Source organism: Actinomycetes bacterium (genome assembly GCA_024222295.1).
Lineage (GTDB): Bacteria > Actinomycetota > Acidimicrobiia > Acidimicrobiales > Microtrichaceae > JAAEPF01.
The window spans coordinates 115344-230686 of sequence record JAAEPF010000024.1; the positions used below are offsets into that span (position 1 = coordinate 115344).

Annotated in this window: 94 protein-coding genes, 1 tRNA gene and 4 pseudogenes (2 of these 99 cut by a window edge); 49 read left to right on the top strand and 50 right to left on the bottom strand. The window is 68.3% G+C overall.

Annotated elements, in window-relative coordinates; genetic code table 11:
* From dxs to GY812_08450, 4 genes are all read right to left on the bottom strand, one after another.
* A protein-coding gene (gene dxs / locus GY812_08435; protein ID MCP4435507.1) for a 1-deoxy-D-xylulose-5-phosphate synthase crosses the window boundary here: on the bottom strand, positions 1 to 1451 show its 5' portion. The gene continues 403 nt to the left of window position 1, outside the view; 1451 of the gene's 1854 nt are visible here — the first part of the coding sequence; the start codon lies at positions 1449 to 1451; its stop codon lies beyond the left edge, outside the window.
* Positions 1452 to 1546: 95 nt separating this feature from the next.
* A complete protein-coding gene (locus GY812_08440) occupies positions 1547 to 2614 on the bottom strand; it encodes a flippase-like domain-containing protein (GenBank protein ID MCP4435508.1) in 1068 nt (355 codons plus the stop codon).
* Positions 2615 to 2740: 126 nt separating this feature from the next.
* A complete protein-coding gene (locus GY812_08445; protein MCP4435509.1) occupies positions 2741 to 2884 on the bottom strand; it encodes a hypothetical protein in 144 nt (47 codons plus the stop codon).
* Positions 2885 to 3046: 162 nt separating this feature from the next.
* Complete coding sequence (locus GY812_08450; protein ID MCP4435510.1) at positions 3047 to 3424, bottom strand: thioesterase; 378 nt, start codon at positions 3422 to 3424, stop codon at positions 3047 to 3049.
* An 82-nt stretch (positions 3425 to 3506) separates the two neighbouring features.
* Here GY812_08450 and GY812_08455 point away from each other — a divergent pair, with 82 nt between their 5' ends.
* The 3 genes from GY812_08455 to GY812_08465 are packed head-to-tail and all read left to right on the top strand — an operon-like array spanning position 3507 to position 7671.
* Positions 3507 to 4898, top strand: a complete 1392-nt coding sequence (locus GY812_08455; protein ID MCP4435511.1) for a TldD/PmbA family protein — start codon at positions 3507 to 3509, stop codon at positions 4896 to 4898.
* Positions 4898 to 6262, top strand: a complete 1365-nt coding sequence (locus GY812_08460; protein MCP4435512.1) for a TldD/PmbA family protein — start codon at positions 4898 to 4900, stop codon at positions 6260 to 6262. The genes GY812_08455 and GY812_08460 overlap by 1 nt, the downstream gene beginning before the upstream one ends.
* An 11-nt stretch (positions 6263 to 6273) precedes the next feature.
* Complete coding sequence (locus tag GY812_08465; GenBank protein MCP4435513.1) at positions 6274 to 7671, top strand: TldD/PmbA family protein; 1398 nt, start codon at positions 6274 to 6276, stop codon at positions 7669 to 7671.
* 4 nt (positions 7672 to 7675) lie between these two features.
* Here GY812_08465 and GY812_08470 read toward each other — a convergent pair whose 3' ends face one another.
* The 3 genes from GY812_08470 to GY812_08480 all read right to left on the bottom strand — a co-directional run bounded on the left by GY812_08470 (position 7676) and on the right by GY812_08480 (position 9857).
* The gene (locus GY812_08470; protein MCP4435514.1) at positions 7676 to 8476 is read right to left on the bottom strand and encodes a hypothetical protein; all 801 of its coding nucleotides are present in this window, start codon (positions 8474 to 8476) and stop codon (positions 7676 to 7678) included.
* Between the two features lie 62 nt (positions 8477 to 8538).
* Positions 8539 to 9477 carry a type I methionyl aminopeptidase gene (map, locus tag GY812_08475; GenBank protein ID MCP4435515.1) on the bottom strand — a complete coding sequence of 313 codons (939 nt, stop codon included), beginning with the start codon at positions 9475 to 9477 and terminating at the stop codon, positions 8539 to 8541.
* Positions 9478 to 9545: 68 nt separating this feature from the next.
* Complete coding sequence (locus GY812_08480; protein ID MCP4435516.1) at positions 9546 to 9857, bottom strand: FmdB family transcriptional regulator; 312 nt, start codon at positions 9855 to 9857, stop codon at positions 9546 to 9548.
* 203 nt (positions 9858 to 10060) lie between these two features.
* Here GY812_08480 and galU point away from each other — a divergent pair, with 203 nt between their 5' ends.
* Genes galU through moaA form a run of 3 tightly spaced genes read left to right on the top strand, consistent with a single transcriptional unit; the run spans position 10061 to position 13268 of the window.
* Positions 10061 to 10957 carry a UTP--glucose-1-phosphate uridylyltransferase GalU gene (gene galU, locus GY812_08485; GenBank protein ID MCP4435517.1) on the top strand — a complete coding sequence of 299 codons (897 nt, stop codon included), beginning with the start codon at positions 10061 to 10063 and terminating at the stop codon, positions 10955 to 10957.
* Positions 10958 to 11017: 60 nt separating this feature from the next.
* Positions 11018 to 12244 carry a molybdopterin molybdotransferase MoeA gene (locus tag GY812_08490; GenBank protein ID MCP4435518.1) on the top strand — a complete coding sequence of 409 codons (1227 nt, stop codon included), beginning with the start codon at positions 11018 to 11020 and terminating at the stop codon, positions 12242 to 12244.
* A gap of 28 nt (positions 12245 to 12272) precedes the next feature.
* Positions 12273 to 13268 carry a GTP 3',8-cyclase MoaA gene (moaA, locus tag GY812_08495; protein ID MCP4435519.1) on the top strand — a complete coding sequence of 332 codons (996 nt, stop codon included), beginning with the start codon at positions 12273 to 12275 and terminating at the stop codon, positions 13266 to 13268.
* 3 nt (positions 13269 to 13271) lie between these two features.
* Here moaA and GY812_08500 read toward each other — a convergent pair whose 3' ends face one another.
* Entirely contained in the window at positions 13272 to 13922 is a 651-nt protein-coding gene (locus GY812_08500; GenBank protein MCP4435520.1) for a trimeric intracellular cation channel family protein, read from the bottom strand.
* A 140-nt stretch (positions 13923 to 14062) separates the two neighbouring features.
* Between GY812_08500 and GY812_08505 the strand changes: the two genes are divergently transcribed.
* The 6 genes from GY812_08505 (at position 14063) to GY812_08530 (ending at position 21233) form a co-directional block, all read left to right on the top strand.
* Entirely contained in the window at positions 14063 to 15268 is a 1206-nt protein-coding gene (locus GY812_08505) for an amidohydrolase family protein (GenBank protein MCP4435521.1), read from the top strand.
* 13 nt (positions 15269 to 15281) lie between these two features.
* The gene (locus GY812_08510; GenBank protein ID MCP4435522.1) at positions 15282 to 16286 is read left to right on the top strand and encodes a TIGR03617 family F420-dependent LLM class oxidoreductase; all 1005 of its coding nucleotides are present in this window, start codon (positions 15282 to 15284) and stop codon (positions 16284 to 16286) included.
* A gap of 28 nt (positions 16287 to 16314) precedes the next feature.
* A complete protein-coding gene (gene moaC / locus GY812_08515) occupies positions 16315 to 16851 on the top strand; it encodes a cyclic pyranopterin monophosphate synthase MoaC (GenBank protein ID MCP4435523.1) in 537 nt (178 codons plus the stop codon).
* 239 nt (positions 16852 to 17090) lie between these two features.
* A complete protein-coding gene (locus GY812_08520) occupies positions 17091 to 17663 on the top strand; it encodes a hypothetical protein (protein ID MCP4435524.1) in 573 nt (190 codons plus the stop codon).
* 94 nt (positions 17664 to 17757) lie between these two features.
* The gene (locus GY812_08525) at positions 17758 to 19278 is read left to right on the top strand and encodes an NAD(P)/FAD-dependent oxidoreductase (GenBank protein MCP4435525.1); all 1521 of its coding nucleotides are present in this window, start codon (positions 17758 to 17760) and stop codon (positions 19276 to 19278) included.
* Between the two features lie 56 nt (positions 19279 to 19334).
* Complete coding sequence (locus GY812_08530) at positions 19335 to 21233, top strand: sodium:proton antiporter (protein ID MCP4435526.1); 1899 nt, start codon at positions 19335 to 19337, stop codon at positions 21231 to 21233.
* Positions 21234 to 21258: 25 nt separating this feature from the next.
* On the opposite strand, the gene GY812_08535 is transcribed toward GY812_08530, so the two are convergent.
* The 4 genes from GY812_08535 to GY812_08550 form a co-directional block, all read right to left on the bottom strand.
* Entirely contained in the window at positions 21259 to 23637 is a 2379-nt protein-coding gene (locus GY812_08535; GenBank protein MCP4435527.1) for an acylase, read from the bottom strand.
* A gap of 62 nt (positions 23638 to 23699) precedes the next feature.
* Entirely contained in the window at positions 23700 to 25145 is a 1446-nt protein-coding gene (locus GY812_08540) for a gamma-glutamyltransferase (protein ID MCP4435528.1), read from the bottom strand.
* Between the two features lie 2 nt (positions 25146 to 25147).
* The gene (locus GY812_08545) at positions 25148 to 25957 is read right to left on the bottom strand and encodes an SDR family oxidoreductase (protein MCP4435529.1); all 810 of its coding nucleotides are present in this window, start codon (positions 25955 to 25957) and stop codon (positions 25148 to 25150) included.
* Positions 25958 to 26056: 99 nt separating this feature from the next.
* The gene (locus tag GY812_08550) at positions 26057 to 27487 is read right to left on the bottom strand and encodes a multicopper oxidase domain-containing protein (protein MCP4435530.1); all 1431 of its coding nucleotides are present in this window, start codon (positions 27485 to 27487) and stop codon (positions 26057 to 26059) included.
* Positions 27488 to 27709: 222 nt separating this feature from the next.
* Between GY812_08550 and GY812_08555 the strand changes: the two genes are divergently transcribed.
* The 5 genes from GY812_08555 to GY812_08575 all read left to right on the top strand — a co-directional run bounded on the left by GY812_08555 (position 27710) and on the right by GY812_08575 (position 37530).
* Complete coding sequence (locus GY812_08555) at positions 27710 to 29245, top strand: acyl--CoA ligase (protein ID MCP4435531.1); 1536 nt, start codon at positions 27710 to 27712, stop codon at positions 29243 to 29245.
* Positions 29242 to 30036 (top strand): prepilin peptidase, encoded by a 795-nt coding sequence (locus GY812_08560; GenBank protein ID MCP4435532.1) that lies wholly within the window; start codon positions 29242 to 29244, stop codon positions 30034 to 30036. Before GY812_08555 ends, GY812_08560 begins: the two co-directional genes overlap by 4 nt.
* Before the next feature lie 144 nt (positions 30037 to 30180).
* On the top strand, positions 30181 to 31752 hold the full coding sequence (locus GY812_08565; protein ID MCP4435533.1) for a hypothetical protein: 1572 nt from the start codon (positions 30181 to 30183) through the stop codon (positions 31750 to 31752).
* Between the two features lie 34 nt (positions 31753 to 31786).
* Entirely contained in the window at positions 31787 to 33538 is a 1752-nt protein-coding gene (locus GY812_08570) for an ABC transporter substrate-binding protein (GenBank protein ID MCP4435534.1), read from the top strand.
* Positions 33535 to 37530: an ATP-binding cassette domain-containing protein gene (locus GY812_08575; GenBank protein MCP4435535.1), complete on the top strand. Its 3996-nt coding sequence runs from the start codon at positions 33535 to 33537 to the stop codon at positions 37528 to 37530. Before GY812_08570 ends, GY812_08575 begins: the two co-directional genes overlap by 4 nt.
* A gap of 77 nt (positions 37531 to 37607) precedes the next feature.
* On the opposite strand, the gene GY812_08580 is transcribed toward GY812_08575, so the two are convergent.
* From GY812_08580 to GY812_08595, 4 genes are all read right to left on the bottom strand, one after another.
* Positions 37608 to 37684, bottom strand: a tRNA-Ala gene (locus tag GY812_08580).
* A gap of 75 nt (positions 37685 to 37759) precedes the next feature.
* Positions 37760 to 38215, bottom strand: coding sequence for a hypothetical protein (locus tag GY812_08585; protein ID MCP4435536.1), 456 nt, complete (start codon positions 38213 to 38215; stop codon positions 37760 to 37762).
* Between the two features lie 15 nt (positions 38216 to 38230).
* Positions 38231 to 39391 carry a sterol desaturase family protein gene (locus GY812_08590; protein MCP4435537.1) on the bottom strand — a complete coding sequence of 387 codons (1161 nt, stop codon included), beginning with the start codon at positions 39389 to 39391 and terminating at the stop codon, positions 38231 to 38233.
* Positions 39392 to 39428: 37 nt separating this feature from the next.
* A complete protein-coding gene (locus tag GY812_08595) occupies positions 39429 to 40157 on the bottom strand; it encodes an enoyl-CoA hydratase/isomerase family protein (protein MCP4435538.1) in 729 nt (242 codons plus the stop codon).
* A 98-nt stretch (positions 40158 to 40255) separates the two neighbouring features.
* Between GY812_08595 and GY812_08600 the strand changes: the two genes are divergently transcribed.
* From GY812_08600 to GY812_08615, 4 genes are all read left to right on the top strand, one after another.
* Positions 40256 to 41596, top strand: a complete 1341-nt coding sequence (locus GY812_08600; GenBank protein MCP4435539.1) for an aspartate aminotransferase family protein — start codon at positions 40256 to 40258, stop codon at positions 41594 to 41596.
* Between the two features lie 35 nt (positions 41597 to 41631).
* Positions 41632 to 42072, top strand: a complete 441-nt coding sequence (locus tag GY812_08605; GenBank protein ID MCP4435540.1) for a nitroreductase family deazaflavin-dependent oxidoreductase — start codon at positions 41632 to 41634, stop codon at positions 42070 to 42072.
* A 63-nt stretch (positions 42073 to 42135) separates the two neighbouring features.
* Complete coding sequence (locus tag GY812_08610) at positions 42136 to 43416, top strand: chloride channel protein (protein ID MCP4435541.1); 1281 nt, start codon at positions 42136 to 42138, stop codon at positions 43414 to 43416.
* Between the two features lie 47 nt (positions 43417 to 43463).
* Positions 43464 to 44387 (top strand): 1,4-dihydroxy-2-naphthoyl-CoA synthase, encoded by a 924-nt coding sequence (locus GY812_08615; protein ID MCP4435542.1) that lies wholly within the window; start codon positions 43464 to 43466, stop codon positions 44385 to 44387.
* Between the two features lie 68 nt (positions 44388 to 44455).
* Here GY812_08615 and GY812_08620 read toward each other — a convergent pair whose 3' ends face one another.
* Positions 44456 to 44779, bottom strand: coding sequence for a DUF4499 domain-containing protein (locus GY812_08620; GenBank protein MCP4435543.1), 324 nt, complete (start codon positions 44777 to 44779; stop codon positions 44456 to 44458).
* 208 nt (positions 44780 to 44987) lie between these two features.
* On the opposite strand from GY812_08620, the gene GY812_08625 reads away from it, so the two are divergent.
* Entirely contained in the window at positions 44988 to 45737 is a 750-nt protein-coding gene (locus tag GY812_08625) for an SDR family oxidoreductase (GenBank protein ID MCP4435544.1), read from the top strand.
* A gap of 20 nt (positions 45738 to 45757) precedes the next feature.
* On the opposite strand, the gene GY812_08630 is transcribed toward GY812_08625, so the two are convergent.
* Positions 45758 to 47071 (bottom strand): hypothetical protein, encoded by a 1314-nt coding sequence (locus GY812_08630; protein ID MCP4435545.1) that lies wholly within the window; start codon positions 47069 to 47071, stop codon positions 45758 to 45760.
* A gap of 20 nt (positions 47072 to 47091) precedes the next feature.
* The gene (locus GY812_08635; protein ID MCP4435546.1) at positions 47092 to 48150 is read right to left on the bottom strand and encodes an NAD-dependent epimerase/dehydratase family protein; all 1059 of its coding nucleotides are present in this window, start codon (positions 48148 to 48150) and stop codon (positions 47092 to 47094) included.
* 35 nt (positions 48151 to 48185) lie between these two features.
* On the opposite strand from GY812_08635, the gene GY812_08640 reads away from it, so the two are divergent.
* On the top strand, positions 48186 to 48839 hold the full coding sequence (locus GY812_08640) for a glycosyltransferase family 2 protein (protein ID MCP4435547.1): 654 nt from the start codon (positions 48186 to 48188) through the stop codon (positions 48837 to 48839).
* A 5-nt stretch (positions 48840 to 48844) separates the two neighbouring features.
* Here GY812_08640 and GY812_08645 read toward each other — a convergent pair whose 3' ends face one another.
* Positions 48845 to 50098 carry a HAMP domain-containing histidine kinase gene (locus tag GY812_08645; protein ID MCP4435548.1) on the bottom strand — a complete coding sequence of 418 codons (1254 nt, stop codon included), beginning with the start codon at positions 50096 to 50098 and terminating at the stop codon, positions 48845 to 48847.
* Positions 50095 to 50799, bottom strand: coding sequence for a response regulator transcription factor (locus GY812_08650; GenBank protein ID MCP4435549.1), 705 nt, complete (start codon positions 50797 to 50799; stop codon positions 50095 to 50097). The genes GY812_08645 and GY812_08650 overlap by 4 nt, the downstream gene beginning before the upstream one ends.
* Before the next feature lie 170 nt (positions 50800 to 50969).
* On the opposite strand from GY812_08650, the gene GY812_08655 reads away from it, so the two are divergent.
* From GY812_08655 to GY812_08675, 5 genes and pseudogenes are all read left to right on the top strand, one after another.
* The gene (locus GY812_08655; GenBank protein MCP4435550.1) at positions 50970 to 52139 is read left to right on the top strand and encodes a molybdopterin-dependent oxidoreductase; all 1170 of its coding nucleotides are present in this window, start codon (positions 50970 to 50972) and stop codon (positions 52137 to 52139) included.
* Positions 52136 to 52579, top strand: coding sequence for a hypothetical protein (locus GY812_08660; protein MCP4435551.1), 444 nt, complete (start codon positions 52136 to 52138; stop codon positions 52577 to 52579). Before GY812_08655 ends, GY812_08660 begins: the two co-directional genes overlap by 4 nt.
* A gap of 113 nt (positions 52580 to 52692) precedes the next feature.
* Positions 52693 to 52932 (top strand): annotated as a pseudogene (locus tag GY812_08665) (methyltransferase domain-containing protein).
* A gap of 119 nt (positions 52933 to 53051) precedes the next feature.
* Positions 53052 to 53837, top strand: a complete 786-nt coding sequence (locus GY812_08670) for a DUF2064 domain-containing protein (protein MCP4435552.1) — start codon at positions 53052 to 53054, stop codon at positions 53835 to 53837.
* On the top strand, positions 53827 to 55161 hold the full coding sequence (locus GY812_08675) for an amidohydrolase family protein (GenBank protein ID MCP4435553.1): 1335 nt from the start codon (positions 53827 to 53829) through the stop codon (positions 55159 to 55161). The genes GY812_08670 and GY812_08675 overlap by 11 nt, the downstream gene beginning before the upstream one ends.
* Here GY812_08675 and GY812_08680 read toward each other — a convergent pair whose 3' ends face one another.
* Positions 55162 to 56178, bottom strand: a complete 1017-nt coding sequence (locus tag GY812_08680; protein ID MCP4435554.1) for an isopenicillin N synthase family oxygenase — start codon at positions 56176 to 56178, stop codon at positions 55162 to 55164. It lies immediately after the preceding gene.
* Between the two features lie 947 nt (positions 56179 to 57125).
* Positions 57126 to 57353, bottom strand: a pseudogene (locus GY812_08685) (hypothetical protein).
* A gap of 157 nt (positions 57354 to 57510) precedes the next feature.
* Between GY812_08685 and GY812_08690 the strand changes: the two are divergent.
* The 4 genes and pseudogenes from GY812_08690 (at position 57511) to GY812_08705 (ending at position 62932) form a co-directional block, all read left to right on the top strand.
* Positions 57511 to 57870 (top strand): hypothetical protein, encoded by a 360-nt coding sequence (locus tag GY812_08690; protein ID MCP4435555.1) that lies wholly within the window; start codon positions 57511 to 57513, stop codon positions 57868 to 57870.
* A gap of 3 nt (positions 57871 to 57873) precedes the next feature.
* Complete coding sequence (locus tag GY812_08695) at positions 57874 to 59046, top strand: CoA transferase (GenBank protein ID MCP4435556.1); 1173 nt, start codon at positions 57874 to 57876, stop codon at positions 59044 to 59046.
* A 695-nt stretch (positions 59047 to 59741) separates the two neighbouring features.
* A pseudogene (locus GY812_08700) lies at positions 59742 to 59969 on the top strand (hypothetical protein).
* A gap of 1403 nt (positions 59970 to 61372) precedes the next feature.
* Positions 61373 to 62932 carry an alkaline phosphatase gene (locus GY812_08705; GenBank protein ID MCP4435557.1) on the top strand — a complete coding sequence of 520 codons (1560 nt, stop codon included), beginning with the start codon at positions 61373 to 61375 and terminating at the stop codon, positions 62930 to 62932.
* A 21-nt stretch (positions 62933 to 62953) separates the two neighbouring features.
* On the opposite strand, the gene argJ is transcribed toward GY812_08705, so the two are convergent.
* Positions 62954 to 64132, bottom strand: a complete 1179-nt coding sequence (gene argJ, locus GY812_08710) for a bifunctional glutamate N-acetyltransferase/amino-acid acetyltransferase ArgJ (GenBank protein MCP4435558.1) — start codon at positions 64130 to 64132, stop codon at positions 62954 to 62956.
* Between the two features lie 89 nt (positions 64133 to 64221).
* On the opposite strand from argJ, the gene GY812_08715 reads away from it, so the two are divergent.
* Genes GY812_08715 through GY812_08735 form a run of 5 tightly spaced genes read left to right on the top strand, consistent with a single transcriptional unit; the run spans position 64222 to position 70833 of the window.
* Entirely contained in the window at positions 64222 to 65025 is an 804-nt protein-coding gene (locus GY812_08715) for an SDR family NAD(P)-dependent oxidoreductase (protein MCP4435559.1), read from the top strand.
* Positions 65026 to 65028: 3 nt separating this feature from the next.
* Positions 65029 to 66552, top strand: a complete 1524-nt coding sequence (locus GY812_08720; protein MCP4435560.1) for an aldehyde dehydrogenase family protein — start codon at positions 65029 to 65031, stop codon at positions 66550 to 66552.
* A 38-nt stretch (positions 66553 to 66590) separates the two neighbouring features.
* Positions 66591 to 69095: an acylase gene (locus GY812_08725; GenBank protein MCP4435561.1), complete on the top strand. Its 2505-nt coding sequence runs from the start codon at positions 66591 to 66593 to the stop codon at positions 69093 to 69095.
* A gap of 45 nt (positions 69096 to 69140) precedes the next feature.
* Positions 69141 to 70277, top strand: coding sequence for a tRNA dihydrouridine synthase DusB (gene dusB, locus GY812_08730; GenBank protein MCP4435562.1), 1137 nt, complete (start codon positions 69141 to 69143; stop codon positions 70275 to 70277).
* Positions 70216 to 70833, top strand: a complete 618-nt coding sequence (locus GY812_08735; protein MCP4435563.1) for a septum formation inhibitor Maf — start codon at positions 70216 to 70218, stop codon at positions 70831 to 70833. The genes dusB and GY812_08735 overlap by 62 nt, the downstream gene beginning before the upstream one ends.
* A gap of 1 nt (position 70834) precedes the next feature.
* Here the strand turns inward: GY812_08735 and GY812_08740 are convergent, their stop codons facing one another.
* Genes GY812_08740 through GY812_08750 form a run of 3 tightly spaced genes read right to left on the bottom strand, consistent with a single transcriptional unit; the run spans position 70835 to position 74426 of the window.
* Positions 70835 to 71443: a hypothetical protein gene (locus tag GY812_08740; protein ID MCP4435564.1), complete on the bottom strand. Its 609-nt coding sequence runs from the start codon at positions 71441 to 71443 to the stop codon at positions 70835 to 70837.
* A 24-nt stretch (positions 71444 to 71467) separates the two neighbouring features.
* Positions 71468 to 72877 carry an amidase gene (locus GY812_08745; protein ID MCP4435565.1) on the bottom strand — a complete coding sequence of 470 codons (1410 nt, stop codon included), beginning with the start codon at positions 72875 to 72877 and terminating at the stop codon, positions 71468 to 71470.
* Complete coding sequence (locus GY812_08750; GenBank protein ID MCP4435566.1) at positions 72828 to 74426, bottom strand: GGDEF domain-containing protein; 1599 nt, start codon at positions 74424 to 74426, stop codon at positions 72828 to 72830. The genes GY812_08745 and GY812_08750 overlap by 50 nt, the downstream gene beginning before the upstream one ends.
* A 341-nt stretch (positions 74427 to 74767) precedes the next feature.
* Here GY812_08750 and leuA point away from each other — a divergent pair, with 341 nt between their 5' ends.
* The gene (gene leuA, locus GY812_08755; GenBank protein MCP4435567.1) at positions 74768 to 76522 is read left to right on the top strand and encodes a 2-isopropylmalate synthase; all 1755 of its coding nucleotides are present in this window, start codon (positions 74768 to 74770) and stop codon (positions 76520 to 76522) included.
* 8 nt (positions 76523 to 76530) lie between these two features.
* Here the strand turns inward: leuA and GY812_08760 are convergent, their stop codons facing one another.
* The 4 genes from GY812_08760 to GY812_08775 form a co-directional block, all read right to left on the bottom strand.
* Complete coding sequence (locus GY812_08760; GenBank protein MCP4435568.1) at positions 76531 to 76965, bottom strand: CBS domain-containing protein; 435 nt, start codon at positions 76963 to 76965, stop codon at positions 76531 to 76533.
* Positions 76966 to 77120: 155 nt separating this feature from the next.
* Positions 77121 to 80291 carry an EAL domain-containing protein gene (locus GY812_08765; protein MCP4435569.1) on the bottom strand — a complete coding sequence of 1057 codons (3171 nt, stop codon included), beginning with the start codon at positions 80289 to 80291 and terminating at the stop codon, positions 77121 to 77123.
* Between the two features lie 63 nt (positions 80292 to 80354).
* Positions 80355 to 81608: a glycoside hydrolase family 3 protein gene (locus GY812_08770; GenBank protein MCP4435570.1), complete on the bottom strand. Its 1254-nt coding sequence runs from the start codon at positions 81606 to 81608 to the stop codon at positions 80355 to 80357.
* Between the two features lie 89 nt (positions 81609 to 81697).
* A complete protein-coding gene (locus GY812_08775; protein ID MCP4435571.1) occupies positions 81698 to 83071 on the bottom strand; it encodes an FAD-binding oxidoreductase in 1374 nt (457 codons plus the stop codon).
* Positions 83072 to 83123: 52 nt separating this feature from the next.
* On the opposite strand from GY812_08775, the gene GY812_08780 reads away from it, so the two are divergent.
* The gene (locus tag GY812_08780) at positions 83124 to 85466 is read left to right on the top strand and encodes an arylsulfatase (protein MCP4435572.1); all 2343 of its coding nucleotides are present in this window, start codon (positions 83124 to 83126) and stop codon (positions 85464 to 85466) included.
* 21 nt (positions 85467 to 85487) lie between these two features.
* On the opposite strand, the gene GY812_08785 is transcribed toward GY812_08780, so the two are convergent.
* From GY812_08785 to GY812_08805, 5 genes are all read right to left on the bottom strand, one after another.
* The gene (locus tag GY812_08785; protein MCP4435573.1) at positions 85488 to 86633 is read right to left on the bottom strand and encodes a hypothetical protein; all 1146 of its coding nucleotides are present in this window, start codon (positions 86631 to 86633) and stop codon (positions 85488 to 85490) included.
* Entirely contained in the window at positions 86630 to 87352 is a 723-nt protein-coding gene (locus GY812_08790) for a hypothetical protein (GenBank protein ID MCP4435574.1), read from the bottom strand. Before GY812_08790 ends, GY812_08785 begins: the two co-directional genes overlap by 4 nt.
* Positions 87353 to 87427: 75 nt before the next feature.
* Positions 87428 to 88258: an enoyl-CoA hydratase/isomerase family protein gene (locus GY812_08795; protein MCP4435575.1), complete on the bottom strand. Its 831-nt coding sequence runs from the start codon at positions 88256 to 88258 to the stop codon at positions 87428 to 87430.
* A gap of 35 nt (positions 88259 to 88293) precedes the next feature.
* Positions 88294 to 89139, bottom strand: coding sequence for a hypothetical protein (locus GY812_08800; GenBank protein MCP4435576.1), 846 nt, complete (start codon positions 89137 to 89139; stop codon positions 88294 to 88296).
* Between the two features lie 59 nt (positions 89140 to 89198).
* On the bottom strand, positions 89199 to 90485 hold the full coding sequence (locus tag GY812_08805; protein MCP4435577.1) for an NAD(P)/FAD-dependent oxidoreductase: 1287 nt from the start codon (positions 90483 to 90485) through the stop codon (positions 89199 to 89201).
* Positions 90486 to 90525: 40 nt separating this feature from the next.
* On the opposite strand from GY812_08805, the gene GY812_08810 reads away from it, so the two are divergent.
* The gene (locus tag GY812_08810) at positions 90526 to 90861 is read left to right on the top strand and encodes a hypothetical protein (GenBank protein MCP4435578.1); all 336 of its coding nucleotides are present in this window, start codon (positions 90526 to 90528) and stop codon (positions 90859 to 90861) included.
* On the opposite strand, the gene GY812_08815 is transcribed toward GY812_08810, so the two are convergent.
* Entirely contained in the window at positions 90832 to 91770 is a 939-nt protein-coding gene (locus GY812_08815; GenBank protein MCP4435579.1) for a hypothetical protein, read from the bottom strand. The two genes, GY812_08810 and GY812_08815, sit on opposite strands and share 30 nt — an antisense overlap.
* Before the next feature lie 20 nt (positions 91771 to 91790).
* Between GY812_08815 and GY812_08820 the strand changes: the two are divergent.
* The 4 genes and pseudogenes from GY812_08820 to GY812_08835 all read left to right on the top strand — a co-directional run bounded on the left by GY812_08820 (position 91791) and on the right by GY812_08835 (position 98119).
* Positions 91791 to 92705 (top strand): annotated as a pseudogene (locus tag GY812_08820) (alpha/beta hydrolase).
* Positions 92706 to 93039: 334 nt separating this feature from the next.
* Positions 93040 to 94392 (top strand): ABC transporter substrate-binding protein, encoded by a 1353-nt coding sequence (locus tag GY812_08825; protein ID MCP4435580.1) that lies wholly within the window; start codon positions 93040 to 93042, stop codon positions 94390 to 94392.
* Positions 94389 to 95192, top strand: coding sequence for an ABC transporter ATP-binding protein (locus GY812_08830; GenBank protein ID MCP4435581.1), 804 nt, complete (start codon positions 94389 to 94391; stop codon positions 95190 to 95192). Before GY812_08825 ends, GY812_08830 begins: the two co-directional genes overlap by 4 nt.
* On the top strand, positions 95189 to 98119 hold the full coding sequence (locus tag GY812_08835; protein MCP4435582.1) for an ATP-binding cassette domain-containing protein: 2931 nt from the start codon (positions 95189 to 95191) through the stop codon (positions 98117 to 98119). Before GY812_08830 ends, GY812_08835 begins: the two co-directional genes overlap by 4 nt.
* A 3-nt stretch (positions 98120 to 98122) precedes the next feature.
* On the opposite strand, the gene GY812_08840 is transcribed toward GY812_08835, so the two are convergent.
* From GY812_08840 to GY812_08875, 8 genes are all read right to left on the bottom strand, one after another.
* Complete coding sequence (locus GY812_08840) at positions 98123 to 99214, bottom strand: hypothetical protein (protein ID MCP4435583.1); 1092 nt, start codon at positions 99212 to 99214, stop codon at positions 98123 to 98125.
* 62 nt (positions 99215 to 99276) lie between these two features.
* Positions 99277 to 100209 (bottom strand): DMT family transporter, encoded by a 933-nt coding sequence (locus GY812_08845; protein MCP4435584.1) that lies wholly within the window; start codon positions 100207 to 100209, stop codon positions 99277 to 99279.
* Positions 100188 to 100877: a hypothetical protein gene (locus tag GY812_08850; protein ID MCP4435585.1), complete on the bottom strand. Its 690-nt coding sequence runs from the start codon at positions 100875 to 100877 to the stop codon at positions 100188 to 100190. Before GY812_08850 ends, GY812_08845 begins: the two co-directional genes overlap by 22 nt.
* 41 nt (positions 100878 to 100918) lie before the next feature.
* Positions 100919 to 101680, bottom strand: coding sequence for an arylmalonate decarboxylase (locus GY812_08855; protein ID MCP4435586.1), 762 nt, complete (start codon positions 101678 to 101680; stop codon positions 100919 to 100921).
* 26 nt (positions 101681 to 101706) lie between these two features.
* Positions 101707 to 103155, bottom strand: a complete 1449-nt coding sequence (locus GY812_08860) for an aldehyde dehydrogenase (GenBank protein MCP4435587.1) — start codon at positions 103153 to 103155, stop codon at positions 101707 to 101709.
* The gene (locus tag GY812_08865) at positions 103155 to 103742 is read right to left on the bottom strand and encodes a hypothetical protein (GenBank protein MCP4435588.1); all 588 of its coding nucleotides are present in this window, start codon (positions 103740 to 103742) and stop codon (positions 103155 to 103157) included. The genes GY812_08860 and GY812_08865 overlap by 1 nt, the downstream gene beginning before the upstream one ends.
* Positions 103743 to 103746: 4 nt before the next feature.
* Complete coding sequence (locus GY812_08870; GenBank protein ID MCP4435589.1) at positions 103747 to 105042, bottom strand: acyl-CoA/acyl-ACP dehydrogenase; 1296 nt, start codon at positions 105040 to 105042, stop codon at positions 103747 to 103749.
* Positions 105043 to 105155: 113 nt separating this feature from the next.
* On the bottom strand, positions 105156 to 105815 hold the full coding sequence (locus GY812_08875; protein ID MCP4435590.1) for a carboxymuconolactone decarboxylase family protein: 660 nt from the start codon (positions 105813 to 105815) through the stop codon (positions 105156 to 105158).
* A 63-nt stretch (positions 105816 to 105878) separates the two neighbouring features.
* Between GY812_08875 and bioB the strand changes: the two genes are divergently transcribed.
* From bioB to GY812_08900, 5 genes are all read left to right on the top strand, one after another.
* Positions 105879 to 107000 carry a biotin synthase BioB gene (gene bioB, locus GY812_08880; GenBank protein ID MCP4435591.1) on the top strand — a complete coding sequence of 374 codons (1122 nt, stop codon included), beginning with the start codon at positions 105879 to 105881 and terminating at the stop codon, positions 106998 to 107000.
* Between the two features lie 55 nt (positions 107001 to 107055).
* A complete protein-coding gene (locus tag GY812_08885; protein MCP4435592.1) occupies positions 107056 to 108072 on the top strand; it encodes a DUF2207 domain-containing protein in 1017 nt (338 codons plus the stop codon).
* Complete coding sequence (locus GY812_08890) at positions 108073 to 108789, top strand: DUF2207 domain-containing protein (GenBank protein ID MCP4435593.1); 717 nt, start codon at positions 108073 to 108075, stop codon at positions 108787 to 108789.
* Positions 108790 to 108840: 51 nt separating this feature from the next.
* A complete protein-coding gene (locus GY812_08895; GenBank protein MCP4435594.1) occupies positions 108841 to 109401 on the top strand; it encodes a LemA family protein in 561 nt (186 codons plus the stop codon).
* 387 nt (positions 109402 to 109788) lie between these two features.
* Positions 109789 to 110433, top strand: a complete 645-nt coding sequence (locus GY812_08900; protein MCP4435595.1) for an isochorismatase family protein — start codon at positions 109789 to 109791, stop codon at positions 110431 to 110433.
* A 1-nt stretch (position 110434) separates the two neighbouring features.
* On the opposite strand, the gene GY812_08905 is transcribed toward GY812_08900, so the two are convergent.
* The 5 genes in view from GY812_08905 to GY812_08925 are tightly spaced (at most 38 nt apart) and all read right to left on the bottom strand, a layout consistent with a single transcriptional unit that may run on beyond the window.
* Entirely contained in the window at positions 110435 to 111664 is a 1230-nt protein-coding gene (locus GY812_08905; protein ID MCP4435596.1) for a winged helix DNA-binding domain-containing protein, read from the bottom strand.
* Between the two features lie 36 nt (positions 111665 to 111700).
* A complete protein-coding gene (locus tag GY812_08910) occupies positions 111701 to 112066 on the bottom strand; it encodes an MMPL family transporter (protein ID MCP4435597.1) in 366 nt (121 codons plus the stop codon).
* A gap of 38 nt (positions 112067 to 112104) precedes the next feature.
* Positions 112105 to 113379: an NAD(P)-binding protein gene (locus tag GY812_08915; GenBank protein MCP4435598.1), complete on the bottom strand. Its 1275-nt coding sequence runs from the start codon at positions 113377 to 113379 to the stop codon at positions 112105 to 112107.
* Positions 113379 to 114170: an arylmalonate decarboxylase gene (locus GY812_08920; GenBank protein MCP4435599.1), complete on the bottom strand. Its 792-nt coding sequence runs from the start codon at positions 114168 to 114170 to the stop codon at positions 113379 to 113381. Before GY812_08920 ends, GY812_08915 begins: the two co-directional genes overlap by 1 nt.
* Positions 114171 to 114202: 32 nt before the next feature.
* Positions 114203 to 115343, bottom strand: partial view of a CoA transferase gene (locus GY812_08925; protein ID MCP4435600.1) — the 3' portion only. 83 nt of this gene lie beyond the right edge of the window; the window shows 1141 of its 1224 coding nt (coding positions 84-1224); its start codon lies beyond the right edge, outside the window — the gene reads right to left on this strand; its stop codon occupies positions 114203 to 114205.

Here is a 115343-nt window from a genome sequence, read left to right on the forward strand (position 1 = left end):
ACCTTGCGTGCGGACAGCCCCGAGCCAGTCTCGTTGTCGTCGCTCGGCGGCATGGTCTTGGGGAAGCGGATGGCCGATGGGCCTTCGGTGCACAGCTCCAGGGCGTCCGACAGCATCCGGGCGACCTCAGCGTGGTTCGAGGGCGCGAACAGCGTCATGTCGGGCACCTTCGACAACAGCACCATGTCGAGGACCCCGTGGTGCGATGCGCCGTCGTCGCCGGTGATCCCGGCGCGGTCGAGCACGAACACGACCGGCTGCGCATGCAACCCTGCGTCGAGGTTCACCTGGTCGAACGCGCGGCTGAGAAACGTCGAGTAGACGGCGATGACGGGCCTCAGTCCGCCCATTGCCATGCCGGTCGCCGAGGTGACCGCGTGCTGCTCGGCGATACCCACATCGAAGCACCGGTCCGGGAACTCGTCGGCGAAGGGAAGCAGTCCGGTGGAGTCGGGCATGGCGGCGGTGATCGCCACCAGTTCGGACCGCTTGCGGCCCTCTGCGACGATCGCCCGGCTGAAGGCATCGGTGTACGAACCCTCCTTCAGCTCCGAGGTGTCGTGCATGTTCTTCACGAGGTCATCCTCGGCCGGCCCGTATCCCCGGCCCTTCTGCGTGAGGCAGTGAACCACGACCGGGCCGTCCATCTCCGAGGCGGCGGCAAACGCGGCCTCGAGCGATGCGATGTCGTGTCCGTCATACGGGCCGAGGTACCCGACGCCGAGCTGCTCGAAGAACGCCGGCGGTTCGAACACCTCGCGGATGGCCGCCTTGGCACCATCGACGCCGCGCTCGAGGTAGTGGCCGAACAGCGGGACCTCGTTGAGCAGGCGCTCGAGGCGTTCGCGGTTGCGTTGGTACGTCGGTGAGGCGCGGAACCTGGAGAGCGACTCGCCCAGTCTCGACGCGGTCGGTGCGTATGACCGGCCGTTGTCGTTGAGGATGATGATCGCCTTCTGGCCACTGTGGCCGAGGTTGTTGAGACCCTCATAGGCCATGCCCCCGGTGAGGGCTCCGTCGCCCAGCACGGCGACGACGTGGCGACCCGCCTGGCCTTGCAGGGCGTTGGCCGTGGCGAGGCCGTGCGCGTACGACACGATCGTGGACGCGTGGCTGTTCTCCACCCAGTCGTGCTCCGACTCGGCGCGTGACGGATAGCCCGACAGCCCACCCTCCTGGCGCAACTGCGTGAACTGATCGCGCCGTCCGGTGAGCAGCTTGTGGACGTAGGCCTGGTGGCCGGTGTCCCACAGGATGGAGTCCGACGGGGAGTCGAACACGCGGTGCAGGGCGATGGTGATCTCGATCGCGCCGAGGTTGGAGCCGAGGTGGCCACCGTGGCTGGTGACCTTGTCGACGATGAAGGAGCGGATCTCGGCGACGAGCTGGTCGAGCTGCTCCTCGTCGAGACCACGCAGGTCCTCAGGCGCGTTGATCGTCTCCAGAATCAATTCGGGTCCTCTTGGGGCGGGGCGGGGGACACCCCCAAGCTACCGGAGCAGCCGGTCCCAGGCGGATCCCGTCGGCGGGTTTCCGGGCCTTTCGCTCAGTCCCGCACGGCGGAGCCCGTGAACCCGCCGGATACAAAGCTCGGAGCACCGGCGAGGCTGGAGAGCACGAACACGAAGTAGACCAGCAGCCCGAGTCCGATGGCGGACGAGTTGGATACCCCGATCGCGCCGAAGAAGTAGACGAAAGCCGCTTCACGCACGCCGAGGCCCCCCAAGGCGAGCGGGAAGTTCTGCACGACCGCGGTCGGGGGGAAGAACGTTAGCGCCGCAAGGAGCCCGATCTCGCCGATCCCCAGGGCGACCGCACAGGCCCAGACCGCCAGGCATTGCAGGAACTGGAAGCCGAGTCCGGCACCGAGGACCTTCGCTGCCTGGGCGGGACGGTGCCGGAAGGCGATTATGCCGAGGTGCACGGCGCCGAGGTAGCGACGCCATCCCTGGCGTTCGGCGAGGCGGGCGAAGCGCCGGTTGCTTGCCGCGAGCAGGATCGTCGCGAGTGCGGCCATGGTCACAACGTTGACGAGGAGGATCACCATCGTCACCGATCCGAGCGACCGGTACTCGGGGCTGAACGCGAGTCCTGCGAACGACAGCATCGGCAGCACCAGCCAGCCGGTGAGGCGTTCGAGGCTGGTGGCTGCGAAGGAGTCCGCGTAGTCGCCGGCGTCGTTGCCCTGGCGCAAGACCCGCACGACGTCCCCGCCGAACGAGGTGGGAAGGGCGTTGGACACGAACTGGCCTGCGAGCAGGTGTGACAGGAGCCGACGGAAGGGCAGGTGGATCCCGAGCGTGTCGGAGACCTCGGCCCAGCGGAGGTTCTGCAGCACGTAGGCGCCCAGGTTGACCACGATCGCCACTGCTATCCAACCGAAGGTGGCGGCGGTGGGTTCGGGCAACAGGTCCTCGACCGTGACGTCCGGCAACTGCCAGATCAGCAGGGCGAGGAACCCGATGCTGAACCCGATCCGCACCAGCAGCTTCAGAGCGTTGTTGCGCGGCAACTCGTGGGGAAGGGTCGCCTCATCGATCTCGGCGAGGGCTTCGGCGCGCTCGTCGGTCGGCTCGTCGGGGGGCCGACCCGCCTCGGCGTCGTCTTCCATCACCGGGCGACCCTACAAGGCGGTCCGGTGCGGTCCACCGGACGCCATCGTGATACCCGGGCCCCCCGGACGCGCGAAAGCCACCCGGCAAGGGGTGGCTCCCGCTGCGATTGGTTCAGATCTGCTGGATCAGTTGCAGACGACGCCGATGTTGGCGCCGGGCTCCGCGATCAGGAGCTGACAACCGTTGCCGAGGTCGACCTTGCAGGCACCGGCCGCGAACGGCACGGCGGCGACGAGACCGATCATCATCAGACGAGCACGCTTGGACATCTGTAATCCCCCTCTATCGAGTGTGGGCGCATCAAACCCACGGTGTGCCATCCGGCACCTGCATCTGCCTATCGAACACGCCGGGGGATGTCAACGCCAAACCCGAACGGGGTTCGACTGGCCACCGAGAGCGGTTGTGCGGAGCCAGTCGGCCGGGCGCCCTCAGCGGAGCTTCTCAAGGAATCCCTCACGGTCCACCACAACCCGGGTCACCTTGCCCGCGGCCACCAGTCCACGATCGTCGCGGGCGCTCACCGTGAACACGAGCCGGCGGCCCTGGACCTTCTCGAGGGAGCACTCGGCACGTACCGGGCATCCCACGGCGGTGGGGGAGATGTGCTCGATCTGCACACGCACACCAACGCTGGTCTGGTCATCGTCCAACTCCCCTTGGAGGGCCGCGACCGTTGCCTCTTCGACCAGTGCGATGATGCGAGGGGTGGCTAGCACCGCCACGTCGCCGGAGCCGAACGCGATCGCCGTGTCGGCCTCGCCGACCACGAGTTCCACGGTTGCGCTGAGTCCGGTGCGTACAGCCATCCTCAGTACGATAAGCAGACCGACCCACCGCACACACAACCGGCCCGCGGTGCCCGGTCGGCTGCCAGCCCCGGGAGGCGCGTTGATCGATCAGCAGGTAGTGGAGGCGGTCCTGTCCGCCGGACTGGCCGACGGGGCCGACTTTGCCGAGGTGTTCGCCGAGGACCGCCGGTCCACGTCGGCCCTGCTCGACGACGGCCGGGTCGAGGAGCTGACCTCTGGCCGCGATCGGGGAGCGGGCATCCGCGTCGTCGTCGGGGAGACGACTGGCTTCGCGCACACCGCCGACCTGTCCGAGGCGTCGCTCGTCTCGGCCGCACAGACGGCGGCGGCCGCGGCGCGGAGCGCCGGCGGCGAACCTCGCGTCGTCAACCTGGGTCGCGTGGATGCGACCAACCCGAGTGCGGTGTCGGTCTACCCCGAGGACGTCGACAAGGCCACGAAGGTGGGACTGCTGGCGCGTGCCGAGGAGTCGGCTCGTGGCGCCGGCTCGGCCATCACGCAGGTATCGGCCCGCTACGCCGACTCTCGCCGCCGCATCCTGGTGGCGAACAGCGACGGGTCCCTCGCCGACGACGACCAGGTGCGCACGATGTTCTCGGTCTCCACCGTTGCGGCTGGCGACACAGGGATGCAGACCGGCCGCGAATCGACCGGCCACACGATCGGCTTCGAGCTGTTCGACGCCAACGACGTGGCCGAGATCGCGAACCGTGCGGCCCAGCGGGCACTCACCAAGCTTGCTGCGCGCCCTGCGCCCTCGGGTGAGATGACCGTGGTGATCGGCCCCGGCGGCGGCGGGGTCATGTTCCACGAGGCATGCGGGCACGGACTCGAGGCCGACCTGGTGGCCAAGGGGGCTTCGGTCTTCGCAGGCCGCGTCGGCGAACAGGTGGCCTCGCCGCTGGTCACCCTCGTCGACGACGGCACCATGGGCGGCGAATGGGGTGCCGGCGCGATCGACGACGAGGGTCGTCCGCGCCAGCACAACGTGCTGATCCGTGACGGGGTGTTGGTCGACTACATGTGGGACGAGTTGCGTGCGCGCAAGGAAGGGCGCAAGTCCTCCGGCAACGGCCGCAGGCAGTCCTACGCCCACCTGCCGATGGTGCGCATGACCAACACCTACCTCCTCGAGGGTGAGTCCGACCCCGATGAGATCGTGGCCGACACGACCAATGGTGTGTATGTGGCCCACCTCGGCGGCGGCCAGGTCAACACAGCCACGGGCGACTTCGTGTTCGGCATGACCGAGGCATACCTGATCGAGGACGGCCGCATCACCGAGCCGATCCGCGAGGGCAACCTGATCGGCAACGGGCCGGCGGTGCTCGCCAACATCGATGCGGTGGGCAACGACTTCGCGATGGGGTCACCCGGCACATGTGGCAAGGACGGCCAGGGAGTGCCGGTCGGCGACGGCGTGCCGACACTGCGGGCCCATGGCCTCACCATCGGCGGCACCGCTGCCTGATGGCAGACGCCGCCATGACACCTGCGGACGCGCTCGGCATCGTCGACCGCGTGCTCGAGCGGGCGCTCCCCGGTGAGCAGCTCGAGGCCGTGCTGGGGTGGGCCGCGACCACCGACGTCCGTGCGCACGAAGGTGAACTCGAGCACTTCGTGGCCGCCACCGAGGTGGGGCTCGGAGTGCGTGTCATCGACGATCACCGCACGGGGATCTCGTGGGCCGGTGTGTTGGATGACGACGCGATCGACACGGCGGTGGCCGAAGCCCGGGACAACGCCCGGTTCTCCAGTTCCGATCCCCACGCAGGCCTGGCCGAGCCCGATGGAGTGGAGCCGCAGCGCCTCGACACGGTCGATGGAGCGCTCGCGGATGTGCCCACCGAGGCGAAGGTCGACTTCGCCATGCAGCTCGACTCCCGTCTGCGCTCCGCCGATTCCCGCATGGTGGGCCATGAGGGCGCCGACTACGGCGACGCACGCGTGATCGGCGCGGTTGCGAGCACCACCGGGATCCGCGCGGTCGAACAGGAGACGATCGCCCAAGCGGCGATCTGGGCGCTCGCCTCCGACGGCAACGATGTCACCACGGGCTTCGGGCTCGACTCGGGGAGGGGATTCGCCGACCTCGACGCAGACAACGTCGTGGCCGAGGCCGTTGGCCGTGCCACGGCCCTGCTCGGAGCGTCCAAGGCGGACACGTCACGCCTCACGGTCGTGTTCGACCCGTACGTGACGTCCCAGTTCCTCGGCGTCGTGGCCGAGATGCTCTCAGGCGAGGAGGCGGTGCGCGGCCGAACCCCGTTCGCCGACCGCGTGGGCGACGACATCGCCGCTGCGATGCTGTCGCTCTACGACGACCCGCACGCGGGTGACGCCCCCACCTCCGGTGCAGTGGACGGCGAAGGGCTGGCCACGCGCCGGGTGCCGCTGATCGAAGGTGGCGTACTGACCGGGCTGTTGCACAACGCTTACACGGCGCGCAGCATGTCGAGCACCGGCACGGCGTCGGCAACACGTGGTAGCCACCGAAGCGCCCCCGGGGTCGGCCCGCGAGTGCTCACACCGGAGCCCGGCAGCCTGTCACCAGCGGCGTTGCGCGCGTCGGTCGGCGAGGGGGTGCTCGTGCAGGAACTCGCCGGGCTCCACTCGGGCGTCAACCCCACCTCGGGTGACCTCTCCGTGGGCATCGAAGGCGTGCGGCTCCGCGGCGGCGAGCCGGCCGAGCCGGTCCGCGAGGTGACCATCGCGTCCACCATCCAGCGGATGCTCACCGATGTCGTGGCGGTGGGCTCGGACCTGCGAAGGTTCCCGTGGGAGTCATCCGGGGTGTCCCTCGCAATCGCGGATGTGACCCTTTCGGGCAACTGAGAAGAGCACACATGAGTGACGACGCCAGCAGCGATCCCGAGGTCCGCGCCAGGGCCAACATCGGCGATCTCGCCGATCTGCTGGCCATGGCGGACCGTCTTGTCGGCTCCGCGATGGGTACGGAGCAGGTCGAGGTGATGCTCGGCCGGGGAGCTTCCACCTCGGTCAAGGTGCATGGCGGTGAGGTGGAGTCGCTCACATCGGCGGGCTCGACCGGGGCCGGGGTGCGTGTCATCCGCGACGGCAGGGTCGGCTTCGCCCATTGCGGAAGTCTGGATGCCGACGTGCTCGACGACACCCTCGCCGAGGCTCGTGACAACTGCCGGTTCGCCGAACCCGACGAGGCAAACGGGCTCGCCGTCGACGACGGTGTCGCTGTCACACCGCAAACCGGTTGGTACGACGAAGTGATCGCACTTCCAGTCGAGTCGAAGGTGGGCGCAGCGTTGGACCTGGAGCGACGCGTGACCGGCGCCGACGACAGGGTCACCTCGGCACGTACCACTTCATGGGGTGACGGCTGGGGTCAGGCCGCCCTCGTGTCGACAGCCGGCATCCGGGTGTCGAGTGAGTCGACCAGCTGCTCGCTGGGCACCCAGCCACTCGCCCGCTCGGGTGAGGAGACACAGATCGGTTGGGGCTCCGATGTGGCACGGGTGCCGGCGGAGCTCGACATCGACAAGGTCGTCGACGACGCCGTGACCCGGGCCACGAAGCTCCTCGGCGCCACCAAGCCCGAGTCGGCACGCATGGCGGTCCTGCTCGAGGGCCGCCTGGCCATCACCCTGCTCGGCATCGTCGCCGGCATGCTGTCCGCCGAATCGGTGCAGAAGGGTCGATCCCCGTTCGCTGACCGGCTCGGTGAACAGATCGCAGCTGACTGCGTGCAGCTGACCGACGACCCGACTCGCTCGGAGTCACTGGGGGCCGACGAGTTCGACGGTGAGGGTCTGGCTACCCGGCCCAACCCGTTGATCGTCGGCGGGAGGCTCGACCGATTCCTCTTCGACTCGACCACCGCCCGGCGTGCCGGCGTGGACTCGACGGCATCGGCGGTGCGCGGCCTTCGCGGCCTGCCCGGCCCAGGCCCCCAGTTGCTGGTCATGGAGCCCGGCACCACATCCGCCGAGGACCTGCTGGCCGGGGTCGAGCTCGGCCTGGCCGTCGAGTCGTTCTCCGGGCTCCACTCCGGGGTCAACCCCACGTCCGGGGACTTCTCGGTGGGTGGCAACGGTGTGATGATCCGCGACGGCGAGTTGGCCGAGCCGGTCCAGGAGCTGACCATCGCCTCGACCCTGCAGCGCCTGCTCTCCGACGTGACAGCGGTGGGTTCCGACTTCGAGTGGCTCCCTTCGGGCTCCGGCGCAGCCTCGATGCTGATAGGTGACGTGTCGGTTTCCGGGGCCTGAGCCCTCAATCGCCCGGACCTCGCACCACGATCGCGACCGGACCGGCCAACGCTGCAGCCACTGCTGTCTGTACATCCGTGCTGCGCACGGCGAGGGTGACCGTTGGGGCGCCGACATCTTCGTTGCGGGCAACCGCCAGCACCGTCGCACCGCCGGCCACCACCACGGCGTCGCCCGCCTCCGCGTCTGCGGGCGGCTCCAGGTCATCGATCACACCGTGGATGCCGGCTCCGGGTGCGCCGGTGAGCGGAGCCACCGCGAGCACGTCGACCTGGTCGCCCACGGCTGCGAGGTTCGTTGCCGAGGCCGGTGTCACTTCGACGGCCACCAGGCCCGGCGGAACCTCCACTCCCGTGGATCCTCCCGTGCCGATGCGTTCACGGACCATCGGCTCACCCCCTGCGGTGAAGGCCGTCGCCACCGATCCCGGCTCGGGTGCATCTGTGATGGCCCCCTGCGGCACCAGTTCGGCGGGCCGCAGCTGCACCTCGGTGTCGGTGTCCGTGATCGGGGTTCCCACCGCCAGGTCGCGGGTCGCCACGATCACCTCCTCGGTCGCCGCCCAGCTGCTGCGCAGGCGTTCCGAGCGGTCAGCTGTCACCCACGTGGCAACCATTACCGAGACGGCGATGGCGCATGCGCCCAGGCGTCGGGTCAGCGCCCGTCGCGCGGGCCTGCTCGCGGCCACGGTGGCCATGGCGGTCCGCAGTCGCTGGGCGAGGCGGACGACGTACGTCGGCATGTCCAGAGCAGCCCCCGTCAGGGCACCGAACGGGTTGCGGTGTTGGTGGTCGTTCTCGTGCACTTGGCTTCCCGGTGCGGGCACGCGGTGGCGCCGGCCGAAGGGGAAGCTCAGAGGCGGCCGCCTCAGGGCGTGCCGGCAGCTTCCAGCACGCCGACCTCAGCGGCCGGACCCTCCGAGGGAAGCGACAGGATCTCATGACCGTCCTGGGTCACGAGGATGGTGTGCTCGAACTGGGCAGAGCGCTGCTTGTCGCGTGAGGTGACGGTCCAGCCGTCGTCCCACATCTCGAGGCGGTGGCTGCCGATGTTGATCATCGGCTCGATGGTGAAGGTCATGCCCGGCAACAGCACCGTGTCGTTGCGGGGGTCGTAGTAGTGGGGGATCTGCAGGCTGGTGTGGAACTGGTCGCCGATTCCGTGCCCGATGAACTCGCGCACCACGGAGAATCCCCGGGGCTTCGCGATCCCCTCGATGGCCCGGCCGATTTCCCATATCCGGGCCTCGGGCCGCACCACGTCGATCCCGGCGTGCAGGGCATCGCGGGATGCGGCCACCACGTCGCGGGAGCGCTGGTCGACCTCGCCGACCAGGAACGTGGCGGATGTGTCTCCGTGCACGCCGCCGATGAACGCGGTGACGTCGACGTTGACGATGTCGCCCTCGGCCAGCGGGCGGGCGTCGGGTATCCCGTGGCAGATCACCTCGTTGACCGACGTGCACAGCGACTTCGGGTATCCCCGGTAGTTGAGCGTGGAGGGGTACGCCCCGGCTTCGACCATTGCGTCGTGGCCGATCCGGTCCAGTTCGTCGGTGGTGACGCCAGGTGCGACGTGCCGGCCGACCTCCACGAGGGCGTCGGCGGCCACCCGGCCGGCGACCCTCATGGCCTCGATCTCGTCGTCGGTGCGTATCGCCCGACTTGCGCGCTCGGATGGTTGCCCGGTGGCTGCATAGTCGGGCCGCTCGACCTCGGAGGGCACGGTGCGGGTGGGACTGACCAGCCCGGCGCGCACGGGTGGCGAAGGCGGAGGTGCCATCTTCTTTCGCTTCCGCTTTGCCATGGCCTCGATGATACGTGGCCGGGGGACGCGGTCGCACCGCCACCACCGGGTCGCGCGACCCGGTGGGCTCAGTCAGCGCCGGTGGCTGAGCTTGCGGACGTCTTGGAGTCCGTCGAGCTGGAGCTCGAGCTGGAGCTGGAGCTGCTCGAGTCGCCCGAATCCGACGAGCTCGATCCGCTCGAGGAGGATCCCGATGTGCGCGATCCGGCCGAGTCGTTCTTGTAGAAGCCGGAGCCCTTGAAGGAGATGCCCACGGGCGCGAAGACCTTGCGCAGTGACCCTGAGCACTCCGGGCACTCCGTGAGGGTGTCCGCGGAGATCGACTGCTGGATCTCGAACTCGTGTCCGCAGTCGCGGCAGCGGTAGTCGTAGAGAGGCATTCGTGGTCTCCGGTCATGCCCGTGCATCTGGCACTCGGGCTTCGCGACTGCCAACGGTACCGGGTTGGTGGGCCGTCTCCCAGTTGAGGCCGAGACGTCCCGCATTGCGCTGTCGCAACCGCGAGCCCGCCCGTTACAGTCGATACGGCGCCTGTGGCGGGTAGCGAGGGCGCAGCCAACTGATATTCGCCCAGGGGATGAAGATGACATCAGAGTACCGAAGGGTCACCAAGGCGGTGATTCCGGCAGCAGGACTGGGGACCCGGTTCCTTCCCGCCACGAAAGCGCAACCCAAGGAGATGTTGCCGGTGGTGGACCGCCCCGCCATCCAGTATGTGGTCGAAGAAGCGGTGAGGGCCGGACTCGATGACCTGCTGATCATCACCGGTCGTTCCAAGCGCAGCCTCGAGGACCACTTCGACCGCAACTTCGAGCTCGAACAGCAGCTGCGCGACAAGGGCAAGGACGTCGACCTGGCCGATGTCGTTCAGCTCGCGGACCTGGCCGACTTCCACTACGTGCGCCAGGGCGAGCCTCTCGGGCTCGGCCACGCTGTGTCCGTGGCCCGCAAGCACGTGGGCAATGAGCCCTTCGTGGTGATGCTCGGCGACGACATCATGGTCGACGACTCCGAGGTGCTGTCGGGGATGATCCAGGCCCACCAGGAGACCGGGGCCTCGGTCGTGGCGCTCATGGAGGTGCCGCGTGAGGAGATCGGTGCGTACGGTTGCGCAGCGGTCGACACCGACGACGGCGTGTTGCGGCGCATCACCGAGATCGTGGAAAAGCCCGACCCTTCAGTGGCGCCGTCCAATCTGGCGGTGATGGGCCGGTACCTGTTCACGTCCTCGATCTTTGACAAGATCGACAAGCTCGAGCCCGGCGTCGGTGGTGAGATCCAGCTCACTGATGCCATCTCGGACCTGCTGGCCGACGAGCCCGTCTACGGCTACACCTTCTCGAAGGGTCGCTTCGACATCGGCAAGAAGATCGACTACCTGCGGGCCACAGTGGAGTTGGCACTCGAGCGCGACGACCTCCGCAAGGATTTCCTCGAGGTGCTCGACACCGTGGCGCGCCGCGAGAACCTCAACCGCTGAGCGCCTTCCCCGCTTCGCAGCCGCATTCCCCGCTTCGCAGCGGAGGCCTAGGGTGCCGCGATGGCACTTGTCAGCTACGAAGACGCGTTCGCCCGGGTCGAGGCACGCCTCGCGAGGACAGAAGAGGTCGAAGTCGCCATCGCGGACTCTGTCGGGCTGGTGACCACCCGCGACCTTCATGCCGTCGAGCACGTGCCACCGTTCGACAACACCGCGGTCGACGGGTTCGCAGTGCGCTCCGTTGACGTGCAGTCGGTGCCCGTCCAGCTGGCGGTGACCGCGACCGTCGCGGCGGGCAGCAGCCCGAGCATCGAGCTGGCCGAGGCGACCTGTGCGCGGATCATGACCGGCGCCGTCATCCCCGCCGGAGCCGACGCGGTCGTCATGGTGGAGGACTCGTCGCCTGTTGGCGACAGTGGCGGCGGAGGCGCGGGTTCCGAGGCGGTGCGGATCCACAAGGCGGCCACCGCGGGCCAGCACATCCGCCCCGCCGGCGATGACCTGCAGGCCGGCGACACGGCGATCGAGGCCGGCACGCGCCTGGCCCCGGGTCACGTCGGGTTGCTCGCCACGCTCGGGCTCACCAAGGCCCCCGTGCGTCGCCGGCCGCGGGTCGGGGTCATCTCCACCGGCGACGAACTCGTCGGCCCGGGTGGCCCGCTGGCGCCGGGTCAGATCCGCGATTCCAACAGGGTGATGCTGCTCGCCCTGTGCGAGCAGGCAGGGGTCACCGGAATCGACCTCGGGCTGGTCGCCGACGACGAGCAGTTGATCGAGCGGGCCCTGCTGGCAGGGGCATCGGACTGCGATGCGATCGTCACCAGCGGCGGCGTGTCGATGGGCGACTACGACTACGTGAAGGCGGTGCTCGGGCGCATCGGCGACATGGAGTGGATGCAGGTCGCCATCAAGCCGGCCAAGCCGTTCGCATTCGGCACGATCGGCGCCACCCCCGTGTTCGGCCTGCCCGGCAACCCTGTTTCGTCACTGGTCAGCTTCGAGCTGTTCGCCCGGCCCGGCCTGCGTGTGATGGTGGGAGACAGCAAGCCGCACCGCACTCGGCTCACTGCGGTAGCCGGCAGCGACATCCGTCGCCGCTCGGACTCAAAGGTTCACTTCGTGCGTGTGAACCTGTCGCGCGGGGCCGGGGGGCTGGTTGCCACCCCGACCGGAAGCCAGGGTTCCCATCAGTTGGCGGCGTCGGCCGGAGCCGACGGTCTCGCGGTGGTTCCCGACGGCGACGGGGTGCCGGTCGGCGGGGCGCTGGACGTGATCCCGCTGGGGTGACCAGCCCACTCGGTCCTACGATGTGGCTGTGGAGGAGCTGGTCGACAGTTTCGGGCGCGTCCACCGCGACCTGCGGATATCGGTCACCGACCGCTGCAACTTCCGCTGCACCTACTGCATGCCCGAGGACGGTCTCGAGTGGCTACCACGCTCCGAGGTGCTCACCTTCGAGGAGATCCACCGTGTCGCTTCGGTGCTCGTCAGGCGATTCGGCATCGATTCGATCCGCCTGACCGGCGGTGAGCCGACTGTGAGGGCCGACCTTGCGCGCCTCGTGGCGTCGCTCGCCTCTCTGTCCAGCTCCCGGCACCCGGTGGAGCTGGCGATGACAACCAACGGGGCGACCCTCGCCGGGTCGGCGGCAAGGCTCCGCGAGGCAGGACTCGGCCGCATCAACATCTCGCTAGATTCGTTGCACCGGGACCGCTTCGAGCAACTCACGCGCCGCGACGAGCTCGACCGCGTTCTGGCCGGAATCGATGCCGCCATCGACGCCGGATTCGACCCGGTGAAGCTCAACGTGGTCGCAATGGCCGGGGTCAACGCCGATGAGATCGTCGACTTCGCGCGGTTCGGTCGTGACCGTGGCGTGGTGGTGCGGTTCATCGAGTTCATGCCGCTGGATGCCGACGAGCGCTGGAGTGGCGAGGCGGTCATGTCCCAGGCGGAGATCGTGGAACTGATCGACTCGGTGTTCCCACTCGAGGAAGTGGCGCGCACAGCGGAGCCCGCCGAGCGGTTCCGTTACGTCGACGGTGGCGGCGAAGTCGGCGTGATCCCGAGTGTCACCCGGCCATTCTGTGGCGACTGTGACCGGGTACGCCTCACCTCCGAGGGCGGGTTGCGCAACTGTCTGTTCGCCGCCGACGAGGTGGATCTGCGTTCGATCATGCGTACCGGTGGCACCGACAACGACCTGGCGGCGGCGATCGCGACCGAGGTGCGAAGCAAGGCCGAGGGCCATGCGATCGGCAAGGTCAACTTCATCCGGCCCGCCAAGTCGATGAGCCAGATCGGAGGCTGACGCTCACTCGCCCGCTCGGCCGCCCGCCGGCGTCGGCAGCGACCAGTCCCCCTTCATGGCGAGGAGCCTCACCGCCATGGTGACGCACACCGACATCCAGGTGGCCACGGCAGCGTTGACGCCGTTGGTCAACAGCAGCACCTGGAGCGAGGCGCCGCAGACAGCGGCCAGCGCGTAGATCTGACCGGTCAGCACCAGCGGAGGACGGTTGACGAGCACGTCGCGGATGATGCCGCCGCCGGTGCCCGTGAGCACGCCCAGCGCCACCGCGGCCCAGCCGGGCGCCCCGGCGGTGATGGCGGTGTCTGCCCCCAGGGCCGCGAACACGGCGAGGCCGGCGGCGTCGGCCACCAGCACCACCCGCCATGTGTCGGCCGCCTGGCCGCGCGGGTGGGAGATGAGCAACACGGTCAGCGCTGCGACGAGTGACAACAGCAGCTGCCACGGCTGTTCCAGCCACCATGCCGGCTGGGCGAGAATCAGGTCGCGAAGCGTGCCGCCACCAACCGACACCACCCAGGCCAGCACGATCACCCCGAACCAGTCGAGCTTGTGGCGGATCCCTGCCATCGCGCCCGAGATCGAAAAGGCAACCACCCCGACGAGCTCGAGCACGTACTGAAAGGTCTGCGCGCCTGCCTCCAGGGTTTCCACCACAAGAGTCTTGCCAACCAGCGGTCCGCCGCGGGTGACCCTGTGCAGGGCCGGCCTGACTGCCGCAACCGGCATCCGCTGGGCCGCTGCGCGGTACACGGGCCACAATGGGTGCAACATCGGGGCACCAAGGGGAACAGATGACAGAGCCACTCGGCGGCGATCCCGGTCACCCGGTCATCGACGCCGACAACCACTACTACGAGGCCCTCGACGCCTTCACGCGCCATCTCGATCCGGCGTGGGGGCAGAGGTGCGTGCAGTGGTGCGACATCGACGGCCGCAAGTACCACGTGGTGGGTGGACGGGTCAGCCGCGCCGTCACCAACGCCACATTCGACCCGATCGCGAAGGCTGGTGCACTGCACGACTACTTCCGCGGCAACCCCGACGGCCGGGATCCGTTGTCGATGCTCTCCGAGCGCGAGTCGATCCGGCCCGAGTACCGCGACCGCGATGCACGCGTGGCGGTGCTCGACGAGCAGGGCCTGGAGTCCTGCTGGATGTTCCCCACACTGGGGATGATCTACGAGGAGCTGCTCGCGGACGACCCCGAGGCGACGTGTGTGACGTTTCGTGCGTTCAACCGCTGGCTCGCAGAGGACTGGGGTCTGTCGTACCGCGACCGGATCTTCTCCGGCCCGTACATCACGCTGGCCGATCCGGACTGGGCGGTCGAGGAACTGAACTGGGCAGTCGAGTCCGGGGCGCGGCTGGTGGTGATGCGCCCGGCCGCACCCAACACGATCACCGGCAAACGTTCCCCGTTCGATGAGTCCTATGACAGGTTCTGGTCGCTACTCGAGGAGTCCGGCGTGACCCTCGTGCTGCACGCCGGCGACGGGGGAGTGGGCTTCAACGGCTACGCGAAGGAAGGCTTCGCAGCGTCGTTCTCCGGGGCGTTCAAGCCATCGATCAAGTTCTTCGCGATCGAGCAGGCCATTCGCGACTGGTTGATCTCGATGATGTTCGAGAACCACCTGGTGAGGTACCCGGGGCTGCGCATCGCGTCGGTGGAGAACGGCGCCGAGTTCCTCGGCGACCTGTTCAGGAAGCTCGGCTCGACTGCCGCGAAGATGCCCGGTTACTACCCCGAGGATCCGGTGGAGATGTTCCGTCGTAACGTCTGGATCAACCCGTTCTGGGAAGACGACGTGAACACGGTCGTTGAGCTGATGGGCGCGCAGCGGGTGCTGTTCGGCAGCGACTGGCCACACATCGAGGGCATGCCCCAGCCGCTCGACTACCTGCCGGAGCTCAGCAAGCTCACGGACGACCAGCGGCGATCGGTGCTGTACGACAACGCGGCTGAACTGATCCGCCCGGCCGCGGCCCCCGGCAGCTGAAGGCGCCGGCGCGGTGGAGGTCGACACATCCATCTACAGCCTCGCAGGAGCGGGGGAGCGCGCCCGCGAACTCGAAGCGGTCGGCTTCGACGGCGTGTGCACGTTCGAGGGGCCACACGACGTGTTCGTGCCGCTCGCTCTCGCAGCGGCCGCAACCGAGATGCGCGTGTGGTCCAACGTGGCGATCGCCTTTCCGCGCAACCCGATTCACCTCGCCCACACCGCCCGTGACATCCAGGAACTGGCAGGGGGCCGCTTCGCGCTGGGCCTCGGCACACAGATACGAACCCACGTCGAGCGCCGTTTCGGAGCCGAGTTCGACCGGCCGGTCGAACGCATGGCCGACCTGGTGGGGGCGCTGCGTGCGATCTTCGCCGCGTTCGAGACGGGGGAGCCACTGGCCCACGAAGGGCCGTACTATTCGCACACGCTCATGTCGCCGATGTTCAATCCGGGGCCGAGCCAGTGGGGTGCGCCGCCGATCCATGTGGGCGCCCTCGGGCCACGGCTGACCGAGATGGTGGCTGCCGAGGCAGACGGGCTCCTGGTCATGCCGTTCACGTCCCGCCGGTTCTTCGAGGGCCACACCCTCGAGGCGGTCGCCCGCGGCACGGCTCGCCGTCGCCCGGGTCTCGCACCGCTCGAAGTCGTGCCCGAGCTGATCGTGTGCACCGGCCGCAACGAGGCGGAGCTGGCTACGGCCGATGCCGGCTGTCGCGCACTGCTCGGCTTCTACGGCTCGACCCCCGCCTACCGTCCGGTTCTCGACGCCGAGGACCGCGGGGGTCTCCAGCCCCGGCTGCGTGACATGTCACGCGAGGGGCGGTGGGACGAGATGTCGCAGCTGATAGACGACGAGCTCCTGCGCACGATCGCCGTGCGGGGCACCCCGGCCGAGGTCGCGCAGCAGGTGGCGGACCGCTATGGGGCCCATGCCACCCGCGTGGCGGTGTACATGCCCTATGACACGGCCGATGACCTCCTGGGTGAGCTGCTCGACGCGCTGCACTCCATCTGAGAGCGGCGCTCGCCTACGATTGTCGGCCATGACAGATCGCGGCCTCACCCATCTGGACCCACTCGGACGAGCCCGGATGGTGGACGTCACCCCCAAGGAGCAGACCCATCGCAGGGCCATTGCCCGTGGACGCGTCCACATGGGGACCGAGACCACCTCGCTGGTGGCCCGCGGGGCGATCAACAAGGGCGACGTACTGTCGGTTGCCCGCGTCGCCGGCATCCAAGCAGCCAAGCGCGCATCCGAGCTGATTCCGTTGTGCCACCCGGTCATGGTGGGCGCCGTACTGGTCAACTTCCGGATCGAGGACAACTTCATCGAGGTGGAGTCCCAGGTCGAAACCGTCGACCGCACCGGTGTCGAGATGGAGGCCCTCACTGCGGTGAGCGTGGCCTGCCTGACGATCTACGACATGTGCAAGTCGGTCGACCGGTCCATGGAGATCGGCGACGTGACCCTGTGGGAGAAGACCGGCGGCCGCTCCGGGGTGTACCGCAGGTCATCGGAGGATTCCCTCGACGCGCGCCTCGATGCCCTCGAAAAGGGCACATTCGGCGATGTGTGACCCTTCATTGTGACAAGGGTCCCAACCCGCCCCGATCTCGAGGTATCCGCTCTGTAGCAGGGCAAACGCCCGTCGGGTGACGGCGTATGGCAGAATCACAACAGTGTCATTCCGTCAACTACTTGTAACACTCGCCGCAACATTGTTAGCTTCTTCGGGACCGCCCGGACTGTTCTGCCGGGACCTGTTCGCAACATGAACCTCCACCGAGTCCCCCGATCCGTCTTCTCGGAGGCCAAGTGATACCAATTCTCGTAATTCTCGGGCTGGCAGTCGTCTGGGCAATAGTGCTCTTTCCCGACGTCTTCCGCTGGGTGTCCAACAACCGGCGCGGCGACACGATCCGCTCGTTCAACAACCAGCTCTCGTCCCTGCGCCACTCGAGCCCGGTGGGCCGAGGTGACAACGTGATCGACCTGCGCGACCGCATGGTCGCTACGGCCCGCCCCGCCGGTTCAGTGACCGGCTCTGCGGGCCGCGGCCCGGCGGGCGCAGACTCCCGGCCACGTCCGGCGTCGCCCGCCATGCGCAAGCGTCGCCAGGACGTACTGGTGGCCCTGGGCTCCGCGGCGCTGCTCACACTGCTGGCCACCCTCGCCTTCGGTTCGGCCTTCCTGTACCTGCACCTGCTCGTCGACGCACTCCTCGTCGGCTACCTGGTGCTGCTGCAGCGTGTCGTTGCCCTCGGCCAGCCGGTTCGTCGCCCGAGGGAGCGCACGAAGCCATCGGCGGGATCGATGGGTCAACTTGCGCCGCTCAGCGGGCCCATGGGGCGCACCCACACGGTCGAGCCGCGCCGCATCGCCAACTGAGCCGGCCAACGCCTTGAGACAAGAATCGAGGTCTCGGCTTGCCGCGCCCTCCCCACTTTTCCTACGATCCGTAGCGTAAAGAAGGGGGCGCCTGATGGGCACCGGTTCGAAGAGCAACACCACGACCACGCCGACACCCACCCACGGGGACCGCCTCGCTTCGGGGTCACACCACCGGGTGGTGATCATCGGCGCCGGATTCGCGGGACTGGGCATGGCCATCCAGTGCCAGCAGCAGGGAATCTCCGACTGGGTGCTACTCGAGAAGGCCGACGACGTCGGCGGCACATGGCGCGACAACCATTACCCCAACTGCCAGTGCGACGTGCCGTCCAACCTCTATTCCTTCTCGTTCGCGCTCAAGCCTGACTGGTCGCGTTCGTTCGGCTGGGCCGAGGAGATCCACCAGTACCTGCAGCAGTGCACGCAGGACTTCGGGCTGAACCCGGGAATCCGGTTCGACTCGGAGGTCACCGCAGCGCAGTGGGACGACGCCGGCTCGTGCTGGAGGATCACCACCGCAGATGGCTGGCACTGCACCGCAGATGTGATGGTGTCGGGCCATGGCCCGTTGTCGGCACCGGCGGTGCCCGACATCGCTGGTCTCGACGAGTTCTCAGGACCGGTGTTCCACTCCGCGCACTGGGACCACTCGGTCGATCTCGAGGGCAAGAAGGTTGCGGTCATCGGAACGGGTGCATCCTCGGTCCAGATCGTGCCCGGAATCCAGCCCGAGGTCGACGAGCTGCTCGTGTTCCAGCGAAGTGCCCCCTGGGTGGTGCCGCGGCCCGACCGTCCGGTGAGCGAGCGACGCAAGGCCATCTACAGGCGGTTCCCGGCCCTGCAGCGACTGGTTCGACAAGCCATCTACTGGAGCCGGGAACTGCTGGTGGTGCCGATGGCATACCGGCCGTCACTGCTGGGGGCGGGAGAGGCGCAGGCCAGGGCCCACCTCGCCCGCCAGGTTCGTGACCCGGAGCTGCGGGCGAAGCTCGAGCCCGATTACTCGATGGGCTGCAAGCGGGTCCTGTTGAGCAACGACTACTACCCGGCGCTGGCGGCCGACAACACCTCCCTGGTGGACGAACGGATCGACAAGGTCGGGACAGGGTCGATCCTCACTGCCGACGGGGTGGAGCACGAGGTCGACGTGATCGTGCTGGCCACCGGCTTCCACGTGACGGACCATCCGATGGCAGATCGCGTTCGTGGTCGCGACGGGCGGACGCTCAACGAGCACTGGTCCGAGTCACAGTCGGCCTACCTGGGCACTTCGGTGACGGGCTTTCCCAACATGTTCATGATCATCGGCCCCAACACCGGGCTCGGCCACACCTCCATGATCGTGATGATGGAAGCGCAGTTCGCCTACATCCTCGGGGCCTTCGACCACATGCGTCGAACCGGCACGGAGGTGATCGAGGTGCGCCCACAGGTGCAGCGCTCCTTCAACGAGGAACTCCAGCAGAAGCTCGACGGCACCGTGTGGGCATCGGGCTGCGCGTCCTGGTACCTCGACGACGACGGCCGCAACACCACGCTCTGGCCCGACTTCACGTTCAGGTTCCGCCGGCGCCTGGCCCGCTTCGATCCCGGCTCCTACACGCAGCGCTGAGCACCATCTGGCGCAGACGCGCCCGATGGCACTCACCAGCGGCCACACTTGTCGCAATGAACGAGGAGGTCGTGCTCGCCACGGCGGTGATCCTGGCGCTCGGCGTCGTGGCGCACTGGGTCGGTTGGCGCCTTCGCGTGCCGTCGATCGTGTTCCTGCTGGCCGCGGGCTTGTTGATCGGGCCTGTCACCGGCCTGCTGCAGCCCGACGACATCCTCGGCGACGCCCTGTTCCCGGTGGTGTCCATGGCGGTCGCCGTGATCCTCTTCGAAGGGGCGCTCGGCCTGGGCGTCAAGGGAATCCGCGAGGCCGGCACAACGGTCGTGATGCTCCTGACCCTGGGCGCCGGCATCACACTCGCCGCCACCGCAGTCACCGCACGGGTGGTCTTCGACGTGGACTGGTCACTCGCGTGGTTGCTGGCCTCGGTGCTGGTGGTCACAGGCCCAACGGTGGTCGGGCCGCTTGTTCGCGCCATCGGCCTGCACGGACGCGTCGCCTCGATCCTCGAGGCGGAAGGGACGCTCATCGACCCGATCGGCGCCATCCTCGCAGCGGTCCTGTTCGGCGTGTTCTTCGAGCCCGAGGCCGCAGGCGCGTGGCCCATGGAGATCTTCCTGACCCTGTTCGTGGGAGCGGTCGCGGGTGGGCTCGGGGCACTGCTGATCACCTTCACGTTCAGCCGCTATCTCGTGCCCGACCAACTCCACAACGTGATGACCCTGGCCGTGGTGCTGACGGTCTTCGCGATCGCCGACCATCTGCAGCCGGAAGCCGGGCTCGTCGCCGTGACATTGATGGGGGTGGGAGTAGCCACGCAGGAACGCGAGAGCGTGGAGGGAGTATTGGAGTTCAACGAGACGCTCCGCACGCTATTCATCGCCGGGTTGTTCATACTGCTGGGCGCCCGGATCGCCCCGGAGACGCTGTCCAACCTCGGCTGGAAGAACGTCCTGTTCCTCCTCGTCCTCATCGCCATCGTGCGGCCGCTGGCAGTGTTCGCCTCGACGATCCGCTCCGACCTCAACCTCGGTGAGCGAACCTTCATCGCGCTGACCGCACCCCGGGGCATCGTGGCCGCTGCCATCGCCTCGATCTTCTCGCTGCGGCTGGTGGAGGACGGCTTCGAGGGCGACCAGATCCTCGTGGCGGCAACATTCACCGTCATCGCGGGCACGGTCCTGTTCAGCGGCGCCGTGTCGCGCCCGCTCACCCGGCGCCTGGGCCTGGTCGACGACTCGAGCTTCCGCGCCGTGGTGCTCGGCTCCAACCGCATGGCACGCGAGCTTGCCCACGTGCTGGCACGAGAGGACATCGACGTCACCCTCGTGGGCATGGACCGACGAAACCTCACCAGCGCACGTATGGACGGCCTCACCACCCACTACGGCTCGGTGGTCGACGACGAAACCTGGGATGGAGTGGAGGTGGGCCAGTCGGATGTGTTCCTGGCCATGAGTTCCCAGGAGGAGATCAACGCCCTCGCCACACGCCGCGCCGCCCAGCTGATCGGTCGCCGCAACGTGTTCCAACTCGTGCCGCGCAGCCGGTCCCGCTCGGTTCCTGCCACCCGGGGCGTCTTCGGCCGGCCACTGTTCTCCAAGCGGGCGACCGTGGAGCTCCTCGAATCGCGCCTCGACGACGGCTGGATGGTGAGCGCCACGAAGCTGACCGATGAGTTCCGCGCCAAGGACTACTTCTCCGAGCATCCGGCGGCCCTGGTGTTGGGGGCGAAGCGGCGGGGAGCGCTGCTCATGCACGATGCCGGGCAGCGCATCGCACTGCGTCGTGGCGACACGGTGATCAGCCTCGTGCCGGCGCGGGACCGCGACGAACGAGAGGCGCGCCGTCAGCGAAGCCGCGAGAACCGTGGCGAGCGTGCCCCCGGCACCTACACGCAACGCCTCGCCCAGGCCCAGGAGTCACGGGACGCGTCCGAGCGGCCGGATGGGTAGGTCGACCGCATCGCCGCCGCGGCGATCAGGCGAGCAAGCGGAGCCGTTGCAGCTCGGGTGAGGCGTTGATCTCGGCGTCGCTGAATCGGAGGGGCCGTGGTTCGCGCGCCGAGTAGGCGAGCGTGCCGTCGACGTGGCGTGGCGAGTCCTCGTTGCTGCTCTGGCCGTAGGCCATGAGCCCGAGCGCTCGCGGACCGTTGGCCCTGAACTCGAGCGCCATCAGGAAGCTTGTGCCATAGGTGACCCGGTAGCCGCCTTCGACGAGCCCCGTGCGCTCGCGGCCGGGAACCTGCACCGGCGACGCCGGCATCGGGTCCAGTGACGACGGAGGCAGCGCACCCGAGGGCGCGAGCACGTTGAGCATTCCCTCTCCCTCACCACCCCCGTGCACGGGCACGCGGCGCTCGCCGCGGTCGGCCCACTGCACGTCGCCGAGCGGTGCGTCGAGGGCGATGCCTGCGGCGGCCAGCACTCGCATTGCGTGGCCCATCGAGCGCGTCACCGGATCCTCGCCGGACTCCGGTGGAGGTGCCAGGTCGCGGGGCGTGTTGAGTGGGTCCTCGGGGTCGAAGTCGGTCGCGAACAGAGGCCCTGCGCCCAGCCATGCCGACTCCGGGAATCCAGCCATGAACTCACGCCAGAGCACAGCCCCGCGGCTGTCGAGGTTGAAACGGCCGTCCCAGGCCTCGAGCACGTCGGCTGCCGCGGCCAGGTCTCCCTCGTGACCTTCCACCACGATGCGCCCCTTGCCGGCCTCGACCGCCCCGCGGCATCGCTGCACCACATCGGCGCACAGCATCTCGGCGCTCAGTGATTCGTTGTCGAACACCGCTTCGAGCAAGTCGTCGAGGGTGACGGCACCGCGTTCGGCCAGCGCCGCTGCGGCCTGCAGGTTCTTGCGTGTGCGCAGCGAGCGGGCGGTGCGCTCCAGCCCTCCGAGCACCGAGTGCCCTTCGAGGGGGTGGCCGGGTGAGTTGAGCCAATGCGAGTCGTTGGCATTGACGACGATGTCGCAGCCGCGCAGCTCGGGCAGTGCAGAGGGCGGCTCGATGCCGGGTGAGCGGGCCTCCGGGTGGTCCTGCCAGTCGTCGTCGGGGTCGGATCCATCCAGCAACGCGATGCGGTTCTCGAAGAGCAGCCCGGCGATCAGGTCGTCGCCGATCCGTGCCCGGAACCGCTCTGCGGCACCCGAAGTCAGCCTGGGTGTTGCGGAGCCGTCGGTGTACCAGGCGGCACCTCCGCTGTCGGCCGCCATCGTGTTGACCCATGGCATCCCACGGACCTCGTGGAACACCTTCCTCATCTCGTGGACATCGGATGCCATGCCCATCGCCAGGAACTGCTCGAGCACCCTGTGGTTGCCCTCGTTGGCGTCACGGAAGGTGAAGCCCGTGTCGTTGCCCCAGCCGATCAACGGCATGTTGAGCATCGGCCCGTGGTGGCTGCGCCACAGTGTGCGCTCCGCTTCGCCGGTGGAGCCGTCGTCCAGGCGCACATCGACCGAGTGGGTCGTGGGCTCCATGTCGAGCACCCGGTCGCCATGGCGGTAGCGGGTGGGGTCGGCCGGGTCGAGTTCCAGGCCGGCAACGGTGAACCGGTGGCCCCTCGAGAAGGTGTGTGCCCATCCGAGTGACGAGTTGAAGCCCATCTGGATGCCGGGCGTGCCCAGCAGTGAGACCCCGTAGACGTCGTATGTGCCGGGTATGCGCAGGTGGCACTCCCAGAACCGGGCCTCCCCGTACCAGGGGAAGTGGGGGTTCGCGAGCACCATCCCGCCGCCGCTCTCGCTCAGTGCACCCGACAGCGCCCAGCCGTTGCTGGCCGCGGGGGGTGGGCCGAGAGCGTCGGCAGGGGAGGGTGGTGCCGGCCCGTCGGGTCCGGGTGCCTCAGCCCTCCCGATCAGCTGCACCAGGTTGCGTCCGCTCGCCATGAGGGCGACATCGCCGATGTGCACCCACAGGTCGAGCTCATCGAGTGGGCGGACCCAGTCGGCTCCGCGTGCCCAGCGCGGCAGGTCCTCGGGGGTCATCTCCGCCAGCGCCCTGTTGTAGCCCGCCCGGTATCCGTCGACGAGGTTGCGGATCCAGTCGGGCTGGGCGTTGCGGAGTGCCTCTGCCCGGCCGACAAGGTCGAGCACCCGGTATCCGAAGTCGCCGGCTACGTGGTGGTCACCGCTGCCGCGGCCCCAGTACCTGGCGCGTTCTCCACGGGCCTTGGTGACCTGGTCCACGATCACTGCAGCGTTGTCGCGGGCGCACCCCCAGCCCTGCCCGAAGCCGAGCGATCCCCAGTCGGCGGCCGTCACGTGCACGACGCCGTGCTCGGTGATGACGATGTCCGCCTCGTGACGGGCGTCGCCGACCGCGTCCCTGCGATCAGTGCCAGCACCCTTGCCGTTGCCCATGGCGCCAGATCATGGCACGACAGCGCCGCTGCGCGGGTCGCAGCGGCTCAGGTCACGTCGGCTCAGGTCGCGGCGGTGACCGTGGCGCCCACCCCGCCACGGCGCGGGTCGGGTCCGACGCGGCCGTCGTCGGCGACCAGGTGCGCACCGCCGAAGTAGAGGTCGCGGCCCTGCCACACGTTGACAGGCCAGCGTGATGACAGCGCGTCGAGCACGCCACCGGACCACCCGGGTTCCACCTGCATGGTCGATCCGTCCCAGTGGATCCGCGGGGCCCTGACCGCCTCGTCGGCGGTGGCTCCCGCCGACAGTCGCTCGACCAGCTGGGTGATGGTGGAACGGATCCGCTCGGAGCCGCCGGAACCGAGTGCCACGTGGCCCTCGGGCAGCGTGAGTATCCCGGGCGCCATCATCGAGCCGATGCGCTGCCCCGGGGTCGCGGAGCCGAAGCCACCCGGGTGCAGGTCCGACTCGCCCATCATGTTGTTGAGCTGCACACCCAGGCCGGACGCGAACTCGCCCGAGCAGCTCCCGTTCGAAGTGGTGAGGGCGACGGTGTTGCCGTCGTGGTCGATCACACCCATGTGCGTCGTGCCCCGCGACGTTCCCTCGCCCAGCGTGCTGCGGTAGCCGTGAAGCGACTCCAACGCTCCTGCGAGGGCCAGGGCCGCGTCCGGTCCGTCCACACCTGTGAGTCGGGGGGCATCCGCCAGCTGTTCGAGCGCATGGGCGACGAGTCGGCCCCCGAAGCTGGGCGCTGGGTTGATGGCCAGCAGGCCGCCGCCGTGGGGTACCTGCAGGGGTTCGCGCCACTCGACGCTCCACGACTCGAGGTCGGCCCCGGTCACCTGACCACCCAGCTCACCGGCACGGAACCCGTGTCGCGCGCCGGCGCCGATGTCGTCGAGGAACTGGGCGAGCGCCGGGTTGACCATCCGGCTTCCGGCACCCAGCAGCGTGCCCGTGTCGTCGAAGAAGAGCTCCCTGCCCTCCGGGTTTCTCGCAAGGATCGGCTCGAGGAGCGTGAGTACGTGTGCCTGCCAGCGGTCGATCTCGACGCCACTGCGGGCCAGCCGGACTGCAGGTGCGACCACCCGCGCGAGTTCCATGCGGCCGTGGCGCTCATGCACTGCCAGGTAACCGGGGAGACAGCCCGGCACGGCCACTGAGGCCGCTCCGACGTGGAAGTCCTGCACAGCGCCGCCGAAGTGCACGGGCACAGCCACGAGTTCGTTCGGGTCATGGGCGCCCTCGGCGTCGATGCCGGGAACCGACACGAAGAAGTCGGCCACGAACTGTTCGCCGTCCGACTTCCGGGCGGTCATGAACCCGCCGCCGGCGAGCGATGTGAGCGCTGGTTCGGCGACACCCGCCGCCAGACCGCCGGCAACGGCGGCGTCGAAGGCGTTGCCACCCTCGCTGAGCACCTCGGTCGCCGCTGCCACCGTGGCCGCGCTGCCGCCCGCCACCACCGCGCCCGTCGATGAGTCCGTACCGGGTGTTGCCACGCCTAGAGCACCCAGGTGCCGTCGTCGTGGCGTCGCTTCCAGCCGGATGCTGCGAGCGTTCCGCCGTCGACGTGCACGGTCGTGCCGGTCACGAAGCCGCTCATGGGGGAGCACAGCCAGGCGATTGCACCGGCCACGTCCTCGGGTCGCCCTTGCTCCGGCCAGGGTGTCATGGCCCACTGCGATGCACCGGTCATGGCGCCCGCCGCATCGGCCAGCCCCTCGTCACCCGGTGTGGGGATCATGTCCGGAGCGACCGCATTGACGCGGATCCGTTTCGGAGCCAACTCGAGGGCCAGTGTGCGGGTCAGGTTCTCCACGCCGGCCTTCATGGCCGAGTAGATGCCGAATCCGGGTCCGGCGCGGTGCCCCTCCACCGAGGTCACGTTGACCAAGGACCCGCCGTTGTGCATGAGGGGAACGCACTTCACGGTCACGTCGGCCACCTGGGTGAAGTTCTCGGCGATGAGGGCGGCTCGGCCCTTCGGGCTCACATCGAGCACCGGGGCGAAGAACCCTCCACCTGCGTTGTTGACCACGATGTCGAGCCGACCCCAGTCATCGGCCAACCTGCCGACGAAGTCGCTCACCGCCGGCTCGTCACGCACGTCGAGGCAACCGGTTATCACCTCCGCGCCGGTCTCGCGCACCGACGCCGCCGACTCCTCCATCTCCGCCTCGAGCCGGTCACAGATGGCGACGTCGGCGCCGAGTGAGCCGAGTGCCTCAGCGGTGGCTCGCCCGATGCCGCGTGCGCCGCCGGTCACCAGCGCCCTCTTGCCGGTGAGGCGTATGTCGTCTGGGGTGATCACCGCGGCGAAGCTAGTGCGCGCTCAGCCCCAGCCCCCCAAAACGCCGAAATCGCCGACCATTGTCAACAGGACCGTGACAATGGTCGGCGATTTGGCTGGTCAGGAGACGACGACCGCCGTCACCATGCCGAACATGCCGTCTTCGCGCTCGGCGTGGTTGAGGATGTGGCAGTGCCAGACCCACACACCGGTGCGGGCGGTCTGGAACAGCACCGAATAGCGCTCGCCGGGCGCCACGTTGACCGTGTCGGCCCAGTAGGGCTGGTCGAGCTTGATGCCGTCCTTTGCGTACACCAGCTGCGGGAACTGGTGCAGGTGCATCGGATGAATCTGCAGGCCCTCGTTGTAGTAGTGGAAGGCCGACCAGTCGCCGACATTTAATTCGTAGCCCTGGGTTCCGGGGAAGCTCTTGCCATTGAGCGAGAGGCCGATCGTGCCCGCATCGTTGAGCACCATCACATCTTCCATGGCGAGCGTGAGGTCCGCCGGGATCTCGACACCACTCACGGTCTCGCCGCGGGGGAGCAGGTCATCTGTCTGCACCAGCAGCGCGCCCCACATGCCGTTGGGGATGGCAAGGTAGCCATGGGCGTGGGGGTGGTACATGCCGACTGCGGGTTCGATTGCGGTGAACTCGTAGTCGAACGTATCGCCCTGCATCGTGAGGTCCTGGGTGAGCGGAGCCACTCCGTCGAACTCGTTGTCCTTGCGGATGCCGTGCAGGTGGATGTCGGTGCCGAGCGGCAGGCGGTTGATCAGGCGGATGCGCACCTTGTCGCCCACGTTGACCCGGATGGTCGGGCCGGGCACCGTGCCATTGAAGGTCCAGGCTTCCACGACGTTGCCGGGCTCGGTCTCCCACTCGCCGATCTCCGCGACGAGGTCGAAGCGCTTGTAGCCATCGGGGTCGATCACCGGCTCCATCGGCTGTGCGCCGATGCCCTCGGTGTTGGCCTCGCCGCTGGTGAGCTGGTCGACGAAGGGCTGGAACGAGTCGAGCATGTCGGTGTCGAGCTGTGCGAAGTCGGGGTTGGCGCCGGCGTGCGGATCCTCGCCCGAGATCTCCGCACCCTCCTCGATCGTCATCGAGGTCTCCATGCCGGCCTCACGGTGCCCCGCTATGTCGCAGTAGACCTCGTAGGTACCGGTCTCGAGACCGCTCAGGCTCAGGACTTCGCTCTCGCCGCTGGCGAGGTCCGCGGTGCGTCCATCGCCCTCGATGACCAGGTTGTGGACCTGGGAGCCCTCATTGACCACGCCGAGCGACGCGCCTGGAGGAACCACGAGGTTGCCGTCGATGGCGAACTCGGACAGAACCACGGGCGCGGCATTGCCTGCAGTAGCGGTGTCACCCGAGGAGCCGTCGTCGTCGCCGGCGTTGGCCACAAGTCCGATTGCGAAGATGACCAGTGCCAATGCCACGCCCCCACCGATGATCGCCAGCAGCATGGCGTAGGGGTTGTGCGGCTTGGGAGGGGAGCCTTCGGCGGGCGCCTTCGCTGGGGGCTGGTCGGTCACGTCGTCACTCACCAATGTGCCTTTCGTCCTTAGTGGCATCGCCGGGTTCGGGGAGCCTCCGGGAGTCTGCCAGCCAAGCCGTTGCGTTGTCGACTATTGGCGAGAGTCGAATGCGCGGACTCGGCGAGAGCAGGGTCTGCACCGGGGGCGAGCACGGCGTCGTGCGAACCGTATCGGCTGGCCGAGGACGTGGATCACACCGCTGACCACGGCGGTAGTTACGCTCGGATCGCAATGCTCAGCGAGGCTGTCGCGCAAGCGGCCCACCGACATGGCCACACCCCCGCGGTGATGGTCGACGGCTCCGGGGCGACCTGGGGCGAGGTGCACTTGGCGTCCGAGGCCCTTGCCGCCATGCTCTCAGCGCGAGGCATCGGTGCGCCCCAAGTGGTTGGCCTCGCCATGCGCCCCGGACCGATGTGGCTCGTCGCGGCCACCGCTGTCGACCGTACCGGCGCAGCGTTTGCCGGGCTGTCACCCATCGCCACCGCCCCGGAGCGAGCGGCCATGGTGAAGAGCATTGAACCGGCGTTGGTGCTGGCGGAACCGGATCTCGCCGACGGCCTTCCCCTTCGCACACAGGTTGTGGTGCTCGAGAGCGACGGTGCGGGACTCGACTCGATGGGGGTCACCAAGGCGGTTGCCGCACTCGGAGCCACCGGCGAGGCCGCCGCGCCGGGCGCCGTCGCCAGTCATGGGCGCACCGACGAGCGCCGCTACGCCATCTGCTTCACCTCGGGGACGACGGGCGATCCCAGGCCTGCGGAGTACCGCGTGGGAGCCGCACGCGCAGTCGAGCGCATCGACCTGGGCAGCTCGGCTGCGCAGTCGGGGGGCAGCGGGTTCGAGATGATCTCGTCGACCCAGTTCGCACACGTGGGGTTCACCCTGAAGGTGCCCTGGTACGCCCGGCTCGGGTGCACGATGCACGTGATGCCGCGCTGGCGTGCCGATGATGCGATCGAGCTGGTGGCCGGACGCCACATGGCGACGCTGGGGGTGGTCGCCCCCCAGCTCGCGCTGATCCTCGCGTCGGACCTGCTCAACGAGCGCGACCTGTCGGCGCTGCGGCTGGTGATAGCCGGTGGGGCGCCGTCGCCCCCTGCGCTCATAGCGGAGGCACGCAGTCGCCTGGGCGTCGACTACTCGATCAGGTACTCCTCCACGGAGTCGGGAGGGGTCGGTCTCTCGGCGCTTGTCGACGATGACAACCCCGACGCGGTCGGCACGATCGGCGTGCCCCGTCCGGGAGTGCAGGCCCGGGTGGCCGAGCCCGACGGTTCACCGGCTCCCGCCGGTGAGGTGGCAGAGTTGCAGATCCTCTCGCCCGCCACCATGACCGGCTACCTCGGTGCGCCCGAGGCCACTGCAGCGGCCTTCACCGCTGACGGGTGGCTGCGCACGGGAGACCTGGCGCTCGTGCGCGAGGACGGCCGGTTCGTGCTGGCCGGGCGCGGCAGCGACATGTACATCCGTGGCGGCTACAACGTGCACCCCGAGGAGGTCGAGGCCGTATTGGGCACACATCCCGCAGTGGCGGCGGTTGCAGTCGCCGCCCGCCCCGATGACGTGATGGGCGAGGTGGGGGTGGCTGTGGTCGTGCCTGCGGCGGGAAGCACACCTCCGACGCTCGAGCAGCTCCGCGCCCACGCAGCTGGTGAGCTCGCCCGCCACAAGCTGCCCGAGGGCTTGGTGGTCGCGTCGAGCCTGCCACTCAACGACGCGGAGAAACTCGACCGCAGGCGGTTGGCTGAGATGTTGGGCTCGTGAGCGACGTGGTCGCGCTGGTTGCATCCCTGGTCGGCCTGGTGATCGCCTGGCTCTTGACGGTGCCGCTGTTCCGATTCAAGGAAATGCGGCCGATGACTCCACGCGACGTGTCCAACGAAGCGGGCCTCGAGATCCGCGCTGTCGTGCGCCATGCCCGGTGTCCGAAGTGTCACCGCGACCACGGCCCGGCCGACGTGCTGCCCGTCGTGTCGTGGCTGCGTGGCTGTCCCGGGTGTGGGCTGCGTCTGCCTGCGACGGTCGCGGTGTTCCAGTTGGCGCTACCGCTCGCCGCGGCCATCACGGCGATCGTGTTCGACCCGGTGTGGGTGGTGGTGCTCTTCGTGTGGTTCGCGGTGGTGGTCACCTCGGTTGCCGTTGTGGATGCCCGGGTGTGGCTGATTCCGTGGTGGGCGCCGTGGGTGGGATCCGCTGTCGGGGCGGTGCTGATGGTGATTGCGTCGCTCTCGGTGGACGACACCCAGCGCCTGGTGTGGGCGTTGGCCGGGGCTGTCGGTGCGTTCGTCGTGTTCTTCGTGCTCTGGTTCGTGGCGCCGGGAAGGCTGGGTTTCGGCGACGTGCGCCTGTCGTTCATGATCGGGCTGTTCCTGGGCTGGATCGACCCACTTCTCGTCGTGTGGGGACTGCTGTTCGGCAGCGTGGTCGGGCTGATCGTCGGCCTGTGGACCCTTGTGGTGCGCAAGGGCGGGCATTTCGCGTTCGGTCCGGCACTGGGCATCGGCGCGTTGTTGGCCGTGTGGCTGCAGGACTACCTGCTGGTCTCGGCGGGGTAGTGAGTCGGCCCCGGGAAAATTCCTGATCGGTATTCACTTTTCGGAAGCTACCGCGCGTAGAATAATCGGCCTGAGGGGGCTCGGTCCGGGCGGGGCGGCCCGGAATGTGCCGGAAAGCAAGACTGAGACCAAGGGGGACCGGGAATGGGGGTTCGTCGTGTACCCACCTCACGGTGGATACGTCGTGGCGCGGTTGCTGCCCTGTGCGCAATCGGGCTGAGCACCCTCGGCACCGCTGTGACCGCCGGCGCCCAGCAGGATGACGCGTCAGGCAAGGTCGTTCGCGGGGGCGCCAACGCGGCCGCGGACTCCATGGCCTTCAACATCGCCAGCGCCGGAGCGTCACTCGGATGGACGTTCGGCCGCTCGCTGGCGGGCTACCAGGACCTGACCACCACCGGAGAGGGCAGGGGGGTCGACCTCGGTGCCCTTGCCTCGCTGTTCGCCCTGCCGCAGTGCGATGGTGAACTCCCGCCGGCGCTCGACACCGACACGCTTCCCGAACTCACGGTGGCCGAATCGTTCGGGCAGGGTCCACAGGGGCCATTCGAATCCGAGGTCAACCTGCCCCAGATGGCAGAAGACAAGTCCTCGCCCACGGCTCTCGGCACCCAGAGCGCGCAGAGCACGAACGATCGCGCAGAGGGCTCGACAACCACGCTCACGCAGGACTTCGGCTTCTTCAGGGTCAACGACGCAAGCTCACGGGCGTGGGTGTCGTTCGAGGACGGCGTGCGAACGGCCCACGCCGTGTCGCGGGCCGACCGCATCGAGATCCTCGGACAGGTCGTGTTCGTTGATCCGGTGTGGTCCGCCACCGCGAAGTCGGGTGCCGAGGAACTCGCCGAGGGTTCCTTCACCTTCCGTGGCGCATCCGTGTACGGCAACTGGTTGTCGGGGCGGGCGCTGGAGCAGAACCTCGACCTGTTCAAGTGGATCAACGAGACGTTCCTTGGTCCGCTCGGGCTCCGCATCTCCTTTCCAGAGGTGACCACCCCCGAGATCGGCGACGGGGTGACAGTCACCCCGCTCAAGGTCGACCTGATCGATTCCCCGTTGGCAAAGGACCTGCTGTTCCCACTGCTCGACACGGACCTGCTGGAGACCTACCGCGAGGACTCGGTCAGTGAGGACTGCCGCCGGGAGACCTTCTGGACCGTGATCGACAACCTGCGCTACGCGCTCGGGGGGCGGGGTGCGCTGGAGACCCATATCGGAGGCGTCGAGGTAACCACCGACGACACCGATTACTCCGCGGATCAGTTCGTATTCGGCGATGGCGGGGAGCCGGGCCCCCCTACTGAACCGGTCGTGCTGCCGCCTCTGCAGGAGCCGCCCCCCACAGTGCGTGACGGCTTCGAGTTCGGCGACGGATCCGACGACATCGGCTCGTTCGACGAGTTCGACGACTTCGACAGCGGTGACGGCGACTTCTCCGGCGGCTTCGACTCCGGTGGGGACTTCGAGGCCGGGATCACCGAGGCGGGCCTGTCCGAGCAAGCACCGGCCGAGGCCGAGGTGGCACAGGAGGAGCCCGAGGATGTTGTCGACAGCCGGGAGGTCGCATCAGGCGCACAACCGGACGGGTCGGCGAGCAACGCGGCAGCGGTGACCCTCGGCATCCTCGCGCTGCTTGGCGCGATGGGCCTGTCACTTGGCGACAGGTTCATGGGCATCCGCGCCAAGCACGTCATCGACGAGCCGGGTGACTCGTGAGCACCATGCGTTACCGAGTGGTGGGAGGCGGCAGATGAAGGACAGGCTGTTTCGCGGCTACGGACCCCTGATCGGGTTCACGGCCCTGTTCCTGGCCGTGGTGCTGCTGGTGCCCAGCAAGGCGCCAGAGGAAGTCGACCCCGAGGGCGGTGACGTCTCCGGCGTGTTGGACATGATCGGAGAAGACGGCAGCGAGCTCCGCTACGACGAGGACGGCAACCTCATCGACCCCGAGACCGGAGAGGTCGATCCCACGGTCGCCGGTGCCGCTGACTCGACCGGTTCGGGCTCCTCGGGTTCGACGGGAGGCTCGGGCAGCGGGTCATCCGGCGGGTCCGGCTCCGGGGGCGGCAGCGGGACTGGCAACGGCGCGGCTGGTGGCAACGCTGCCGGTGGCGCCAACAAGGGCCCCACGAAGGTGGCCGGATGCGGCGGGGTACAGGTCAAGGGCGACCCCTACTCGCCACCTTGTGTTCAGTTCTCGGGTTCCAACGGAGGTGCAACCCATCGCGGTGTCAGCGACTCGGAGATCGTGGTCACCGTTCGCATCGATGGCTTCGACAGCGGCCTGGTGGACGCCGTCACCAAGGCCGCCAGCACCGCAGGCAAGATCCCGAGTGAGCCCCGCGAGAAGGTGGAGCGCACCATCACGGGGCTGGTCGAGTACTTCAATCAGCGCTTCCAGTTCTACGGCCGCAAGATCAAGATGGTCATCTACGACGGCAAGGGCGACCCGCTCAACGAGATCATCGGCAACGGCCAGGAGGGTGCACGCGCCGATGCCGTGAAGGTGGCCAAGGAGATCGGTGCGTTCGCCGACGTGTCCGCCATCACAGCGCCATATGCGTCGTCGCTTGCCTCCGAGGGCGTCATCAATGTCGGCGCCCCGTACGTGCCGCGTGACTGGCTGACCCAGCGCCGCCCGTACTCCTGGACGCCCCTCACCGACTGCACAACCGTGGTGGAGGCCACTTCGTCCTACTACGCAACGAAGATGTTCGGAAAGCCTGCGGTCAATGCCCAGGGAGCCCTGAAGGACAAGCCCCGCCGGCTCGTCGTGGTTGCTCCGGAAAACAAGGAGTACCAGGACTGCGTGAGTGCAGGCATCGCCATGCTCAACCAGCGCGGCGCCGGTTCGGAGCTGGTGGGTCGCTATGAGTACAAGATCGACGTCAACAACACAGGCACGGCTCGTGACGTGGCGACCAAGCTCGTGGCCGACGAGGCCACCACCCTGATGTGCGGCTGTGACCCTGTCTTCCTCAACTACCTGGCCCAGGAGATCCGCGCGGCCAACATCAGCCCGGAGATGATCATGGTCGGCGTCGCACTGGTGGACACAGACCTGGTCGGCCAGCTCTTCCAGCAGGATGTCTGGCGCAACGCATTTGGTATCTCCTTTCAGGGCGCGACCGCACCACAGCGCTCCACGATCGCCTACGCCGCCTACAAGGCGGTGCGACCCGATGAGCCATCGATCACGGTCGACATCCTCTACAACCAGCTCTACATGCTCGCGATCGGCATCCAGATGGCCGGACCCGACCTGAATCCCCTGAGCTTCGAGAAAGGCATGTTCTCCTACCCGAAACGGTCAGGTCCCTACGGCAGCTGGGGATTCGGCCCCAACGACTACAGCACCTCCGATGACGTCCGCGAGGTGTTCTGGAACCCGGGAGCCCAGTCGGTGTTCAACCGGGCCGCCGGTGCCTACCAGAATCCCAACGGCGACGCTCGCTTCCCGATCGGCAAGTGGCCGGGCGGCCAGCCCCGGGCAGCGGGGTGAACACCGTGCCGCCCGGCGGTACGCCGGTCGCTCCGACCGATCCCCCCCAGCCTGCGAGCGACCCCGACGAATTGGTCGACGGTGGGTGGGTCTGGCTGCCATCCGGGGCGGCTCGCTGGGCCGCAGCCACAGCCGTGGTCCTGGCTGCGGCCTGGCTCACTGCCTCGCTTGTGCTGCCCCGCGGGCTTCCGCCGGGCATCGTGTTGCTCGGGTTGGTCTACGGGTCGACCACCGGGCTCACCGCTGTGGGACTCATCCTGGTGTGGCGCGCGAACCGGGTCATCAACTTCGCCAACATCGCCATCGCAGGGCTGGCCGGCACGGCGGTCGTGCGGGCATTCCTGCAGTGGGACTTCCCGTGGTGGCTGGCGCTTGTAGCCGCGCCGCTAGCCGGTCTGGGGGTAGGGGCCCTGGCGGAGGTAACCGTGATCAGGCGGTTCGCCAACGCGCCGAAGCTGGTCCTCACCGTTGCGACGATCGGACTCGCCCAATTGCTGGGCGGTCTCGAACTGGTCATGGCCGAGACGCTGTACCCGGACGTGCCGCTGATCGTGACCCCGTTCGAAACCCCGCTGTCGTCGTGGCAGTTCAATCTCGGGCCGGTGAAGCTCAGCGGCAACGACATGCTGCCATTGCTGGTCGTGCCCGTGATCGTCGGCGCGCTCGCCTGGTTCATGCAGCGAACCTTGGCCGGCCAAGCCGTTCGCGCTGCCGCGGAGAACACCGACCGTGCACGCCTGCTCGGCATTCCTGTGAGGCGGCTCGTCACCCTGGTATGGGCTCTCGCCGGCCTGCTGGCGGCGGCCACGCTGGTCCTGAGGGCACCGGCACTCGGAATCAGCCCGTCGGCGGCGATGGGCCCCACCATTCTGCTACCGGCGCTGGCCGCGGCAATCGTCGCGCGAATGGAGTCGATGCCGGTCGCGTTCGCCGCCGCAATGGTGATCGGCGTCATCGAGCGCACCGTGAGCTGGAACAGCGAGACGCCATCGTTCAACACGGTCGTGGTGCTGGCCCTGATCCTCGGAGCACTCCTGTTCCAGCGGCGGGGGGCATCGCGTGCATTCGATTCCGATGGCGGCTGGAAGGAAGCGGAGCTGATAGCGAAGCTCCACCCACGGATCGCCAAGCTGAGCCTGGTCAGGCTGGCCAAGGCGGGTCTGTTGGTCCTCGTGGTTGCCGCGGCGGTGCTGGTGCCGCTGCTGTTGCAGCCGGGGGCCTCGTTCACCGCGTCGATCATGGCCGTGTGGGCGATCGTCGGTGTGAGCCTGGTGGTTCTCACCGGTTGGGGTGGCCAGATCAGCCTCGGCCAATTCGGCATCGTCGGCGCGGCGGCCATGGTCGGCGGCAACCTGATCAGCCACTGGAACACCGACCTGTTCGTGATGCTCGCGGGAGCCACGACGGCGGGGGTGTTGGTTGCGCTACTGATCGGGCTGCCGGCGTTGCGCATCCAGGGGCCGTTCCTCGCAGTGGTGACCCTGGCGTTCGCGGTGATGCTCGACGAGTTCGTGCTCAACCCGACCGTCTTCCCGGCCATCGTGCCCGACTCGATTGCCCGCCCGGTGTTGTTCGAGCGCATCGACCTCGGCTCCGAGCGCGCAATGCTCTACTTCTCCCTGGCGGTGCTCGCCTTCGCGGTCGTTCTCACCCTCGGTGTCCGCAAGTCCCGCTCCGGCCGCCTGTTGCTCGCCAGCCGCGACAACCTCAAGGCGGCCGAGGCGGCCTCGGTGCACTCGATCTGGATCCGGCTGAGCGCGTTCATGTTCGCAGGCGCCCTCGCGGGCCTCGCCGGCGGGTTGCACATGCTCGTCAACAACGGTGCGCGGGCGGGTTCCTACACGCCGGCGATGTCCGTGGACGTTTTTGCCCTCACCACGATCGGCGGTCTCGGCTCGGTTCCAGGCGCCGTGTTCGGGGCGGGCGGTGGCCGCGGCCTGCAGGACGCGAGCGACATCCTGCGACTGACCGCCTCGGGTCTCGGCGTGCTGCTGGTGCTGTGGCTTGTCCCATCGGGCGTGGCCGGCATCGCAGCGAGGGTTCGCGACCGGCTCGTGCGCCCCCTCGCGGCGCGCCATGGCATGGACCTCGAGGGTCGGCCGGTGGGGCCGGCCAAGCCAGTCGAGGCAAGCCCCAAGGACCGGCCGCCTGAGCCACCGGACACACCGGCACCGCCGGGCCCGGCGACGCCACCACCGTTCGACCCTGCGCGCATCCAGACCGTCGGGGCGCCAACCGCCGCTGGCGCGGAAGCGACGGTTCCCGCAGTGGCGACACCCACCGGGGCGGCGGCCAACGGCAACGGTCATCACATGGCCGCGGCGCCCCTGCTCCAGGGGTCACAACTCCGCAGCGACCCTCCGGCCGCCCTGCTGGCCGCGAGTGGAGTTGACGTGTCCTATGGCCAGTTGCAGATCCTGTTCGACGTCGCCCTCGACGTCGCCGACGGAGAGATCGTGGCCCTTCTCGGCACCAACGGGGCAGGCAAGTCCACGATCCTCAAGGCCATCTGCGGCCTCGCTCCGCACAACGGCAAGGTCCGCATCGGCGACGTCGACCTGTCCAACAAGTCCGCCGAGCAGATCGTGCGCGATGGCGTCGCACTGATGCCGGGCGGCAAGGCGATCTTCCCGACCATGTCGGTCGACGACCATCTCCGCCTGTCCACCTGGACGTTCCGCAAGGACTCCCAGCGGATCGAGGACTCACTCGAGGACGTCCACCGCCTCTTTCCCGTGTTGTCGCGCCGGGGCAGCCAGCTGGCGGGCGACCTGTCGGGAGGTGAGCAGCAGCAGCTGGCCATGGCGATGACCCTCATGCTCCGTCCCCGGGTCATGCTCATCGACGAGTTGTCACTCGGGCTCTCCCCGATGATCGTGGCCGCGCTGTGCGACGTGGTGCGGATGATGCGCGACAACCGCATCACGATCGTTGTGGTGGAGCAGTCCATCAACGTTGCGCTCACGCTCGCCGAGCGGGCCGTGTTCATGGAGAAGGGCACGGTGCGTTTCGAGGGTCCCACCCGCGAGTTGCTGGAGCGTCCCGACCTCCTGCGTTCGGTGTTCATCGAGGGTGCCGGAGGTTCGTCCGATGACTCCGACGACGATGATGAGGGAGTGAGGGCGATCACGTCGATCGACCTCACACGCCTCGAGGCTGCGCCCCACGACGACATCCCCGTCGAGGAGCGCGATCCGATCCTGGTGTGCTCCGACCTCACGAAGCGTTTCGGTGGAGTCAATGCCCTCAGCCATGTCGACCTGGAGGTGAGACCCGGCGAGATCGTCGGACTGATCGGTCAGAACGGTGCCGGCAAGACGACACTCATGGACTGCATCTCCGGGTTCCACAGCGTGGATTCCGGCAGGGTGTTGTTCCGCGACACCGACATCACCGACTGGGCTCCCAACGAGCGGGCCCGTGGTCGGCTCGGACGTTCGTTCCAGGAGGCGAGGCTGTTCCCATCGCTCACCACCAGTGAGGTGATCGCGGTGGCGTGCGAAAGGACTGTGCTCAACCGCTCGCTGGTGGCCGACGCCACCCGCCAGCCCGCGTCGTACGTGGCCGAGGAGAAGACCCTCGAGAAGGTCAGGGGTCTGGTCGACATGCTCGGTCTCGACCCGTACGCGAACACGCCGGTGGCGGCGCTTTCCACGGGCACCCGGCGCATCGTGGAACTCGCCTGCCTGCTGGCCGAGGAACCGATGCTCATGTGCCTGGATGAGCCCTCCGCAGGCGTGGCCCAGAAGGAGACGGAGGCACTGGGCCCGCTGCTGCGCCAGATCTGTGAGCACACCGGTGCCGGGATGCTCGTGATCGAACACGACATGCCGTTGCTCGCCGGGCTTTGTGACCGGCTCGTGGCGATGGAGCTCGGCGAGATCCTGGTGCAGGGCCCCCCTTCGGAGGTGCTGGACCATCCTGCTGTGATCGCTGCCTACCTCGGCACTGATGCAGCCGCGATCAACCGCTCGGGAGCAACGGTGTCCTGAGCGGTCGGGTCGTGCTCCTGATCGGCTGCCGCGGGAACACGCAGAAGGCCCACCCGAAAGGGTGGGCCTTCTGTCGTTGGTGGAGGCGATGGGAGTCGAACCCACGACCTCCTCGATGCGACCGAGGCGCTCTAGCCAGCTGAGCTACGCCCCCAACGGACTGCCCATGTTATGCGTTCGCGCTGCCCCGCCCGGAATCGGTTCGGGGCACTCCTCGGCTCGAGCCGGCTCAGCCCTTGCGGCGGCGTCGGCGCCACTGTGGGGTGGCGCGCGCCTCCACTTCCTTCGCCCCGGCGAGGTCGAAACTGAACCGGCCGGCGTCGAAGCGCAACCGGGCGACCGGAACCCCTCCGACCGCCCTGTCGGTCACGATGACGACGTCGTTGCCGTTGGCGCGCACCTGCTCCACAACAGCGCAGACCCAGCCGTCAGGCCCGTCCACGGTGCCGGCGGGCGCACACACGATGTCGCGGCTCACGATGTCGCGCTCGAAGGCGTCCTGCTCGGAATCGGGGAGGGCCCACTTGATGGAGGCGTCCGCGACGACTGCAACCTGCACGTCGGGATGCTGGCGCACCAGGTCTGCGCGGGCCCGGTGCAGCTGCTCGAGCGAGGGTGACTGTCGGCGCCAGCCCGCGACCGTATCGGCATCGAGCAGCACCACGAGTCTCTTGCTGTCTGTCATGGCGGCGAACTCTGCTCAGACCGGGGCCGGTTCCAGCGGTGCCGCTTCCGCTCCGGGTGGCTGTGAGAGTCCGAGTTCGTCACGGCGTGCATACGCCCAACCGGGTCCCCGCACCACGAACCCGATCCGGTCGTCCCAGTTGTCGGACCTGGCGACGTCGCTGACGATGTCGACGTACTCGTGGGTGGCGACCCGCAGCGGGTTGAACGTGTCGATGTTCTTGGTGAGCCCGTAGCGCACCGGCTCGTCCTCGGGCTCGAATGTGCCGAACAGCTTGTCCCAGATGATGAGGATGCTGCCGTGGTTGCGGTCGAGGTACTGGCGATTCGCGCCGTGGTGCACCCGGTGGTGCGACGGCGTGTTGAGGACCTTCTCGAGCGGGCCGAGGGTGCGGATCACCTCGGTGTGGATCCAGTACTGGTAGATGAGATTGACCCCGCGGGCCTGTTCGATGAGGTCCGGCCTGATGCCGAGCAGGGCCATCAATCCGTACGGAACGAATGTGCCGAGTGCATCAGCCACCGGCTGGCGCAGCGCCGTGGACAGGTTGTAGTGCTCCGAGGAGTGGTGCACCACGTGAATCGCCCACAGGTAGCGTGCCTCGTGCTGAATGCGGTGGTTCCAGTAGTAGATGGCGTCCCAGGCGAAGACTGCGGCGAGGGCGGCTGCCGGGCCTGATCCCCAATCGGGCAGCAGCCTTCGTTCGAACGCCTTGTGTGCCATCGTGCGGTTGGCCCAGGTGCCGGCCACGACCGCACCGGCAGACGCAATGGCGGCCATCGCGGCCGAGCCGCCGACGCGCCGGGCGAGCCGACGCACCCTGTCGCGCCGCCGCTCGCGGCTGGGGCCGGGTTCGGCGTGCCCTTCGGGTTCAGCGGATTCGGCAGCTTCGGTGCTGCTGGTCGGCAATTCCCCGGGTTCGACGTCGGTCGCGCGGGCGACCGCATCCGCCGCTGCGGCGGTGAGGGCGGCCCCTGCTGCCACTCCCAGCGCCACCTTCCGCCACCGTCCGCCGGCGATGTCGAAGTTGCGCATGGGCGGACGGGTTGCGAGCGGGACCACAAGGCTTCCGAGACCCATGGCGAGGCTGGCGATGGTGTCGTTGCGCTCGTAGTCGCCGGGCGCGGCGCCGCCGTCTTCGCGTCGCTTGCGCCACCATGCCGCTTCAGCACCCATGGTGCCGAAGTAGAACGGGATCGCGGCAACAGTTAGGTCAACCATCTGAGCCTCCTGACATGGCGCCGATCAGTTCGACGAACTTCGCCGACTCTGCCACGCGAGCTTCGCGCACCGCGTCGAGCCGGCCCCGGGTGAGCAGCGTCTTGGTGGCCATCAGCGGCCCCAACGGCAGCGCTCCGATGTGGTGGGCGATCTCCATCGTCTCGGGCATCAGTCGGTCGGGAGCCACAGCCCGCAGCGCCAGGCCGTCGGCCACCGCCTGCTCGGCGCTGACCCACGGCTCGGTGTAGAGGACCTCGGCTGCCCTTTGGCGGCCCATCGCGGCCGGCAGCAGCAAGCTGGCAGAGGCCTCGGTGGTGACACCGAGGGAGATGAACGGTGCCTTGAGGCGTGCCTCGGTGGAGATCAGCGCGATGTCGCAGTGCAGCAGCAAGGTCAGTCCGATACCGACACCGAGGCCGTTGACCGCGGCGATCAGGGGCTTGGGGAACTCCTCGACCACGGGCATCAGGCGTTCGTAGCCAGGCTCTGAGTCCTCGAACACCGTGGGGTCGGACATCTCGTCGAGGTCCTGGCCCGCAGTGAAGGCCCTTCCTGTGCCGGTGAGCACAACACAACGCACCGAGTCGTCGGCGGCCGCGTCCTCCAGGGCCGCGGCCAGCGAGTACCAGAGCACCTGATTGAAGGCGTTCAGCGCATCCGGTCGGTTCAGGGTGAGCACCCGGGCGCCACCGGAATCCTCACTCAGCAAGAGGTCGTCCATCCCCGAACGCTACGCCACCGGTTGCCACCCGCGACAGGCGCTGCGACGCTGTGTGGCCCCTCCCGGGCGCGAGGGCCGATCCGATACCCGAGGTGAACATGACCAGCAACGCCGAAGCGACCGCAGCCGACAAGAGGTCTGTATTCCATTCGTGGTCAGCGCAGGACCTGATTTCGCCACTGCCGGTGGCCGGCGGCGAAGGCGTGAGGTTCTGGGACGAGGACGGCAACACATACCTCGACTTCTCGTCGCAGCTGGTCAACCTCAACCTTGGCCACCAGCACCCGCGCATGGTCGAGGCGATCCGCGAGCAGGCGGGTGTGCTCTGCACGATCGCACCGACCTTCGCCAATGCCACACGTTCCGAGGCTGCCGAACTGATCATCTCGCACGCTCCCGCCGGGCTGGAGAAGGTGTTCTTCACCAATGGCGGCGCCGAGGCGGTCGAGAACGCCCTGCGGATGGCCAAGATCCACACAGGTCGCCACAAGGTGCTGTCCGCCTACCGCAGCTACCACGGCGCTACCGCCGGGGCGATTGCCTCCACCGGCGAACCGCGCCGCTGGGGTAGCGAGCCGACCGTGCCGGGTGCGGTGCACTTCTTCGGGCCCTACCAGTACCGCTCGGAGTTCGGATCGAGCACGGAGGCAGAAGAGCGTGAACGCGCACTCGAGCACCTGGGCTCCGTCGTGGCCATGGAGGGCCCTCACACGATCGCGGCGATCATCCTCGAAACGGTCGTGGGCACCAACGGCGTGCTCGTGCCACCCGAGGGCTACCTGGCCGGAGTGCGCGAGCTGTGTGACCGCCACGGGATCCTGATGATCTCCGACGAGGTCATGGTCGGATTCGGCCGGCTGGGCACCTGGTTCGGTGTCGATCACTGGGGGGTGCGTCCGGACCTGATCACGTTCGCCAAGGGAGTGAACTCGGGATACGTGCCCCTGGGCGGTGTGCTGATCTCAGCGGACGTGGCGGCGACGTTCGGTGAGCTTCCGTACCCGGGTGGCCTCACCTACAGCGGTCATCCCCTCGCTTGTGCGGCCGCTGTGGAGTCGATCCGGGTCTTCGAAGACGACGACATCTGCGGCCGCGTCGCACGGCTCGGTGAGCAGGTGTTCCGCCCGCGGCTCCGCCAGATCGCCGATCGCCACCCATCGGTCGGTGAAACCCGCGGACTGGGCTGCTTCTTCGCCATCGAGCTGGTGCGCGATCCGGGCACGCGGGAGCCGCTCGTGCCGTTCAATGCCTCCGGTGATGAGGCCGCGCCGATGAATGCCGTGCTCGCAGCCTGCCGGGAGCGCGGCGTGTGGCCCTTCGCGCACTTCAACCGCCTGCAGCTCGCGCCGCCGTTGGTGATATCCGAGGACGATCTCGTCGCTGGCCTCGACGCCATCGACGAGGCGCTCGAGGTGGCTGACGCTTACGTGGGGTCCTGAGCCGGGCCTTTGCGGGCGGCGATAGGATCGACCCCATGGCCGACGAACTGGACTCCGACTACGAGCCGAGCCCGTGGGACCCGATCGCGGACCACGTGCGTCGCTACCTCGACACCGATGGTGCAGACGGTTTCGAGTGGGAAGGCGCCCAGGTGATCATCCTGTCGACCACGGGCCGCTCCAGCGGCCGCGTGCGACGCACGCCTCTGATACGCATCGCTGACGGCGACCGCTACATCGTGATCGCCTCGATGGGCGGGGCCCCGGAGCACCCGAAGTGGTACCTCAATCTGGTCGACAATCCTGAGGTCACCATCCAGGACCGTGGCGACCTCCATGAACTGCGTGCACGCACCGCCGACGCGGAGGAAAAGGCACGCCTCTGGCCCCTGGCAGTGGCTCAGTGGCCCGACTACGAGGCCTACCAGGAAGCCACGGAACGAGACATCCCACTTGTGCTCTGCGAGCCGCGCTGACCCTACGGTCGCCGCGGCGGCGCCAACTCAGGGCTGACTGCGCGCGCGGGGTAGCTTCGCTCCGTGACACTTCCCCAGTGGTGGTACGACGAGCTGCGCAGCCTCGCCGTGCGCTCGCGCCAGGTGGTGTTCCTCTCGGCGTTGACCGGTGCCATCACGGGGGTGGCCGTGGCCGCCTACGAGAGCATCGTGGTAGAGGTGCTGATCGAGACCGTGCTCGAGGCGCCCGTTTGGGCCCAGGGCCTCATCCCCGTGGTCGGGCTGGCGCTCACGGCCGTGATCCTGCGCTACGGGGGGCCCAATGCCACGCCCTCCACCTCCGATGAGTACATAAAGAAGTTCCATGACCCGGGCACGAAGCTGCCGATCCGCCAGGCAGGCGCACGGCTGCTGGCCTCGGTGGCGACCCTCGGCTCGGGTGGTGCGCTGGGTCTCGAGGGTCCTTCGATATACATGGGTGCCACGATCGGGTCGCGCATCCACTACCGGCTGCCCCCCAAGTTCCGTGGAAACGCCCGCACCCTGCTGGTCGCGGGAGCGGCGGCCGGCGTTGCCGCGATCTTCAAGGCCCCTGCGACCGGGGCCCTGTTCGCCCTCGAGGCCCCCTACCGCGACGATCTCGGCCGGCGGTCCCTGCTTCCCGCTCTAGTTGCCGCCGCGTCGGGTTACCTGGTGTTCGTGACGATCAAGGGCACGGCGCCCTTGTTGCCCATCGAGGGACTGCGCGGGTTCGAGGGAAAGAACCTGGTCGCAGCGGGTGTGGTCGGCGTGCTCGCCGGGTTGGCCGCGCGGGGCTTCTCTGCGGCAATGCGCTGGGCGAAGAGGTTCGCCACCGACACCAACCCGGCGGTGCGCGTCGCGTTGTCGGGCATGGCGATCATCGCCGCCTTCGTGGCCGTGAGGCAGGTGGCCGACGAAAGCCTGACGCTCGAGAACGGCCTGGGGGTCGTCAACTGGGCGCTCGATCCGAGCCTCGCAGTCTGGTTGCTGGTGGTGGTGTTCGGGCTGCGGTTCATCGCCACCACGGCCTCGGTCGCTGGGGGCGGTGTGGGCGGCCTGTTCATCCCACTGGTCGTGGCCGGCGCATTGCTCGGCCGGGCCGTCGGCGGCCTTGCGTCGTCGTCGGAGGAATCGCTGTTCGTGGTCGTCGGCATCGCGGCGTTCCTCTCGGCGGGCTACCGGGTCCCACTCGCGGCAATCATGTTCGTGGCGGAGACCACGGGCCGGGCCACGTTCGTGATCCCGGGAGTGATAGCGGCTGTGGCGGCCGAGCTGGTGGCCGGCAACTCATCGGTGACCGCGTACAAGCGGGCTCCCGACTACCTCGGCACCTCCGAGAGCTGATCCAGTGCCTGCGGGCCAATGCCCCGGCGGTTCCTAGACTGCCGCCCATGAGCGTGTCTGAGACCTTCGACGATTCCGCGTGGCGAGAGGTGGAGGGCTTCGAACTCACCGACCTCACCTACCACCGCGCGGCCGACTGTGGTGTGGTGAGGATCGCCTTCGACAGGCCCGAGGTACGCAACGCCTTCAGGCCCAACACGGTCGACGAGCTGTACCGCTGTCTCGACCATGCCCGGCAGAGCTCCGACGTGGGTTGTGTGTTGCTGACCGGCAACGGCCCCAGCCCCCGAGATGGTGTCTGGTCGTTCTGCTCCGGTGGCGACCAGCGGATCCGAGGTCGCGATGGGTACCGCTACACGGAGTCGGATGACTCCGGCGCCCTCGCCGAGACCGCCGAGGCGATCGACCCCGCTCGCACCGGCAGGCTCCACATCCTCGAGGTCCAGCGTCTGATCCGCACCATGCCCAAGGTCGTCATCGCGGTGGTGAACGGCTGGGCAGCCGGTGGGGGGCACAGCCTGCACGTGGTGTCGGACCTCACGCTTGCGAGTGAGGAGCATGCGCGCTTCAAGCAGACCGATGCTGATGTCGCCAGCTTCGACGGGGGCTTCGGTTCCGCCTACCTGGCACGACAGGTGGGCCAGAAGTTCGCCCGGGAGATCTTCTTCCTCGGCGATGAGTACAGCGCGGCGGATGCCCACCGGATGGGCATGGTCAACGCGGTGGCGCCGCACGCCGAACTGGAGGGCCTCGCACTCGAGTGGGGGCGCAAGGTGCTGGGCAAGAGCCCCACGGCGCAGCGGATGCTGAAGTACTCGTTCAATCTGATCGATGACGGGCTCGTCGGCCAGCAGGTGTTCGCCGGTGAGGCGACGAGGCTCGCCTACATGACAGATGAGGCTGCCGAGGGCCGCGACTCCTTCCTCGAGAAGCGCGACCCCGACTGGTCGCCCTTCCCCTGGCACTTCTGAGTCTCGGTTGCTTTGCTGGTGCTGAATCACCCCAGGGGTGATTCAGCACCAGCAAAGCGAGCGCGAGCTCAGTCGAGGGTCGAGATGCGCTTGGCGCGGCGGAGCCGCAGGAGCACCGGGAAGCCCCACATGAACGTGGACAGTCCCCAGCGAACCGGGTGCTCGAGGCCGTTGTTGCGCGCTGCGCGCCACGCGGCGGCACCTTCGAGCGCATGGAGCGCCACCGTGCCCGTGAACAGGCCCCGGATGGTGTCGCGGCTGATCGAGCGGCCGGTGGCCTCGTCGAATGCCTCCCACGCGTTGTCGTCGATGCTGACCACCGCGGAGGTGCCGACACCGACGAGCACGAGCAGTCGCCAGAACAGGTTGGGTTTGCGTGAGCTTGCCGCCATGGGGCCGAAGGTAGCGCGCTGCGGGCCGCCCTGGCGGGCCGTGGTCGAGGCGACGCGGGACTGCCCGGGTGTCCACTGGTGCCTTTCGGCCACTCTTGGCGCACCACACCTCACTCAGGCCTGGTGAGTCGATGTTCACATGGGCCATGTCCTCCCAGCACCCGCAGGGTCTCGCCATCTGCGATCCTGAACGGTGTAGATCTAGGGCGTGGACGATCGACGTGTACTCGTGACCGGCGCAGGGTCAGGAATCGGTGCGGGCATCGCATCGGTGCTGGCCGATCGAGGCTGGCAGGTGGCGGTCAACGACATCGATGTCGATCCCGCCTCGGAGATGGCAGCCCAGGTCGACGGGGTGGCAGTCCCCGGTGATGTGGGGTCCGGAATCGAGGCGATCGTGGATGGTGCGGCCGAGGCCCTGGGTGGCCTCGATGCACTCGTCTCCAACGCCGGGATCCACCGGCGCACCCCGCTGGCGGAGGCGACCGCCGACCAACTCGACGACGTGTACTCGGTGGACCTTCGGGCGGTCGTGCTGGGAGCGTCGGCAGCCCTGCGCCATATTGCCCCCGGAGGAGCGATTGTGAACGTCTCCTCGATCGCGGCCATCACGCCGCAGATGGGGGTGGGGCTCTACACCGCCGCCAAGGCGGGCGTGAGCGCGTTCACAGCCCAGGCTGCGGTGGAGTTCGCGGACCGCGGCGTGCGCGTCAACGCCGTCGCTCCGGGGATGGTGCGCACCGCCATGGCCGAGGCCGTCTACGCCGATGAGGCACTGCACGAGAGACGCCGCGCGATGGTGCCTTCGGGGCGGATCGGCACTCCGCAAGACATCGGCAGGGTCGTGGCCTTCCTGCTGTCCGACGACGCGTCATATGTCAACGGACAGACGATCGTGGTCGACGGCGGGTTCACCAACGTGCTGATCGACCAGCTCCCGCACCCAGAACCTTCGTAACCGCTGTGCATCGAGCGGGCTCACCAGGGTGTGAGCAGACGCCACTCGAGCACGATGCCGAGCGCCATGGTCACCGCCGCCCAGCCCGCCCGGGGACGCCAGTGGCGGATGGACGAGGCGGCGAGCACCACCCATGGCACCGCGGGCAGCCAGATCCGCTCGACCTCACCCTTTGACATCCCCGACAGGTCTGCGATGGCCACGCCGGCGAATGCACCACCGACCAGCCACCACAGCTCGCGCCGGCGCAGCGTTGCGATCCCTCCGACCGCCGCGGGGCCGATCACGATCAGGAACGCTGCGAGGTTGGAGAACAGGAAGTACCACCAGGGCCGCACGCTTCCGACGCCGGCCAGGTACTCGCCGCGCACCGCGGAGACTCCTTCGATCCAGTCGAAACCGGCCAAGACCATTGCCACCGGCAATACGGCGGCGCCGGCCAGCGTCACGCCGGCCTCGACCCCGCGCCGGCGGGCGATCAACACCACCCAGAGCACGCCCAGCGGTCCGAGCAACACGACGGCACCCCACGACATGCAGACGGCGCCACCGGCGAGAACCCCAGCTCCGCCGCCGGCCACGATCGCGGCCCACCCCCGTAGCGCGACTGCGAGCGCGGCGAGGGCGATCGCCCAGGCGATGACGGCGGTGAACAGGGCGTCCGACGAGGTTGCGATCCAGATTGCAGCCGGCGCCATCCCGACGAACACAGCCGCCCGGCGTGCTGTCGCCTCGTCGGCCAGGGCACGCACGGCGATGAGCACGGCCGGCCCGGCGGATGCCGCGATGGCGAGCACTCCGAAAGCCATCCACGCGTCTGTCGGCAGCACCTTGTCGAGTCCCCAGAAAGCCAGCACGGCGCCGGGTGGGTGTCCGCGCACATGTGTCGGCAGCTCCGCGATGCGGTCGATGAATCCGGACACGAACTCCGCTGGCGAGTCGATCTCACGCGCCAACGGCAGGTACTCGAACCGCTCCTCGACGAGCGGGTCGACCAGACGGCTCGTTCCCCGCATCGCCGCGAGTGACGCGGGCCAAGCGAGTCCGAGCAGCCATGAGCCACCCAGCACGAACCCCCAGCGGATGTGGCCCACAACCCGTGCCCACCACAGGGGGACAGCGAGTGCGAGGCCGATCGCCGCGGCCACCGCCGGCCACCAGGCAGAGGGTTCCGCACCGGTTCCGATCGCCCGCCACCATGCGTACAGCGGCGGTGCTCCGAGGTGCAGTATCCGGCCGTCGGCAAGCAACTGGTCGCCCCACCAGCCGGCCAACGCCACTACCAGAGCAGCCAGGCCGACCACGACGACCCTGCGGCGGGCGTCGCTGCTCACGTCGACCTGCTGTATGGCCGTCACTCGTGCACCGGCGCTCGCATCGGCGCCGAGACGAACTCGGCGAAGCCGTCCGCGGGCATGACCGCAGCGCTGAATCCGATGGCCCGCTCCGCTGCCTCGGGGCTGCCGACCACGTGGCGCACATCTCCGAGCCGGTAGCCACCGACGACTTCGGGTTGGATCCCGCGGCCGTCAGCAGCGCACAGCTGGCTGGCCGCCTCGAACAGTGTCATCGGCTGCCCCGAGGCGACGTTCAGCGGACCGTCGTGGGGAGCCGAAGCCTTGAGCGCCGCGAGGTTGGCGGCAGCGACGTCCCTCACGTGCACGAAGTCGCGCAACTGCCCGCCGTCTTCGAACACTGCGGGCCGGCGCCTCTCGCGCAGCGCACTGGCGAAGATGGACATCACTCCTGCATAGGGCGTGTTGCGTGGCATCCGGGGCCCGTACACGTTGTGGTAGCGGAGAGAGGTGACGGCTTTCGCGTGCTCGCGTGACCACGCCGAGGCGAGGACCTCCTGGTTGAGCTTGGTCATCGCGTACACGTTGCGCGGGTCGGTCGGAGCGCTCTCGGTCACCGGTTCCGGTGCCAGCGGGGCACCGCACTGCGGGCACGGAGGTTCGAAGTCGCCGGCATCCATCACCTCCGGGACCCGCGCTCCTGGCCTGACGACCCCGTGGCGATCGCATCGGTATCGGCCCTCGCCGTACACGACCATCGAAGATGCCTGCACGACCGGGCCTTCGAAGCCCGACTCGTGCAGGGCCGACAGCAGCACTGTCGTGCCCACTGTGTTGTTGGACACGTAGTCGCCGGCGTCGCCGAAGTCGACGCCGAGTCCCACCTTTGCGGCTTGGTGGCACACAGCGTCGGCGCCCGGAAGGAGGTCCGTCCATGTGGCGGGGTCGCGCACATCGCGCTCATGCCACTGCGCGCCTTCGGCCAGCCATCCGGGCCTCTCTTGGTGGGCGCCGGGATCCAGATTGTCGACCGCCACTACATCGTCGCCCTGGGCCAAGAGGGAGTCCACGATGTGCGACCCGATGAAACCGGCAGCACCGGTGACGATGACCCTCATGTCGCCACCACCTGACGTGCAGCACACTGTTGGACGTGATCGATGTGATCCTGCCGGCACTCGACGAGGCCCGCGCCCTGCCTTCGGTGCTGGGCGCGATGCCTGCCGGCTACCGGGCCATCGTGGTCGACAACGGGTCGAGTGATGGCACCGCCGGTGTTGCCGCCGAGTGCGGGGCGACGGTCATCCAGGAGCCGGTGCGGGGGTTCGGCTCGGCCTGTTTCGCGGGCCTCACCGCGGCGGACGCCGACGTCGTTTGCTTCATGGACGCTGACGCCAGCTTCGACGCGAGCCAGCTCCCGCGGGTGGCCAACCCTGTCGTGGCGGGCGTGGCCGACCTGGTGCTCGGTGCGCGGGTCGCAAGTCCCGGCTCGTGGCCCTGGCACGCTCGGGTGTCCAACCGGGCGCTTGCCTTCGAGTTGCGCCGACGCACCGGAGCGAGGCTGACCGACCTGGGCCCCATGCGGGCGGCGAAGCGGCAAGCGCTGCTGGACCTGTCGCTGGTCGACCGCCGCTCCGGCTGGCCACTCGAGATGGTGCTCGCGGCAGGTGCAGCTGGTTGGCGGATCCAGGAGGTCGGAGTCGACTACCGCCCGCGCGTCGGACAGTCGAAGGTGACCGGCACATTCCTCGGCACGGCCCGCGCCATTGGTGACATGGGCGGGCTGCTGGCCCGGCACCGGGGCTGAGCAATTCAACCGGTAGCTCCATCGGTGGTGGCGAGGGGTATCTCGACGGTGAAGCAGCAGCCACCTTCGTGGTTGGCCACGGCGATCGACCCTTCCTGGGCTTCGGCCAGACCCTTGGCGATGGCGAGGCCGAGCCCCCCACCTGCATCGGAGCGCGAACGCGCGGCATCCCCACGGAACGCGACGTCGAAGACCTGCTCCAGGTCGTCGGCGGGTATTCCTCCGCATTCGTCGATCACCGACACCGCCGCAGTGCGCGCGGTTGTCGAGACTTCGACCGACACGACTCCGCCGGCGGGCGTGTGGCGGATCGCGTTGTCGAGCAGGTTGCCCAGCACGCGGACCGTCTCGGCCTCCGATGCGCACACCGTGGGCAGGTTCGCGGAGTCAACGCCGGACGGAAGCCGTAGGTCGACCCGGGCGGCCTCGGCGACAGGGCCCGCGCCCCTGGCACCGGCAAGCACGAGGTCGGCCAGCGACACCGCACGGGCATCGACCCCCGCCAGACCCGAGGTGACCCGGCTCAACTCGAACAGGTCGTCGACAAGCTGGGCGAGTCGCGACGTCTCCTCGCCTATGGATCGCAGGTAGCGGGCCACGTCCTCGGGCTCGGTCACCACCCCGTCCTCCATGGCCTCGGCCATCGCGCGGATGCCCGCGAGGGGACTGCGCAGGTCGTGCGAAACCCACGCGACCAGCTCCCGTCGTGACCTCTCCAGTGTCAGCTCCCGCTGGTGTGCCTCGGCGAGCCGGTCCGCCATCGCAACGAGGTCGTCTCCGAGGCGGTCGAGCTCAGCCACCTCGGAGTGGGTCGACGCAGGGCGTTCACCGCGAGCCAGTTCCTCGCTCAGCTCGGTCAACTCGGTCACGTCGCGGTCGATGCGGCTGCCGAGCTGCCACGCCACTGCCAGGCCGGCGCCGGTGGCCGTGGCAACGATGACCCCGAGTGCGGTCAGGTCATGAGCAGAGATGAACATCGCCCTGGCGCCGACGACCACGCCCACCGTGGTGGCGCTCACCGACACGAGAGCGACAGCAGCCGTGTGTGTGGCGATTCCGCTGCTGTGGCGCAACCGCGTGACCAGCATGACCACGAGCACGGCTGCAGCGGCGCCACCGAGGGCAAGCGCGACGAGGCTCACCGAATCCCTGGCCGACGCACCGCCGATCCACGCGAGAAGCGCTGCGACCGCCACCGCCGCAGCGAGTATCGCCAGCGGCATCCACTTGCGTACCCGCGGTCGGCGCGCCGGCCTCATGGCTCGAAGCGGTATCCACCCGCCACGGTCACCAGGTGCCCGGGTGCTGCCGGGTCCGACTCGACCTTCGTTCGCAGACGGCGTACATGGACGGTGACGGTCGCGGTGTCGCCCCATGTCCATCCCCAAACTGCCTGCATCAGCTCCTCGCGCGAGAAGGCGACCCTCGGGTTGCGCATCAGGTGGGCGAGCAGGTCGAACTCCTTGACGGTCAGGTGGACCGCCTCGCCGTCGACGGTGACCTCGCGTGACATCGGGTCGAGCTTCACCGCCCCGGCATGCAGGGCGGGCAGGTCCTTGTCGGAGCCGGGGGTGCCGGCTTCGCTTCGCCGCAGTACCGCGCCGATCCGCGCGGTGAGCTCGCGCGGGGAGAACGGCTTGGTCACGTAGTCATCCGCTCCCAGTTCGAGTCCCAGCACCCGGTCGTCCTCGGTGGAGCGGGCGGTGAGCATGACCACGGGAATGGGTGCGCTGCGCCTCAGCCGCTGGCACACCTCGAGACCGTCGATGCCTGGAAGCATGATGTCGAGCACCACGAGGTCGGGCTGCCAATCGAGCGCCTTCGACAGCCCGGACTCACCCGTGCATTCCACGGCCACGTCGTAGCCCTCGCGGCTCAGGTACCGCGACACGACCTCGGACAGCGTGTCGTCGTCCTCCACCACGAGGATCCGCCGGTCCTGCCCGGCAGCGGTTGCCATGCCTCAGATGCTACGGCGGCGAGCATGCCGCACGGCTGCGTGGGCGCTTTGTTCAGCGATCCGTAACAAGTTCTGCCGCCCTGGTTCAGCCGCCGCTGGTTAGCCTCGGCAGGGTGATCGACCGGATCGACGCCCTGGAGGAACGCCGCCAGGTCGTTGCTGCCCGCGACGTGCACTCCGAGCGCCTTGCCGCCCAACTCGGTGCGCTGCTCGGTGCTGCGTTCACGATCTGCCTGGTTACCGGGCTGTTGTCGCACCTGCACCAGTACCCGCCCGACTGGCTTTCGATCCCCACTGTCCCAGCGGGCGCCTACAGGGTGAGTCAGGGGTTGCACGTGGCGACGGGCCTGGCGAGCATTCCGTTGCTGCTGGGCAAGCTCTATGTGGTTTCGCCGCAGTTGCCACGGTGGCCTCCGGTCGACAGCGTGGTCGATGCTATGGCCCGTCTGGCGCTGCTCCCGCTGGTTGGCGGGTCGATCTTCCTGCTGGTGAGTGGAACGGCCAACATCGCCGGTTGGTATCCCTGGGAGTTCTTCTTTCCCACCGGCCACTGGTGGGCCGCATGGCTCGTGCTCGGCGCCCTCATGGTGCACGTTGCCCTCCAGGCCCCCGTGTTGCGGCGCCTCTGGTGGCCGGGCCAGGTGCCCGACCAGGAGCGGGTGCGCTGGGATGACCCCGACGGCCACCGAACCGCGGCACCCGCGCCCGATGACACGTCCGATCCGGAGCGCCCCGTGGTTTCGATGACCCGACGCGGCCTGATCGCCGTGGTGGCCGCCGCAGTGGGCCTGATCACCTTGTTGACCGCCGGCCAGACGTTCCCGCCGTTGCGGCGCTTCACCGCCCTGGCGCCGCGCGATGCGGACTTCGGTCCGCAAGGCTTTCCGGTCAACCGAACTGCTGCTGCGGCGCGTACCGAGGGTCTGGCCGACGATCCCGACTACAGGCTCGTGGTCGTCGATCCGCTGGGCACCGAGGTGCCCTTCACGCTCGAACAGTTGCGCTCGATGACCCAGGTCACCCATGAGCTTCCCATCGCGTGTGTGGAGGGCTGGTCCGCGTCGGTGGTCTGGACCGGTGTGCCCATGGCCACCGTGCTGGAAGCGGCCGGTCTGGAGGCCGGTGACTTCGACGTGGTGGTGCGGTCCGCGCAGGAGAGCGGCCTGTACCGCAGCTCGGTGGTGGGTGCGCCGCTGGCCGCACGGGATGACTGCCTGCTGGCCATGCAGGTCGACGACGAACCACTTCACGAAGACCACGGAGCGCCCGTGCGGCTGGTCGCACCCAACCGACCCGGCGTGATGCAGACCAAGTGGGTCACTCGGTTGGAGGTCGCATGAGCGAGCGACACCTGGCGCGTCCCGGCCCTGTGGCGTGGCTGGTGATCCTGGCCGGCTTCGCGGTGATGGCCTGGTCGATCGCGGGTGTGTTCGCCGAGGCTGAGCGCACCGCCCCGGCCTCCTGGTTCACATGGCTCATCGGCGGAGCGTTGGTTCACGACCTGGTCGTGCTGCCGCTCGTGCTCCTGGTGGGAGCCGGCTTCGCCTCACTGGGACGCCCCGGCCTGGCGCGCAGCCTCCGCTGGGCGGTGGCCGTCGGTGCGATCATCACGGTGGCCTCCATCCCGGTCATCGGGCGCTTTGGCGAGCGCAGCGACAACCCGACCGTCCTTCCGCTTCCGGCCGGCCGCAACCTCGCACTGGTGTGGCTGGGCCTGCTGGTCGCCGCAGTGGTGGTCGGACTCATCTGGGACCGGCGGTTGCACAAGGAGTCCGCGTGACGGCCTCGCTCGAGTGCGCTGACACCGGGCTGCGTACGCCGCTGGCTGTGGGCGACTGGTCGCGCCCGGCCACCGCAGCCGAACTCGAGGTGCTTGAGGCGGTGGAGCCGACGGTGCTGGATGTGGGGTGTGGCCCCGGACGGATCGCGCACGCGCTGGGTGCAAGGGGAGTGCCGTCGCTTGGCATCGATGTTGCACCTTCGGCGCTGCGCTGCGCGTCGCAGGCCGGCGTGGCGGTGCTCGAACGGTCGGTGTTCGACCCACTCCCGGGCGAGGGCCGGTGGGGTACCGCCCTGTTGCTCGACGGCAACATCGGGATCGGCGGTGACCCCGTGGCGCTCCTCGCCCGGGTGTCCGAGCTGGTGCTCGACGGCGGGCGCCTGCTGGTCGAGCTCGGCGCGCCGGGCGCGCGCACGGCAACCACCACCGTGCGCGTCGTGGTCGAGTGCCAGCCGCCCGGGCCGTGGTTCTCATGGGCGACCGTGTCGGTCGACGACGTCGAGCCCATCGCCTGTTGCGCGGGGCTCCAGGTCGACGCGGTGCGTGTGGCCGACTCGCGGTACTTCGCGTGGCTGCGCTGATCGAACCCGGCGCGGTCACCGTGGCGGTGATCGCAAAGGAGCCGTTGCCGGGGCGCGCCAAGACGCGGTTGTGTCCTCCTTGCTCCCCGGCAGAAGCGGCCCGGGTGGCCGAGGCCGCCCTGCACGACACACTCGAGGCCGTCACCGGGGCCAACACGCGCCGGCGCGTCCTGTTCCTCGAGGGTGAGCCCGGCAGTTGGATGCCAACGGGTTTCGAGGTGGTGCCGCAGGTGGACGGCGGCCTCGGTGCGCGTCTCGACGCCGTGTTCGCCCATGTGGACGGGCCGGGCGTGGTCGTGGGCATGGACACTCCCCAGCTCGGGGCGCGGTCGGTCGACGCCGCTTGCCGGGCGTTGACCGACGGGGCGGCCGACGCCGTACTCGGGCCTGCCGCCGACGGTGGCTATTGGACCATCGGGTTTCGCTCACATGTGGATGGCGCGTTCGACGACGTACCCATGAGCCGGGCTGACACCCGGGTCGTGCAGGAGGCGAGGCTCGCATCGCTCGGCCTTCAGGTCGCGGTGGTGCACGAGTTGCGCGACATCGATCACTGGTCAGATGCGCTGGCCATTGCCGGTGAGTTCCCGGACCTGCGAACCTCGGCAGTGGTGCGGTCGATCAGCGGCGCTGCTGGCGACGGAGTTGTGGATGGGAGCGTTGCAGATGGCAGATGAGGACCAGCACGGGAGTGTGGAACTCGTGCGTGCGGCCTGGGTCGTGCCCGTGGAGGGCGACGTGGTCACCGATGGTGCGGTCGCGATCAGCGGAGCGGATCTGGTGGCAGTGGGGCCATTCGGGGAGGTCCGCGCACAGTTCCCCGATGCGCCGGTGGAGCACCTGCGCAGCCACGCCCTGATCCCGGGGCTGGTCAACGCCCACACGCACCTGGGGATGACCATGTTCCGCGGGGTCGCCGATGACCGGACCCTCGCCGAGTTCCTCGACACCGTCATCCCGCTCGAGGGGCGGCTGCTCGGTGCCGAGCGAGTCGGCACGGCGACGCGTGCCGCGCTCGTCGAGTCGCACCTGGGCGGGGTGACCACGGCGCTCGACATGTACTTCTTCGCACCGGCGGTCCTCGAGGCGGCCGAGGAGACCGGCGGCCGTGTGTTCACCGGTCCGGTGATCCTGGACGCGGCCGGCCCCGACGCACCGCCCGGTTCGTGGGACAAGCGTATGCATTGGGCGGCGTCGTTCTTCGACGAGCATCCGGCCGTTGACGGGTGGCGACCGGTGGTCGGGCCTCACACGATCTACACCGTCGAGCCACCACACCTGCGCGAGGCGGCAGACCTCGCCCGCTCGGTGGGCGCCGTGATGCACATCCATGCCGGCGAGACAGCGGACGAGGTCGAGATGGTCACGGGCACCTACGGCGCCCGGCCCCTCGAGCTGCTCGGCGACCTGGGCGTGCTGGGCGGTGACACGGTCATTGCCCACGGCGTGCACCTGCTCGACCACGAGATCGAACTGCTGGCCTCCACGGGCACCTCGGTGGCGCACTGCCCGGCGAGCAACCTCAAGCTCGCATCCGGCATCGCCCCGGTGCAGCGGCTGCGCAACGCGGGAGTGACGGTTGCCCTCGGTACCGACGGGGCGGCTTCGTCCAACGACCTTGACCTTCTCGGAGCGGCCCGCCTCGCCGCCTTGCTGCACAAGGCCGCCGGCCCCGATGGGCCCGATGCGACCATTCTGGCCGCCCCGGAGGTGCTCGACATGGCGACTCGCCAGGGCGCCGAGGCGCTTGGCGTCGCCGACCGGCTCGGATCGCTCACGCCGGGGCGTCTGGCGGACGTGGTGGCGCTCGACCTGGACCGGGCGGCCACCCAGCCCGTGCATGACGTGTGCTCCGCGATCGTGTACGCAGCGGGCCGCGACAACGTGACCGATGTTTGGTCATCCGGTCGCCGGGTCGTGCGCGGCGGTCGGCACCAGCTCGTCGACGAGGCCGACGTAGTACGCGACCTGCGCTCCCTCGGTGCCGTCGTCGAGGGGTGATCAGCTCTCTGGTTCGTCCGGCCCGTCGAGTTCGGTGGCGAAGAGGTGTGGGAACACCCTTGACACCTTCGCGGTGAGGTAGTCGCCGTACACCGTCGGGCCCTCGAAGACGCTTTCACCATCCCACCGGGTCGATATGCGCGGATCCCGACTGCCCGCCCCGTCCAACGCTGCGATCGGCTCGACCACCGCGTCCCAGGACGGGTCGAGGAACAGCGGCATGGATATCCGGTCCCTCTCGGGCCGCGACACGCGGTGCGGAGTCGAGCGATACCGCCCGCCGGTGACGCGTTCGATCATGTCGCCGAGATTGCACACGAGTGCGTCGGGATCCGGCGGCACGTCCAACCAGCCGTCGGGACCGTGGACCTGCAGGCCGCCGGTGTCGTCCTGGGCGAGCAGTGTGAGCAGTCCGTAGTCGGTGTGCTCGGCAACGCCCCAGTCCGAGTCGGCGAGGGCCGGTGCCGCCGGGTAGTGGAAGATCCTGAACAGCACGACTGGATCTGCGCACCACCGCTCGAAGTGGTCCTCTGCCAGGCCCAGCCCGAGGGCCATCGCCCGCAACACGACCATGCCCACCTCGCTCACCTGCTGGATCCACTGCTCCACCAGCGGTCCGAGCCGTTGTGGGTGGCTGGGGTGCAGGTTGGGGCCATGCATGGGCAGCTGCTGGCGGACGGCCGGGTGCGTAGCGTCGAGGTGTCTGCCGAAGTAGTAGCCCTCCTTGGCATCCGGCACACCGGAGGTGAGTTCGCCGCCCGGCGGAAACCAGCCGCGCCAGGCCCTCCCTCCGTGCGCCATAGAGACCCGCTGCTTCTCGGCCGCCGGCAGGGCGAAGAACTCCTTCGAGGCGTCCAGGAGGGACCGGCGCAGGGCCGGGTCGATGTCGTGGCCGACCACCTGGAAGAACCCGATGCCCGAGCAGGCTCGCGCGATCCGCTTCACGGCCGAGGACCGTGAAGTAGATGTGCTCCCGGCACCGTGGAAGTCCCGGAGGTCTATTGTCGGAACAAGCATCGGAGTTGGAGCCTTGCACAGTGCTGCCATGGCTTGACGTGGTGCACGCGGGGTAGTCAGACTTGTGGTTCGGTCCTTCTCGGGCGAGTCGGGCCTTCGGAGGGAATCGCTGTGTCTGCACTGCGTTTGCGGGGAAGAATCGGGATCGCGCTGGTTGCCAGCGCGCTGTTGGCCGCGCTGATGGTGCCCGGCGCCGATGCTGCCGTCGTGGCCGAGCCCGGACCGATCCAGATCGTTCCCTACTCGGGCTACCTGAAGCTCAAGGACACGATGATCGACCTCACGCCCACCGGTCTGCCCCAGTGTTCCAACTTCGGAGACGACGACGGCGACAACCTGCCTGACCTCCTCGATCCGGGTTGCGCGGTCGGCCCCAATGGTGAACCGGCCGAGGCTGACGACTCCGAGCTCGTGGCCGGCCACCAGCCCATGGAGGAAACGGTGCTCATCGGCTCGATCGACGCCGATGGCAACGTAGTGATGCCCAAGTCCACGGTCCAGTTCCCAAAGGCGTTCATCGCGGTGCAGGGCAGCGTGGTGACCGCTCAGGTCATCCCCACCCATGACGCCGAGGGCACGGTCAACCCCGTGACCGGCGCGGGCACGCTTCGTGTACGCCTCAGGGTGAAGCTGGAGGGCGCTCCGCTGGGTGTTCCTCTCGGCAACGCCTGCACGATCGGCACCAACAACAACCCGATAGACGTGACCTTCACGACCGGAGTGAGCACGGCCCCCAATGGTTCGACCCTCGCCGGCACCTACAACGTCAACCTGGGCATCCTGTCGATCGTCAACAACAACTTCGTAGTCCCGGGCGCATGGGGCTGTGGGCAGTTCGTCAACCTGAACTCGACCATCAACGGCGCCGTCGGTGTGCCCTCCTGGTCCGGCCTCAACGAGGCCAAGCTCGTCGGAGAGGTGATGCCCAACCCGCAGGCCCCGGTCAGCACCACCACCACGGCGACTACGACGACTGCTCCGACGACGACGACTACGACTACGACGACTGCTCCGCCGCCGACGACGACTACGACGACTGCGCCGCCGACCACGACGACTGCTCCGCCGACCACGACCACGACTACGACGACTGCGCCGCCGACCACGACCACGACCACGACCACGACTACGACGACTGCGCCGCCGACCACGACCACGACCACGACTACGACCACGACTACGACGACTGCGCCGCCGACCACGACGACTACGACGACTGCTCCGCCGACCACGACCACGACTACGACGACTGCTCCGCCGACCACGACGACTACGACGACTGCTCCGCCGACCACGACCACCACAACGGTTCCCGGTCCGGCCAGCGATGAGATGTCGGTCGAGATCTCGGGTGCGACTACCTACTCCGCCGGCGGACCGTTCAGCCCGGGGATCGTCAACGTCTCCCAGGGTGGCAACCGTGTCGGTGCCGTCGGCTCGGTGGAAGGCCCCGAAGGTGGGTCTGCCCGCCTCGGAGCCCGCGTCATTCCGGTGCCGTGGCTGAGGCTCAGCATTGGCCGGGTATGGGTGTCTGACCGGTCCGCCGGTGTCCACCTCGTCCTGCCATACGTCGGCCGCCCCAACGTGGATGGTGACACCGTGTCCGGTGTTGCCAAGGGTCTGCAGTGGGTCGACGGGCCGCGGTACGTTGCGCCGGTGGAGATTGCCTGGACCGTCCGCGACCTGGACTGACAGGTGTCGGGTGACGCAGGCCCACTCGCGGGCATCCGCGTTGTCGAAATAGGAGCGATCGGTCCCGGACCGTTCGCAGCCATGGTGCTCGCCGACCTCGGCGCGGAGGTCTTGCGCATAGACCGGCCCGATGCGCGGCCGATCACCCCTGACGCAGGCGTGCCCGATGTGGGTCGGACCAACGGCTACGACGTGCTCAACCGGTCGCGGCACCGGGTGGCGGTGGACCTGCGCTCAGCAGAGGGTGCGGCGCTGGTTCTCGACCTCGTGGAGAACGCGGATGTGCTGATCGAGGGTTTCCGCCCAGGTGTGACGGAGCGCTACGGCATCGGTCCCGAGGACTGCGCCGCGCGCAACCCGGGCCTCGTCTACGGACGAATGACCGGGTGGGGCCAGGACGGACCGATGGCCGAGCGTGCGGGCCACGACATCAACTACCTGTCGCTCTCGGGTGCGCTCGCGCACATCGGCCGAGCTGGGCAGGCGCCCACACCGCCGCTCAACCTCGTCGCTGATTTCGGCGGGGGAGGGATGTTCCTGGTCGCGGGCGTGCTCGCCGCGTTGGTCGAGAGGGCGACGTCGGGCAAGGGCCAGGTTGTGGATGCCGCGATGGTCGACGGATCGGCAGTTCTCATGGCTCCGTTGTTCGGTGCGTTCGCCTCCGGGTTCTGGAGTGCGGAGCGAGGCACCAACCTGCTCGACTCGGGCGCACCGTTCTATGACTGCTATCGCTGTTCCGACGGCGGATATGTGGCGGTGGGGGCAATCGAGGCGAAGTTCTACGCCCAGTTGCTCGAGGGGCTCGGCCTCGCCGGCGAGCAGCTACCGGATCAGCACGACCAGTCCGGATGGACCGAGTTGCGGAGCCGCTTTAGCGAGGTGTTCGCCACCCGCACGCGCGACGAGTGGGATGCCCACTTCGCCGACCTGGAGGCGTGTGTGACCCCGGTGCTCGACATGGGTGAGGCGACGCAGGGCGACCTCGGAGTGCAGCGAGCCATGTTCCCCGAGGTCGACGGTGTGGCACAGCCCGCTCCCGCTCCCCGGTTCAGCCGCACCTCGAACCCCGAGCCGACCCCGGCGGTCGAGATCGACGATCCGGTGGAGGTCCTTTCCGGCTGGGGTATCGACCCAGTACGCGGGGAAGCACTGCTAGACGAGAATGTGATTGGCTAGGGGCGTCCGGTTAACACCGGAAACCACAAGACAGCCTTGCCGCTGTCGCCGAACCTGCCGTACGATCTGCATATACGAAATGCCGTTCCGCTGTGCGGAACGGGGGTGGTGCAGCTGGCGCGGGGCCGGCGGGGAGACAGAGGGAACAGATGAAGCTCTTGGGACGGCTGTTACTGGTAACGGCAATGCTCACCTCCGTGACCGCGTTCATCGGCAACGGCGGAGCCAGTGCCGGCGAGAGCAAGGTCAGGGCCGATTCGGTGACTTGCGGCTTCTTGCTGTTCGGCAATCCGGGTAGTCCGATCCCTGCTTCGAATGTGGACATCACGCTCACAGCCCCGGACTCTGTCCCAACGGGTGGTGATGTCGACTACGAGGTGACCGTGGATGGCGAACCTGGCTTTGTGAATGGGCCGGTTCCGTTCTCCGACGGGCAGACCACCGTGTACCTGGCAGTCAACGGTGACATGGACAACCAGGTCGCGTCCCCCACGCTCCCACTTGGGCCAACCATCCCTGCTGACACCAAGATCGAATTCCCCACCTTCAACGGTTCGCTCGGCCCGATCAACGAGACGACGACACTGGAAGTTGTGCGGGTTCGGTACTTCAACGACCTCGCCTCGCTGAACTGTCCGATCCCCGAGGGCAAGCGCGCCAACGTCACTGTCGACGCCGGTGGCAGCGCAACCACGACCACGACGGCGGCTCCGACCACATCGGCGGCTCCGACCACAACGGCGGCTCCGACCACGACGGCGGCTCCGACCACGACGGCGGCTCCGACCACGACGGCGGCTCCGACCACAACGGCGGCTCCGACCACAACGGCGGCTCCGACCACAACGGCGGCTCCGACCACGACGGCGGCTCCGACCACAACGGCGGCTCCGACCACAACGGCGGCTCCGACCACGACGGAACCGCAGCCTGGTCAGGCAACGCTCGTATCTGAAACGCGTGCGGTCAATTACCTGTGTCAGGTGGTCTACGAGAGCGGCACGACCATTCCCAACCAGCCGAGCCCTGTCGAGGTGACCATCTCGGCGCCGGACAAGGCCACAGCCGGTTCCACCTTCGACATCTTCATGGACATCAAACCGGGGATGCAGAACGGGCCGGTGGAGCTGCCGGCCAATTCGATCTCGGGCATCTACACCTCGATTCTCGTCGGAGACGGTGGGTCGCCGGATCTGCTCGAGACAACTCATCCGGCATATGGGCCGGTTGTTCCGGCCAACGGGTCGATACCGGTGCCCCAACAGGTTGCGCAGGTGACAGCTACCGGCGCTGTTGGTGACACGATCAGCTACAAGCCCGGCACCGTGATCACGAGCACGGTCACCGTGCCAGGTACCGCTCTGACCAGCCCTGGAGCCGTCACCTGTGATGCCACCGTGGAGGACTTCGGGTCGACCGAGATCGTCGAAGAAGAGCTGGCCGATCCCACCGGCCCGCCACCAACGGCACCGCCCGCTTCCACGACGACCACCACTACAGCGGCGCCAGCCGGTGACAGCGGTACGACTACCACCGCAGCGCCGATCGCGCCGGCGTCGTCCGGTCCGCAGGCGCAGGTGTTGGAGCAGTCGGCCCAGGTCGACTTCGTCTGCACGATCAGTGTGGGTCCGAACCCGCTTCCCGACCAGGACGATCCGCAGACCGTGACGATCAAGACCGTCGACAAGGTCGCCCCCGGCGGCAACCTCGCATTCCAGGTGACCCTCGACCCCGGACCGCGCACCGGTCCCGTGGCGCTGCCCAACGGCGTCGAGGACTTCAAGCTCAACGTGGCCGCCGGTGGAGCCGGCAGCCCGAGCGACGTGGTCGTCTCGGTCGGAAACGTGCCCGGCCGTGTCGAAACCAACTCGAGCATCAAGGTCCCGACCGCCAGCGGTTCTGTCACCGCAGCCGGGGCTGACGGCGACCAGGTGACGCTCACGGTCAAGAGCATGTCGTTCGCGACCTCGAGTCCGCAGAGCACCACCAACTGTGTGGCAGCCAACCCGCCTGTGATCACCACCACCCAGATCGTCGAGGGAGTCGAGGTCGCCGCGGAGACTGCAGAACAGCTCGCCTTCACCGGCAACTCACGTGGATGGCTGCTGCCGTTCGCAGCGCTGCAGCTGATCCTCGGCCTTGGTCTGGTCGCCTTCGCGGCCCGCAACCGTCGCACACGGTCCTCGTGGAGCTACGTCAGGTTCTGATTGCGCCACGAAAGGGACAACCGGGCAAAGCTGGCCGGGCCACCCTGAGTGAACGTAGAGTGTCGCCCAGCTGAACTTGATCCGAACCACAGGGTTCGGGCAACTCGTCTGGGGGGACAATGCAGCGACGCGACCTACTCCGCATGGGTCTGGGCGGATCCGCAGTCGGAGCCGTTGGAACGGCCACGGCATGTGCACCCACGACCGCCCCGACGCGCGTGTTCTCAGAGGGCGTGGCCAGTGGCCTGCACAGCGACACCGAAGTGGTCCTGTGGACCCGCGTGTCGCCCCAGCAGGCCAACGGGCAGTTCACGATCGGGTGGGAGGTTGCCACCGACCAGGGCTTCACCAACGTCGTCGCCTCGGGCAACGCCACGGCGTCGGCCGCCGCCGACCACACAGTCAAGGTGCTCGCGGGTGGCCTCGGCGCCGACCAGCAGTACTGGTACCGCTTCATCCACCCCAACGAAGGCTCAACCGTGGGCCGGGCCCGCACCATGCCCGCACCGGGTGCCACCACGTCCTCGTTGAAGCTGGCATTTGCGAGCTGCCAGTCGTACAACAGCGGGTGGTACACATCGTGGCGCGACATCGCCCAGCGTGACCTCGATGCCGTGCTGTTCCTGGGCGACTACATCTACGAGGCGTTCTCGATCAACCTGCTCGGAGCCGTCCGGGCAGGCGATCCCACAGCCGAGGCCAAGACCCTCAACGACTACCGCACCAAGTACCGGGTCTACCGCAGCGACCCCGACCTCCAGGCCGCCCACGCCGCGCACCCGTTCGTGTCGATCTGGGACGACCACGAGATAGTCAACGACTACGACGCCACGATCTTCAGCACCGATCCGGCACGCTCGTCGGCTGCCTACCAGGCGTGGTTCGAGTACATGCCGACCTGGCCGATCTCCGCCAACCGGATCTACCGCGACCTGCAGTGGGGCAGCGTGGGGTCGATCTTCATGCTCGACGGTCGCCAGTACCGCGATCCCAACACCGCCAACGTGCCCCTGTTCGGCCCGGTCGAGTTGACGTCGTTCGAGGCGGCCACGGGGCGCACCATGCTGGGAGCCACGCAGCGCCAGTGGTTGTTCGACGGGCTAACCGATGCCCAGGCCAATGCAACCTGGAAGGTGATCGGCAACCCGGTGATGATCGCCCCGTTGCGCATGGAGGACCACGACACCCCGGAGGCCCGGGCGGAGAACCCGAACCTGCCCCTTCACGCCGGCCTGTACACCAACCCGATGGACTCCTTCGACGGCTACACGTGGGAACGCGACCAGATTCTCGGGCACCTGGCGGCCAACTCGATCGACAACACCGTGTTCGTGACCGGCGACTACCACAGCTTCTGGGCGGCGACGCTCACATCCGACATGGACGACCCTGTGGCACCCAAGGTCGCCAACGAGTTCGCCGCCGGTGCGATCTCATCAGCAGGTGGCGCGGTCAACGAGAACTACATCTTCAGCAACGCAGCGTGGGGTACCTGGGAGCCCGGGTTCAACTACATCGATGGCCTGCGCAACGGATTCGGCCTGGTGGAATGCGACCCGAGCGAGATGGAGGTCTCGTTCTGGGCCCACAGCGCCCTGTCGAAGTTCTCCCAGCCAGTCGAGGCCGCGAGGTTCACGATGACCGATGGTGATCCGGACCCGGCCATCCAGGTGTTCTGAGCCCGGGCCGGCCAGCGACTCTCAGGTCGTGTAGTCGGCGTTGATGCGCACGTATCCGTCGGAGAGGTCACAGCCGTAGACCTCCCACCGAGCGTGCCCGATACCGAGGTCGACGCCGATGTGGACCTCGCCGCCGCGCAGGTACTCCTCCAGCGCGCCGAGGTCGGCGCCGGCCGCGCTGGGGTAGACCTGCGTGTCGCCGAAGGTGATCCTCACGTGGTCGGGCTCGATGTCGGTGTCGTCGCTGCACTTGCCCACTGCCATCGCGACCCGTCCCCAGTTGGGGTCGGCTCCGTGTACCGCTGTCTTCACCAGCGGTGAGTTGAGCACGGCCTTGGCCACGCGCTTGGCCTGTGTGTCGTCGCGGGCGCCGGTGGCCTCCACGACCAGCAGCTTCGTGGCCCCCTCACCGTCGGCGGCCAGCTGGCGGGTCAGCTCGGTGCACACCGCTGCCAGCTCCAGGTTGAACAGGTGCGGCTCCACCGCGCCGGCTGCTCCGCTGGCCAGCACAGCAGCTGTGTCTGAGGTGGAGGTGTCGGTGTCGACCGACAGGCTGTTGAATGTGCGGTCCACGACGTGGCGGAACCCGTCGTTCAGCTCCATGAGTGGGACCTCGGCATCGGTGAACACGAACGCCAGCATCGTGGCCATGTCGGGCTCGATCATCCCCACGCCCTTGGCCACGCCGACGATGGAAGCCGTTGCGCCGTCTTCTGTGGGCACGGTGGCGAACGCGACCTTGGGGTGCGTGTCGGTGGTCATCATCGCCGTCGCCACGTCCGTGGCATCCCGGAGCGCCGTGGGCTTGGGAAGCTGCGAGATGTACTCGCGGATCCGGTCCATCGGGTAGGGCACGCCGATGACCCCGGTCGAGGCGACGAGCACGTCGCGCTCCTCGCACCCCGTGGCGCCTGCAACGAGCGTGGCCAACTCCCTTGCGTGGCGGTCGCCGGCCGCGCCGGTCGCCACGTTGGCGTTCTTCGACACGACGGCCACCGCCTGCAGGGCGCCATCGGCGGCGTGGTCACGCGACACGGTCACAGACGGTCCGGAGAACCGTGAACGGGTGAACACCGCGGAGGCGGCGCATGGCTGGTCGGCCACGACCACCGCGAAGTCGGCGCTGGAGTCCTTGATGCCGATGTTGCCGGCATGTGCGCTGAAGCCGGCGGGCAGGGGCACTGGTGTCATGGCGGCGATTCTTCCAGACCGCGGCCCACTGTTCGCACGCATATGGCACCTCTGGCATGATCGTCGCCGCGGGCGGGGCGCACCATCGAGGAGTACACGTGACCGAAGCCAATGCAGATCTGGAAGGCCTGAAGGTGCTTGTCACCGGCGGCGCGCAAGGCGTGGGGGCCCGGATTGCAGCCCAGGTCGTGCACGGGGGTGGCACCGTCGCCATCGGGGACATCCAGGTGGACCGCGTCGCCGGGGTCGCCGAGTCGCTGGGCACCGCTGCATCATCGTTCGAACTCGACGTCACCGATGCCGACTCCTGGGCCGAGGGCGTGGCCACGGCTGCCGGCCAGATGGGTGGATTGGACGCTCTGGTCAACAACGCCGCGATCCTGCACCTCGGCCCGCTCGAGGACATGGACCCGGGCCACATCGAGACCCTCATCAAGGTCAACCTGGTCGGCCCCACGCTCGGAATCCGCGCTGTTGCGCCCATGCTGCGCGACAACGGAGGGGGGTCGATCGTCAACATCTCCTCGGTCGCCGGACTCGAGGGACGCAACGCCACGATCGCCTACACGGCATCGAAGTGGGGAGTACGCGGACTCACCAAGTCGTCCGCTGTCGAGTACGGCCGCGACGGCATCCGCATCAACGCGGTGTGTCCCTCCATGGGCAACCCGGAGATGTTCGCCCCGTTCCTCGACCAGTTCGACATCGACCGCTTCATGAGCGGCACGCCGCAACCGAAGCTGCATGTCGACGGCCAGCCACGCGAGACCGAGATGGGCGACGTCGCCTCGATGGTCACCTGGTTGCTCTCGCCCGCTGCGCTGCCGTGCACGGGGGCGGACTTCGTGGTGGACGCGGGTTGGACCGCCGGCACGTTCGCGCCCGGCATGCCGGGGTTCTGAGAGATGCCACCCGTCGAGGCCGTGGAGCTCTCGTCCTTCGACGCTTCGGGAAGCGTGGGCGGCGACGGTTCGGGCGGGTGGATCGAACGGGTCAACCCGGCGCGGTTCTCCCAGGTGGTCGGCCGGGTAGCGGCAGTCGGCACAGCGGGCGCCGACACCGCAGTGGTTGCCGCGCATGGGGCTTTCGACGCCTGGTCGGAGATGTCGGTCGACGAGCGTCTGGAGCTGCTCGAGGAAGCCGCGGATGCGGTGGCCGCAACATCCGACGACCTCGGCCCCTTGCTGGCCCGGGAGCTTGGCAAGGTGGTGGCCGACTGTTCCGGCGAGATGGGCTTCGCGGCGGCCTACCTGCGGCACGCAATCGCGGCGACCCGACGCGTAGGGGTCGACGATGAGCTCGACGACGACATGGGTCGGCTGCGGATCATCCGCCGTCCATACGGAGTCTGCGTGGCGATCGTTCCATGGAACGCGCCGCTGATCCTCTCGATTCTCAAGGTCGCGCCGGCCCTGGCTACTGGAAACACGATCGTGGTGAAGCCGTCACCGCTGGCTCCCCTCGCAGTCACCGCTGCGCTGCACACGATCGCCGCCGTGTTGCCACCCGGCGTGCTGTCCGTGCTGCATGGCGACGCAGAAGTGGGCGAGACCCTCGTGGGGCACCCGCTGGTGCGCAAGGTGGCCTTCACCGGTGGCGGCACCGTGGCACGCATGGTGGCAACCACCGCGGCCACCAACGTGACTCCGGTGGTGCTGGAGCTGGGCGGCAACGACGCTGCTGTTGTGCTCGACGACGCGCCCCTCGACGACGAGCTGTTCGAGCGGCTCGTTTGGGGCACCTTCCTCACGAGCGGGCAGGTTTGCATGGCCGCCAAGCGGCTGTTCGTGCACTCGTCGCGCCTGGCCGAGTTCGAGCAGGGTTACCTGGCAGCAGCCGAGCGCCTACTGGTGATGGGTGACCCACTCGACCCGCAGGTCACCGTCGGACCGATGGTGTCGGCGCAGCAACGCGACTTCGTGGCGGGCCTGGTCGCCGACTCGGCATCGCGCGGCGGCGTCGTGCACGAGCTGGGCACGGTCAGCGACGGCATCGATGTCGATGGGGGATGGTTCTGCCGGCCAACACTCGTGACGGGTGCTGCGGACGACTGGCCCGTGGTGGCCGAGGAACAGTTCGGACCCACGGTGCCACTGCTCGGCTTCGACGAGATCGACGAGGTGGTCGACCGGGTCAACGCCGACCAGTACGGCCTGGCCTCGTCGGTGTGGAGTGAGGACGAAGACCGTGCCTTCGCAATCGCGGAGCGGATCGAGGCGGGGTTCACGTTCGTCAACTGCCACAACCGGGCGGGGATGTCCCTGCGGGCGCCGTTCGGCGGGTGGAAGCAGTCCGGCTACGGACGCGAGTTCGGCGATGCCGGGGTGGCGGAGTACCTGCAGACGCACTCGATCCATGTACCGACCGCGATGCGCCTTGGCGACCGTGCACCGGAGTATTCCACCGGTGCCGACGCCTACCCGAGCTGAGGACGGTCGCCCGGCGGCAGTTGTGCGAGGCTGCCCGCATGAAGACCAGGGGATTCAAGACGCTCTCGGTAGCTGCTGCGTTCGCCGTTCTGGCCGTCGCATGCACGGGATCAGATGACGACGATGCGGGCGGCGAAGGCGATGGTGGCCAGCGTGCCATCGACGTCGGCCCTCAGGGCTACGGGGCGGTGATCACGCGCACGACTGGCGGCGTGCCACACATCCACGCCGAGAGCCTGGACGGGGTTTCCTTCGGGCAGGGGTGGGCGTCGGCCGAGGACCATCCGTGTGACCTGGTGGACCAGGTCATCAAGATCCATTCACAGCGTGCAGCCACGTTCGGTCCGGGCGAAGACGGGGAGTACATCGAGAGCGACTTCGGTTGGGCAGCACTCGGCCTCGTGGACGTCGCCAACGCCGACTGGGCAGCGGTCGAGGACGACGTGCGCGGCCACGTCGAGGCGTTCACCGCAGGATGGAATGCGTCGTTGGAGGCACAGGGCGTTGACGGAATCGAGGACTGGTGCAGGGGAGCGGAGTGGATGCGCCCCGTGACCGCCGAAGAGGTCCACGCGTATGCCAGATCGGTGGCGTTGCTGGCGTCGGGTGCCCGACTCATCGACTTCATCGCGGCCGCCCAGCCTCCCGGCTCGTCCGCTGAGGCAGGTGGCCAGGAGACCGCTCTCGCAACGACCGACCTTTCAGCATCGAGTCGGGCAAGCCTGGCCTCCAACGGCTGGGCGGTCGGCTCCGAGCTGACCGAGAACGGCTCGGGCGCGCTGATCGGCAACCCCCACTTCCCGTGGATCGGCGAGCTCCGCTTCTCCGAGGTGCACCTCAGCACCGAGGACGGCATCAACGTCTACGGGGCCCAGTTGCTCGGGCTTCCGGGCGTGGGGATCGGGTTCACCGAAGGTGTGGCATGGACCCACACCGTGTCGGCAGGCAAGCGGTTCACCGCCTACCAGATGGAACTCGCGCCCGGAGACCCCACCTCATATGTGATCGACGGCGAAGCTGTGCCCATGGATTCCAGGGAGATCACCATCGAGGTTCTCGGCGACGACGGCACGACGACGCCGGCAACCCGCACGTACTGGTCGACCGAGTTCGGCCCGGTACTCGACTTCCCGGGAGTCGGCTGGACCGACACCGCCACCGTGTCCTACCGCGACGCCAACCTGGCCAATGACCGCACTCTGCCGCAGTACGCGGCGATGATGCGGGCGGGGTCTCTCGAGGAGCTCCGGGACGCGCACGAGGAGTACCAGGGCGTGCCGCTGTTCAATACGGTGGCCGTCGGTTCCGACGGCACCACCTGGTACGCCGACACGTCGGCCACTCCCAACCTTTCTCCCGAGGCGATCGAGGCCTACGAGGCCCGGCTGGAACTGGGCGGGCTCACCAAGCTGGCAGCGGAGTCCAACGCGGTGCTGCTCGAGGGCAACACGTCGCGGGACCGTTGGGTCGACGATCCCGCGGCCCCGTGGCCAGGCGTGATCCCGTGGTCTGGCCTGCCGGGTCAGGAGCGCTCCGACTACGTGATGAATGCCAACGACAGCTACTGGATCGCCAACTCGGCTGCGCCGATCGACGGCGACTTCTCGCCCCTGCAGGGTTCGGCCGACACCGCGCGCAGCGTGCGCACCCGTCAGAACCTGGCAGTGCTCGACCTGAACACACCCGACATGCTCGCCGGCGACGACGAACTCTTCAGTGGCGACGAGCTGCGGGCCGCGGCGCTGCACAATGGTGCCTACACAACGGCGCAGTGGCTCGAGGGTGTGGTGCAGCGCTGCAACGCGGCCACGGCGCCGGTGGCCAGCGAGGAACTGCTCAGTGGCGACGGCGAGCCGGTCGTGGCACCCACCGAAGTCGACTTGTCGCGTGCATGCGCCGTGCTGGAGGCGTGGGATGGCCTCTACAACGCTGACAGCCAGGGTCCGGTGCTCTGGCGCGAGTTCACCGAGCAGGTGACGTACGGCGACCTGTGGGCCGTGCCGTTCGACGCCGCCAGCCCTGCGGACACTCCCAACGGGCTCGGCCCTGCTGTCGTCGACGGGGCCGACCAGGTGCTGCTCGGGTTGGCCAACGCCGTGGCGCTCCTGGACCACGTGGGCATCGCGCTCGATGCCCCGCTCGGGGAGATCCAGTACGACGCCCGTGTCCAGGGTGTTCGCAACCCGGTACCGGGTGGTCTTGGCGGTGAGGGCATCACGAACGTGGTCAGCGATGGCCGGCAGGCCTACTCCACCGTGCAGCCTCAGCCGGACTGGCCCGAGCGACTTGTCGCCGGCTCCACGCTCACCGAGGACGGCTACCCGGTCACCTACGGAAGCAGCTTCATGCTTGCGGTGGAGTTCGGTGACGATGGCCCACAGGGTCACTCGATCCTCACCTACGGGCAGGTGGGCGATGAGTCGAGTCCGTTGTTCGATGTCGGCGTCAAGGAGTTCGCTGCGAAGCAGTGGAAGCCTGCACTGTTCACCCCCGAAGCCGTAGCTTCTGACCCCTCGGCCACCGTCACCAACGTGTCGGGCTGAGCATCGACTCCCTGGCAGCCGACGCCCCGTGGCACCCTTGGGGACATGTCGGAACTGCGGATCGGCGACATAGCGGTTGACCCGCCTGTGGTCCTCGCGCCCATGGCGGGCGTGACCGACGCGCCGTTCCGGGTGCTGTGCGCCGAGTTCGGCGGCGGGCTGTTCGTGAACCAGATGGTGACGGCGCGTGCGCTGGTCGAGGGCCACGAGAAGTCCTGGGACCTCGCCCGGTTCCACCCGGCGGAGAAGATCCGTTCGCTCCAGCTATACGGCACCGACCCCCACTACGTCGCCGAGGCCGTGCGTCGTCTGGTCGGCGGCGGCATGGTCGACCACCTCGACATGAACTTCGGCTGCCCGGCCCCCAAGGTGACCCGAAACGGTGGGGGAGCGGCTCTTCCGTGGAAGCGCAAGCTGCTCGCCTCCGTGATCGATGCGGCGGTCCGCGCGGCTGATGCCGAGTCCGCAGGAAGCGTGCCGGTCTCGGTGAAGTTCCGCATGGGCATCGACGACGACCACATCACCTACCTCGATACCGGTCGTATCGCCGCGGACGCCGGGGCCGCGTCGCTCGCACTGCACGCACGCACTGCGCTCGACCACTACGGCCCGCCGGCGCGGTGGGAGGCCATCGCAGAGCTGAAGCAGAGCATCGGCGGGATTCCCGTGCTCGGCAATGGCGACATCACCTGTGCCGGCGATGCTGGTGAGATGGTTGCGCTCACCGGTTGCGACGGTGTGGTGATCGGCCGGGGATGCCTGGGTCGGCCGTGGCTGTTCGGTGAGCTCGAGGCCCACTTCCGCGGCGAGCCAGTGGCTGGCGGTCCGTCGCTCGGCGAGGTCGCCGAGGTGATCCGGCGCCATGCGGGCCTGTTCGTGGAATGGCACGGCAGCGAGCGGCGTCTGCCCGCGTTCCGCAAGCACCTGGCCTGGTACTTCAAGGGCTACCCGGTCGGGTCCGAACTGCGCCGGGCAGCCGGCCAGGTGATGACCATCGCCGACATCGAGGCGATCCTCGACAAGTTGGACCCGGATGCCCCCGCTCCGTCGGCCGCAGCCGGGTTCAACCGCAGCCACTCCAACCCCCTCAAGCGGGTGGCCCTGCCTGACGGCTGGCTGGATGACCGCGACTCCCAACCCGTGCTGGCAGCCGAGCCCGCAGCGGTCATGTCCGGTGGCTGAGCCCGCACTGGTGCTCGCGTCTGCCTCGCCGCGCCGGCACGAACTGCTGGCGCGGATCGTGGACAGCTTCGACATCGTTTCCACCGACGTCGACGAGACGCCCCTGCTCGATGAGGAGCCGACCGCCATGGTGGAGCGTCTGGCCATCTCCAAGGCGGAGGCCGGGGCCGCCGCCCGCACCGATGCCGTTGTGCTCGGCGCCGACACCACCGTGGCCCTGGATGGCCAGGCGATCGGCAAGCCTGTGGACCCCGCCGATGCGCGGCGCATCCTGCAGGCGTTGTCCGGACGTACCCATGAGGTGCACACCGCCGTGGCCATGGCGGCGCCCGCTCGGCCGACAGTCGTTCGCACCGTGACAGCCGCCGTCACCTTCGCAGACCTCGGCGCCGAGGAGATCGACTGGTACGTCGCCACCGGTGAGCCCATGGGCAAGGCGGGCGCCTATGCGATCCAGGGCGCGGGTGCTGTGCTGGTGGAACGGGTGGTGGGTGATCCGTCGACCGTCATCGGCCTGCCGATGCGTGCTGTGTCGCGGCTGCTCGGTGCTCGCTGAGTCAGGGGTGAACTGAATCGTCGACGCAGTAGGCGAACCACTGGTAGTCGAGCGGATGCAGGCCGTCGAAGGAGTCGCCGGCCTGCCCGCGACAGTCGATCACGTCCGGGTAGGTGGCGATCAGGTGGTCATAGATCGGCTGGTAGTTGACCGCGTGCCCCCAGGTTGGTTCGAGCACCCACCGCACCGGCACGCCGAGCGATGCCAGCTCGGCGTCGAATTCGTCCATGGCCGTGATGATCGCGGCGGCGGTCGTGCCCACCGACAGGTCGTTGACGCCGCCCATTGCGATCACGACGTCCGGCAGGTGGGTCTCGACCCCGGCGTTGATGACGTTGTCGCGGATTCGCCCGTTGAACAGCGCCGCGTGGTCCACGAACCCGGACGCTCCGGTGGCGGTCAGCCAGAACGGCTCATGGGGCATGTGCCGGGCCGTGTGGTGCGCCAACGAGTCACCCGCGAACCACACGGCGGTCTCGGGTGGCGGGCCGGTATAGGGCCCCGGTTCACCACCGGGTCCGTAGGTGGTGCCAGCTGTGCAGCCGACGCCCATCAGCGTGGCGGCAACAACAGCCACGAACCCCAACGACCTCGCCCCGATGAAACGCATGTGATGAGGGTAGTGACCGGGGCCTCAGGGTGCAGAGGGCAGGCGGTCGGCCCACTGAACGGCCTGCTCCAGCTGGGCCGCAACACGGATCAATGTGGCCTCGTCGAACGGCGGTGCCGCCAGTTGCACCCCAACGGGAAGCCCGGCTTCGGACACGTGAACGGGCAGGCTGATCGCCGGCTGGCCCGTCACGTTGAACACGGCTGTGTAGGCGGCCATCGGAGTGGCGTTGACCATGGGGGCGGTGGGCGACTCGTCGGCGCCGGTCCAGATCCACCCCACCTCCGGTGGCTCGATGGCCATCGTGGGGGTCAACAGCAGGTCGAAGTCACGTCCGAACTGCGGTGTGAAGTCCCGCGAGGCCTTCTGGAGCATGATCACCGATTCGGTGTAGGAGATCGAGTCGGTGTCGCGGGCTCCGGCGAGGCTCTCGCGGTTGTGAGGCTCCAGCAGGTCGAGATCGGTGAGCTCGTACCCCGCCGAGATCGTCGACCAGACAGTCAGGAACCCGCCCATGAAGCCGGCGGCGTCGGGCCAGCGGACGTCATCGGTCTGGACTTCGTGGCCGAGTTCCTCGAGCATCCGGGCGGCCGATTCCGCCGCCTCCACACAGGCGGGCGCCGGATCCACGCCCACTGCGTTGGCGGTGGAGAGGCGGATGCGCAACCGACCCGGGTCGGCGCCCACCTCATCGCTCAGGGGCCGGGCCAGCGGCGGCGCCACCTCCCACGATGCCTGGTCCAGCTGGGACATCACGTCGACGATCGCGGCCTGGTCGGCCACGTCGCGCGTCACGACGCCCTGGGTTGATGCGCTGATCATCTTGGTCGGGCCGCTGGTGATCCGGTTGCGGGATGCCTTCAGCCCCACGAGGCCGTTGCAGCTCGAGGGAATCCGGATGGACCCGCCGCCGTCGGAGGCATGTGCAGCCGGCAGCATGCCGGCGGCAACCGCTGCTCCGGCTCCACCGGAGGACCCGCCGGGCGTGTGGTCGGTGTTCCACGGGTTTCGCGTGGCGCCCAGTCGCTCTGACTCGGTGACCGACACCGACCCGAACTCCGGAGTGGTGGTCTTGCCCGAGAACACGAACCCGGCGCTGCGCAACCGGGCCACGGGTGGGTGGTCAGCCTGCTTGGGTGTGTCACTGGATGCTCGGCTTCCGAGCGTGGTCGGCCAGCCCTCGACGTCGTTGAGGTCCTTGATGAGCATCGGGACCCCGGCAAATGGGCCCAGCTCGTCGGCGCGGTTGTTGGCAACCGCATCGTCGACCGACGCGGCGTCGGCCCGTGCCCGGTCGTCGTCGCGAAAGCAGACGGCATTCAGCGCCGGGTCGAGCCGGTCGATCGCCTCCAGGTGGGCTTCCAGTGCCTCCGCGGCACCAATGTCACCGGTTCGTATCGACTTCGCCAGGTCCAGCGCGCTCTTGGTCGTCATGGCCCGTGACGGTAGCGCCTTGCGGGCCGGTGAGGTCGGCTCCATCGCCTGCGTGTGCCACCGCACCGGAGCTGCCGGTGTCGGCACGCTTCGCTTCGTACATGGCCGCGTCGGCCATCGTCATCAGCAGTTCGGGGGCCTGTCCGGGGCTGTCCGCCTCGATCGATGCGACGCCGACGCTGGCGGACACGCGCAGGTGGGAGTCCTTCCACCGGATCGGTTCCTGGATTGCCGCAAGGATGCGGCGCGCCAGGCCCTGTGCCTCCGCAGGTGTCACCTCGTGCAGCACGGCCAGGAACTCGTCGCCGCCCATGCGCAACACGAGGTCGGCGGGGCGCAAGGTCGTGCGCAGCCGGTCCGCAGTGATACGCAGCACGGTGTCTCCGGCGTCGTGGCCATGGGTGTCGTTGACGGACTTGAATAGGTCCAGGTCGATGGACAGCAGCGCGCCGGGCAGCGACGCCGGGTTATGAAGCTCGTCGAGCACGTCGTCGAGCACCGCGCGGTTGAGCAGCCCGGTGAGGGGGTCGTGGGTGGCCTGGACCTGGAGCTCCTGTCGGGCGCGGTCCAGTTGGCTGGTGGTCGTGCCGAGCGTGCGGGCGAGTTGCATCATTCGCCATACGATGATGAACGAGACGAGCACCACAGAGGTCGCCACCCAGATCACGGGAAGGGGCTCCGGAGGCATGGCTGCGATGACGATCACGAGCGGCCCCAGCAGGGCTCCGAAGCCGAGCAACCCGATGCGGCCCCAGTGCAGCACCTCTGCGCCGCGTGGGCGCCCGAAGCGCACTGCGGCGCCGGTCGCTATGCCAGCGGCGAGCAGGGTCCACGTGAGCGGGTAGAGCCCCTCGATCACACGACGCATCGAGTCACTCGGGGACTGCAACTCCACGGCGTGGGCCATGTCGGCGATGAGGCTGAGCCCCATGCCGGTGGCCAGCAGGCCGAGGTGTGCGCGGGTCAGTGTCGGCGTCGCGACCAGCCAGACCAGCGCTGCCAGCAGGATCAGGTCGAGAAGGGGATATCCGGCGGCGAGCAACCGAAGCGCCCAGTTGGCGCCATCGCCATTGGTTGGCACGTGCGCCACGTACTCGATCAGCAGGACGACCGGAGGCACGAGCATCACAGCGCCGTCGATCAGTCCCTTGCGGATCTCCGAGCGGCCGTGTCGCCGGATGAGAGTCCAGATGCCGGAGGCCAGCAGCGCATAGCCGGCGAGGTAGATGAGGTCGGATGGGTTCTCCTCCGATGGAGTGCTCCATCCTCTGAATCGCAGCACCGCCTCGAGGCTGGCCGCGGTGACGAACGCGATGACTCCCCAGGCCATCCTCACCCAGTGGTGCTTGGCCGATGTGCCGCGCATCGATGCGATCAGGGCCAGCACCGGCACCCATGCCGCCAGCAGGAACACGGCGAGGCGCACCCCGCCGGACGTGTGCATGGAGACGAGCCCGCCGATGGCGGCCCAGGCAGCGCCGAAGAGCACCAGGCCCGGTGCGGGCCGCTGCCGAAGCGCTTCGGGGCTGGGGGTGCCGTTGTTGTCCATGTCTGGCCCGCTCCGCGGCCGGTTGCCGACTCGAGCAAGGGTACCGAGGGTGTCCGGGGGTCACTCCTGCGGTTTCCGGTGCCACCTGACAAGTCCCACAAGAGCCCGGCGCTGTGGGCACGGGTATGGCGTTGCCACCGACCTGATGCGGGCGTACAGTGGACCCGATGACTCCCCGAGCACTTGCCCTCCTTCTGCTGACCTAGGCGAGCCCGCTCCTGCGTGCTCGCCGAACCTCCTGCAAAAGCAGGAGGTTCTTCAGTTTTCGGACCAAGTTCCGCTCGACCCTCGTATCCGACCCAGGAAGCAATCCGATGTCCCACAGAACCCAGACGACGCAGATGCCCTTCGACAAGTACCGGCCCTTCCTGCCGCTCGCGGGTGACCCCGACGGCTCACCCAACGGTGGGCTGGCTACCCGCACATGGCCCAACAACGTGCTCACCACCGCCCCCACGTGGTGCTCGGTGGACCTCCGTGACGGCAACCAGGCGCTGATCGACCCGATGGATCCGGTGCGCAAGGCCAAGATGTTCGAGACGTTGGTCGAAATGGGGTTCAAGGAGATCGAGGTCGGGTTCCCTTCGGCCTCGCAGACCGACTACGACTTCTTGCGCGAGCTCATCGAGGGTGACCTGATCCCCGAGGACGTCACCATCCAGGTGCTGGTGCAGTGCCGCCGCGAGCTGATCGAGCGCACCTACCAGGCGCTTCGCGGCGCGCCCCAGGCGATGGTGCACTTCTACAACTCCACATCCGAGCTCCAGCGTCGCGTGGTGTTCCACTCCGAGCGCGAGGGCATAACGGCGCTCGCGGTGGACGCGGCGAAGCTCTGCCGCGAGCTCGAGGGGCATGCGGGCGACACCCGCCTGCGCTACGAGTACTCCCCGGAGTCGTTCACGGGCACGGAGCCCGACTTCGCGATCGAGATCTCTGCCGCGGTCATGGATGCTCTCGAGCTCGGCGAGGGCCCCGATGGCCAGCCCGAAAAGGTGGTCATCAACGTGCCTGCCACCGTGGAGATGTACATGCCCAACATCTACGCCGATGTGGTCGAACACGTGCATCGCAACATGCCCGACCGCTCGAGGGCGATCCTGTCGGTACACCCGCACAACGACCGCGGGACCGCCGTTGCTGCGGCCGAGATGGCCCTTCTGGCAGGCGCCGAGCGTGTCGAGGGCACGCTGTTCGGCAACGGTGAGCGCACGGGCAACGTGGACGTGGTGACGATGGCACTCAACATGTTCACCCAGGGCGTGGACCCTGGACTGGACTGCTCCGACATCGATGCAATCCGTCGAACGGCGGAGTACTGCAACCGCCTGTCGGTGCATGAGCGCCACCCCTACGCGGGAGACCTTGTGTACACGGCGTTCTCCGGCTCTCACCAGGATGCGATCAAGAAGGGCCTCACCGCCCTCGGCGGCAACGAGGACCTCGGCCGGCCGGCCGGCGACTACGAGTCGTGGGAGGTGCCTTACCTGCCGATCGACCCGGCACACCTCGGGCGGACCTACGAGGCCGTGATCCGGGTCAACAGCCAGTCGGGCAAGGGTGGCGTCGCCTACATCATGTCGGCCGAGCACGGACTCGAGCTGCCGCGTCGGTTGCAGATCGAGTTCTCCAAGACGATCCAGCACATCACCGAGGACACGGGCACGGAGATCACGGCTGCCGCGATGTGGGATGCCTTTGCCGCCGAGTACCTGGGCAGTGTCGATGGGCAGGGTGATGGTGGTGCCAAGGGCATCGTGTTCCGTTCGGCCGAGGCCACGACGCGTGCCGACGGAGCCGAAGTGACGGTCCAGCTCGTGGTCGATGGCGAACCCACGACCGTTAACGGGTCCGGCGGAGGACCGATATCGGCGTTCATGAACGGCCTCGGCGAGACGTTGGGAACGAAGCTCGAGGTCGTCGACTACAGCGAGCACGCGGTATCCGCCGGAACGGACGCCACTGCGGCTGCCTATGTGGCGCTACAGGCTCCCGACGGCACCATCCGCTGGGGTGTCGGGATGCACGAGTCCATCCTGCTCGCCTCGCTGCGAGCCGTGGTCTCAGCTGTCAACCGCCACGATGCCCGGGCGGGCTGACGGGCGGCTCAGCGCCCGGTGGTGATGTAGTCGTGCAGCGTGCGGGCTTCGGCTTCGAGCTCGCCGACACGGTGCTTCACCACGTCGCCGATGGACACGATCCCGGCCAGCTGTCCGTCGATCACGACGGGCAGGTGACGCATGCGATGCTCGGTCATTATCCGCATGAGGTCATCGCAGGTGTCACCCGGTTCACAGGTGCGCACCTCCGCGGTCATGACGGTCTCGACGGTCTCGGCCAGCGCTGACTGGCCCCGTTCGGCCAGCCGGCGCACGATGTCGCGCTCGGAGACGATTCCCTCGATCCGGCGGCCATCGGAGGACACGACCAGCGCTCCGACGCCGCGGAGGCGCAACTCGGATGCCGCGTCGGTGAGCTTTGCGGTTGCGCCGATCGTGGCGACAGTGCTGCCCTTTTCGTTGATGATCGTGGCGACTCGCATGTGATGTCCTCCTGGCCCCTCTATGTCTCCGGGTAGCCGTGTACCCGGGCGGTTTCAGTGTACGGATGCACCCAGTAACAACATTATGACCGACTGTGGTCGATGTGTCATCGGGCACACTCAGCTTGCTGATGGACACCGCCGGTGGCTGGGGATCAGGGCCTGTCCGTCAGGGCATTGATGGCGGCCGGGAGGTCCGCCGCCGGTAAGGGGGCAGAGATCAAGCGACCCTGGCCGAGGGTGCAGCCCAGCTCGGCCAGCGCCTCGCGTTGGCTCTCGGTCTCGATGCCGTCGGCTATCACAGCGAGGTCGATCGCGGAGGCCAGACTCACCACCGCCGTGGCGATGGCCGTGGAGCGCGGGTTGGACCCGATCTCCGCCACGAACGACCGGTCAAGCTTCACCACGTCGATCGGCAGCTCCTTTAGGTAAGTCAGCGGTGAGTAGCCGGTGCCGAAGTCGTCCAGAGCGATGTTGATCCCCATGCCCGTCAGGTCACCCAGGATGCCGCGGGTCGTCTTGAGCTCCTCGAGCAGGACCGTCTCGGTGATCTCGAGGCAAATCCGCGAGGGGTCGACGCTTCTGGACTCGATCAGCTCGGCCATGCTGGCCACGAACCCGGGTGCCTGTAGCTGGCGCACGGACACGTTGACCGCCATGGCCAACGAGTCAAGGCCGTGACGGTCCCATTGGGCAAGCTGATCCAGCGCGCTGCGCATCACCCAGGTGCCGATCGGGATGATCAGACCCGTGTCCTCGGCGACGGGCACGAACGTGTCCGGCGGGATCGACTGTCCATCCATGCGCCAACGCAGCAGCGTCTCCACTCCGACAACACCGAAGTCGTCGAGCCGTGCGACTGGCTGATAGGCGAGCGTGAAGTCCTCACTCTCCACGGCGGCCCTGAGCTCACGCTCTAGTTGGTGGCGCGATACCGCAGCGCGGCGCAACTCGTCGTCGAAGGTCGCCCAGCACCGTCGCCCGGTTGACTTGGCGTGGTACATCGCAGTGTCGGCGTCACGCAGCAGGCTTGCCGGGTCGAGGTCGGCCGCGCTGGAGTGGGCGATCCCGATCGACACGCCGGTGTGGATCTGGTGTTCTTCGACGTCGAAGGGCGCCGTCAGGGCGGCATCGATGCGCTCGGCGATCGACTCGGCGTCGCTGCGCTCACCGATGCGCTGGCACACCACCACGAACTCGTCGCCGCCGAACCTCGTCACCGTCTCGTCGGGTCGCACCACGGCGCCGATCCGCCTGGCGCACTGCTGAAGCAGCTGGTCGCCGACCTCGTGGCCGAGGCTGTCGTTCACGACCTTGAAGTGGTCGAGGTCGATGAACAACAGTGCGACGCTCGCCGTCGCGGAGTCGTGGTGCTGCTCGGCGATCTCCCCGAGTTCCCGCAGCAGGGCCAGTCGGTTCGGAAGGCCGGTCAGCTGGTCGTGGGTGGCCTCGTATTCGAGGCTCGCCTCGAGCTGCTTCGTTTCGGTGATGTCGTGGGTGACGGTCGAGAACTGGCGGGCGCGACCCTGTTCGTCGCGGTGCATCATCAGCTCCACGCGCATCATGCGCTTGTCGCCATTGGCGCTGACGGATTCGACCTCGCCCGACCACCACCCGGTGGCGCCGAGTTGCTTCATTATCTCCCCGAAGCCGTCGGCCTTGGGCAGGCTCAAAGGCCACTGCGTGTGCAGTCGTGACTCGTACTCCTGCTCGCTGAGGCCGAAGAAGTCGCGCCCGGTGCGGTTGATGAACACCAGCCTGCCCTCGGCGTCGACCACCATCACCGTGTCCTCGGTGAGGCCGAATATCTCGAGCAGGCTCTGGTGTTCCTGCTCGGCGCGGACCTCGGCAGTCGCGTCCTCGATTCCACCGAACCGCTTGGCACGCCCGTCGGCGTCGATGACCACGGTCGAACGCACGTCGACCCAGCGATACTCCCCGTCGGGTCGCCTGATCCTGAGCCGAACCGGCGGCTGCGGCCCGGGTTCCCTCTCAGCCGGGCCGGCGTGGACCATTTCGTCGACGAGGATTGCCTGCCAGCCGTTGCCCGCTGCCTCGGCTGCGGTCATGCCCGTGATCTCCTCCCAACGCGGGTTGACGTCAACGAGTCCGGCGTCTTGGTCGATCTCGAACAGTCCGGTCGAGGAGGACACGGCCAGGGATCCGAACGCCACCGAGGCCGACTCCAGATCGTGTTCGGCCTGCACGTCGCGGAGGTTCCACACGACCGCTGCCACGTCGGGATCGTCGAGTTGGTTGCAGACCGTCATCTGTCTCCACCGGATGCCTTCGTCGGTGCCCAGCAGCGGTGCCTCGAACACCTCAGTATGGCCGGGGACGGAGACGCATCGCCGCAGGACCCCCTTCAGGGTGGCCCGGTCCTCCTCACCGAGAGCCAGGGCGAGGTCGACGCCGACGATGTCCTTGGGGTCCCACTTCCAGGACCTGGTTCGCGACTCGGAGGCCCACGTGATAATCCCGTCCCTGTCGGTGAGAAGCACCCGGTCGTGGCTGTTGCGGAGCAACGCTCGATGCCGCCGTTCGGAGGAGGAGAGGCGTTCGCCGGCCAGGACGCGCTCGTGTGAGTCCGTGATCGCAAGTGCGAGACCGTCGAAGGCGGGGTTCTCGCGTAGATCGCGACCGACGACGTCGGTCCACCGCCACCCGCGGTTGCGGTGCCTGATCCGCACGGTCACCGGTGTTGGCAGCGGGAGCTCCTGTCCTTCGTGGGAGCGCCAGGAGTCGATGGCCTCGCCCAGGGACGCGATGTCATCGGGGTGAACCAGTTCCACGGGATTCAGGCGGGCGAACTCCTCCTCGGTGTAACCGGCTGCGGTGCCGACTCCGGAACTGGCCCACTTGATGGTGGAGTCCTCGTTCAGGACCAGAACCGCGTTCGCCGAGATGCTGAGCAGCATCCGCAAGAAGTCCTCGCTGGGGCGGCTCGCGCCACCAGCGGGTTCCTCCTCGGCCCGCGGGACCCGGGGGATCTTCGGGCTGGCGGAGGAGACATCCTGCACGGAGACAACGACCGCGCCGATGCCGGGCTCGTCGAGGCATCGCGTGGCCAGCATCTCCAGCCAGCGCCAGTCGCCATCCTTGGTCGCCAGCCGCACGCGGATTCCGTTGCGGGTGCCGTCGGTGCCGTGGACCACGGCGGCGTGGCGCCGGTGCGAGCGTTGGCGGTCCTCGGGATGGACGTGCTCGAGCAGGTCCCGCCCGACGTAGTCACACGGGTCGAGGCCGGTCAGTCTGGTGATCCCGGGCGCGATCGAGCGGACGGTGCCGTTGCGTTCGAGCAGCGCCAGCAACTGGTGTGTTGCCACGGCCCCAGCGTAGGGACAAACGAGGTGGTCCGGTAGGTTGAGTGTGGTTCGACCCGGTTCCGGTCAGCCGCTACTGGTGGCGGTGCCGTCGAGCGCCGCGCCCTCTGACTCCTGCCGGGACTCCAGGTCGGCCTCCCGCTGTGCCTTGTCGGCCTCCAGACGGGCCTGCGCGGCGTACTCGGACACGGCGTCGAAGCACTCGCCCTCGATTCCGCGCAGGGAGAGCACCCGTCGGACCGATGCCTCGACCTGTTCGGCGGGGATCCTGCCCTCGGTGATCGCCTCGACGAGGCGTTCATGCACGCCGTTCACGACGTCGGTTCCCGAGACCAGAGCGATGTCGGCTCCAGCCGAGATCGCGAGTTCGGCAGCCTCGGCCTGCGTGTGGTCATCCACGATGGCGCCCATGCCAAGGGAATCGGTCATCACGACGCCTCCGAAGCCTTCGGAGTTGCGGAGCTCGTCGGTGATGGCGGCTCGTGAGAGCGATGCCGGCTCGCCGTCGGCGGTGAGACCCGGTACCTCGGCATGCGCCACCATGACCGCTGGCGCACCCGCCTCGAACGCCGAGCGGAACGGGGCCATATCCACGGCGCGCAGTTCCTCGACCGGGTCGAGTGTGGGTAGTGAGTTGTGCGGATCGACGCCTGCACCGCCGATGCCCGGCCAGTGCTTCACCACCGGCGTCACGCCACCGGCTGCGTTGGCATTGCCCACGGCGACTGCGAACTCGCTGACAGTCGTGGGATCGTCGCCGAAGGAGCGGCTGCCCAGGCCGGCGCCGCTGCCCACGTCGGCGACCGGCGCGAAGTTCATGGTCACGCCCATGTCCGCCATGCGCCGGGCGTGGGCCTCGACCTCGTTCGCGGCCTGCGCGGGCGTGCCTTCTGCCATGTCTTCGGCCGATGGCAGGCGGCCTGCGGAGTAGCGCAGCCGCTGCACCGTGCCGCCCTCCTCGTCGACGGCCACGCTGATGGGCAGCACCGACAGCCCTGCGGTGGCCTCGATCGCATCGGCCACGTCGCTGCGCTGGTTTCCCTTGAGGCCGTATCCGCTGACGGTTCCGGCCTCCAGGGCGTCTGCGGCATGGGATGGATCCGCAACCATGACCATCACCAGCTGGGCTGCCTGGCCGGAGGTGGGCAGCGTGCTCGCGCAGTCGGGTGCCCGGGTCGTGGTGGTCGTGGAACTGGTGGTGGGCGCCGTCGATGTGGCCACCTTGCCGGAAACCTGCTGGTTGGAGGTGCCTGCACAAGCGGCGCCGAGCAGCGCCAGCAGCAACGCACCCGCTGTCAGGATCGTCCGGGCGCCGGGCATGGATTGCGACGCTACCGCAGGCTCTCCGATGGCACCCCAAACGACAGCGCACTGCGGTCAGCTAGTGGCGCAGAGTGTTGTTGCCTCTTTCAGAACGGCAACCCCGGATGGCCCAACACGCCCAGTGGGTCCATTTCGGCCTTGGCCGCAGCCAGTACCCGTCTCGTGGCGGATGGAGTCGATCGGCGCCACTGCCCCGCGTTGGTCGGGCCGATCCCGTGTTCGGCACTCCATGACCCCGCGAACCTGGTGGTCACCAGCTCGTGGACAGCTGCTCGCAGGGCGCGGCGGTCGGACTCCGAAATGGCCACGTCGTGGGGAACAACCACGTTGGCGTGCACCCCACCGTCGCCCCAGTGGCCAAAGTCCGCCACTGCCAGCTCGGGCCTGACCGAGTGGGCGGTGTCGCGCACGGCAGCACGCAGGGCGGGCAAGTGGGCGGGCTGAACACAGAGGTCGAAGCCGATCACCTCGCCCTGTGAGGCGAGTCCCTCGGTGATGCCGTGGCGCAGGGCCCAGGCCTCGGTGCGTGGCACCGCAAGTGCCCGGTCGTGCACATTCGCGTCGACGAGGGCATCCAGGAGGCTGTCCGCCACCCCGGTTCCCCCCGAGCACTCCACGAGCACGGTGACGGCCGGCTCCGCACCCGGGTCGACCGGATGCGGAATCGAAGCCCGTTGCAGACCCGCGGAAACCGCCCGGGGGCACATGACCTCGAAGGCGGTGAGGCCGGATCCGAGCGCACGCCTCAATGCGGGGAGCAAGCTGACTGCCTCGATGTCCGCCGTGGGTCCGATCAGAGCTGTTGCGCGCTCCGCCGGCAGCGGGGTGAGTGACACCGCGCATGCGGTGATGACCCCGAGTGATCCGGCTGATCCGACCAGCAGCCGGGCAGGGTCGGGTCCGGTGTTGTCCTTTCGCAGTCCCCTGACGTCGCCGATCACCGAAACGTCGTCGTCTGCCAGCACCGCCTGCACGCCCAGTACGTGGGCCGACATGTCCCCGTGAGCCATGACCCTCGAGCCGCCGGTGTTCGTTGCCACCATGGCCCCGATCGCAGGATCCGCCGCGAGGTCCACCGGGAGCTCGAGGCCGTGCCTGCTGGCAGCCTCGTTGAGCGCCGACAGCCGGACACCGGCCGAGACCACCGCCACCGCGTCGGCCGGACGAACCTCGAGGCGGTCGGCCATGGCATTGGTGCTGAGCACCACCGGAGCCGGTCCTTCAGGGGGAGGGGTGGAAGCACCCACCAGCCCCGTGTTGGCGCCCTGGGGTATGAGGCGCCGGCGATGGTCGCGAGCCCAACTCACGATCGCTCGCACCTCCTCGATGTCACCCGGCACGGCAACTGCGAAGGCCGGGCCCGACGGGCCGCGCCATGGCACCTCGTGGGCGCGTGCGTCGGCGCCGGTGCGAAGCGGCCGGGCCAGCAGGTCGGCCAGTTCGACGAGTGAGTCGTCCACGGCTCCATCTTGGCCGCATCGCGGCCTTGTCCGGGCTGTAACGTCGCCCGCCATGAGCGAGCCGCCGCGACTCCCACCGGACCCGTCGGACCCGACCGCCCCGTATGCCGGCCATCCCGGGCCGGTCGGCCGGGTCTACGCCACATCGGAGCCCTGGTGGCCACCACGCCCCACCGCTCGTCAGGGCGCACCCAACATCGTGGTGATGCTGGCCGACGATCTCGGCTATTCCGACCTGGGTTGCTACGGCTCAGAGATCCGAACTCCCAACCTCGATGCCCTTGCCGCCGGCGGCCTTCGGTACACCGACTTCCACGCCTATCCCATGTGCTCGCCCACCCGGGCAGCATTGCTGACCGGGCTCGAACCACACCGTGCGGGGATCGGCCACGTCGCCCATTCGGATCCCGGCTTCCCTGGCTACTCCATGACACTCACCGACCAGGCCCCCACGGTCGCCGAGCTGCTGCGCGCCGACGGCTACCAGACACTGATGGTCGGCAAGTGGCACCTCACCAAGGACTCAGAGCAGAACGACGCTGCTGACCGGTCGTCGTGGCCGTGCCAGAAGGGGTTCGACCGCTACTACGGGTTCCTCGACGCGTTCACCAACTTCCACCACCCGCACCGCCTGATAGAGGACAACCACGCGGTGCGCACCGACACGTATCCCGAGGACTACTTCGTCACCGACGACTTCACCGACCGTGCCATCTCGATGATCCGTGAGACGAAGGGGTCCAAGCCGGACAAGCCGTTCTTCCTGTACTTCTCGCAGGCCGCGATGCACGCGCCCATCCAGGCTCGGGCGGAGGACATCGAGGCCCACAGGGGCAACTACGACGCGGGCTGGGACGCGATCCGCGAAGCCAGGTTCGAACGCCAGAAGGCTCTGGGTCTGGTGGAACCCGACACCGTGCTTCCCTCCCGCAACGACGAGGAAGGCGACGAGGTACCGGCATGGGACGACCTCGACGACGACCAGAGGCGGCTGTACGCCCGGTACATGGAAACCTACGCGGGTCTGCTGACCAACATGGACGACAACGTGGGGCGCCTCCGTTGCGCGCTCGAGGAGATGGGGGAGTGGGACAACACGCTGTTCATCTTCACCTCCGACAACGGCGGGTCACGCGAGGGCGAGGCCATCGGAACGACCGCCTACTTCCGCACGCTTCACTTCGATCGGGTCGGGCGCGAGGAGCCCTTCGAGGAGGACCTGGCCCGCATCGACGAGGTCGGAGGGCCGACCAACCTGCCCCACTACCCGCGGGGGTGGGCCATGGTGTCGAACACGCCGTTTCGGCTCTACAAGATCAACACCCACCGAGGAGGCCACTCGGTGCCTTTCATCGCGTCGTGGCCGGGTGCGGGCATCAGCGGCGGTGAGCTGCGAGACCAGTACGTGCACGTGACCGACCTGTTTCCCTCGATGCTCGAGGTGGCCGGGGTGGATCGGCCGGCCGAGTGGAACGGCGCACCGGCCCTCACCACCATCGGCAATTCGATGATCCCCACCCTCACCGACGCGTCTGCCGGCGGTCATGAGGGTGACGTGATGATGGAATGCGAGGGCAACCGGGGGTACCGGCGCGGGCAATGGGAGGCCGTGGCTCGACACAGGATCCGCACGCCGTTCGGCGAGGACCGCTGGGAGCTGTTCGACGTCGATGCCGACCCCACCCAGGTCAACGACCTCGCCGCGGAGCACCCCGGGCTGGTCGAGGAACTGCGTGAACTCTGGGATGCATCGGCGTGGGACAACCAGGTGTTCCCGCTCGACGAAGGCACGGGCTACAAGTTCCTGATCCGCCCTCCCTGGAACGACGTGTTCGAGGAGCCCGTGGTCCTGTACCCCGGTGAGGCCACTCTCGAACGATGGCGGTCCCAGCGCCTCATCCTCTGGCGCAACGTGGAGATCACGGCCTCTGTCACGATCGGCGAGGGCGACCTGGGGATCCTGTTGGCACACGGTGACCAGGGAGGGGGCTACTCGCTCTACATCGACGACACCGGCGAGCTGGTTGCCGCACACAACGGCTACGGCCTCGAGAGCGAGGTTCGTGGTCCGGTTGTGCCTCCGGGCGAGCACGAGCTCGGCCTCTCCATAGAGGCACCCGGGGATGACTGCTGGAACTTCGTGCTGCGAATCGACGGCGATGAGGTCGCTCGCGTCGATGGGCTGCGGCTCCTCATGGCCATGGCGCCGTTCGAGGGAATCGACGTCGGACTCGACCGTCGCTCACCGGTTTGTTGGGACGTGTATCAGCGTCATGGAGCCTTTCGGTTCACCGGCAGGCTCCACCATGTGAGCTACCAGCCCGGCGAGCCGGCACCGGATGCTCCTACTGGCATGGTCGACTTCCTGCGCGATTGGGGCCGGGGCTTCGAGTAGGGGCACACCGCCGGGGATGGCTCAGCGGGGGCGCTCGATGGCTGCCTCGATGCCGTGCACGGCCACGCTCAGCGGGCTGGTGGTGAACAGGTCGACCAGTGGCCCACCACCGATCTGGATGCCCGAGGAGCTCTCGGTGACCGTGTACTGCCCCGACCAGTCGACGCGCGCGTAGCCGAGCCAGTCCGGGCGATCGCCCCGCGACGCGTCGTTGAGCTTCCCGAACACGATCGCGCAGGCGTCGGGCCGCCCTGCCAACGCCATCGGGCTGGCTGCCCGGTCCGAGTTCTCCTGATCGGCTCTCGCCAGGTCGTGGTAGCTGGCGCCGAGCCCGGAGCACTCGACCGTCTCGGTGTCGCCCGGCTCACCGCCGTACAGGGTGACTCGCCGGGGCTGCGCCCGCACGGTCACCGTGCGGCCACCGAAGTGCAGGGTTGCGGTGACCTCACCGACGTCGCGCACCCAGGCGAACAGCGGTTCGCCGATTAGGGCGTCTATGACCGCCCTGCCGTCCTGGAGGGGAGGAGTGGTGTGGATCCTGGGCGCGCCGAGGTGGTCGATGCGGGTCGCACGCGAGATGAGGGCGGTCTCGTCACCGTCGGACCAGTTGACCGCCTCGGTGTGGCTGGTCGACTTCATCGCGTCGGCGGCACCACCGCAGATTCGCACCTTGAGCGACCACACCGTGAAGTGCGTTCGCGGTGCCAGCGTGGTCGTCGTGGAGGAGGTGGTGGTGCTCGCCGGGACCGTCGCGGTCGGGGTGGACGTCGTCGGCCGCGGCTCTGTCGTGGTGGCCGTGGTGGTCGTGGTGGCCGTGGTGGTCGTGGTGGTCGTGGTGGTCGGCCACGCCCTCACCACGTCGCGGTTGGCGAACTGCCTGATCACATCCTGGAACTCGCTGGCCAGCAGGCTCGGGCGCGATGCGAGAACGTGGATCAGGAATATGACCTGGGTGTCGGTCAGCGTGTGCCACAGACAATCGGGAGGCTTTGCTCCGCCTCCTGCCGAGCGCCGACCGGAGCCGGCCGCGATGATCGACGAGATGATCCGGTCGCCGTCGGCCTTCGCTCCTGCGCCGATGCCGCCCGCGGCGGCGGGTGGTGCCAGCAGGAGAGTCGAGAAACCGAGCGCGGCTACGAGGGCCATCGCTGCGACGCGGCGGTTCATGGGCCGTCCTCCAACGTTTCGGCCTCACGCTTCAGCGCCTGTGTGACCTGTGCCGGGCATGGGTCGCCGACACCAGCGCCCAAGGGCCGCTCGTCCTCCACGGATTCCACGAGGTCGCTCACGCGCAGCCGGCCATCGTCTGTGCGAATGGCTTCGCCATGACCGTTGTTGGTGAACGGCACGTCATCGAGCTTCTCGCCGGTATCCACGTCGACCCAGTGGAACGGCGAGTACACGCAGTGTTCGAATCGGACCCTCCCGTCGCCGAGGTCTTCGATGTCGAGCACCGCGACGCGCCGTACGACACCTGCGTCGTCGGGGGCCATCCAGCGCCGGTTGTCGTGGTATTCGGTGCCGAGGTGCGAGCGAACGTAGGTGTCCAGCTCCGAGCCGGCGACCGTCACTGCGTGCCATCTGGCAACAGCCGGGTTGTCCGGGTCCTGGAGTGCGCCCGCGTCGGCTGCGATCGCGGCGACAGCGATGTCATAGCGGGCGAACAGGTCGTCGAGCTCGGTGCGCACGGCCCGTCTCCGCCCATCCGGCTGGGTGGTCGTGGGTGCGGGGCCGGCCCGGCTGTCCACACGCCTTGGCGACGCTTCCTCGCCGGGCCGTGACTCCGGCACCGGTTGCACGGCCTCGACGTCGCCGGCCCCGCTGCACGCCCCGGCGCCGGCCAGGCAGCACGCCACGAGCGCGGCCGTCCATCTCTTTCCCACCATCGCAGCACAACCCTTCCTCGGTGTCGCTACTCGAGGGGAGTCTGATCGACGGTGGTCGGGTGAGACAAGTGCGCGTCAGCGGATCCGCGGCTCGATCCGCTTGCCGCTGGAGAAGGCCGCCTGGCCCTCGGCGAGGGAATCGTCGTCGGTGCCGAGGGCGATGAGCGCCCAGCCCTGGGCCAGTGCCTGGCTTCGGGTGCCCTCGAGGCCCGCCCAGAGCGACCTCAGGGTGCCCTGCACGGCCAGCGGCGGAGCGCTTGCCACGATCGAGGCGTAGGCCGAGGCCGCGTCCAGCAGCTCGTTGCCATCGACCACTTCGCTGACCATGCCCATCGATTGCGCGGTCGGTGCCGAGATCCGCTCATGTGTGCCGGCCAGCGACATGCGCACGAGTTCGCCGAAGGGCATCTTGTGCAGCATGTGCAGCGGCTCGAACGTGGCGGTCATCCCATAGGTGACATGCGGATCGAAGAACGTGGCGTGCTCGGCGGCGAACAGCACATCGCACTCACCCAGCATGTAGAACGCACCGCCACAGGCCATGCCGTTGACAGCCGCGATCACCGGCTTCCACAGGTCGGAGGTCTTGGGTCCGAGCCGCTCACCCGGGTCGTCGAAGTGAAACGGTGTCGAGCCGAATCCTGCGATCCGGTCGTCTTCGTGGTCAGAGGCGGACCGGGCGCCACCGCCGCCGTCGTCGATCTGCTCGCTGCGGTCGATGCCGGTGCAGAAGGCGCGGTCACCGGTGGCGGTGAGCACCACGACCCTCACGTCATCGTCGAGGCGGAACCGACGCCAGGTGGAGTGCAGTTCCTCGACCATCTGTGCGTTGAACGCGTTGAGCACCTCAGGTCGGTCGAGGGTCACCGTGGCCACCCCGTCGTCCGCGACGTCGACCGAGATCATCTCGGTCGACGTGTACTCGAAATCGCCCACAGCGCTCACCAGCCCCTGAACTCGGGAGAGCGCCGCTCGCGGAAGGCCTGCATGCCTTCGGCGAAGTCGCCGCTGGCAGTGAGCCAGTCCTGCGCAGCCGCCTCTTCCTCGAACGCCGTGTGCCGGCCAGACTCGAAGCTGCGGTTGATCATTCCCTTGGTGAGGGCCAGGGCCTTGGTCGGCATCGCAGCCAGCCTGCCCGCCAGCTCGTCGACCTCCGCCCTGAGCTCGTCGGCCGGCACCACCTTGTTGGCGATGCCGAGCTCGCCACACCGCCCGGCGGGCACGTCCTCGGCCAGGAACATCATCTCCTTGGCGATGTGCGGTCCGACCAGCTTGGGCAGCAGGTACGCGCCCCCGGCGTCGGGCAGGATGCCGCGCCGGGTGAATACCTCGACCAGCTTGGCCGAGTCGGCCATCACCACGAGGTCAGCGGCGAGCACTAGTTGCGCGCCGCCGCCGGCGGCCGTGCCGTTGACTGCGGCCACCACCGGCTTCTCGCAGTCGAGGATCGAGGCGACGAGACGCTGCCAGCCGCGACGGATCATGCGCGCTGCCTCGCCCATCACCCGATCCGGTGCCCCCTCGGGCTTGGGCGGTGTCGGGTTCTGCGCGCCGCCGAGGTTGGCGCCGGTGCAGAAGTGCCGCTCGCCGGCCGCGCCCAGGACCACACAACGCACTGCGAGGTCGGCTGATGCCCACTCGATTCGGTCTGTGATGCGGTCGCGCATGGCGGCGTTCAGCGAGTTGCCCTGTCCGGGCGCATTGATCGTGATGCGGGCAATGCCGTCGTCGACTTCGTAGTTGACGAGCTCCTCGACGCTCGGCTCCTGTCGTTCTTCTTCACTCATGGGCCGCCTGCCCTTCCTGGTTCGACCTTCGCCGTTGATTGACCTGACGGCCCGTCAGACTAGGCGCGGCGCTCCGGCGGCACTTCCTCGGAGATGATGCGGCTCCCACGGTCCCAGGTGATGTAGTTCCACGCCCAGTTGACCATCACGTTCAGCCGGTTGCGGAAGCCGATCAGCATGAACAGGTGCAGCACCAGCCAGGCTACCCAGCCGATCCGGCCCCGGAACCGGATGCCTCCGGGAAGCTCCACCACCGCGTCGTTGCGTCCGATGGTGGCCATTGAGCCTTTGTCGGAGTACTCGAACGCACCGGTCGGCTCGCCCCGAAGCCGGTTGCGGATCACGCCGGCAGAGAAGCGCGCACCCTGGATCGCCACCGGCGCTACCTGAGGCAACGGGTCGCCGTGGCGATTCGTCGAGGCCGCCATGTCGCCGACCACGAACACCTCCGGATGGTCGGGCACGGTGAGGTCGTCGTTCACCACCACCCTTCCGGCCTTGGTGAGCTCGACGCCCAAGGCCTCACTCAGGGGGTTGGCGCGCACGCCGGCGGTCCAGATCATCGTGCCGGTCGGGATCGTGGAGCCGTCGGCCAGCTCCACACGGTCCTCGGCCACCCGTGACACCGCTGTCTGCAGCATCACCTCGACGCCCCGCGCCTCGAGGGTGTCGCGGGCGTTGGACGACAACTCCTCGCTGAAGGGCGCCAGCAGCCTGTCGCCCATCTCCACGAGCACGATCCGCGCGGAGCGGAGGTCGAGGCCGGGGTAGTCCTTGCGCAGCACTCCGTTGAGGAGTTCCGAGAGGCCACCGGCCATCTCGACTCCGGTCGGGCCACCTCCGCCCACCACGATGGTGAGGGTGCCGTCATCCAAGTGGGTGGGATCCGCATCCGCCCGCTCGAAGCAGGTGAGCACGTGGGACCGCAGGTCAAGTGCATCACGCAGCGACTTCAGGCCGAAGGCGTGTTCCTCGACGCCGGGGATCCCGAAGCTGTCGGTAACGGCGCCTGCGGCCAGAACGAGGCTGTCATAGGTGAGGTCGCCACCGTCGGCGAGCTGGACGACGCGGTGGTCGAGGTCGATCCCGGCCACCCTGTCCAGGCGTACCCGGGCGTTGCTCTGGCCGGAGAAGATCCCGCGCACGGGAAAGCAGATGTCGTCGCTGTCGAGCCCGGCGGTGGCCACCTGGTAGAGCAGTGGCTGGAAGGTGTGGTGGTTGCGCGAGTCGACCACCGTCACGTCGACCGGCGTGTCCGCCAGGGCCTTGGTGGCCTCGAGCCCGCCGAAGCCGGCGCCGACGACGACCACCCTGTGCTTGTGCCCTGCGGGCAGGTCCGACGCCATTGTCCTCCGATCGGGGTTCAGCAGTCCGTACTGTGGGCCCATGCCTCGAGCGGATGACGAGCTGCGCCCAGCAGGGTTCAGGCTAGCGGCGGCCATCATGATCCTGGTCGTGTGCCTGGTGGCAGTCTTGGTGCCGACATCCGTTGTGGGCGCTGGCCAAGCCGGCGGCGAGCCGAACACTACGGAGCCGGCGGGCGAGGACACCACGAGTCCCGAGAGCTCTGGCGAGGACGCGACCGCACCTGCCACCTGGTTCTGGTACGTGCTCGCAGGCGCAGCGGCCGGCGGTGTCGCCGTATTCCTGGTCAACAGACGGCGCGCCAGTGAGGGGTCGGGCGTCGGCTCGTCAGGCGCCGGCGGTTCGCCCGAGTCGTGAGCCGATCGCTGCAGCTGCCCGCGCGGGCGACTCGGGGTCGGTGCCGAGGAACCACGACGGCTCGGTGAGCTCCAGCTCGAGCAGGACCGGGGCTCCGCCGTCGGCCTCCAGCAGGTCGACCCGGGCATAGAGGGGCTCGGTGGAGAACCGACCGGTCGACCACTGCACGACTTGCCGCGCCAGTTCGAGTTGGTCGCGTGTCGCGATGGCAGGGTCAATCCGCTCCAGGGCGAACAGGCCGTGGTCGGCCTCACCACCGGGGGCCAACAAGGCGGCCTTGCGGAAGGCGTGCGAGAACCGTCCCTCGAAGAAGACCAGCCCTGTCTCGCCCACATGGTCGACCGATCCGAGGTAGGGCTGGAACATCGCCGTGCGGCCTTCGTCGATGATGCGGCGAGCCAGGTGCAGCGCGTCGGTCGCGTTGGAGGAGTCGAAGCGACCGGTGTCCTTCGACCCGGCGGACACAGACGGCTTGACCACGAACTCACCGCCATCGGCGAGGCTCTCTATCAGTGTTGACGTCAGGTCGGGAGGGTCCCCACGGCTGGCGAAGCTGGTGGCGACGACCGGCAATCCGGCTTCGGCGAGGTCGTGGAGGTAGCGCTTGTCGGTGTTCCACTCGATGAGCGGATAGGGGTTGGCGAGCTGGGTCGAAGCATCCACTGACGAGGCCCACTGCAGGAACTGGTCACGCCGGCGCGCGTAGTCCCATGTCGAGCGCACCACCACGAGCTCGGAGGCCGACCAGTCGACCTCCGGGTCGTCCCAGACCGCTGGCGCGGAGGGGATCCCGGCTGCCTCGAGAGCCTGCGTGAGCGCCTGGGCATCCTCATCGAGCTCCCAGGCCTGCCGTGCGGTTGCCAGCAGTACGTGCGGAAACCGGTCGTTCCGGTTGGCGTCGGGACCCACTGGCACAGCACGCTACACACATGGACGCGGCGATCGTGCGCTCGGCGCACTTCTCGGTGAGGGTGGATCTTGCGGCGGCGCCGCACGACACCGCCCATGCGCGGTTGTTCTATCCGGCCGCGCCCACCGGCTCGGACTCCGAGCGGCTGACCGGCGAGATCCCGCCGGACCGAACGGGCGCGCCGTTGCCGGTCGTGGTCATGCTCCCGGCCGTCAACGTCGGGGCCGACTCCTACCGCTGGTTGGCTGTCGAACTGGTCCGCCGCGGGTTCGCAGCCGTCACCTACGACCATGTCGGCGAGCTGATGCCGGGTCAGGTCGGCCTGTCGCCGGGCATCGACCTGGCCGCTCTCGGGCCGGGCAATTTCGGCACGCGGCCATCGGCCACGGCACTCGGACCGATCCTGGCTGGCCTGGAGTCGATCAACACGGATGGACCGCTCGCCGGAATGCTCGACCTCGGCCACGTCGCCCTGGGTGGCCATTCCGCTGGCGGCACGGTGGCGCTGGAGAACGCGGACCCGCAGTGGTTCCCGGGCGTGGCGTCTGTGTTCAGCTACGGCAGCCACACGATGCCGGTCGCGGTGCTGGGTCACCCGGAGGGGGCGGTGCTCCCGGTTGGACCGGTGCCCGCCCTCGTGGTCGCCGGCGCGGAGGACGGCGTGATCAACGCATCGTCTGACCGCTATGGGCGCGAGGTCGGTGCCGAGGACCACTCACCGGTCGACCGGACCTTCGCCGAGGGCATCCGCCGGGGATCGACCGGCTACGAGGTCGTGCTGGCTGGGTCCAACCACCTGCTCGTTTGCTCACCGGCCGACCCCACGAGCGCCCGGGGCTTCCTCGACGCCGAGCCGTCGACGGACCCCGAAGCTGCGAGAAGGCTGTACGCGGACGTGGTGGAGGCGTTCCTGCGCCGGCACTTGCTGGGTGACGACTCGGTCGGCCCGCTGGCGCTTCTCGACGGCTCCCCGCTGGCCGTCAGTGCGCGCGGCAAGGGGCCCGGCGCCGGCTGAATGCCACGGATCATCGGGGACTCGCCACCGCCGGGCTCATCGGCAAACCGGGAGTTGACTCGCTGCTCGCGTGCCATGGCGACGATTGTGCCGGGTGCGGCACGATCCCCCAGCGGCCGGGGCATCACGGCATTGCCCCGCACTGCGGAGCACACGTAAGATCGTGTTCTGTAACGGCGTTTCGCTCAGCGGAACAGGCGTAGCGCCGGTGGGGTTTGCCGGTGGCACTGGCGGAGGAGAACGAGTGGTGACCGTGGGGGAACAAGCCAAGCGACGTTTTCGTCATGGCCGACGCCACCTGGCTGTCGCCGGCCTGCTGGCGGTTGCCCTCCTGGCTTCCGCCTGCAGTGGATCCACCACCAGCGGTGCTGCAGCGGCCGAGTTCGAGGGAAGCGATGAGCCAGGCCCCGGAGTCACCGCCGACACGGTGAAGATCGGCTTCACCATCCTCGACAGCGCGTCGCTCGAGGCGGCGCTGAAGATCGAGTTCCCGGACCAGGGTGACCAGGAAGCCCAGATCGCCGCGCTCGTGGAGTGGATCAACGCCAACGGGGGGATCGGTGGCCGCCAGGTCGAACCCGTGGTGCGCACCTTCGAGGCGCTCTTCGACACCGCCGAGTCAGAAGAGAAGCTGTGCAACGAGTTCACCCAGGACGACGAAGTGTTCGCCGTGATGATGTGGGGCATGTTCCAGGAGAACCTGCGGCCGTGCTTCGCGGCCAACGACACCGTGATGCTGGAGCACACTCTCTACCCGTTGCCCGAGCAGACGATGCGCGACCTGGCGCCCTACTACATGGCCCCCAACTTCGCGACCTACGAAGACATCATCCGCGGCCTTGGCGGCGTGTTCGAGGAGACAGGCTTCCTCGATGGCGGCACCGTGGGGGTCATCGGCGTCGACTCCGAGGCCAACCGCGCGATCTACGAAGACCAGCTCGGCCCGATGCTCGATGAAGCCGGCACGCCGGCGGTAGCGGTGCGGTGGATCGATCTGAAGGACTCGGCCAACACCCGCGCCGGCTACGAGCAGGCGATCATCGCCTACAAGGCCGCGGGCGTCGACCGGCTGATCACGCTCGGCGGCTCCCGCCTGCTGTCGTTCTTCCTCGACTTCGCCACCAAGCAGGACTTCGCGCCGCGGCTCGTTCTCACCTCGTACGACAACGTCGACTTCAACAACATCAACTACCCCGAGGAGATGGCGGACGCGGTCGGCCTGTCGGCGTCGCCGTCGTGGGACTTCGTCGAGTCGCAGCTGGCCTCCCCGGCCAACGACGAAGAGGCCAAGTGTGCCCAGGTGCTCATCGATGCCGGCATCGAGCCGGGCGGGCGCGAGAACGCTCGCAACGGCCAGTTCTACTGCGACGGGCTGCTGTTCCTGGCGGCCGCCGCGGAGCAGGCCGGCATGGACTCGGGCACACCGATGAACGCCGCCAACCTGTACCAGGGGGCCTTGGACCTGGGCGACACCTGGAGCTCCGGGCAGAACTACTCCACCTTGTTCGACGGCGTCGTCGCAGGCGCCGCCGGTTACCAGAGCTGGGTCATGAACCCGGGCACCGGCGAACTCGAACTCGTCGGCGAGCCCCGGGAATTCGAATGAGGCTTCGACGACAGCAAGAGGAGCAGGTGATCATGCTCAGCGGATTCCCGCCGGTGCTCGAATGCAGGGGTGTGACGGCCGGATACGGCGACGTGCAGGTCCTGTTCGGTGTCGACATGCACATCCAACGAGGTGAGGTGGTCGCCCTGCTCGGTGCCAACGGCGCCGGCAAGACCACCCTGTTGCGCGTGCTCTCCGGACTGGAACCCAGCTGGGGTGGAGAGGTCCTGCTCAACTCGGTGCCACTCGGCGACACACCCTGCTTCCGTCGCATCGGCGAGGGCATCTGCCAGATCGTCGGTGGTGAGTCGATCGCCGACGGCCTCACAGTGGGTGAACACCTGAAGCTGTGGGCATCCAGCCTCGAACGCGGCGCACCGGTCGCCGAGCGCATGCAGGAAGTGGCGGCGGTGTTCCCTCGCCTCGAGGAGCGACGCTCGCAGATGGCCTCCACCCTCTCGGGTGGTGAGAAGCAGATGCTGGCGCTCGCCAAGGCGCTGATCGTGCACCCGGACCTGCTGGTCATAGATGAGTTCTCACTCGGGCTCGCCCCGATCGTCGTGGGTGAGCTCCTGCCCGTGATCCGCCGGATCAACGAGCGGGGATCGGCTGTGCTGATGGTCGAGCAGTCGGTCAACGTGGCGCTGGCCGTGGCGCACCGTGCCTACTGCATGGAGAAGGGCGCGATGGTCTATCACGGCTCCGCCGAGCAGCTCCGTTCGCAGCCTGACCTGCTCCGCTCCGTCTACCTCGAGGGCGTCACTGCCGCGCTCGCCAGCCACGGTGGAGGCGTGCAGTGAATGCGCCGGCCGGCCTGACGGGCACGGTGATGGCCTACGAGGTCTCACCTGCCATCCTCACCCGCGGAGTGCTCACCGGCCTCGGCTACGCGCTGCTCGCCGTGGGCCTGGTGCTCGCATACCGGTCGAGCCGGTTCATCAACTTCGCCCACTCGGCGATCGGCATCTTCGCCGCGATCATCATGGGCTGGTTCGTCCAGGAGCTGGGCCTCCCGTACTGGATCGGCTTCCTGGTCGGCCTTGGCGTGGCGGCCGGTATCGGCATCGGCACCGAGTTCGTGGTGGTTCGCAGGCTGTCGGACTCGCCGCGGGTACTGGCGATGATCGCCACGCTCGGGCTGTCCCAGGTCCTGATCCTGATGGCCTCGCTGATTGCGAGCGAGGTCGGCCTCTCCAATGCCTTCCCGGCACCACCCGGCTTTCCGACCTTCGACGTGGGCGCCCTGCAGGTGGTGCCTGCGCTGAGCGCGCTCGCGATCCTGTCGCCGATCGTGCTGGTCGGCATCGGCCTCTTCCTGAGGTTCTCCAAGGCCGGCATCGGGATCCGCGCCGCCGCTTCCAACCCCGACGCCGCCGCTCTGGCCGGTGTGAGCCCCGAGCGCATGGCCCGGATCTCATGGGGCCTGGCGGGTGCCGTGGCCGCGTTCTCGGCGATCCTGTTCCTCGGTGAGGGCAACGTGCTCACTCCCGAGACGCTTGGACCGTCACTCCTGGTGCGTGGCCTCGCAGCCGCTTCCATCGCGCGTTTCCGGAACATCCCCGTTGCCGCAGCATGCGGTGTGGGCATCGGTGTGGTCGAAGCCGTGCTCGCCACGGGCGACGCGAACTCCGGGCTGATCGAGCTCGTGTTGCTGGTTGCGATCCTGGCGGCACTCGCCACCGAGCGCCGTAGCGGCCGTGAGGGCGAGACGCAGAACTGGGGGCAGCTCGCCGCCGACTCCCGCCCGCCTCTGGCCTACCGCGACATGGCCGTGTTCCGATTCGCGCCGCTGATCCTGGGCGTCGTCCTGTTGGTCGCGGCGCTCGGCCTGTCGACGTTGCTCGTGCCTTCCGACGCCGCGGTCATGAACCGAGTCGTCGCCTTTGCCATGGTCGGCGCTTCGATTGCGCTCATCACCGGCCTGGGTGGCCAGCTGACCCTGGGTCAGTTCGGAATCGCCGGTGTGGGTGCGGCTGTGTCGGTGGTGGTCGTCGACCGCGTTGGGGAGTGGAACTGGTCACCCGTCGCCGCGATGGCCGCGGGTGCAGTGGTGGCCGCCCTGCTCGGCCTTCCGGCGCTTCGGGTGCGCGGCCTCCAGTTGGGAGTCGTGACCCTCGCCTTTGCCCTCGTGGCCTCCAACTGGCTGCTCGAGCAGGAGTGGCTGCTGGGCTCTGACGGAGTCGTGCCGGGACGTCCCCTGCACTCTCCGGAAGTCGGCAGCTTCCTTCAGGTGTCGATCATCTGTCTGGCGGTCGTGTTGTTCCTCCTGCGCAACCTCCGCGTGGGGGCATTCGGCCGCAAGCTCGTGGCGGTCCGCGACAACGAGAAGGCAGCGCGCGCCATGTCGGTGTCCGCGATGAAGGTCACGGTGCAGGCCAACGTGCTCTCAGGTGCCGTGGCCGGTCTCGGCGGAGCCCTGCTGGCCCACGGCCTGTCCACCGTGCGTGCCGCCGACTTCTCGGTGGCTGCTTCCATCGACGCCGTGGCGGTCACCGTCATCGGCGGTCTCGGGTCGCTGTTCGGGTCACTGCTCGGCTCGCTGTACCTCATCGGCATTCCAGGGGTGATCGACCTGCCGATCTGGGGCCTCGCGCTGCTCAACCTCGGCTGGATCGTGCTGATCCTCGCCGTTCCCGGCGGGTTGGCCCACTTCGGCACGCGCATCAGGGTGAGGGTCCAGGACGCAATCGCCGCCTTCCTCGGTGCTGTCGAGGTGCCTCGTGACACCCCACCGCCCGACCCGCTCGACTTGGTGCCCGATCAGGCCCCGATCGTGCTCGGCGAGCTCGAGGCACACGGGCCCCAGACGCCGCCGCCGTTCAATCCGGCATCCATCATCACGGTGCCTGCACAATCCCCGCAGTACCAGGAGCCCCAGCAGTACCAGGAGCAGCCGTTGCAGCCCGGGCCCCAGGTGCAGCCGGCGTACCACCTGCCTCCCGTGCTTGCTGCCAGTGGATTGGTGAAACGCTATGGCTCGGTGCCCGCGGTCGACGGCGTCGAACTCGCGGTCTTCCCCGGTGAGGTCGTCGGGCTGATCGGTCCCAACGGTGCCGGCAAGACCACGCTGTTCGAGTTGTTGTCCGGGTTCGTGCACCCCGATGAGGGCGTTGTGGTGTTCGACGGCCACGACATCAGCTCGCTGACCCCCAACCGCCGAAGCGAGCTCGGGCTGGCCCGTTCGTTCCAGTCGGCCACGCTGTTCCCCACGCTCAGTCTGCTCGACACGGTGATGGTGGCTCGCGAGCGCCTCGCGCCCTCGACGATCAGGGAGTCGATGATCGGCCTCGGCGGCAGGGACCGCGAGCGGGAGCAGGCCGCGCTCGAGCTCATCGAGGCATTCGGCCTCGGTGAGTTCACCGAGGTTCCGGTCGGCAACCTGCCCACGGGCACCCGTCGACTCGGCGAGCTGGCCTGTGCGGTGGCGATGCAGCCGAAGCTGCTGCTGCTCGACGAGCCCTCTGCGGGCATCGCCCAGTCGGAGGTGGAGCAGCTTTCGACGGTGCTGGTAGGCCTGCGCAACAACTACGGGCTGACGATGGTGATCATCGAGCACGACCTGCCGATGCTGTCGTCGGTCTGTGACCGCATGATCGCGCTCGAGCTGGGCCGCATCATCGCCCAGGGTGCACCCCTCGACGTGCAGCGCCACCCCGAGGTGGTGCAGGCCTACATGGGAACCGAGCAGGCGGCGATCAGCCGCTCCGGTGCCCTGATCACCCTCTGACCGTCAGCCCAGCTCGTCGCGCAGTGATTGTGCAGCCTGTTCCATGGCAGCGATCTTGGCGCGGGCGGTGTCGCGGGGCAGGAACCACATGCCGCAGTCGGGAGCGAGTCCGAGCCGGTCGGGACCGCTGACCTCCATGGCTGCGCGGGCGCGCGACGCGATGTGCTCCGGCGTCTCGACGGCTGCGTCCGTGGCAAGGTCGAGCACCCCCAGCAGCACTGTCTTGTCACCGGCATGCTCCAGCAGCTCCGGTCCGTGCCCGGGTTGCTCGTACTCGAGGCTGAGCGCATCGGCGGTGGTCTGCGACAGCAATTCGACCGCCCGCTCGTACACGGGGGTGGCCCGCTTCTCCGCGATGTTCTTCGCGTATCCATAGCACATGTGCACCGCGGTGCTCGCGTCCACGCCGTCAAGGCAGCGGTCGATCGCCTCGGCCGCGAACGGCTCGACCTGACTGTGGCGGAAGTGCACCTCCGGCTCGTCGATCTGCACGAGGTCGATGCCCGCATCCGCTATCGCACGGCACTCCTTGTTGAGGGCGTCCGCCACGGCCAGGGTGAGCTTCTCCAGTGATCCGTAGTGCTCGTCGACCAGGCGAAGCGCCAGCGTGTTGGGGCCAATGACGGTCATCTTCGTCGGCCGGTCGGATTCGGCGACGAGGAAGCGGGCGGCGTCCGCGAGGATCGGGCCGTCCCAGGTGATGGGACCGACGGCGCGGGGCTGTTCGAACTTCGGCGGTGGCGGGGCTTGCTCGCCGGCTTCCTGCGCCCTTGCCTTCATCGTGAGGAACTCGCCGATGTCGTTTCGGAAGTCGGTCACCTCGCCGAGGGTTTCGTTGTCGATCCCGCCGAGCGAATAGAAGTGGCCCGAGAACGTCTGGCGACGCTGCTCGCCGTCACAGAGGAAGCTGAGGCCTGCGTCGCGCTGGTCCGTGACGGCGAGGCGCACCGCGTCGTCGAAGGCCTCGTCGCGCCGCTCCTCATCCACCCGCCACCAGGTCCCCTCCGGTCCGTAGACGAGGTCGTGGTCACAGAGCCAGTGCGGCTTGCACCATGAACCGACGATCTGCGTGGGGATCCGGGGAAGCGTGACCATGGAAACACTGTACCGCCCTGCGGAACAGTGTTTCCACCGGCTGTGTCTTCCGTGCCCGGCGCTCAGGCCTGCTCCGGGTGGCTCGCGGCGGACTCGGTGACCGCCTTCGCCGAGCGGGTGGCGAGTCGCACCCCGACCAGTGAGACGGCGGCACCGGCCACGAAGGTCACGGTCAGCGCCTCACCGAGCCACCACCAGGCGAGGACCGCCGCGGTGGGCGGGATCAGGTACAGCCACATCGCAGCCTTGGTGGCCTCCGAGCGGGCCAGGCCGGCAGCCCACAATCCGTAGCCGACCGTTGAGGATCCCACTCCCAGCCACAGCAGGTACGGCCACACGGTGCCACCGTCGGCGCTCATCGTCGACACGAAGGACGGCAGGAACACCACGAACGGGACGGTGGACAGGATCGTCGCCCAACCCGTCACCTCCAACGGCTCGTAGCGGTCCAGCAGGGGTTTCTGGCGGAGCACGAACAGCGCAGCCACCGCCGCCGAGCCGAGCACCGCGAGAGCGCCCCAGGAAAAGGAGAAGCCGCCGCCCTCGGTCGTCGCCACCACCAGCGATCCCGCGAAAGCCAGCGCAACGCCAACCCACTGCAGTCGCCTGAGTCGCTCTCCGAGCAGCGCGGGGGCAAGCAACGCGGCAATGACGGGAGCGAGGTTGACCAACACTGCGGCGGTCGAAGCGGTCACCGTCTGGGACCCCAGGTTGAGCAGGAACTGGTATCCGGACACCCCGAGCATCCCAACCACGAACAGCCTGGCGAGGTCTGCCGCCGGGGGTATGCCACGCCGGCGCAGCCGGGGTGCCATCAACAGCGCCAGCGCTGCGGACGCCACGAGCAGGCGGCCAATCACCAGTTCACCGGGTGACAACACCTCCACGGCGCGGCGAATCGCCGGAAACGCCGCGGCCCACGCCACGACCGCGACGCTCAGGAACGGCCATGCCGCGCCGCGCCGTTCGCCACTCACGGGTCGAGTGAGAACCATGCTTCGCTCGCGTCGAGCGAGAGCGCAGTGCGTGCAACCAACACCAGGTCGTCCTCGCCCGCGCCAACCTCGAACACGAGGTTGCCTGATGCCCCGGAGCCTGGTTCCAGCTCGCCCACCATGTCGAAGCGGGGCTCCGGCGGCGTGGCGAGGTTGTCGAACGACACCCGTTCCGCATCATCGGAGCCGAAAACCGACCAGAGAATCGCGGGTGCCTCGGCGTCTTCGCGGCCGGGCGCGCCGTCGAAGGCGGCCGTGACGTCGACCGCGATGTAGCGCATGGCGTTGGCCGGGGGCGGGTTGAATTCGGCGGCGGTAGCCACTGCAGCGTCGGCCTGCAGGTCCGCGGAGTTGACCGTCACGCGCCAGCCGTTGCCCAGATCGACCTCGGTGCCCATCGGCAGGGGCTCGGTGCGGGTACCCGCCTCGCCGGGGCGGCCGGAGCCGACGATCTCGGCGTTGTTGTCGCCCACGGCCTCGAGCGCCCCGCGCGACTCCTCGCTCTCGACGCTGTCGTCGCTGTCGCCTACAAGGCGCAGGGCAACCCAGATGCCTGCCCCGACCATCACGATCGCGCCCACCGCAGCCGCGACGACGAGCCACACGCGTCGTTGCCTGGTGCCGTGGGGAGCCTGCTGCGCGCCGGGGCGCGGGCTCCAATCGCTCATCGATGCTCCCGGGTGTCTAAGCCCGATTCCACCCTAAGGCGTCAGTGCTCCCGCAGCAGCGAGCCGAACCCGTGCACCTTGTCCTCGATGCCGTTGTCGCGCAGCGCCATCCACCATGTGGCGGCGTTGATGGCGATCACCGGCTTGTCCAGCCAACGCTCGGCCTCGTCTGCGATCTGGGACATGCACAGGTTGGTGCCGCACTGCACGATGGCGTCCACATCGGGTGCGTTGACCTCGTGGATCGCGTCCATCAGCTGACGTTCGGTCACCTCGGCGATCGCCACCGCGTGGGGGCACTTGAGACCCTTGATGGAGGCGACCTCGAAGCCGATGTCGGTGAAGAACTTCACCACGTTCTCGTCACCGATGGGCTGGTACGGGGTGATCACGCCGATGCGCTTCGCGCCGAACAACTTGAGTGCACGCTCGCAGCCCTCGGCGCCGGTGGCGACGTCGAGACCGTTCGAGCGGTCCTTGATCATCTTCACGAACTGCCGGTTGCCCTCGACACCATCCCAGAACGTCTCGGCCGACATGCCCATCACCATGTAGTCGGGCTGGGCGGTCATCACCCGGTCCACCGAGTGGCCGATCTCGGCGCGGATCTGCTCCAGCAGGCGGACCATGCCCTCGTCGTCGGGGAAGTGCATGTCCCGGATGTGGATGCGCGACATGTGCGGAGTCACACCCGGCACCGCCATGGCGTGGAACTCGGGCTCCACGATCGTGTTGGTGGATGGCACGATCACCCCGAACTTCTTGCGCCATCCAAGTCGGTCGGCGTTTCGTGTCTCGCTCATGGTGCTGCTCCGTTTCGGCCTGTTGATCAAGCGTTCTCGACTCCCACGACACGGGTGCCGCAGAAGAACTCGATGGTCTCGGTCGTGCCCTCGTCGGCCAGCCCGGAGATGCCCCACGCAGGGCGGGGAGCCATCAGGTGCAGGCTCATGGGCGAAGTGCCGTTTATCTTGACGCCGCCGGCGTGGATCTGGCGGCCGACGTCCATGGCGGCATCCTCGTCGGTGCCGATCACGTAGGCCTCGAGGCCGTACTGGTTGTCGTTGGCGATCCTCAGCGCATCCGCGGTGTCTGTGTACGCGTGAACCGTCGCCACCGGGCCGAAGATCTCGCTGCGCGTGTGCTCGGGGTCCACGCCGGTCACCAGCGTCGGCGACATCCAGTTGCCGCCCGCCAGGTCGCCTCCGGGCAGTGTGGAAGGCGCAAGCACAGTGCCGCCTCGGGCGACGAGTTCACCGACCCGCCCGGCCAGCATCGCGTGGTGCGCCGAGTGCACGATCGGGCCCATCATCGAGCGCTCATCGAGCGAGTCACCGATGGTCAGGCCCTCGAGTCGTGCAACCACGGCGTCAACGATCTCGGCCTCCCGTTCAGCCGGCACGATCAGGCGGCCGAGTGCCCGGCACCACTGGCCGTTGAGTGTCGTCATGAGCGCCACAGCGCCATCGGCTGCGGCGTCTGTGTCGGCGTCCGGCATGATCACCAGCGGCCCATGTCCGCCGAGTTCTAGCTGTGCCGGCTTGAGGCCCTCGGCGCAGGCATGGGCGATAGCCCGGCCGGCCACCACACCTCCGGTGAAGCTGATGGCCCGCACCCGGTCATCGGTGACGACCCGGCCACCCACCTCGGGGCCACCGTGTACGACCTGCACGACGCCCGTGGGCAGTCCGCCGGCTTCGGCGCCCCTCGCCAGCATGGCGGTGCCGTGCGGCACCCGCTCGGGCGGCTTGATGATCACCGGACAGCCCGCAGCGAGGGCCGACGCAGCCTTGTGCGCCGCCATCGGTGCGGGAGCGTTCCACGGCACGAGCAAGCCTGCCGGCCCCCAACCGAGGCGGATCACCTCGATGTCGCGTCCGGTGGGACCTTCGAGCGTTGAGCCGGTCACCCCGGCGCGCAGTTGTTCCGCGGCAAGGCGGAACGCCGCGTGGAAGATGAACGACAACATGGAGGTGGTGCCGATGGTGGCGCCGCTGCCGAGTGCCTCGACTCGGGCGCACTCGTTCGCGAGCGGCTCCAGGGCATCGGCCACACCGTCGAGCAGCTCGGCGCGCGCCTGGGGTGCAGTGGCACTCCACTGCGGGTATGCGGCCACCGATGCGGCGATGGCGCGCTCGATTCCGTCGTCGTCGGTCGCCATCTGCGACTGGAGCACCTCACCCGTGTTGGGGTCCTCGATGGTTTCGCCGCGGTCACGGGTGGCGGGAGTCCACTCACCAGCGATGAAGTCGATCTGCTCGGGAAGGGTGCGGTCCATCACTGCTCCTGGTTGGTTCGTTCGTCGGTCGCGAAGTGCGGCGTCACGTCCCGCAGTTCATGCACCGGCGCACCCGGCCCACGGGGGTCGAGCTCGTGGCGCCGGGACGTGTCGGTGGTGAGCCGCTCACCTGTGACGAGCATCGTGCGCACGAGCGGGCCGTGGCGGTACAGCACTGTGGTGCGCCAGCGACGGTCCCCGTCGAGGCGGATGTGGTCGGGCTCGCTGTAGCGGCCGAGGCCGGGCTCCTGCCATGACTCCGGCACGAACCAGATGATCCCGGGGCCGCCGGACACACCCACGTGCTGGGGAGCATCGGGTCCCAGTTTGCGGAACCTCAGCACGCCGTCGACGAGATCGGACTCGAACGTGCGGACCTTCGCCTCGCGCCCCCCGAACGTCACGTTCGACTGCGTGACGGTGGAGCCGTCGAAGTCGAAGTACACGAGGTTGTCGTAGGGGAACGGTCCGGGAACTCCACCGTGGAGGTCCTCTGTGACGGGCGCGCCATCCGGGTCGAACGCCTCGAGATGGTCGTGCCACACGCCCACCATGGCGGCCAGGTCCTCCGCTAGCGGTGAGCCCATTTCGTCAGCCGCCCGACTTCGTCCCACCGAACTGGGTGGACTCGTGGCCCTTCACGATCGTCGAGGCGGCCTCGAGGCGGCCTCGTTCGGCGGGGAACGCCTGCACGAGGCCCATCGTGAGGTCGCGGTACATGCGGCTGACGAGGCCCGAGAATGCGGTGTTGGACGTGCCGCAGGCCTTGAGTGCGTTCTGGGCCACTGCGAAGCCTTCTTCGGCGACCACTCCCTTGGCGATGCGCCAGTTGGCCACCACCTCGGGCTTGGGGAGCTTCGGTGGCTCCGAGGTCTCGAGGTCGAGCTGGTTGAGCAGCCAGTGGCGTGCCGTGCCGAGGTGCATCGACATCGAGCCGATGAGCTGCTGCTGGAACGGCGCGGTTCCGATCGGCTCACCGGTGTCGGCGAACTTCGAGGTCGTCAGATGGTTGATCGCGTAGTCGTAGATGGCCTGCGCGGCGCCGAGGTAGCAGGCGGTGCCCGCAACCTGGCTGCCCACGAAGCTGCCCCTGCTCACCTGCATCATGTTCACGAACGCACCCGGGATTGCCAGGGCGTCGGCTTCGGGCACGAATACGTCCTCGAGCGTGATTCCGTGCGTGGCCGTGGCGCGCATGCCGATCGCATCCCAGCGCTCTCGTTCTCCGACGCCCTCTGCGCGGCGGTCGACCATGAAGACTGCGAGGTACTCGGCTGTGTCGCCACCGGGCAGCTTCGCGGCCACCAGGTAGTCGTCGGCAACGCCGGTCGCACATCCGAAGGACTTCACCCCGGTCAGCCGCCAGCCCTTGTTGCCGTCGGCGTCGGTGCCGGGCTCGGCCGAGGTGCCGATGGTGATTGCACTCGAGGCGGACTTGGCGGACTCGGATGCGAAATTGGCCATCCAGCGCCCCTCGCCCATCCGGGTGAGAAGGCGCTCTGCGAAGGCCTTGACCACCGGAGCCTCTTCATCGTCGAACAGGCCTGCGTCCAGTGCCTCGAGCGGGAGCAGCCCGCGTGACGCCGAGCTGTTGTGGAAGAAGAATGACAGCGCCGTGGAGGGGCAAGCGGTGCCCATCGCGAAGCACGCTCCGACGATGTCGCGCAGCCCGCCGCCGAGGCCGCCGAACTGCTCGGGCACGGCCAATCCGAGCAGCCCTGCTTCGGACAGCGTCTTGACGTGCTCGGTCGGGAACTCACCCTCTCGGTCTCCCTCGACCGCCTTGTCGCGAAGGGCGGGTAGCACTGCCTCGACGCGCTCGGCCCGCTGCCTTTCTGCGGGGGAGAGGTCGTCGATGAGAGCCTCGACCGTCAGCTTCTCGCTCATTTGGACATACCCCCGGTTGTATCCGGCCTGCGGCCTGCTGTTCCGTTCAGCGGAACGCGGTTCCGTAACCGTAACCAGCCCCTCCAGCGGCGTCAATCAGGTCGTTTCGCCCCTCAGGCCGGTGGATCACCCTGGGAGCCTTCGATTCCCTCGAACACGTCCAGACCGCCGAAGTTGCCGCTCGGGTCCGGCCGTTCCTGCACCGGATCGTCCACATCGTCGTACTCGGTGCGAAGGGCCTTCGACATCGTCGCGTGCATCTCGTAGGTCATGACGATGTAGGTGAGCTCCAGGATCTGCTCGTCCTGCAGATGCGAGCGCAACGCATCGAATATGCCATCCGCAACCCTGCCGCCCATGACGACGAGCGCATCGGTGTAGGCGAGCACCGCCCGCTGTTCGGCATCGAAGCAGTCCGCCACCTGCCAGTGGGGGATCGCGTCCACTTGCTCGTTGCTGAGCCCCACGTCCCGTGACGCCTTGCAGTGCTGGGAGAACACGAAGCTCGACCCTCGCGCCCAGCCCGCGCGTGTCTGGCCGAGCTCACGGAGCTTCGGGTCCAGCTTGCGTTCGGTTGACCGGTAGTACTGGAAGCCGCCGCAGCAATGGTCGAAGCAGTCCGGCGAGTTGGCGAAGACCGGCCACCAGTCGCCCGGAGTACCCGACGGAGTCCCCGGTTCGTCGATCGGGTCGCGTTCCCCGAACAGGATGCCGAACATCACCTCCCCGAACGGGTGCAGCTCGCTTCTCGGGACCATCTTCAATCTGGGCATGGCGCGCAACCTATCCGCCTGCCGCATTTCCCGCGGCGGGCTTGTCGTGGCAGCATCGATGAGATGACGGACACGGGCGCAGCGGCATCAACACTCCTCGCACGCTGCGAGGAGCGAGGGCGGGCGGGCGAACCCCTCGATCGTGACGACGCGCTGGCGGTGCTGGGCCTGTCCGATGCCGACACCATCGCGGCGGTCACCTCTGCCGGGCGGCTGCGTCGTGAGGCGTTCGGCAACCTGGTCAAGCTCAACTTCCTCGTCAACGTGAAGTCAGGTCTCTGCCCCGAGGACTGCAACTACTGCTCCCAGCGGCGGGGCAGCGAAGCAGGCATCCTCACCTACGACAACGTCGGCGCCGACGTGGTGGCTGACGCCGCCGAACGTGCCGTGCACGCCGGTGCAGCGCGCGTGTGCCTCGTGTCATCTGGTCGCGGGCCGAGCGAGCGCGACCTCGAGCACATCTCGGAGTCCGTCATGGCCGTCCACGACGCCCATCCCGACCTCGAGGTGTGTGCCTGCCTGGGCCTGCTCACCGAGGGCCAGGCGGAACGGCTCGTCGAGTCCGGCGTGTACGCCTACAACCACAACCTCAACACCTCCGAGTCGCACTACGACGACATCTGCTCGACCCACACCTTCGATGACCGAATCGACACCGTCGAGCGAGCGCGCGACGCCGGTCTGTCGCCCTGCTCGGGTGCGTTGTTCGGGATGGGCGAGACCGACGATGACATCGTCGAGGTCGCATTCGCGCTCCGGGCGCTGGAGCCGGACTCGGTGCCGATCAACTTCCTGATCCCGATCGACGGCACACCCCTGGCGGGCAAGTGGGAACTCACTCCCCAGCGTTGCCTGCGCATCCTCGCGCTCTACCGCTACATGTTCCCCGACACCGAGATCCGCATCGCGGGTGGCCGCGAGGTTCACCTGCGCAGTGTGCAGGGCCTGGGGTTGGAGCTCGCCAACTCGATCTTCGTCGGCGACTACCTCACCACCGAGGGCCAGGCCGCGAACGCGGATCTCGACCTGCTGGCCGACTGGGGATTCGAGCCGCTCGAGCTGCCGGACAGCCCTCCCGCAACCCGGGAGCAACCGACGCACTCGCCGGCATCGTCAGGCGATGACGAGGACCTGGTGCGGATCCGCCGGCGCGGCGTCGGCACATCTTCTCCGCCAAACGCCTGACCCTCGCCCGTAGGCTGGGCAGGATGCGAGCATCCCATCCCCCCAGGTGGTCGAGGTGAAGTCACGAACCCGGAGCCGGAAGTTCGGCGCGGTGTTCTTCATCGTGGTGGTGGCTGCCGCCGTCGGTGTCGTGTTGCTGGTCGATCCGCTGGGATCCGGAGGCTCGCAGGACCTCGACGTGTCCGACATCACCTCCTACGAGGTGACGATGACCCTCGGCGACGACGGTGTGCTCGAGGCCGACGAGCAGATCACGGTCAACTTCCCGGTCGCCCGTCGGGGCATCTTCCGGATCTTCGACACGGCTGACCCCCGCCGCGACATCGACCACGCCATCGAGGGTCTCACCGTCACGCGCGACGGCCAACCCGAGCCATGGGTCTGGCAGGACTCCGCGCGGGGGACCGCCACGGCGCGCATCGGTGTGGAGGACGTCTGGTTGCCGCCGGGCGAGTACACCTACGGCCTCAAGTGGCGCACCAAGGACGTGCTCGAGCCGTCGGTCATCAACGGTGAGGAAGATCCGGACACAACGCTGTGGTGGTGGGACGTGATCGGCTCCGGCTGGCCGATGCCGATCGGCGCGACAGACATCACCGTGAACCTGCCGGCCGAGCCAACCCGGACGGAATGTGTGATCGGCGAATCCACCCCGTGCGAGCCGACCGTCGATGGTCGCACGATGACCCTGCAGACCGGTGCGCTGGCTCCCTTCGAACCCGTGACCGTCCGCGTCGGCATGCCGTCGGACATCGTGCCGCCCAACCAGGCGCCCTCGGAGCTCATATGGCTGGCATTGCTGACCGGCCTGACGGGCCTCGGCCTCGGGCTGCTCGGCATCCGGGCGACCCGCGAGACCGCACCGGGGTTCCCGGTGCTCTACGAGCCACCGGCGGGCATCAGGCCCGCCGTGGGGGTGCGGGTGCTCGACGAGAAGGCGTCGGGCGAGGAGCTGCAGGCGACGCTGTTCGACCTCGGTGACCGCGGCCTGGTACGCATCTCCCCCGAGGGCGAGAAGTGGCGCATCGACATGGTCGGTGACGTGACCCAGACCGCCTGTGAGGACTGGTAGGTGAAGATGCTCTCCAAGCTGAGCCTGCGCAGCGTGGGTGACTCCTTCACGGTCTCCAAGACGGTCAAGGCCGGCAAGAAGATCGCGAAGGCCAAGGAGTCCCTCGAGGGTGGTGCAACGGTGGCTGTCGACCCGTACCTGCAGCGTTCAGGAGTCGGCTCGCTCGTGGCCGTGCTGGGCTGGCTGAGCGGAGCGGGACTCGTTGCGATGGCAGGCTTTCACTTCTTCGGCGGATTCGAGTTCCCGCTCTGGCTCATCACGGGTCTGGCAGGGTTCGCAGTTCCTGCCGCGTTCGTGGCCACCGACGTGGGTGCCTCGACCGTGCGGACCGAAGCGGGCCGCGACGTGTGGTCGCGAACCGGCGGCTTCGCTCGCTTCCTGAGCACGGACTCGTCCGACTCCCGTTTCGACGCGGCGGCCCACCTCGACTGGTTCCCGAAGTACCTGCCGTGGGCGGTTGCGCTCGGCGTCGGCGACGAATGGGCGAAGCGCTACGAAGCCCAGGGTGTCGACCCGCCCGAGGTTCCCTACCTCTATGGGTGGGGTTACGGCATGGGCTACTCCCGGGGGTTCTCGGACTTCAACAGCAGCTTCGCCGGCGCGATCACGTCCGCCAGCGCGGCCTACGCGGCATCGCAGGCCGCCAGCAGCGCGAGCAGCGGTGGAGGGTTCTCCGGTGGCTCCGGCGGTGGCGGAGGTGGCGGCGGCTCGTGGTAGCCGCCGGTACGCTTGGATCTCTTCGCCTGACCGCAGCCCCCGGAGGTCTCAATGATCATCGCCTTGGTAGTCATCGTGGTTCTCGTGGTGGCCATCGGCCTGCTGGTCGTGACCGCCCTCAACCGCCTGCGCGGCCAGTCCGTGTCGGTCGAGGAAGCCGAGGCCGGCATCGATGTGCAGCTGACACGGCGTGCCGAGTTGATCCCCAACCTCGTCGAGACCGTCAAGGGCTACATGCAGCACGAGGCGGGCACCCTCGAGGCTGTCACTGCGGCCAGGGCTGCCGCGGGATCGGCATCCTCGGTGGGGGAGAAGGCAGCCGCCGATGCGCAGATGACCCAGGCCCTCGCCAACCTGTTCGCCGTGGCCGAGGCCTACCCGGACCTCAAGGCCTCGACGAACTTCCAGCAGCTGCAGGGCGAGATCACACGCACAGAGGACCAGCTCGCATTCGCCCGCCAGTACTACAACGATGCGGCTGCGACCCTGAACCGCACGATGGTCACGATCCCGTGGTCGGTGTTCGTGGGCATGTCCGGCGTGCACAAGGCCAGCTTCTACGACGCACCCACGCCCAACGAGGCGCCCCCACAGGTCGACTTCGGCACCTGAGCAGACCCGCGCCGACAACCACGCGCCACGCCTCCGGCCGGTCGTGGCACTCCTGTCGCAACCGCGCCACCTCCGGTCCGGCCGAAACATGTTCCGACCGGACCGGATAGGGGGGCTTCCTCTCCCGAAGCGGCCCCTGGGGGTTTCCAGCCGCCGCTTCGCACCCAAACTCCCATGCCGACACCCCGCTGTCACCGGGTCGCGCTACCCGTTGACGTGGCCCCGCAGGTCGAGCTCCTCGCTCGGTGTGCCAACCCCGACTCCCAGGATGACGCGGCCAGCGCTGATCAGGTCGAGGGTGCAGAAGGACTTGATGAGCTGCATCGAGTGCTGGTGCCGATACCGGCGGTCTTGACTGACCACTCCCGAGGTGGTCGGATGCCGTGCATGTCGGCCGGTGGTGACTCTGAACTGGAATCTGACTACCAGGGTGCCGGGTTCAAGGGGCGCCTGGGCTGGGGCGAGCACCCCGCTCTGGTGGTGATCGACGTTTGCAGGGCATACATCGATCCTGGCTCCCCGCTCTACGCAGGCGTCGAGGACGCGTGTGCCTCGGCCGCCCGTCTGGTTGCTGGGGCGCGCTCAGCCGGGGTCCCGGTGATCTTCACCCGTGTCGAGTTCGAGCCCGGTGGTGCCGACGGCGGCATGTTCTTCCGCAAGGTCGGCGCACTCGAGTGCTTCGAGCGTGGCAGTCCGTTGGCGGACTGGATCGAGGATCCCCGCCCCGCACCGGGAGAGGTAGTGGTGACCAAGCAGTATGCGTCCGCCTTTTTCGGTACGAGCCTGGCGGCCACCCTTACATCGATGGGTGTGGACACCGTTGTCATCTGTGGGCTGTCGACGTCGGGTTGTGTCCGGGCCACCGGTGTCGATGCCGTGCAGTACGGGTTCCGGCCGATGGTGGTGGCCGATGCCTGTGGCGATCGTGCGCCTGGTCCCCATGAGGCCAACCTCTTCGACCTCGACGCCAAGTACGCCGACGTCGTCGATGAGGCCGAGGCGGTCGAGATGATGAAGCGCCTCGGGGCCTGAATCAGTCCACCATCGCCCGCAGCGCGTCCAGACGCGCTTGCTCGGTGGCGTCGCCATCGATCGAAGTCATCCGAGCGTGGCCGAACGACTCGCGCAGGAAGGCGGTGGTGACCTCGGCGGCGGCGCCGATGGCCTCTGTTCCTTCGGCATCAGTCGCCTCGAGTACGACGACCTCGACGGCCCTCCGCTCGGGGTCCCATGCCCAGAAACCCGCCATGTGGGATCCGATGAGGACGGTTCGCATGGCGAGGTGGTGGGCGCCGCCGAGGGTGTGTGAGCCCCGCCCCCAGACAGGCAGTCGGAGGTCGTGGTGCTTGTCGGCAAACCAGGCGGCAGGTGTGTGGGCCACGAGTGCCAGGTCCTCGAAGCCGAGCAGCCGAACCAGGTGCGGGTCGATCGGTTCGCCGCTGACCAGTTCATCGAAGTGGTCGGCGTGGCACCAGGCCGCCCCATGGCCCTCGACGTCGACTTCGACCAGCCCCGCCGCCTCGATGGCAGCGCGGGCATCGCGCTTGGAGGAGTCCATCCAGGCGGTGAAGTCCTCGAGGTGAAGCGGCCCACAGTGGCGGGCGTAGTCGGCCACGAGCTCGGCGCGGCGCTGCTCATCGGGTCGCTCGTCGGGCGCCGGTTCTGCCACCGTGCGCCACAGGTGGCGTTCGGTGTCGATGCGGTAGTCCACCGGATGGCGGCGTATCCGGTCGGTGAGTTCCAGCAGCCGCAGCGCAGGCGGAAGCGTGGAGGAGATGCCCACCGACCGGCCCTCTTCGCCGAGGCTGCGCACCGCACCCTCGCCGAGCGCCTCGCTGATCGCCTCGGTGGTCATTGGTCCGGCGAGGACCGCGAGGACGGCTTGCGCCACCTCGTCGAGTTCGCCGTCGCGGATCCCCGCTTTCGGAGCTTCGCGGGCGATCCGCCGTTCCCACTTGCTGTGGGCCTCCGCGAGGGCGACCGCTCGCTTCTCGCCCGGCACGACGTAGATGCAGTTGCGAACTGCCGGGGTGACCGCGAGGCCCCCGTCGGCCATGGCCTGCGAGATGTCGGCCAGCGTCAGGTCCGCACGTCGAGCCAGCAAGGCCAGTGCTGGGTCGACGCCACCGAGCGTTCGCAGCCACCCGGTCTCGTCGAGCAGGTGGTCCAGGGTGCCGCCGACCGGCTCGGCGAAGCCGGCGCGCCTCACCCACTGGGCGCGGACGGCTTCGAGCGAGAGCGAGGGCACCGGTGCTTCGGCCATGCGCACAGTCTGGCGCGGTAGCGCGGTGGCCCTGCGCTAGTGCTTGAAGCTGACCTCGGGCATTCGCTGATCCAACCACTTCGGCAGCCACCGGTTGCGTTCGCCGAGCAGACCCATCAGTGAAGGCACCAGCATCATCCTCACGACCGTGGCATCGAGGGCGACCGCCACGGCCATGGTGATGCCGAGCTCGGTGGGTGGGATCGGCCCGGTGATCCCGAACGCCACGAAGACCACGATCATGATCAGCGCAGCGTTCGTGACCGGTCGGCCGGTGCGGGCGATGCCTTCGCGGATCGCGACCTGGGTGTCGCACGTCGACCCGTAGCGCTCGCGGATCGCGGCCAGCAGGAACACCTGGTAGTCCATCGAGAGCCAGAACAGCAGGGCGAAGAAGAACAACGACGCCCACGCGCGGGGTACCTGGGAATGGACTCCGCCTAGAGGTTGGCCCTGATCGCGTCGATCATGGCGGAGCGCTGGACCTTGGCCCTGTGCAGGTCGGGGTCAGCAGCTGTGGCCCGCAGTTCCTCTTGCAGCGCAGCCCGCCTGTCGGGGTCGGGCTCGCGAAGGGCCAGCCAGTTGGCATGGCTGTCCGCCTGGACGTAGTCAGTGGCCACGCGCCGGCGGTTCTCGTCGTACTCGTCGAGCACCGAGTCGTCGGACTTGGCGTTCCACACATCGGCCAACCGGCGGGCCGCCGAGATGCCGTCCTGGATGCCGGAGTTCATGCCCATGCCGCCAAGTGGCGAGTTCTGGTGACCGGCATCGCCGGCGAGCAGCACCCGGCCGATCCGCATGCGTTCGGCCACACGGCGGTTCACGATGTAGGGCGCCCACTGGATGATTCCCCAGGGGCGGCCGAGGTCGACCACGCCATTGAGTCGCCGCTGCACGTCGTCCTCGGTGAAGTCACCCTCGTCGCGGTCATCTTCAGGGGCGATCGGGAACAGCACTCGCCAGTGGTCGGGTGTACGCAGCAGGACCAGCCACTCCTCGGGGTCGGCAACGTAGTTGACGTACGCGAGGTCGGCCAGGTGGTCGGTCAGCTCCTCGGTCACCGATGCCACGAGGAACCTCTCGGGGTAGGTCTCGCCCACGAGTTCGATGCCGAGCGACTCCCGCGTGGCCGAGTGGGCGCCGTCACATGCCACCACCCACGGAGCGGTGACGGTGTTGGTTGCCCGGGGATCGAACACAAACCGCGGATCCATGTCGGCGGGATCCGTGGTGAACCCCAGCGTGACGGAATCATCGGTCGAATCGGTGACACCGAGGTTGCGCCAGCCGAAGCGCACCTCGACGTCGATCTCGCCGATGGATGCCTCTTGCTCGATCACGGCCAGCACCATCTCGGCCAGCTTGTTCTGTTCCAGCTGGATGCGGAACGGGAACTCGGTCTCGCCCGCCAGGTGGCCGAGGTCGAATTCGGCTATCGGCCCGGCGTTGCGGTCACGGAACTGGGTCTTCGGAGCCTCGAGCCCCCGGGCGATGACCTCGTCCGCGAGCCCCAGCTCCTCGAGCAGCTCGAGTGTCGGCGGGTGGAAGGTGGATGCCCGCGATTCCGCGGCCAGGCCATTGCCCAGCTCGAACACCGTGACCGGCACTCCCGAGCGTCCCAACGACAATGCTGTGCACATGCCGACGGGACCTGCGCCGACCACCACCACCCGGTCGAGTGTCTCCGCCTCTGCGCTGGATGTGTCGGTGGCCATCAGGCCTCCTCGAGGATGCGGCCGAAGCCGTTGATCTGGTCGTCGATCCCGCAAGCCCGCAGTGCGTGCCAGAGTGTGGCCACGTTGATGGCGATCACCGGCTTGCCGAGCTTGCGCTCCAGCTCAGCGGCCTGGTTCACGAAGCTCAGGTTGGTGCCGACCTGCACTATCGCGTCGACGGAGTCGTCGTCGAGGTCGGCTACGACATCGGCGTTGACGCCCTCACCCACCTCGGCGATCGCGGTCGCGGACGGACACCGCAGCCCTGTGATGGCAGCGACGTCGAAGCCGGCCTCGCGGAAGTAGGTGCCCACTTGCTCATCGGCGATCGGTTGGTACGGCGAGAACACGGCGATCCGCTCGGAGCCGAAGAACTCGAGCGCTGCCCGGCACGACGAGGCGCCTGTGGACACGTCGAGTCCGCTGCTGTCCTTGATGCGTTCGATGAACGCCTGGTTGCCCTTCACGCCGCCCCAGAACGTCTCGGCGGACATGCCCATGAGCATGTACGTGGGGAAGCACGTCATCACGTCGCGCACGGCGGTCGTGATCGACTCGCGGATCTGACCGATCAAGCCCTCGAAGTCGGCATTCGACCTGATCACCGGGCTGCCGATGTACATGCGGCCGGTGTGGAAGCTCACGTCGCGCGGGCGGATCATCCAGAGGTCGGCCTCCACCGTGGTGTTGGTCGACGGGGCGATCACACCGAAACGGGCCCGGGGGCCGATCACGTTGTCGTAGCCGGCCGGCCGGTCGGGCTCGGCGGCTTTCAGCTCCTGGACTGTCATGTCTGATCCCCCTTGGGTGGGTGGTGCGAAGCTCAGACGACTCCGGCGTCGCGCAGCTTCGTGATCTCCTGGTCGGACTTGCCGAGCACGCCCGTGAGCACCTCGTCGCTGTGCTCGCCCAGCTCCGGGCCGACCCAGCGCACCTCGCCGGGCGTGTCGGAGAGCTTCGGCACCACGTTCTGCATCGGGAACTCACCGAGGGTCGGGTGCGCCAGGCGGACGATCGCCTTGCGTGCCTCGAAGTGGGCGTCTTCGAGCATGTCGGGTGCGGTGTAGATCTTGCCGTTGGGCACCGAGAACTCGTTGAGGCGCGCCTCGAGTTCGGCTGCATCCAGCGTGGCCGACCATTCGCCGATCAGGGCGTCGAGTTCGGCCTGGTTCTCGCCGCGGGCGGAGTGGGTGCAGTAGCGGGCGTCATCGCCGAGTTCGGGGCGGCCCATCGCCTCGGCGAGGCGCTTCCAGACCGTATCCTGATTGCCGGAGATCAGGTGTTCCTTGCCGTCCTTGGTGGGATAGGCGTTGGCGGGGGCGACGTTCGGCAGGATGGACCCGGTGCGGGGCCGCACGTATCCGGTGATCTCGTATTCGGGGATGAGGCTCTCCATCACGCCGAGTACCGCCTCGTAGAGCGCCGAGTCGACAACCTGGCCCTTGCCGGTGTTCTCCCGGGCGTGCAGCGCCACAAGGGCGCCGACGCAGGCGAATGTCGCGGCGAGCGTGTCGCCGATCGAGATGCCGGCTCGCGAGGGCGGTCGGTCGGGCTCGCCGATGACTGCACGGAGGCCACCCATCGCTTCGCCGATCGCGCCGTAGCCCGGTCGGGCCGCATAAGGGCCGTCCTGTCCGTAGCCGCTGACCCGCACGATGATGAGGCGCGGGTTGATGGCCTGGAGTTCCTCGGGGGAGAGGTTCCACTTCTCGAGGGTGCCCGGGCGGAAGTTCTCCACGAGGATGTCGGCCTTCCTGGCGAGTTCGCGCACGACTTCCTGGCCGGCTGCCTCGCGGAGGTTGAGCGTGAGGGACTTCTTGCCGCGGGCGACCACCGGCCACCAGAGCGACTTGCCGCCGGACTTCTCGCGGCCCCATTCGCGCATGGGGTCGCCGACCTCGGGGGGCTCTATCTTGATGACCTCGGCGCCGAAGTCGGCGAGCAACTGCCCACAGAACGGACCG

Excerpts from the sequence above, each read along its gene's own strand:
- GY812_08790 (MCP4435574.1), bottom strand. The coding sequence starts at position 87,352 with ATGGTGGGAAAGAGATGGACGGCCGCGCTCGTGGCGTGCTGCCTGGCC.
- GY812_08865 (MCP4435588.1), bottom strand. The coding sequence starts at position 103,742 with ATGGGCTCACCGCTAGCGGAGGACCTGGCCGCCATGGTGGGCGTGTGG.
- GY812_08585 (MCP4435536.1), bottom strand. The coding sequence starts at position 38,215 with ATGACAGACAGCAAGAGACTCGTGGTGCTGCTCGATGCCGATACGGTC.
- GY812_08845 (MCP4435584.1), bottom strand. The coding sequence starts at position 100,209 with ATGGTTCTCACTCGACCCGTGAGTGGCGAACGGCGCGGCGCGGCATGG.
- GY812_08705 (MCP4435557.1), top strand. The coding sequence starts at position 61,373 with ATGCAGCGACGCGACCTACTCCGCATGGGTCTGGGCGGATCCGCAGTC.
- GY812_08760 (MCP4435568.1), bottom strand. The coding sequence starts at position 76,965 with ATGCGAGTCGCCACGATCATCAACGAAAAGGGCAGCACTGTCGCCACG.
- GY812_08735 (MCP4435563.1), top strand. The coding sequence starts at position 70,216 with ATGACCGCGACTCCCAACCCGTGCTGGCAGCCGAGCCCGCAGCGGTCA.
- GY812_08505 (MCP4435521.1), top strand. The coding sequence starts at position 14,063 with ATGACAGAGCCACTCGGCGGCGATCCCGGTCACCCGGTCATCGACGCC.
- GY812_08525 (MCP4435525.1), top strand. The coding sequence starts at position 17,758 with ATGGGCACCGGTTCGAAGAGCAACACCACGACCACGCCGACACCCACC.
- GY812_08465 (MCP4435513.1), top strand. The coding sequence starts at position 6,274 with ATGAGTGACGACGCCAGCAGCGATCCCGAGGTCCGCGCCAGGGCCAAC.
- GY812_08850 (MCP4435585.1), bottom strand. The coding sequence starts at position 100,877 with ATGAGCGATTGGAGCCCGCGCCCCGGCGCGCAGCAGGCTCCCCACGGC.
- GY812_08860 (MCP4435587.1), bottom strand. The coding sequence starts at position 103,155 with ATGGACCGCACCCTTCCCGAGCAGATCGACTTCATCGCTGGTGAGTGG.
- GY812_08855 (MCP4435586.1), bottom strand. The coding sequence starts at position 101,680 with ATGAGCGAGACACGAAACGCCGACCGACTTGGATGGCGCAAGAAGTTC.
- GY812_08480 (MCP4435516.1), bottom strand. The coding sequence starts at position 9,857 with ATGCCTCTCTACGACTACCGCTGCCGCGACTGCGGACACGAGTTCGAG.
- GY812_08810 (MCP4435578.1), top strand. The coding sequence starts at position 90,526 with ATGCCTCGAGCGGATGACGAGCTGCGCCCAGCAGGGTTCAGGCTAGCG.
- GY812_08675 (MCP4435553.1), top strand. The coding sequence starts at position 53,827 with ATGGCAGATGAGGACCAGCACGGGAGTGTGGAACTCGTGCGTGCGGCC.
- moaC (MCP4435523.1), top strand. The coding sequence starts at position 16,315 with ATGACAGATCGCGGCCTCACCCATCTGGACCCACTCGGACGAGCCCGG.
- GY812_08900 (MCP4435595.1), top strand. The coding sequence starts at position 109,789 with ATGTCGGCCGGTGGTGACTCTGAACTGGAATCTGACTACCAGGGTGCC.
- GY812_08895 (MCP4435594.1), top strand. The coding sequence starts at position 108,841 with ATGATCATCGCCTTGGTAGTCATCGTGGTTCTCGTGGTGGCCATCGGC.
- GY812_08600 (MCP4435539.1), top strand. The coding sequence starts at position 40,256 with ATGACCAGCAACGCCGAAGCGACCGCAGCCGACAAGAGGTCTGTATTC.
- GY812_08490 (MCP4435518.1), top strand. The coding sequence starts at position 11,018 with ATGGCACTTGTCAGCTACGAAGACGCGTTCGCCCGGGTCGAGGCACGC.
- leuA (MCP4435567.1), top strand. The coding sequence starts at position 74,768 with ATGCCCTTCGACAAGTACCGGCCCTTCCTGCCGCTCGCGGGTGACCCC.
- GY812_08555 (MCP4435531.1), top strand. The coding sequence starts at position 27,710 with ATGCTCAGCGAGGCTGTCGCGCAAGCGGCCCACCGACATGGCCACACC.
- GY812_08805 (MCP4435577.1), bottom strand. The coding sequence starts at position 90,485 with ATGGCGTCGGACCTGCCCGCAGGGCACAAGCACAGGGTGGTCGTCGTC.
- GY812_08570 (MCP4435534.1), top strand. The coding sequence starts at position 31,787 with ATGAAGGACAGGCTGTTTCGCGGCTACGGACCCCTGATCGGGTTCACG.
- GY812_08670 (MCP4435552.1), top strand. The coding sequence starts at position 53,052 with ATGGGCGACCGTGTCGGTCGACGACGTCGAGCCCATCGCCTGTTGCGC.
- GY812_08840 (MCP4435583.1), bottom strand. The coding sequence starts at position 99,214 with ATGGTCACGCTTCCCCGGATCCCCACGCAGATCGTCGGTTCATGGTGC.
- GY812_08535 (MCP4435527.1), bottom strand. The coding sequence starts at position 23,637 with ATGGGCAACGGCAAGGGTGCTGGCACTGATCGCAGGGACGCGGTCGGC.
- GY812_08450 (MCP4435510.1), bottom strand. The coding sequence starts at position 3,424 with ATGGCTGTACGCACCGGACTCAGCGCAACCGTGGAACTCGTGGTCGGC.
- dusB (MCP4435562.1), top strand. The coding sequence starts at position 69,141 with ATGTCGGAACTGCGGATCGGCGACATAGCGGTTGACCCGCCTGTGGTC.
- GY812_08785 (MCP4435573.1), bottom strand. The coding sequence starts at position 86,633 with ATGAACCGCCGCGTCGCAGCGATGGCCCTCGTAGCCGCGCTCGGTTTC.
- GY812_08875 (MCP4435590.1), bottom strand. The coding sequence starts at position 105,815 with ATGCCCAGATTGAAGATGGTCCCGAGAAGCGAGCTGCACCCGTTCGGG.
- GY812_08745 (MCP4435565.1), bottom strand. The coding sequence starts at position 72,877 with ATGACGACCAAGAGCGCGCTGGACCTGGCGAAGTCGATACGAACCGGT.
- GY812_08530 (MCP4435526.1), top strand. The coding sequence starts at position 19,335 with ATGAACGAGGAGGTCGTGCTCGCCACGGCGGTGATCCTGGCGCTCGGC.
- GY812_08680 (MCP4435554.1), bottom strand. The coding sequence starts at position 56,178 with ATGCTTGTTCCGACAATAGACCTCCGGGACTTCCACGGTGCCGGGAGC.
- GY812_08690 (MCP4435555.1), top strand. The coding sequence starts at position 57,511 with ATGTCGGTCGAGATCTCGGGTGCGACTACCTACTCCGCCGGCGGACCG.
- GY812_08445 (MCP4435509.1), bottom strand. The coding sequence starts at position 2,884 with ATGTCCAAGCGTGCTCGTCTGATGATGATCGGTCTCGTCGCCGCCGTG.
- GY812_08750 (MCP4435566.1), bottom strand. The coding sequence starts at position 74,426 with ATGGACAACAACGGCACCCCCAGCCCCGAAGCGCTTCGGCAGCGGCCC.
- GY812_08830 (MCP4435581.1), top strand. The coding sequence starts at position 94,389 with ATGAGGCTTCGACGACAGCAAGAGGAGCAGGTGATCATGCTCAGCGGA.
- GY812_08590 (MCP4435537.1), bottom strand. The coding sequence starts at position 39,391 with ATGGGTGCTGAAGCGGCATGGTGGCGCAAGCGACGCGAAGACGGCGGC.
- GY812_08615 (MCP4435542.1), top strand. The coding sequence starts at position 43,464 with ATGAGCGTGTCTGAGACCTTCGACGATTCCGCGTGGCGAGAGGTGGAG.
- galU (MCP4435517.1), top strand. The coding sequence starts at position 10,061 with ATGACATCAGAGTACCGAAGGGTCACCAAGGCGGTGATTCCGGCAGCA.
- GY812_08870 (MCP4435589.1), bottom strand. The coding sequence starts at position 105,042 with ATGAGCGAGAAGCTGACGGTCGAGGCTCTCATCGACGACCTCTCCCCC.
- GY812_08780 (MCP4435572.1), top strand. The coding sequence starts at position 83,124 with ATGAGCGAGCCGCCGCGACTCCCACCGGACCCGTCGGACCCGACCGCC.
- GY812_08650 (MCP4435549.1), bottom strand. The coding sequence starts at position 50,799 with ATGGCAACCGCTGCCGGGCAGGACCGGCGGATCCTCGTGGTGGAGGAC.
- GY812_08565 (MCP4435533.1), top strand. The coding sequence starts at position 30,181 with ATGGGGGTTCGTCGTGTACCCACCTCACGGTGGATACGTCGTGGCGCG.
- GY812_08595 (MCP4435538.1), bottom strand. The coding sequence starts at position 40,157 with ATGGACGACCTCTTGCTGAGTGAGGATTCCGGTGGCGCCCGGGTGCTC.
- GY812_08460 (MCP4435512.1), top strand. The coding sequence starts at position 4,898 with ATGGCAGACGCCGCCATGACACCTGCGGACGCGCTCGGCATCGTCGAC.
- GY812_08770 (MCP4435570.1), bottom strand. The coding sequence starts at position 81,608 with ATGCCCGGCGCCCGGACGATCCTGACAGCGGGTGCGTTGCTGCTGGCG.
- GY812_08795 (MCP4435575.1), bottom strand. The coding sequence starts at position 88,258 with ATGATCTCGGTCGACGTCGCGGACGACGGGGTGGCCACGGTGACCCTC.
- GY812_08720 (MCP4435560.1), top strand. The coding sequence starts at position 65,029 with ATGCCACCCGTCGAGGCCGTGGAGCTCTCGTCCTTCGACGCTTCGGGA.
- GY812_08920 (MCP4435599.1), bottom strand. The coding sequence starts at position 114,170 with ATGACAGTCCAGGAGCTGAAAGCCGCCGAGCCCGACCGGCCGGCCGGC.
- GY812_08645 (MCP4435548.1), bottom strand. The coding sequence starts at position 50,098 with ATGAGGCCGGCGCGCCGACCGCGGGTACGCAAGTGGATGCCGCTGGCG.
- GY812_08905 (MCP4435596.1), bottom strand. The coding sequence starts at position 111,664 with ATGGCCGAAGCACCGGTGCCCTCGCTCTCGCTCGAAGCCGTCCGCGCC.
- GY812_08800 (MCP4435576.1), bottom strand. The coding sequence starts at position 89,139 with ATGAGTGAAGAAGAACGACAGGAGCCGAGCGTCGAGGAGCTCGTCAAC.
- GY812_08725 (MCP4435561.1), top strand. The coding sequence starts at position 66,591 with ATGAAGACCAGGGGATTCAAGACGCTCTCGGTAGCTGCTGCGTTCGCC.
- GY812_08740 (MCP4435564.1), bottom strand. The coding sequence starts at position 71,443 with ATGCGTTTCATCGGGGCGAGGTCGTTGGGGTTCGTGGCTGTTGTTGCC.
- GY812_08635 (MCP4435546.1), bottom strand. The coding sequence starts at position 48,150 with ATGAGGGTCATCGTCACCGGTGCTGCCGGTTTCATCGGGTCGCACATC.
- GY812_08605 (MCP4435540.1), top strand. The coding sequence starts at position 41,632 with ATGGCCGACGAACTGGACTCCGACTACGAGCCGAGCCCGTGGGACCCG.
- GY812_08660 (MCP4435551.1), top strand. The coding sequence starts at position 52,136 with ATGAGCGAGCGACACCTGGCGCGTCCCGGCCCTGTGGCGTGGCTGGTG.
- bioB (MCP4435591.1), top strand. The coding sequence starts at position 105,879 with ATGACGGACACGGGCGCAGCGGCATCAACACTCCTCGCACGCTGCGAG.
- GY812_08915 (MCP4435598.1), bottom strand. The coding sequence starts at position 113,379 with ATGGCCACCGACACATCCAGCGCAGAGGCGGAGACACTCGACCGGGTG.
- GY812_08620 (MCP4435543.1), bottom strand. The coding sequence starts at position 44,779 with ATGGCGGCAAGCTCACGCAAACCCAACCTGTTCTGGCGACTGCTCGTG.
- map (MCP4435515.1), bottom strand. The coding sequence starts at position 9,477 with ATGGCAAAGCGGAAGCGAAAGAAGATGGCACCTCCGCCTTCGCCACCC.